A 115,343-nucleotide genomic window follows, 5' to 3' on the forward strand; every position below is an offset into this window, starting at 1 on the left:
TCCCGTACCGGTGCTATCCTTAACGGTACCTGACAGAGAAATTTCTTGGGCCGAGCCAACAAAGCTCAAGGCTAAAAAGATGATAAAAGGCAAAGTGATTTTCATCCAAATATATTTTGAAGTAAAAAATTATTGAGTACTACTGGAAAGTCAATTCTACAATCTACCGCCTCCACGACCCCCTGGACCGCCACGTCTATTTTGAAAATTCTCTCGCATCTCTTTCATTTTCTCACGAGAGATTTCGTCGTATTCGGCCTGGGTCACCTTCTTGCCTTTGCTGGGCGCCTTAATTTCGATTTTATCTTTGGGGTTCATGGTAATCTTAGAGCAAACAATTGTGGTCACATCGTCGCTTACGGCCAAAATAAGCCCTGGTAACCCCCAATATCCCGAGGGTCCCTGATTTATAGGAATTTCCGGTGTGTACCATGCCACAATCGACACCTCTTTCTCCGTGAATTCCTCTTCTTTATTTTCTTCTTCTTCTTTATTATTTTCGCCCCTTCTTCTGAAAATGGCCCGCATATTAGGTCGTTTCACCGTCTTGACCGCCGTTGCCTTGAATGCAGTATAATTGCCAATCTGTTTGGTATCGCTTTCCAGTTTCCAATCTAACTTTTCTAGATTATCTTCAATTAAGAATATTTTACCGAAAAGGTCATTCTTGACCAGGTACTTTTCATCTTTAATATTTTTATACAAGTCGCCGCCGGCACCTCCCATGGCACCAAAACGCCCTCCGCGTCCACCCCTATCATTCCCGGGTTGATCAAGCTTTTCAACTTCTTCATATATCGATTCCGTCGCATTGAAGGCAAGTTCGTACGTTCTTTCGTTCGCTTTCTTCATGCGCTCCATAATTTCCTTCTTTCGGTCTTCCGGCATTTGCCTATTACCAAAGTCCATGTTCACTTGTGTCTTGCTTTCGTACGTCGCATTCCCTTGAAAATCTTGAGAAATACCACAATACGTGGTAAAAATGATGAGCAAAGCCGTTATTGTTCTATTTTTCATCTGTTGGTCTCTTTTGATTTTAGAAGGATTTCTTGAGCATGTGCTTTCGATTGACTCCCCGAAATACCATGCTCAATTTATGCTATTAATTCATACATATTTCATTGGACTGTTTTAAATGCATTAGGTTTAATACCTAGTTGAAAAAAAATCAAAATTCCCCGCTTCTATTTTTTTCTATTTTTTTTCTTGATATTATTACAAAGGTTTTTACTTCCTATAGTTATCTTGTATCTTGTACTCCCCATAAACTAAATTGAAAAACACTAATCATAAATCAGAATACCCTATGCATATTGCTGTTGCTGGAAATATTGGTGCCGGTAAGACTACCTTGACAAGACTATTGGCCAAACATTATAATTGGGAAGCGCATTTTGAAGAAGTTGTCGACAATCCGTACCTAGACGATTTTTACAATCAAATGGAGCGATGGAGCTTTAACCTACAAATTCACTTTCTTAATCACAGGTTCCGGCAAATCTTAAAAATCAGGGAGAGCGGCAAAAGCATCATTCAAGATCGAACGATATACGAAGATGCTTTTATTTTTGCCCCTAACCTACACGCGATGGGATTGATGACCAATCGTGATTTTACGAACTACTCGAGTCTTTTTGAACTTATGGAAAGTTTGGTGCAGCCGCCCGACCTTCTAATTTATTTGAGAAGTAGCATCCCTAATTTGGTCAACCAGATACATAAAAGAGGCAGGGAATATGAAAACTCCATTTCCATTGATTATTTGAGCCGCTTGAATGAACGCTACGAAGCTTGGGTACATGGTTACGAGAAAGGAAATCTATTGATTGTCAATGTTGACAACCTAAATTTTGTTGACAACCCTGAAGACTTGGGTATCGTTATCAATAAAATCGACGCAGAAATAAACGGTTTATTTTAAAAATTACACTACACGGGTTTAAAAACCTCGCAAATTCTAGATAAAGCCATTTTCACGGGCATGCTCAATGGCCTTTTCGCTATTTTCGACCAGTAAAACCGGGGTTGTTCGGTATTCTTCGAACAACCCCCTGATCCTGGTCATTTTCTTTCGATGTGTAACACTCCTCAAGTAAATTGCCAATATTCTATCTGGGTGGGCCTGTGCTATCTCAATATAGATATCGGCATCGTGTTCACCGCTATCACCAATCAAAATAAAAGGAAGCTGCGGGTATGTTTTCAGGATATTGATGATTTCCTTTTGTTTTTGGGGCTTCTCCGATTCTTTTTTTCGTTGGAAAATAGTTGAAAAACTTCTTAATAAAATAGGCCCTTTAGGAAAATTATTCTCCTTTAAAAAGAATTCTAGATAGCGATATAGGTTCCAAGGACTGTGACTCACATAAAATATAGGATTCACCCCTTTACCTGTCTTGCCCCGATGCAAAAGATGATAGAAATTAGCGGCGCCCTTTAATGGCGAACGGCTACCTGCATTCTTAAAAAAAGTATTGAATACGGCGCGCCATTTAAGAAAAGAGGCAACCCCGGTATGTATGATGGTATCATCTATGTCGCTAATTACACCGTACGCGGCTTTCTTCGAGGGAATCAACACTTCCCCTGGAAAACGATTCTGATGCAATATTTCCCGCTTTAAAGAAGCATCATTATAAGAAATCTCATAAGGCAACCACCCCTCTTCATTAGTTAACGCTTCTAGATTTGCAGATGGTTCTTCCAAAAGGTAATAACCATCATTGTCGGTCGTTCCAGTAACCGTTCTGCCATCTGGCAATTTTAAGGTCAAACCCGTATTTCGAACTTCATCGGTACCGAATCGTTTCCACGTGTTGATAATCAGCTTTAGAATTCCTTTTTCCGCCAGCCCTATCTGCTCATCTTCCAAAGCTCTACCACGGGCATATATGTGTGTATCGGTGCCGTAACTCTGAAAAGCGATGATCTGTAGCTTATCCTTTTTGTTGAAAAATACCATTGTATCAAATATAGAAATAAGCCATTAGACTTTACGCAAACCGGTGTCAACTTTCGTGTCTTAAAAGCATTCTACTTATATTTTCTACTATTTGTTCTTTCTATGTGAATTTCACTCGATCAAAACACCTGTTCCCTCATTGCTCCTTTTTTTGTTGACAACCGCACGATACATTTATCACATATTAACTTTAAATTTTAAGAAGATGGAACCAAAAAAAAATCCCACAAAAGATTTGAACAACAAAAGAGGACTTTATTTTGTAATCGGTTTGTGCCTGGTTATGCTGCTGACTTACGTGGCATTGGAATGGAAGACCTACGATAATATGCATGGTTATGATATTTCATTGAACGTGGCGGATGAATTGATCGAAGAGGTGCCCATTACGATGCATGTAAAAACCCCTCCACCCCCACCGCCTGTTCCTACACCTGTTATCATTGAAGTGGTGGAAGACAACAAAGAAGTTGAAGAAACAATAATAGAATCAACCGAAACGGATCAAGAAGAGGTAATCGAAGTACTCGATGTAGTGGTGGTGGAAGAAGAAGAACCTGTAGAAATATCTTTTATGGTGATTGAAGATGTTCCTATCTTTCCAGGATGTGAAAAGGTAAAAAATAAGGGTGCGGAAGCCATGCGCGCATGTTTTCAAGAAAAGATGAACAAACATATCAGTAAGAATTTTAAATATCCCGAAGTTGCCCAAGAAATGGGAATTCAAGGAAGGGTGAGCGTAATGTTCGACATTCAAAAAGATGGAAGCATCGGAAATATACGTATGCGCGGACCCGATAAAAGCCTCGAAACGGAAGCTGGGCGTATCATTGGAAAACTACCTCAAATGACACCAGGGAAACAACGCGGTGTACCTGTACGGGTTCCGTTCAGTATGCCTATCAATTTTAAACTGCAGTAAATAGCTTTATACAAACAAAAAAAGAGGCAAACCTTTTAGGGATTGCCTCTTTTATATTTGAAAAAAATAGCTAAGCTACTTTCGTATATCGATTTTCTCGATGGTAATCTCGGTCGAAGTACCTTTAGAAGCAATGGTTGTATTCTCAAAAGCAACCAACTGGCCTTTTACGTCCGCTTGCGTTCCTTTAAAGGTTTTTTCATCCATTACTTTTTGGCCATTAACCACAGTTGAATAGGCAATAGTCGCCTCGGCCAAATCGGCATTATCAACATTCATTTCGATTTGTATTTGGTTTGTTTTTTCATTAAGACCCATACCATCAACATTCAAAGCGATACTTGGTGCTATGACCAAAGCAACAACCGACATTAACTTTAATAGGATGTTCAATGAAGGTCCGGAAGTATCTTTAAAAGGATCACCTACGGTATCACCGACAACAGCTGCTTTATGGGCATCTGAACCTTTACGGCCATCAGACTCGATCATTTTCTTGGCATTATCCCATGCACCACCGGCATTCGACTGAAAAATTGCCATTAAAACACCACAAGTTGTTACACCTGCCAAAAGACCACCTAGCATTTCGGCTCCGCCGATAAAACCAACGGCTACAGGAACAGCAATCGCCAAAAGTCCTGGCAATACCATTTCTTTAATAGATGCTTTCGTAGAAATGTCAACACACTTATCATACTCAGCTAGTCCATCAGCTGCATCAAAAATAGCGCGTTGTTCCGGAGTTGCTTTTGACATATCTGAATCTACGGCACGCATTACTTCCAATGCTGCTTTTAATTGTGGAATATCCCTGAATTGACGTCGAACTTCTTCGATCATTGCCATAGCGGCTCTACCTACCGCATTCATTGATAGGGCAGAGAAAACAAAAGGAAGCATTCCACCAACAAGAAGTCCTGCCATAATTTTAGGCTGGGAAACATCGATAGAAGTTACGTTCGCAACTTTCATAAAAGCGGAAAACAATGCCAAGGCAGTTAAGGCTGCAGAAGCAATGGCAAAACCTTTACCAATGGCAGCGGTCGTATTACCTACAGCATCTAATTTATCAGTGCGCTCACGTACTTCTGGGTCTAACTCGGCCATCTCGGCTATACCACCCGCGTTATCAGAAATAGGTCCGTATGCATCAACAGCCAATTGAATACCTGTGTTTGCCAACATACCTACAGCAGCGATAGCTATTCCGTAGAGTCCTGCAAAATGATGCGATACTAAAATAGCGGCAGCAATCAATAAAATAGGAATCATTGTGGACATCATACCAACACCTAACCCTGCGATAATATTTGTTGCAGCACCAGTTTCCGATTGTTTTACAATAGAATTTACTGGTTTTGTACCCGTACCTGTGTAGTATTCTGTAATCTTACCAACTCCTAAACCAGCAATAAGACCGGCCAAAGTAGCCCAGAAAATTCCCATTGCCCCATGTGGCAAGCCTTCGACACTTTCAGGAATCAAAGCATTAATTATAAAATAAGAGGCAATCACCATTAAACCGGCAGAACCAAATTCACCAACATTTAACGCAGTTTGTGGGTTTCCACCATCTTTAACCTTTACAAAGAAAGTGCCTATAATAGACATCAAAATACCTACCGCAGCCAGAACTAGGGGAAGATATACCGCACCTAGACCTTCAAAACCGGGAGTGATGATAAATGCACCCAATACCATGGTACCAATTATCGACCCTACGTATGATTCAAAAAGGTCAGCCCCCATACCGGCAACATCACCAACATTATCACCAACATTATCTGCAATGGTTGCAGGGTTTAACGGGTGATCTTCAGGAATTCCCGCTTCAACCTTACCCACCAAATCAGCACCTACATCAGCAGCTTTGGTATAAATACCACCACCTACACGGGCAAAAAGAGCAATTGACGAAGCTCCCAGAGAGAAGCCTGAAAGCACATTCAATACCAATCCCAAATTATCGGCACCAGGCCAAATATTCTGATAGATCATAAAAAGTCCGCTCAGGCCTAAAACACCCAAGCCAACCACTCCTAGCCCCATAACGGCGCCTCCGGCAAAAGCTACTTCCAAAGCCTTTCCCAAACTTGTTTTGGCGGCCTGTGTAGTTCGCACGTTGGCCTTAGTGGCTACGCGCATCCCTATAAACCCGGCCAAAGCCGAACAGATGGCACCCACTACAAATGACACGGCGACCATACCATTTGACCCAACTTCGTTATTCCCCTTGAAAAAGAGCAATATGGCAACAGCAATTACGAAAATCGAGAGAATTTTATATTCCGCCTTCAAAAAAGACATGGCTCCGTCGGCTATATTCTTGGCAATCCGAGCCATTTTAGCATCCCCAACCTCTTGTTTGGAGACCCATTTATTCTTTACAAAAACAAACAAGAGTGCCACTAGCCCAAAGGCTGGTAATAATTGAATTACTAATTCCATATGTTACGTCGTTTTTAAGGTTTTTTTAACGGGCTCTAATGTAGTAAAATTGAGCAGAATAAAAAAAGAGCCTCATTTATTTGATAAAAGAGGCTCTCAACTGGATTTCGATTTACTTATATCGTAAAAGTTCGCTTTTTTTTGTGATCACTATTTTCATAGCGGCTTACACACTGGTGGTAAATCTTTATGGCTTCTTCAGCGTTGCCCCATCCACCAACATCGACCTTCTTTTTCTCGAGATCTTTATAAACCTGAAAGAAATGCTCAATCTCCTTTAATCTATGTGGATTCAAATCACTTATATCGTTGTTGTTGCTCCAAATCGGATCCGATACAGGAACACATATTATTTTCTCATCGGGTCCCTTTTCATCTGTCATATGGAATACGCCTATTGGTTTTACCTCCATAACGACCATGGGATAGGTAGGTTCGGTACCCATCACCAAAACATCTAATGGATCATGGTCCAAAGCCAATGTTTCAGGAACAAAACCGTAATCACCAGGATACATCATCGATGAAAAGAGCATTCGATCAAATCGTATTTTATGCAACGTAAAATCGTACTCGTATTTATTTCTACTTCCTTTGGGGATTTCGATCAATACGTCAAATGTTATTTTTTCTTTTGCACTCATACTTCTACTTATTTAATAATTAAAGTTAATGGTTTCTATTGTAATCTTTACTCCTTTACTTATTGTTGCTATCTTGGACAAAACTTAAAAATCAAAGCCAAAGGTTCCCGTAATACTAAAAGGCCGCGCATTGGGGCTATCTAAATAGTTTCCTCTAAAATTAAAATCTATACGCAAGATTTTAAAGATGTTACCGACCCCTATGGAATACTCATAATACATCTTATCATCGGGTGCCTGCAATGGCGTATTCAGACTTGCAGGCGCACTTAGCGCTATATTCTCATCGGAAAGTTGCCCCCATACCCCTCGTAAACCAATTATTTCTCTCAAATTCAGCTTTCGAATCAACGGAATTCTTGAAAACAACCTTCCGTTAAAATTATGCTGCAAATGCAACGATACGTAAGTATCGGTCACAAATTCATAAAAATCAAGGTTAGGAAAAGTACCGTAGTTCGAGAAAAATGTTTGGTTACCGGGTATTACATTTAAAAGTCCCAAAGGCACTTCACCAAAAGTTTTCCCTATTTCAACCGTACTGAACAATCGACCAAAACCGCCAACTTGCCACGGCTGGCTATAGGAAAATTGAATTTTATTATAGTTGAAATCACTTCCCCAAACACCATCGATACCTCGGGTATAGTTCAGCAGCAACGTACTGTAATTATCGTTCATGCCCCTGCGCTCGACACCGTAACCAATAGTTTTTCGCCCTGGCGTATAAATCATAATGGCATTAAAATCGAATTGCCGTATTTCGGAAGATATTCCGGTGACGGACGTAGGGTCGACATAATCTAGACTGAAATCATCTGGCAGAGCGGAACCAAGGGTACGAAAGGTACTACCTACCCCGATCCGTACATTCGTCCACGGCTCCATTTCAATACCAAAGGTACTTAAGTTAATTTTTGTGAGCCTATTATTTGCCCCGACCGTCACTAAGGACGAAGAGGCGATGCTACGCCCCAAAACATCGTTGGTCGCTGTCAAACTTACACCCAATTGTTCGATATCACGGCGGTTACCACCAGAGATGATCAATCGACTTTTTCGATCCAACAAAAACTTACCTGAGGCACCGTGCTTGAATTTATGGTCGGTAAAACCGTAAGCCATATACCCTTCTAACCGCCAAGGATCATTTTCTCCATAATACGTTCGAAGGCCGGCGCGTACACGGGGGCCTTCTGCCTGATTATACCCAAAAACGTCATATACAGATCCGATATCCATATTCCATTTATCTATTTCTACATAGCCGGAACCTAATATACTAACGATATTATAGTATGATTTAAATTTGGGAACGGTCTTAAGCGTATCTAAAAGCTGATAAATGCCCTTTTCATCATTATTAAGGCCTTCCAATCTATTCTTTTGCCAGAAAGCATCATCCTTTATCACCAAATTAGGGTCGTAAGGGTTGCCAACGGCCTTATAGAATTCCTTGGCCTTTTGTTGATCAAAAACGTAACCGTCATATACAGTGGTTCGTTTCCCATATACGCCCCGTGACTCTTCCTTTTTCTGGAAACTAAAATCACTGAGCATATAATCTCTTTTCAAGAGAAAGACCGAATCGTTGACCACATCGAAATCTTGTTCGATATAGATTTCCTTGACCCAGTTGATATTGGCGCTCTTGGTTACCTGTAAATTGATATTCTTTATGGCGAAGGTTGTATCGTTTACCCAAAAGTCACCTTTAAAGGTCAGTTCGTTTTTACGCCGTGGATAATACACAATGTTATAGCACCATTTATTCTCGATAAAGGCACTATCCCTCAAGGCGTAATTATAGGTATCGACCCCTGTTCGTGATAACGGACTCGTAAAACTTTTATCAAAAAATTTCAGGTAATTATCGTAGATATCATAATCTTGGTAGAGATCGGCAACGAAAGCGATAATAGCCTGATTGTTATCAAATCCGGAATTTTTATTCCCGATAACTTCTTCCTTTTCCTCATTTAAAAGGTTATCACCATGAACTTTTGAAAAAGTCTCGTTCAGAAATATCGGAAGATAGGTCTTACCCGTTATGCGTGAGGTATCAAGGTCTTGAAAAACAAATTCGAGTCCCTTAAAAATCTTTCGCTTCATCAAGGCGCTATCAATAGTATTCAGGTCGAATTCTATTTTTTCGTACTTATCATAGGCGTATTGCTTAAACTTCCGGACGCCGTTTTCACGCTTTTTAGCCCATATTTTTCGCAAAATATCGACAGCTGGGTTGTTCTTTTTTGATTGTTTCCCTGCTATTAGCACCACCTCATCTAACTGCTCGGTCGACTCTTTCAGACTAATTTCCATGTCATAGGTCACCTTAGCACTAAGGTTTACCTCTTTACTTTCATAACCTATAAAAGAAATCAATAATAGGTCATGCGTATTGTCCGATTCCATATAAAATCGGCCATTGTCGTTAGTTATCGTCCCTTCGTAAGAATTTTTGAAAAGTACGTTGGCAAAGGCCACAGGCTGCCCGTTTTCGTCTAAAACGATACCACCCACTTTTGTTTGGCCAAGGGCAACTACAGTAATGAAAAGTAATAAGGGAAGAATCAGTTTCTTCATCTAAAATAGGTTGTCAGTTCTGTTCAATCAAATACTGTTCCAATAAAAAAAGCTTCGCCAACATTTGGTCGGCGAAGCATATTTAGGTTTACAAATTTGCCTACCTTATTTATACATTACTTTTTTAACAGCTTCGATTACATCCTTATAATCGGGCAACCATTCTGCCAATAACACTGGAGAATAGGGCGCCGGTGTGTCCGCTGTATTGATTTTTATTATCGGGGCATCCAAATAATCGAATGCGTTGGACTGAACATGATAGGTAAGCTCGGTCGCAACATTGCCAAAAGGCCAAGCTTCTTCTAAAATTATAAGTCGATTTGTTTTTTTGACCGATTTTAAAACGGTCTCATAATCCAAAGGTTTGACCGTTCGCAAATCTATTATTTCACAGCTAATGTTTTCTTTGGCCAATTCATCGGCAGCTTTATCGGCTTCCTTAATAATTTTTCCAAAAGAAACGATGGTAACATCGGTACCTTCCCTACGGATAGCGGCAACACCTAATGGAATAGTATAATCTCCCTCAGGAACTTCTCCTTTGTCACCGTACATCTGTTCAGATTCCATAAAAATGACCGGATCATTATCGCGAATCGACGCTTTCAACAATCCTTTTGCATCGGCCGGGTTTGACGGCACAACAACTTTTAAGCCCGGACAGTTGGCATACCAACTTTCGAAAGCCTGGGAATGCGTAGCGCCCAATTGACCCGCAGAGCCCGTTGGTCCTCTAAAAACTATGGGACAGGGAAACTGCCCACCCGACATTTGTCGAATTTTCGCTGCGTTATTGATAATCTGGTCGATACCCACTAAGGCAAAGTTGAACGTCATAAACTCGATAATGGGTCGGTTACCGCCCATTGTTGAACCTATGCCAATACCTGCAAAACCTAATTCGGCAATGGGCGTGTCGATAACCCTATCTGGGCCAAACTCGTCCAACATCCCTTTAGAGGCCTTGTAAGCGCCATTGTATTCGGCAACTTCCTCACCCATTAAATAGATGCTCTCGTCATTTCTCATTTCTTCCGACATCGCTTCCGCTATGGCCTGTCTAAACTGTAGTGTCTTCATTTATATTTGGTTGTCCTTGTCAAACATTAATTCTCAGAATGCTAGCAAAAATAGGAAAATATCTATCAAAACACCGAGTGAAGGAATTAAAAAAATCCATATTATTTATTATGCGTGCATAGCATTTTTTAAAAAGATTACTTATCTTAGCAGCATTCTTTTTAAGCCTTAAATATATAGTATGAAAATATTAGTGTGCATAAGCAACGTTCCGGACACTACCTCAAAAATAAATTTCACCGATGGTGACACAAAATTTGATGCCAACGGCGTACAATTTGTAATCAATCCCAATGACGAATTCGGGTTGACTCGTGCCATGTGGTTCAAAGAAAAACAGGGTGCTACTGTTCACGTTGCGACTGTTGGCGAAACAACGGTAGAACCTACAATGCGTAAAGCCTTGGCTATTGGAGCCGATGAGGCGATAAGAGTCAATAGCGTGCCTACCGATGGCTATTTTGTCGCCCAACAATTGGCCGAGGTCGTCAAAAATGGCGGTTATGATCTAGTCATCGCAGGTCGGGAGTCAATCGATTATAATGGCGGCATGGTGCCCGGTATTTTAGCGACCCTGCTCGGTATGAATTTCGTGAACACTTGTACGAATTTAGAAGTTGATGGTACTAACGCCACAGCGATTCGCGAAATTGATGGTGGAAAGGAAAAAATAGCCACTACCCTACCTCTCGTCATCGCGGGACAAAAGGGATTGGTAGAAGAAAGCGATTTACGCATCCCCAATATGCGCGGTATTATGATGGCCCGAAAAAAAGCCTTGAATGTTATCGAGCCGATCGAAGCTACTAAAGCAACGGAAGACACTAAATTTGAAAAGCCCGCCCCAAAAGGAGCGGTCAGACTGATCGATGCCGAAAACATTGATGAGTTGATAGAATTGCTTCATAATGAAGCAAAAGTGATTTAATCCTATATAAATATAATTACAAGCGCTGGTTCCTGCTTGATTTTAGGAAAAAATGCTTGAGAATTAAAATTTGATAAACCTATGTCAGTTTTAGTATATACAGAGTCAGAAAACGGAAAGTTCAAAAAAAGCGCCCTCGAGGTAGCGTCGTATGCGAGTGCGATCGCCAGTGAGATGGGCTCTTCAGCTACTGCCCTATCGTTCAACGCCTCAGAAAATGATGATTTGGGCAATTACGGTATCTCAAAAGTGCTCAACGTAACCAATGAAAACTTGAACACCTTTACTGCTTTGGCCTATGCCGATGCCATTGCCCAAGCGGCAGAAAAAGAGGGAGCAACTGTAATTGTTGTTAGTTCAAGTGCCAACTCTAAATTTTTAGCGCCGATTTTGGCCGCTAAATTAAAGGCGGGTTATGTGCCCAATGTCGTTGCAGCGCCCGAAAGCACCAATCCGTTTGTGGTAAAACGTACCGCTTTCAGTAACAAGAGCTTCGCCTTTACACAAATCAGTACGGAAAATAAAATTATCGGGGTATCGAACAATGCTTTCGGTCTCGTAGAAAATAAAGTTGAACTTACGGTTGAAGATTTCAGCCCGAGCATCAACGATGACAGTTTTGCCGTTAAATCGGTAGAAGTCGACAAAGTTGCCGGCAAGGTGACCATTGCCGATGCAGATATCGTTGTTTCCGGTGGTCGTGGTTTAAAAGGTCCTGAAAATTGGGGTATGATCGAAGAATTGGCCGATGTTCTGGGCGCAGCCACGGCATGTTCGAAGCCTGTTTCCGATATGGGCTGGAGACCGCATGGTGAACACGTAGGGCAAACAGGGAAACCCGTAGCCAGTAATCTGTATATCGCAATTGGTATATCAGGAGCCATTCAGCATTTGGCCGGAGTAAGTTCTTCAAAGGTAAAAGTTGTCATCAATACCGATCCGGAAGCGCCGTTTTTCAAGGCCGCGGACTACGGAATTGTAGGAGATGCCTTCGAAATTGTACCTAAACTCACTGAAAAATTAAAAGAATTTAAAGCTCAAAACGCTTAATTTTTGTTAATTTACGCCCCTAAAGGGCTGTTCAAATAATTGGTCATCCCTTTTTTTGAACAGCCTTTTTTGGTTTATAGCGAGATATGAGTCTAGTCAGATTAAAAATTAAAGGGATATCGTACAGTCAGACACAGAATGGTGCCTACGCCCTTATTTTGAATGAAGTGGAAGGTGATCGAAAGCTTCCTATCGTTATTGGTGCCTTCGAAGCCCAGTCCATTGCCATAGCTTTGGAAAAGGAAATTAAGCCGCCAAGGCCGCTGACCCACGACCTTTTTAAAAATTTCGCGGATCGTTTCGATATTGTCGTGAAACAGGTGATCATTCACAAGTTGGTCGACGGTGTCTTTTATTCCAGCATTATCTGTGAACGCGATAAAATTGAGGAAATAATCGATGCCAGAACAAGCGACGCCATAGCTTTGGCCCTTCGTTTCAACGCGCCGATCTTTACCTATAAGACCATACTGGACAAAGCAGGTATTTTTCTAAAATTTTCTGCCAAGGACAAAGAAAAAGAAGATAGCGATGACAGCATCATGGTAGATGAAATTCTGCAAGAGGGGGAAACTGTCGAAATCGATAGCGACCCTACAGGTGCCTATAAAGAGCTTAATATAGAAGAACTGCATAAAGAATTGGAAAAGGCGGTGGCCAATGAAGATTACGAAAAGGCAGCCAAACTCAGGGATGAAATATCGAAACGTAACTAGCATGTTGTGCGTAGCGGTAAAAAAATTCCTTCCTGCCAGTAACTTGAGTTTTTGATTTTTTTGGCTTTCAAAATCGTTATCCCAAGAACATTTTTGACACAAACGAATCAAAAAAAATAGATTTTAAGGCTTCGTTTAAAGGGCCACATCAACCAATCGTCTTTTTATGAAATCCATCTACTGGTTTTTTCTGTTTGCCCTTCTAATTTCATCCCCCTCCATAGCACAAACAACTAGTATTCAAGATACACTCAGTACGACAATAACTGCGACGACTATTACCAATGACATGGGAACGTCTGAAATCATTGCGAACGAAGGTTTTTCAATAAGTAGTCTATGGCGTGGTATTCTGGGCATGGGGGTGCTGATTTTTATTTCCTTTCTCTTTAGTGCGAATAGAAAAGCCATTAATTGGAAAACCGTCGGTATCGGTCTAGGCATACAATTGTTGATTGCCATTGGTGTTTTAAAAGTTCCTATTGTACAACTGCTCTTCGATAGTATCGGAAGGGTTTTTGTCAGTGTATTGGATTATACCCGGGCAGGAAGTAAATTTCTGTTCGAGGGACTTGTCATCGACATGGATACCTTCGGCTTTATTTTCGCCTTTCAAGTACTTCCCACTATTATCTTTTTCTCGGCACTGACCTCGGTACTGTTCTATCTAGGAATCATCCAGAAAGTAGTGAAGGGCCTGGCCTGGCTATTGACCAAATCATTGGGCATTTCGGGCGCTGAAAGCCTGAGTATTGCCGGAAACATATTTTTGGGCCAAACCGAAGCTCCTTTATTGATCAAGGCCTATTTGGAAAAAATGAACAAATCGGAGATCTTGTTGGTTATGATCGGAGGTATGGCTACTGTGGCGGGCGCCGTACTGGCTGCCTATATCGGCTTTTTAGGTGGTGATGACCCGGCACTTCGATTGACTTTTGCAAAACACTTATTGGCCGCTTCGGTTATGGCGGCGCCCGGGGCGATCGTTGTCTCTAAAATTCTATACCCTCAGACAGAGGCCATCGATACCAATGTAAAAGTATCTAGCGAAAAAATTGGCGCCAACATTTTGGATGCCATCGCCAACGGAACTACGGAAGGTCTAAAACTGGCGGTAAATGTTGGTGCCATGCTTTTAGTTTTTGTGGCGTTTATTGCCATGCTCAACGGTATTTTCGGATGGATCGGCGACTTTACCACCCTTAATGGTTGGATTGCCAAGAACTCCATGTACGAACAATTATCGTTGGAGGCCATTTTAGGAACTATTTTCGCTCCGCTGATGTGGTTGATCGGGGTGGCCAAGGAAGATATTATGTTGATGGGACAGTTATTGGGCATTAAATTGGCAGCCAGTGAATTTATCGGTTATATTCAATTGGCCGAACTTAAAAACGTCGTTAGCGCCACCCATTTCACGTACAACAAATCCATTATTATGGCCACGTATATGCTTTGTGGCTTTGCCAATTTTGCTTCTATCGGTATACAAATCGGTGGTATCGGCTCCCTCGCTCCCGGTCAACGTAAGACACTTTCTGAATTTGGTATGCGTGCCGTTCTGGGCGGATCTCTAGCCTCTTTGCTTTCGGCTACAATTGCGGGAATGATTTTGGGGTAAATCCCCCTAGACCCTGAAGGGGGTACAACAAACAATCATTTTTTGTACTCTTTGACTTTCTGAGGATGCAACACGATTTTGAGCCTCGTTGATAAATTCTGAAAACTCGGCCGCAACCGCAGCACCTATAACTACCTGAATCTCGTAATTTTACAGCATTAAAAAGTAGTTGGGTTTAAGCGTAATTTAATCTATAAGTCGGATAGAATCAATGACGTGATCCAATTGTTCTAAGCAATATGACCACAAATAATAATCTAGTGATGAAATGGATTTCTATAAAAAGTGATTATTCTTTTTATACGCACTTGAAATTGGTAATCATTCAATCCGATTTGGTTGCAAAAGAGATACTCTCTAAAAGTGTAAATTCTGAATACAATGGAATAACAAGATTTTTACCAATCATATCTAGAAAAGCTGTTTACCTGAATAAAAACATAATTAATCTAGACAATACCGAGGATTATGAAATAGGAATCAAAACTCAAGAAAATCAATATGATTTTGAAAACCCTGCTCAAAAGGGAAAAGTTGTAGATTTAGCACATGAGCACATTCACCTTTCAAGCATTTTTGAAAAGCAATTTATAAACTGGTGGGAAGAAGACATAAAAAATAGAATCCATGAGAAATATAACGGACTAAAAAATGCTAGTCCTATCTGTCAATTCACGAGACAAGTAAGAAATTCTTTTGGACATTCTGGAATAAATGTAACAGCAAACAATTGTATGGACCCAATTTGGAATAAACTTAACCTAAAAGCAACTAATGGAATCGATATTTATGCTGTTTTATCCATTGCAGATTTAATTAATTTGTGGATTGAATTCGAACATGATGAAGTTATAAATACTTCTTACAACAACGGCTACGGCAAATAGAGCGTTTAGGCCTAACATCATTGGCCTTAGCGTGTTTTCGGGCACCGTCAAATATTTTGGATTTGGCAATTAAAAAAATAATGAGAAAACCCGCCGGTACCGAACGGGTAATTTAGGCGGGCAAAAAGCTGTGGCTACAAGCTAAATCGTTAGTAGCATAAAAACTGGATTAAATGAAAAAGAACCTATTCGCAATATGGACCATTTTTTTGGTCTTTCAATTTACAACAGCACAAACGAAGAACTTACAGTGGCTTGACATTGAATTGTCAAACTATGAATATCCGTATGCAGTTTCTACTGTAGCCTTAAAAGTTCAGGAACAAGATTTAAAAATGGCTTATATGGATGTTAAGCCCGAAAATTACAATGGAAAAAACATAGTGCTTTTTCACGGTAAAAATTTTAATGGTGCGTATTGGAAAACGACGATCGAAGCACTAAGCAAAGAAGGGTTTCGCGTAATTGTACCCGACCAAATTGGATTTGGTAAATCTTCAAAACCAGCACATTTCCATTACACCTTTCAACAACTTGCAGAAAACACAAAAGCGCTTCTTGACACTTTAAACATAAAGAAAACTGCCATTTTAGGTCATTCTATGGGAGGTATGCTGGCTACACGCTTTACGCTGATGTATCCCGATACCACGGAAAAATTGATATTAGAAAATCCTATTGGACTAGAAGACTGGAAACTGAAGGTACCTTATAAACCCGTATCGTGGTGGTATAACAACGAGCTTAAAAAAAATTCTGCTGGCATTAAAAAATACCAACTGGTTAATTATTACGATAATAAATGGAAACCGGAATATGACCAGTGGGTAAACTTATTGGCAGGTTGGACATTAAATTCAGACTATAATAGAATTGCTTGGAATGCGGCACTCACCTATGATATGATTTTCACTCAACCTGTTGTTTACGAATTTAAAAACATTACTGCTCCAACACTTTTAATTATTGGCACCAGAGATAGAACCGCCCTTGGTAAGCCATTGGTTTCTGAGGAAGTTAGAAAAACAATGGGATTATATAAGGAATTAGGCAAACGAACTCAAAAGGAAATACCTGATGCACAGTTAGTGGAATTAGAAGACGTGGGGCATTTACCGCACATTGAAAAGTTTGATGGTTTTATAAATCCACTGATTAAATTTTTAAAAGAATAATACCTTTTGCTTACCATATTTAGGTAACAACGGTTTTTATGCTTTAACCACGTAACCAATGACAGACAAAGTGTTAGCTCATTTGGATGAAAATAAATTAAATGCATCAAAATAAAATAGTTGAAACTGAACGTTTACTGATCACACCGACTTCAGAAGATGATGCTGCATTAATTTATCAATTAATGAATACACCAAAGTTTATCGAAAATGTAGGAGACAGACAAATCAATTCAATTGAAGCGGCTAAAAAATATATTCGGCTAAAAATGCTGCCACAATTACAAGAACTCGGGTTTTCAAGTTATACCTTGATCACAAAGGCTGATGGTTTTAAAATAGGCACTTGCGGACTTTATAATAGAGATGGCGTCGATGGCATTGATATTGGCTTTGGACTTTTACCGCAATATGAAGGAAAAGGATTTGCTTTTGAAGCTGCCCATAAAATAAAGGATATGGCATTCACCGAATTTGGACTTAAAGTCATTAGTGCCATCACCACAAAAACCAATATTGGGTCTCAAAAGCTTTTGGAAAAACTTGGCTTAAAATTAATTGGAACAACCAAAATTCCAAATGATAATAAAGAATTACTTTTATATAAAATTGAAAAAGAAAGCATCGTAAAATGAAACAATACCACGACTTACTCAAACACGTTCTAGAAAATGGCAACCAAAAAGGAGACCGTACAGGTACCGGCACCTTGAGTGTTTTTGGCCATCAAATGCGTTTCGACCTGAGCGAGGGCTTCCCCATGGTAACCACAAAAAAACTGCATTTAAAGTCCATCGTCTATGAACTGCTGTGGTTTTTAAAAGGAGATACCAATATCGCCTATCTACAAGAAAACGGGGTACGCATCTGGAACGAATGGGCCGATGAAAATGGAGATTTGGGTCCCGTTTACGGACACCAATGGCGCAATTGGAACGGTGATGAGATCGATCAGATCAAAGAAGTGGTGCATGCATTAAAAAACAACCCCAACAGTCGACGTATGTTGGTATCGGCCTGGAACCCTAGTGTGTTGCCCGATACCTCAAAATCGTTCGCTGAGAATGTGGCCAACGGCAAAGCGGCCCTTCCGCCCTGCCATGCCTTTTTTCAATTTTATGTGGCCGATGGCAAATTATCTTGTCAACTATATCAACGTAGTGCGGATATCTTTTTGGGGGTTCCTTTTAATATTGCCTCCTATGCTTTATTTACGATGATGATGGCACAAGTTTGCGGTTACGAAGCGGGAGAATTCATACATACATTTGGCGATGCCCACATCTACAACAATCATATGGAGCAAGTGGAATTGCAATTAAGCCGTGAACCACGCCCGTTGCCTAAAATGGTACTAAACCCTGAAGTAAAAGACATTTTCGATTTTACATTCGATGATTTTAGTTTGGTGGATTATAATCCGCACCCGCACATTAAAGGTATTGTAGCGGTGTAAATGCAACAGGCACATGATAGAAGGGGTGTCCGCCCAAGCAGACGGGGAGTTAAACCTACCTCTTACTACTAAATCTAATACCTATTCGCATTTAAACTCTCAGCTGAATATCACATCATGGTGCTCCCCTCTTTTTCAAAGAGGGGTGTCCGCCCAAGCGGATGGGGAGTTAAACCTACCCCTTGCTACCAAATCTAATAGCCGTTTACATTCAAACCCTCCGGCTTCACCACGGTGAACCCACCTCCCTTTAAAAAAGGGAGGAGCTAATCTAATTTTAAATTTTTAGTAGGATATCACATCTCGAGGCTCCCCTCTTTTCCAAAGAGGGGTGTCCGCTCAAGCGGACGGGGAGTTAAACCTACCTCTTGCTACTAAATCTAATACCTATTCGCATTTAAACCCTCCGGCTTCACCTACGGTGAACCCACCTCCCTTTAAAAAAGGGAGGAGCTACTCTAATTTTAAATTTTCAGCAAAATATCACATCTCGAGGCTCCCCTCTTTTTCAAAGAGGGGTGTCCGCGCCCAAGCGGACGGGGAGTTAAACCTACCTCTTGCTACCAAATCTAATAGCCGTTCACAGTTCAAACCCTCCGGCTTCACTTGTCGTGAATCCGCCTCACCTTAAAACGGGATGAGCCATATTTCGTCTACCAAAACAAAGAACCTCGGAAAATCTATCGATTTTCCGAGGTTCTTTTCACTTTTTACTCCCGGCAATTACCGAGATTTTCTGCAAATCTCTATTTAGAGAACGCTTCGAATCGTGAGTCTAAATCTGTTTTATCCAAATTCTTGCTGGCCACAATGATACGGTGCTTGAAAGTAGTGCTTTCCCCTTTATCCAATTCAAAGTTCAAAACCTCTTTGCCATCACTAAAAACAGCTTGCCCTAATGGATTGGCGGCAAAAAGTCCGTACCCACGTGAATGCCAATAGGTAGGGTAGCCAACATTCGATTTATTATCCAATATCACAAGTGAGATGTCTTCATCCCCAATTTTCGACCTCAGGTTTACCCAATTCGATCGCTTCGCCCAAGTATCCTCACCTTCTATACCCTCGGCATTCAAGTAATTTCCATTTACACCTTTATTATCAAGCGCCTCTACCTTAGTTGCTATTCCGTTGGCATCGGTAAACACTCCGGGCTTATCGGAAGGATGCTCCAATTCTCGGGTTGTTCGTATACCGAGCATTCCTTCTTTATTATCTTTAAACGTAACTTTTTCGTCCTGTGCGGTTAACCGGGTAATTCGATCAATAGAGAAAACATCGCCTTCTCCTTTAAAGATAAAAGTGGTGTTCTCTTTAAGCAATACCTTGCCATCGGGTGCAACCCAGTCCATAGTTACGTCTAAACTGGCTTCATCATCGCCCTCCGTAATCTTGTCGATAGATTTATGTATGATAGTTCCGTAGTGCTCTCGTTCGGCAACTTTAATAGAATCTGAATTATTCCAGAAATCCAAACCATTGACATCACCATAGTTAAACCAAACACCGACATGATGCGGGTGATCGACACGTTCTCCGACAGAAGGCTCCAAAGGAAATTTTCTTGTAATCTTTGTACCCTGCGGTGTAATTAATGGGTATAAAACCGGTTTTTTGATATTCTTTGGATAGATATACGACGTAAAATGTTTACCGTCGATCATCACCTCTACACTTCGGTCGGCTTCGTTTGAAACGAGTTGTATTCTTTTGCTAGCGGGTTCGGCTTCACTCATTGTCGACGCTTCTTTTTTAGCTCCGTCTTTACAGGAGACCAAGACCATGGCAACTGCCAAAAAACTAATACCGGTAACCTTGAATTTTGAAAAAATAGTACTACACATAGTAAATTGATATATTAACATTAATAGTTAAACCAGAGCTATAACTAAATCTGGATAAAAAATACAAACAAACCTATTTGATGGCTCCTATCCTGATATTTCGGAAACTTATGGACATATCTTTATTTGGATGAAGCTGCAAACCGATCGGGCCTTCTTTAAGGGCGTCTTCCGACTCATACTGTAGCACCTCTTGCCCATTAAGCCAGACCGTATACAAATTACCGACCGCTTTGACCTTCATTGTATTCCAATCTTTAAGTTTCAATAACTTAGCTACATCCTTTGCCTCTTTGGGATACCCTTTTCCAGGAATATAGGGTGATCCGGTCATGTCTCTTTTTAGAGATCCCGAAATCCCTATTTGAATTTGCTGTTCCTCCGCGCGAATAAATATACCGGAATCAACCGTGCCTTCGCCGAATAAAAAGTCGGTCTCGATGACGAAATCGGTATACACTTTATCCGTCCATAAGATAGAGCCCTTCTGCTCTGGGCCACTTTTGGCAACTAAAAGTTTATTTTTAACGCTCCACCACGTATTGTTCTCCGGGGCCGTCCATCCTTTAAGGTTTTTACCGTTAAAGGCTTTTTTCATTTTCGGTTCTTGTGCCGTTACATTCTGAAGTGACCATACCAAAAATAGTATGGCAATGCTGTTTTTTAATATCATGTTTTAAGGTTGTTTTCTTAGAGCATGAAAATATAAAAATTATCGCAACATAGTATACTACTATCCTTTAAATTACAAATGGATTGATCCAAAACCGTATAGAGTACAATACTATACTTTCATATTCTTTATCTTTAACACAAAATCGTCTTTATGATCGTTATCGATTCACTCGTTGATTTCTTTCAAGAAACCCGAAAACATACTGAAAAACTTTGTGAACCGCTCGAAATCGAAGATTACGTCGTACAACCGATCGTAGACGTTTCTCCGCCCAAATGGCATTTGGGACACACTACTTGGTTTTTTGAAGAATTCATTCTAAAGCCATACGCTAAAAACTACACCATTTTCAGTGAAGATTTCTCTTTTGTGTTTAATAGCTATTATGAAACCGTAGGCAAACGCGTCATTCGTTCGGATCGGGGCAATCTTTCGCGACCTTCAGTGGAACAAGTGTATGAATATCGCAATTATGTGACCCGGGCCGTTCAATCATTTTTTGAAGAAAACCAAAATGAGACACTCTTGGCCTTGCTCGAAATCGGAATTCATCATGAACAGCAACACCAAGAATTGCTTTTAACCGATATCAAATATATTTTAGGAAATAACCCTTTGCTACCAGCCTATTCAGATACTGTTGAAACACATCAGAACGAAATTCAGGAACAGCAATGGGTACCGATAAAGGACGGCGTTTATGAAATCGGGCACAATTCCAATGATTTTTGCTACGATAATGAATTAGGAAGACATAAAGTATACCTACAGCCTTATCAAATTTCAAACAAACTGGTCACCAACGAAGAATATATAGAGTTCATAAGTGCTGGAGGATATACAAAATTCGACCTATGGCACGCCGAAGGATGGGACTGGGTAAATCAAAACGGAATTTCAGCGCCGTTATATTGGCATAAAATTGACAACCAATGGCACCATTATACCTTAAAAGGTTTGCAGCAAATAACCATGAATACGCCTGTTACCCACATTTCTTATTATGAAGCGTTTGCTTTTGCCCAATGGAAAGGATGCCGTCTGCCTACAGAATTCGAGTGGGAAACGGCCCAAAAACATTTCCCATGGGGACAACGTTGGGAATGGACCGAAAGCGCCTACTTGCCCTACCCCAACTACAAAAAAGCCGATGGTGCATTGGGAGAATACAACGGTAAATTCATGGTCAATCAAAAGGTACTTCGCGGGGGATCGGTCGCCACACCTGAACGACATACAAGACCCACCTATCGCAATTTCTTTCAAACAAATTTAAGATGGCAGTTTACCGGATTAAGGTTAGCCCAATAATTACGACTTACGCGACATGCAACAGACTATAGATACCATTTTCGAGACCCCTTTTGAAGAAGAAGTATACAAGGGCCTGACTGATTTCCCCAAACATCTATCCTCTAAATATTTCTATGACAAGAAAGGAGACAAGCTGTTTCAAGACATCATGAACATGCCCGAATACTACCTGACCGACCGTGAATTTGAAATTCTTGACACCCATAAAGAAGAAATTGTGCGTTTGTTTTCCTCAGGAAGTCAAACGTTTAATTTAATCGAGATGGGCGCGGGCGATGGCAAAAAAACGAAAATAATTCTCAAGCATCTCGCCGACCAAGGTATACCTTTCAAATATCAACCCATCGACATAAGTCAAAATGTTTTAGACTTGCTGGAAAAATCTGTTCGCAAAGAGCTACCGATGATTAATATTGAAACGCGACAGGGTACTTACTTTGAAACACTGGAAAAAATAAATATCACCAATGGCACCAAGAAAGTCATACTATTCTTAGGTTCGAATATCGGTAACCTTCTACATCCACAGGCCATTGAATTTTTGACGCACGTTCAAGAGTTTATGCATGATGAAGACCTTTTATTTGTCGGATTCGATCAAAAAAAGAACCCGCAGACTATATTAGATGCCTATAACGATAAAACAGGAATTACCGCGGCATTCAATAAAAACATTTTGACCCGGGTAAACACAGAACTTGGAGGAAATTTTGATTTAGACCAATTCTTACATTGGGAAGTTTACGACCCCGAAACGGGAACTGCCAAAAGTTTTCTCGTTTCAAAAAAGGAGCAGTCGGTGGAAATCAAAAAATTGAATGTACAGATCGATTTTAATCCTTGGGAGACCATACATACCGAAATATCTCAAAAATATGATGATCGCACTGTTGCACAGCTGGCAGAAAAGTCAGGGTTAGAAATTGAGACACAATTCAGCGACCCCGAAAATCAATACAAAAATTACGTTTTTAAAAAAACACGAGCATGAAAGCCATTTGGAACAATACCGTATTAGCAGAAAGTGACGATACGATCATCATCGAAAACAATCATTAATTTCCTGAAAATAGTATTCGCAAAGAATATTTTAAAACTAGCGAAACGCACACAACTTGCCCGTGGAAGGGACGCGCCTCGTATTACACCCTATCGGTCGAAGGCAAAGAAAATACCGACGCCGCATGGTATTACCCTGAAGTGAGCGAACTTGCCAAACCCATTAAGGGAAGGATCGCCTTTTGGAAAGGGGTTGAAGTAAAGGAGTAAAAGGTTACGGAATACTTCGAAAAAAATATTCCGTAACCCTTAAACTGTTTCTATAGTACTATAGGTCTAAAACAGCATTTTCAGAACCCGCATACTCGTTGTACTGATAACGATCAGCAGACTCTTCATTTACATAGTTACCGTCAATAATGTACTTAAACTCGAAAGAACCTTCTTTAGGTAATTCCAAGGTTCCTTTAAAAGTACCATTCTTTAATTTTTTCAAAGCGCTAGCTTTGGTTGCTTTCCAGTTATTGAAGTCACCTACAACGGCCACTTTTTTTGCTTCTTCCGCAGGTACGGTAAAAGTTACTTTACAAACAGGTTTTGTTTTTAAATATTGTTTTGCAATTGCCATGATAGTTTCTTTTTAGAAAATTAGAATACATAGCAAAACTACTATATTAAATCACTCATTTCCAATGATTAATATCATTTTTGTCATTTTCATAATATTAGAGTAACATTTAGTCAAGTTCACTAAAATTACCTCTCTGAATTTCCGAGTAAGCAATTTCTATATTGCTGTTTTCAAGATTCTTACAATTTCATCTATATCTTTTTCTGTATTATAAAAATGAAAACTCAATCGAATGCCACCTCCACGTTGCGAACAAATGATATGATTATTTGATAAAAGTTCAAATAATTCATTATCGCCTTTGATATTAAATATGGTACTGTGAACTTTTTGGTTCACTACACTTTTCTCCAAAAGTCCCAAATCCGTAAATTCTTTCTTTGCTTTATCGGATAACTTCCTAAGATGAAGTTCAATAGCATCCTTCCCCAAACGATTAAGATAATTAAGAGAAAACCGCAAACTTCCAAAATTCAAAGTATCCAAATGACCTGGTTCGAAGTGTTTTGCAAATCGAATAGTGTCTTTGCCCGAAGCATCGGTATCGGCCGAATTGAACCCCATACCTTTGACCGAAAATTTTTCCTTTATCGCATCTTTGAATAACATGAGCCCATTGCCATAACCTCCCAGCAACCATTTATACGAACTGGCGCCTAAAATGTCAATGGCAGAATCCTCAAAATTAAAATCGGTAGTCCCCAAAAATTGAGTGCCGTCTGCTATTATTATCAATTGGGGGAATTCGCTTTTCAAAGACTTTAAAAAATCTAAATCGATTCGAATACCGTTCACCCATTGAACCAAACTCAATGCGAGTATCGAAATGTCGTAGTTCTTTACCTGCTCTAAAATAGAGTCTTCGAGATCTTCATCCACCTTGGCATAAAAAACCTCAAAACCTCGATATTCAAATGGCCAATTGACAGACGGATAATCATTTTCCAACAACAGTACTTTATTGTTATGTTTCAAGCCTTCCAGCAAGATGTTAAAGCCTAATGAGAAATTCGGCACTAAGGCGACATTATCGGTTTTGCACTGGAAAAAATTAGCTACTGTTTCACGAATTTCAGGAATCTCGGTCTGCATGGCCTTCGTCTTCATAGTACTGCCCCCTATCAAATAAGCCTGGTCGTGTTGCTGGCGCCATAACGCCAAATCGGTACTGAGCAGCCCCGCAGCAGCTGTATTTACATAAATGCATTTATCTAAAATCGGAAATTGTTCTCGAGTCTTTTCCATAGAAATCAAATTGACAATCGGCAATTGCCTTATCTTTGTTTTAAATTTAAAGGTAATCATTAGCATGTTCTCCAAAAACAAAAATAAGGTTCAAGTAGATTTAGAACAGCATGAGCTCTTAGAAAATGCCCATGACCGGATCAAACAAAAGAAAAGGTTATACACTCATTTTGTAATTTTTTTAATTGGAAGCGTTTTTCTGATCTTGATCAACAAAATTTTAAAGTACTGGGATAACTATGATTGGTTTATCTGGGCCATTACACTGTGGGCGTTTCTGTTCATTATACACGCTTTCAATGTTTTTTTTACTCAAAAATTTATGGGAAAGGATTGGGAACGGACACAACGCGAAAAATTAGTTCGTAAGCAGAAGCAGCGCATCGCGGAATTACAAAAAGAGATAGAGACCGATTTTCCGCTTTCTCAGATAAATAAAAAAAAAGAGCCTTGAAAAACACGATTACCATGATTGCCGCCGCGGCCGAGAACAATGCCCTAGGTGCCAATAATGATTTACTTTGGCATTTACCGGACGATTTTAAGCGGTTCAAGCAAATTACCTCAGGCCACAAGATTATAATGGGACGTAAGACTTTTGAGAGCTTTCCCAAACCGTTGCCGAATCGTACGCACATTATCATTACACGTGATAAAAATTATACTGTTTCGCACAGCACATGCATTGTCATACATTCCCTTGAGGAAGCTATTGATTTAGTAAGAAACGAAGCGGTTTCTTTTATTATAGGAGGTGGCGAAATTTATAAACAAGGAGCGAAATTCGCCAATAAGATTGAACTGACACGGGTACATGCTTCATTTGAGAATGCAGATACCTTTTTTCCTGAAATAGATGAAAGTGAATGGCAATTGGAAAACGAGCAGTATCATCCCAAAGATGAAAGGCACAAATATGACTTCACCTATCTAACTTACGTCAAAAAACAAAGGAAATAAAAGCTGGGAAATCTAAAAAAAGTCAAAAAGCCTAAAAATCGAAATAGGCAGTCTCCACAGGCACTGGAACGTCACTTAGAAAGTGTCTTAATATATCAACATCGGCATTGGTAAAAAACTGATGCCCGCCCTTTGTTGTTGTATTGTTCAATAGCTTGTCACGTTCAAGTACGGTTTTGGTTTGTTTAGCCACCGCTTCTCCCGAATCGATAATCTGTACGTGCTCTGGGAGAAGTTTTTTTAAAACGGGTATCAAGTACGGATAATGCGTGCACCCCAAAACCAAATGATCCATACCATCATCTATCATAGGCTGCAGGTACTTTTTCAACAAGGCTTCAGTTTCATTGGTTTCTATTTTGCCTTGTTCGATCAACGGCACCAAACCGGTACCTTCCTGCTCTAAAATTCGTATTCCATGGGCGTGGTTTGCCGAAGTACTGCTAAAAAGACTGCTTGATAAAGTTCCTTTGGTGGCAAGAATACCAACGGTCTTCGATTTCGAGAGTAAGGCGGCGGGTTTAATCGCTGGTTCTATACCGATAAAGGATACTTCATACTTTTCCCGCAGCAAATCAATAGCATTTGTGGTTGCCGTATTACAGGCAACCACAATAAGCTTACAACCTTTTTCTATCAAAAACTCAGTGTTCTTTACACTTAGTTCAACAATACGCTCTTTTGACTTTTCTCCATAGGGAGCATTCTTGCTATCGGCGAGATAAATAGTGCTCTCGTGGGGCATTAGTTTTTGAATCTCTTTCCAGATAGAAGTACCTCCTACTCCAGAATCGAAAATACCAATAGGGCGCTTGCTCATTTTTTTAAGATTACTCCAAGACCTCTACAATGGGCTTTCCAGTAGTACCACTTGGAAAAGCAATACCCAAATGGGCTGCGATGGTAGCTGCGATATCCGGTATTTCCGTCCGAGCTACCGTGCTTCCCCTCTTAATTCCTTTTCCAAAGAACAATAACGGGGTATGTGTGTCATAGATTTGCGGAGAACCATGAGAGGATCCCGTTTTTGAAGAAGTAGTCGCTGGTTTCGGAACTATAAGTATATCACCCGAACGCTTTTGGTTATATCCGTTTTGCATAAGATAAGGCACACCGCGGGTATATTCGTTCTGCCACATTTGACAACCCGTAAAAACCCTTTCAATGTCTTGATATCCTAAAAGTTCGGCGGCCAAGGTCTCCTGTACTTCGCGAAGTTCCAAATCAAGATTCTTGATTACCTTATAATCTAGAAAAATTTGGCTATTCGACCTTTTTTTAATTAAGTCTGAAGTACCGTAGGTAAATTTCACAAACTCGGAAAACTTGGCGTCCATATCTTCAGATGTCGAATAACTTGCGGGCAACCGCTGATCCATGAGAAAAGAGGGTACATGGCCGGCTCCGTGGTCTGCGGACAAAAACACGGTGTATTGGCCCTCGCCGACTTTCCTGTCCAAGGCATCTAATAAACGTTTTAAATCTTGATCTAAACGAACATAGGTATCTTGAACTTCTTTTGAATTTACACCAAACTTGTGCCCAACGTAGTCGGTACTGGAAAAACTAACCGCCAAGAAATCGGGGTTCATGTCTTGACCTAAATTTTCTCCATCAAGAGCAGCAATGGCAAAATCAGCGAGAATACTATTGCCATAAGGCGTTGACTTTATAATATCAAACTTACCATTCTCGTCCCAAAGTTTTGGAAGGTCATGTGGAAATATGGGAGCCGTCTCTCCTTTAAAAAGTCCTTCAAAGGCATTATTGTCCGCACCGCTCTCTGAATACTCATTAATGTTCTTTAAGGTGGTCCATGGTTTTTTATATGTCTCCTTTACATTAGAGTTATTAAAATCTTGGACCCACTTTGGCAATGACTTCATATAGTAGCTACTGGTGATCCAATTGCCCTCATCGTTACCACGAAACCAATAGGCAGCATTGGCAGTATGACCGCCCGGAAGCACGGCACCACGGTCTTTTATCGACATGGCAATGGTCTTGCCCCGCATTTGTGTGCTTAACCGTAATTGATCGGTTATCGTGGAAGTCAATAAACGATGGGGCGACATTTTACCGTCATCCGAGGTCGTACCTACAGAAGTGTAACTATCATCACCAGCACAATATACAGTGGCACCTGATTCCTTATCATACCAATTATTCGCAATGATACCGTGTGTGGCAGGTGTTGTTCCTGTATATACCGAAGCATGCCCGGGGCCCGTAACGGTAGGCGCATAGTTGTAATGATTGTTCTTACAATTGAATCCATCATTTACCATACGCTTAAAGCCCCCTTCATTGTAGTCGTCCCAAAAACGGGTGATATAGTCGTAACGCATTTGATCGACTACGATACCGACCACTAATTTCGGGGTAGTTTTTAAATTGACTGCTTGTTCACCTTTGATTGCTTGTTCAACTGCTTTTTTATTTTTTGATTTTCGCTGTCCATAACTTTCAAAAGGAATACATGCCAAGGCAACGAGTAAAATCAGTACAAAAGAATTTTTTAAGGTCATAACTATATATATATTTTCAAGCTATAAAAGTAAATAAAATACCTCTTAAAAGATCAATGATAAGTTGACGGAATTTTGTAGTTTTTAAACACTTTTCCTACTCGTCTTATAATGGTATTCGCAACAAGTGATTTGATAAATGTAACGCATAATTTTTCTCTTAAAACATCAAAACACAAGTCGAGTTCATTCTTTATTGCTATTTTTACGTCAATAAGCCTATTATCAATTTATGAACTATCTCGCATCGATTGGCAGTTATGCCCTTATGATCAAGGAAGTCTTTAGAAAGCCTACCAAGTGGAGCATAATGAAATCACTGATTTTAAAAGAGATAGACGAGCTCATCTATGGTTCAATGGGCATAATAATTTTCATTTCTTTCTTTATCGGTGGAGTTGTTGCCATACAGACAGCACTAAACCTTACCAACCCGATCATTCCAAAGAATCTGATTGGCTTCACCACAAGGCAATCTATTATATTAGAATTTGCTCCCACTTTCTGCTCCATTATTATGGCCGGAAAAGTAGGTTCGTATATTACATCAAGTATTGGCACCATGAGGGTGACCGAACAAATCGACGCTCTGGAAGTTATGGGGGTCAATGCTTTGAATTACTTGGTTTTTCCTAAAATTGTAGCGCTGATGCTATATCCTTTTATTATAGCTATAGCCATGTTCGTTGGTATTTTTGGCGGATGGATGGCAGGGGTCTTTGGCGGATTCTTGACCAGTGCCGACTTTGTTGAGGGTCTTCAACTCGAGTTTATTCCCTTTCACGTAACCTATTCCTTCATTAAAGTCTTGGTATTTGCCTTTGTACTTGCTACCATTCCTTCATTTCACGGATTTTATATGCGTGGCGGCGCACTGGAAGTAGGCAAGGCCAGTACCACATCTTTTGTTTGGACAAGTGTGGTTATCATTATTTTAAACTATATTCTCACACAACTCTTATTGGGCTAATGATAGCGGTCAACGACATACACAAATCTTTTGGTGAAGCCCATGTACTCAAGGGCATAACGACCACTTTTGACCAAGGAAAGACGAACCTTATCATTGGTCAGAGCGGTTCGGGAAAAACTGTTTTTATAAAATGCCTGTTGGGGTTATTTACACCAGAAATAGGCACTATCAGCTATGATGGCAAAGTGTACACCGAACTTTCTGCAGACCAACAACGTGAATTGCGTCAAGAAATGGGCATGGTATTCCAGGGCAGCGCCCTATTCGACTCAATGAGCGTTTCCGGTAATGTGATGTTTCCTTTAGAAATGTTTACCAAGCAGTCAAAATCAGAAATGCAAGATCGCGTTGATTTTGTATTAAAAAGGGTAAACCTAGTTGATGCACATCATAAATTTCCTTCTGAAATTTCAGGTGGAATGCAAAAAAGGGTGGCGATAGCCAGGGCTATCGTTATGCACCCCAAGTATTTGTTTTGTGACGAACCAAATTCAGGCCTCGACCCCAAAACAGCTATCTTGATAGACAATTTGATTCAAGAAATTACCGAAGAATATGACATTACTACAGTTATCAATACACATGACATGAACTCTGTCATGGAAATTGGGAAAAAAATTATTTTTTTGAAAGATGGCCTAAAAGAATGGGAAGGCACCAACAAAGAAATATTTAAGACCGACAACGAGGCGGTTACCAATTTCGTATACTCATCCGACCTATTTAAAAAGGTGCGGCAGATGTATATCGAAGAACGTAATTAACAGCGGTCACAGAGATTATTCAGTGCTCTCGGTCGTAGCCATGGTCACCTCTTTCAATTGAATTTTGTTGTCTTTTAATCGCAGTTTTAGCCAATCGGTCAATTTTACTGCATCTTTTTGTTTTTGCTCCTGTGCCACTTCCGGTTTCCACTTTACTTCGAAAACGGGAATAGTATCCAATGTATTAAAGTCTGTGGTAATGGTCTGGGAATAGCTCAAAGTCAATAAATTCTCATAATTGGCGCGGGCCTCGGCACTTATCTCTGCAAAGGGAATCTGGTTGGCCGCTAATTTCTGCAAACGTGACAACTCCGATTCAAGCAGTTTGATCTTATCGTCCTTTCCAAGTAACTGGTTTTTTTGTGACTCATAAAGTTCGTTCACGTATTTGAATTGGTCGACCTCGGCACTATTTGACCCTTGAATTATTCTTAAATCACATTGGGTAAGTTTAGAGAATTCCTCCTTTTGGGCATTCCAAGTATCTATAATATTCTCCGGAATAGTTTCATTCCCCATAAAAACCAATTCTATCGAAGAATCTTTACCATCGTTATATTCAATAGTTGAAAAGTCTTTTAAAAATCTACCACCCTTTGAAAATTGATAGGGCATTATTTTTTCTGAAATAAAATCATTGGCCTGTTTCTTAAAACGTGATTCCTGAAAAACGTTATAAAAAGTATACCCTGCCGGAATCATAACCAAAATCGCTATTATTGAGGCGATTCTTGCCGTTCTTCTTCTTTTTTGCGAATTGGCGTACCGTACCATAGGAAAACGCAAAAGCTTAATTATCAAAAAGGTCGCTAGCGCTATGAAAATAGTATTGATGGTAAACAAGTACATCGCCCCCATGGCATATTCAAAATTACCGATAGCAATTCCGAAACCAACGGTACATAAGGGCGGCATCAAAGCCGTGGCAATAGCCACACCAAAAATAACAGAGGCTATGGTGCCTCTTTTGGCCCGAGCGATAACGAGTGCCAAACCACCAAAAAAGGCAATCAGCACATCACGGATATCTGGTGCTGTTCGCGCCAAAAGTTCAGACGATTCATCACGTAGGGGAAAAACTGCAAAAAACAGATAGGCCGTCAAAACACTTAGGACTACCATAACGGCAAAGTTCTTTAGAGAACGGCGTAACGTATCGATATCGTTAATGGCCAATGACAAACCTACACCTAAAATAGGACCCATAAGCGGGGAGATTAACATCGCACCAATCACTACGGCCGTAGAATTCGCGTTCAACCCAATAGAGGCAATGAAAATCGAACAAATCAAAATCCATGAGGTATGCCCTTTAAAGGGAATATCGGCTATTATAGCCTCTTTGGTCGCCTCTTGATCCGTATTGGGCCGAATATCTAAAAGGTCGTGTAGAAATACTTTAGTGCTTTCTAATAGCCCTTTAAAATCTCTTTTTACCTCTTCCCTACTTTCGATAGGTTCTTCATCAGGGGCAATGCCTTTGTTTTCTTCTGCCTTTTCACTCATACTTATGCATATTTATCACCAAAAGCATCTTTTACCTTTCCTAAAACCTGTTTGATATCCTGTTCCTTGGATTTCGGATAAATCAACAATACTTCCTCTTTGTCAACAATAATATAATCTTTCAAGCCGTCGACAACCACAATTTTATCCTTGGGTGAACGGATCATATTTCCCGAAGCATCTTGTGAAATAACTTTACTATTTACGATGGCATTCTGGTTCGAATCTTTGTCCAATTTATCATATAGCGAGCCCCAGGTTCCCAAATCGTTCCAATCGAAAGTTGCCGGAAGCACAAAAATGGACTTTGAATTTTCTAAAATGGCATAGTCGATCGATATGTTCTCAGCCTTCGGATAATTCTCCTTAATAAAGTCCCGTTCTTCTTCTGTATTGTAACATGACCTGCCCGATTCGAAAAGCTGATATTGTTTTGGCTGATAATTTTCAAAAGCGTCAACAATGGTTTTCACACTCCACATAAAAATACCGGCATTCCACAAGAAATTCCCTTGAGCTAAAAACTCCTTTGCCGTTTCATAATCGGGCTTCTCACGAAATTGATGCACTTTTTTGAGGTCTGAACTGCCCTCCTTCTCAAATTCGATATAGCCAAATCCGGTATTCGGAAAGGTTGGTTTTATCCCCAACGTACATAATACTTCTTCATTTCCACACTTCTCAAAACAGGTCGTGACATCTTTGGCAAAGGCATCTTCGTCCTCTATCCAATGATCACTAGGAGCCACAATCATTACGGCATCGCTATTCATTTTTTGAATTTTGAGCGCGGCATATAAAATACAAGGTGCGGTATTTCGCATAGCGGGTTCCAAAACTACTTGCTCTTGGGTAACCAAAGGTAGCTGCTCCAACACAAGATCATTATACCGCTCATTGGTCAGTATTAAAATATTCTCGGTAGGCACAAATTTATTCAACCGTTTGAATGTCTTTTGAATAAGGGTGTCGCCCGTACCCAACATATCGTGAAACTGTTTGGGGTATGACGATGTGCTTATCGGCCAAAATCGCGAGCCAACACCACCGGCCATTAATACTGCGTAGTAGTTTTTATTTTTCATTTCTTATTTTTAGTCAAAATTAATCAGTTATTCGGTATATCATGTATTTATTAAAACTTATGCCAATAACAAAGTTAGAAATCACTCTTTGATCAGTTCAACTTCTGCATTAGGTTGAAATAAATACAATCGCCCCGTAGTCACTTCAACACATTCGTACCGCTTTACCCGTTTGTTGCCCTTCTTAAATAATTTTCCATTGTAAATACGAAAAATGCTTCCTGAAGGTATTTGAAAAACGTAGGTTTTATCGGTGTGTTGTACATCGAACTGTTGCAACGCAATAGACAATCGCGCATCAGTGCTACTGCTGGCTTTTGGATTTTTGAAATGCCGTGCCAGTAGTGGCAATAGCTGGTTCGGAAAAATCTCTGGGCGTATATAGGGTACCATTAGATATTGAAACGTATGTTTCCATTCCGCCCCATGCGGTTTTATTCGGCGACCATATTTCTCGAAAGCTACCAAATGTGCGATTTCATGAATCAAGGTAATTAAGAATCTGTATTTATTGAGGGTCGCATTTACCGTGATCTGGTGCCTACCACTGGGTAATCTTCTATAATCGCCATGCCTTGTGACGCGTTCGTTCACTATTTTCAAATGAACTCCCGTCTCCTCAATAAGGCTAAAACAAGGCTTTACTGCTCTTTCAGGTAAATATTTGATCAATATCTTGTCCACTGTGGCAAAAATAAGTTTTATTAAATGGGAAAAACAAACTGTGGGCATCCATAATTTTTTTTTAACTTGGAATAATCTAAATTGGAATGTAAACAGATGTATGGGAGACATTGTCCTTAAACATCATTCACAAAAATAAACATCATGAAATTAGGCGCATTTTCAGTAAGTCTTTCTGTAAAGGATATCAAAATTTCCAAGTTATTCTATGAAAATCTCGGATTTACAGTTTTTGCAGGTGATTTGGAAAAAAATTATCTGATTATGAAAAACGGGAATGCCCTTATCGGATTATTTCAGGGTATGTTTGAAAATAATATCCTAACCTTTAACCCTGGGTGGGATGAAAATGCAAATGAACTTGAAGAATTCGATGACGTAAGGAAAATTCAAAAGACACTTAAGAACAAAGGGCTGAAATTAGATAGCGAGGCAAAGGAAGATACTTCAGGACCTGCAAGCATGATGATAACCGACCCAGATGGAAATGCAATACTAATTGACCAACACGTATAGTTTTTTTGAAATTCAAAATCAGAATACTGAAATCTCCGCGTGTACTATTCCTGATTTTTTATTGAAACAACAAAAGTTGCCGTTTTTTTGATTTGTAAGCGCAAATCTTCCCATATTTCTTTGATTTCAGCTCAGCAGTATATTTCTTTCATTTACCTTTGCAAGTCTTTATATCAAAGCATTCAATGAACAATTTGAGAACCACCAATAGGTTATTACTGATAATAGTAATTCCGCTTGTATTTTACTTATTGAAGATACTTTCCTTTATTCTCGTTCCTTTGGTATTTTCAATGTTTATCGCCCTGTTGTTTTTACCCCTAATGCGTTGGCTACGTAAAAAACGGCTGTCACAAGGGGTAAGTATCTTTATTGTGGTACTCATTATAATAGGAGCCCTCAAAATTGGAGGTGAACTGGTGCAGCTTTCAAGCCGCGAAATACGGGCTACCGACGAAATATTCTTGGCAAAGGCAGAAACTAAGCTTGAAACCCTTCTGATATCAATAGAAACTGTATTTGGAATTCCTTATGCGGAAGACGAACCTGTTCTAAACCATTTTATCGACAGGGATTATGTCATGAAAAATTTTGGATCGACCTTAGGTTTTATTGGGAATTTTCTCACGATGAGTTTAATGACCGCCTTTTTTGTTGTTCTTTGGTTAGCTGAGTCGATCAATGTTCAAAAGTTATTGAATTCTACCATTTTAAAACAGAAACACGCTTCTGTGAAAACATTCATGAAGATTGAAAAAGACCTCATCACTTTTATAAAAGTTAAATTTTTAGTGAGTTTGGGTACCGGCATCGGCATCGGAGTGGCATGTTATTTCTTTGGCGTAAGTTTTCCTATTTTTTGGGGTCTTTTCGCCTTTGTAATCAATTTTGTGCAAATGATAGGCTCTTTTATATCTGTAATATTGACCAGTATTTTTGCTTTTGTGGAATTGGATACAACCGGTCATTTGTTATTTTTCGTTCTAATCATAACAGGCGTACAGGTGCTATTTGGAAGTATTCTAGAGCCTATTCTAATGGGTAAATCGTTTTCCATTAACATTATTACGGTTTTGGTAATGCTTATGTTATGGGGGTTCATTTGGGGTATCCCAGGGTTGATCATGGCCATACCATTGACCGTTTTTCTAAAAATAATATTGGAACAATTTCCGCAGACACAACTTATAGCCCGCTTAATTTCAGGCAAAGGAGCCAAATAGAATTTTGGTGAGAAAGTATTCGCGAGCTATTCTTAGGGAGTACTATTACTTACCTGTAGCAATTTTCCGTTGTATAACGTATGTCCTGTCAAAGCGAATTCTTTAATATATGAAGCCATTTCGAGCGGCGTGGTAGGCGCTTGATATCCTGGGAATGCCTCCTGTAACATTTCAGTTTGCACGGCACCCAAGGCCAACACATTAAAAGAAGGACCTGTTTCCTTAAACTCCTCCGCCCAAAGTTCCGTTAGCGTTATGACCGCAGCCTTACTACTGCTATAAGCGGAAAGCCCAGGAAACTTTACACTACCTTGCACTCCCCCCATTGAACTTATGGTGACGACATGACCGTTCTTTGGCATCTTGGGAATAACTGTTTTCGTGATTTCCGCCACCCCAAAAACATTTACCTTATAAACCTCCTCGAACTCCTTCAAAGTAGTTTCCAAGAAAGGCTTATTAACCAATTTTCCAGCGTTGTTGATTAGTATATCAACGGTGTTCCAATGATCGTTCAAAAACGTTTTTAGTTTCTCCAAATCAATAACGCTGAAGAGGTCAAATGAAAAAGAAGATATATTCTTATGGTTCAAAGCGGCTATAGGCGCAGTATTTCTAGAAAGTGCCAAAACCTGGTGCCCCTCATCTGCGAAAAGCTTTGCCATTTCAAAACCGATGCCCCTACTAGTACCTGTAATTATAATGTTTGCCATATTAACGATGCCAAATAATCTCTTTGATAGGTGAATTCGAAATACCTTTTAAAACTGGAATACTTTTGTTTATTATGGATGCCATATGGTCAAAATCCATCAAGGCGTTTTCATCACCTACCTTGTGATAATGATTGAAATTAGTAAAGTCGAAGGTACAAAAAGTTTGGGCAGGCACATTAAATTCAGTAAAGAAGGGATAGTTATCAGACCGTTGAAAAAGATTCATGTCGGCTGCCGAAGGAAGAAAGCCGAACAGTTTTTCTTTTGCATATCGGTTGCATATTTCCGCCAAGTTAGAATTTCGGTAACCGGTCACGTACATATCATAATTTCTCCCTGCCAAGGGCACTCCTACCATTTCAAAATTTAACATGGCATAAAGGTTCAAATTCTGTGCTTTCAATTTCTGAGCTAGGTGCTTAGATCCTACAAGCCCTTTCTCCTCGGCACTAAAGAGTGCGAAAATTATACTACGCCTGTTATCATGTGTTGCGCCAAAATACCGGGCAAGTTCTAACACGGTTGTTGTTCCTGAGGCATTATCGTTAGCTCCATTGGCTATACTATCACCATTTTCTTCGGCCAAAGTTCCTATATGATCATAATGCGCACCAATAATAATAAACTGCTTTTTAAGCAGCGGGTCATTCCCTTCGATAAATCCAACAACATTAAAAGCCGGTTGATCAAAATTGACCAAAGTATCGCGATAAGAAGAAAAATAAGGGGCTATCCCATTTTCTTTGAAACTTGTCTCGATAAAATTTGCGGCCTTGGCTATACCTTCACTACCGGTCTCACGACCCTGTAATTCGTCAGATGCCAAGAAATTCATTATTTCCGCTACTTCTTCCTTACTGGAAAAGTCTTTTTGCGCAGTGATGGGACTTCTATTTGATAAGCTTTTCTCTTCAGGCAAGTCACCATCTTTAGTTTCCGCTATAATATTCGTAATTGCACTTGAACCTTGTCGAGCAGTTTCGTTCAATGCGACTTCTTGCTCCACCTTAGAACTACCGCAACTAATTAAAAAGCCCAATAATAATACTGTGTAAAATGTTTTCATTTTAAAGAATTTTTATGCCTATTAAACTAAGGGGATGGCACAACTCACTTTTATCTATTCGATTATGTTGAATTTACAACAACCAATCGCGAAAGGTACGGGTAAGTCGATAAAACTAAAAATGAACAGGCTCAAAGGCAGTATCTTATCGTTAAAATGACGGAGCATTGTTTAAAAACAGAAAACATCCGCCAATGGCGGATGTTCAAATCATAATTCGTTATAAAAAGACTAGGCCAACATAGTAACCGGGTTTTCTAAAAATGACCGTAGTGTCAACAGAAACTGAGACCCAGTAGCCCCGTCAACCGTTCTGTGATCACAAGCCAATGTTACCGTCATGGTTTTACCTACCACAATTTCACCTTTCTTAACTACGGGTTTTTCAACAATAGCGCCTACCGATAAAATAGCCGAATTTGGCTGATTGATAATCGATGTAAACTCTCGTATACCGAACATACCCAAATTAGAAACTGTAAAAGTACTTCCGTCCATTTCGGCAGGAGTCAGTTTTTTAATTCGAGCCCTACCGGCCATATCTTTTACCGCGCCACCTATTTGTGAGAGACTCATTTGGTCAGAGAACTTTAATACCGGAACAACTAGACCATCTTCAACTGCAACTGCAACACCAATATGCACATGATGGTTATAACGCATTGAGTCACCGTTCCATGTGGTATTTACCTGTGGATGCTTTTTCAAGGCCATGGCACATGCTTTTACCACCATATCATTAAATGATACTTTAGTATCGGGCAAATCGTTGATTTGTAATCGCGATGCCCATGCATTATCCATATCGACTTCAATAGTCAAATAATAATGGGGAGCCGTGAATTTAGATTCACTCAATCGTTTCGCAATGGTCTTACGCATCTGCGAATTCTTCACATCTTCAAAACCTTCTTCACCAACAGGTAGATTTATTGGCGCAGCCGCCTTACTGCCAGCTGTCTCCTTGGGAGCTATAGTCTCAACTTTGGCAGGCTGTTCTACAGGTTTAAAGTTTTCAATGTCTCTCTTGGTTATTCTCCCATTATCACCGGTACCTTGAACATTGCTTAAATTAATACCTTTATCTTCTGCCATCTTTTTGGCCAAGGGAGATACAAAAATGCGCTGTCCGTCGTTTACTGGTTTTGTTTCTGAACCAGAAGTAGATGTTTGCGTTTTTTCTTCAGTAACCTTAGCAGGTTTATCTTTGGAAGGAGCCTCTTTCGGAGCACTTCCCGCATTCAATACAGCATCAACATCGGTGCCTTTCGGGCCAATAATCGCCAACACTTCGTCGACTGGTGCAGACTCGCCTTCTTGAATGCCTATATATAATAAAGTACCGGAATAAAATGATTCGAATTCCATGGTAGCTTTATCAGTTTCGATTTCGGCCAAAATATCGCCTTCCTCTACTTCATCTCCTACTTTTTTCAACCATGACGCCACCGTACCCTCTTCCATGGTATCACTCAATCGAGGCATCTTAACCACCTCTACACCCTCAGGAATCTCTACCGCCGGGGACTGAGCATCAGTATCATTAGTTGCAGTTGTCTCTTTTGCTTCCGTATCTTTTTCAGCAGCCTCAGAACCGGTATCTGCAGATGCACTTGCTCCATTCAACAAACTTGAAATATCTTCTCCTTCTTCACCAATAATTGCTAAAAGTGAATCAACAGGGGCGCCATCACCTTCTTCGATACCAATATATAACAAAGTACCCTCATGAAAAGATTCGAATTCCATGGTTGCTTTGTCAGTCTCGATTTCAGCTAAAATATCTCCTTCTTCAATCTTATCTCCAACTTTCTTAAGCCATTTTGCAACGGTACCTTCTTCCATGGTATCGCTCAATCTGGGCATGTTTATTACTTCTGCCATCTACCTATTGTTTATGTTGTACGAATGGATAATCTTCCTGCTCATAGACCATATCATATAATTGATTTACCGGAGGGTAATCAGACTCTTCGGCGAACTTCTCGCATTCAGAAACCTTACTCTTGACCCGCTTGCCCATTTCTTTGATTTCATCCTCGGTCGCGTAATTATTTTCCTTTATCACCGTAAGCACTTGGGATATAGGATCGATTTTTTTGTACTCCTCGACTTCCTCCTTCGTTCGATAATGCTGTGCATCTGACATCGAATGGCCACGATAGCGATAAGTTTTCATTTCTAAGAAAGTTGGTCCACCACCACTTCTAGCTCTTTCGATAGCTTTGCTCATTTCTTGCGCTACGGTAACGGGATCCATTCCATCAACAGGCCCACAAGGCATTTCGTAACCTAGGCCCAATTTCCAAATTTCTGTAGAATGTGAAGTTCTGGCTACCGAAGTTCCCATCGCATACCCATTATTTTCGCAAATAAAAACAACTGGCAACTGCCAAAGCATCGCGAGGTTCAAGGCTTCATGAAAAGAACCCTGTCTAACCGCTCCATCACCCATGTAGCATAATGTTACTGCATCTCGTTTGAAATACTTGTCCGCAAAAGCAATACCGGCACCTAAAGGTATTTGTCCACCGACAATGCCGTGACCTCCATAAAACCGATGTTCCTTTGAAAAGATATGCATCGACCCTCCCATTCCTTGAGATGTGCCGGTTACTTTTCCATAAAGCTCTGCCATTACTCTTTTGGGATCAACCCCCATTCCTATGGGCTGAACGTGGTTTCGATACGCGGTTATCATTTTATCTTTGGTAAGGTCCATGGCATGCAAAGCACCTGCCAAAACAGCCTCTTGCCCATTATATAGATGAAGAAATCCGCGAACTTTTTGCTGAATATATACTGCAGCAAGTTTATCTTCAAACTTCCTCCAGAACAACATGTCTTCATACCACTTCAGGTAGGTCTCTTTGGTTATTTTTTCCATTAATCGGTGTTTAGTTTAAATTTTCTAGGCTTCGCATCGACTTTAACAGCATCAAGATAGCGAAAATCAGGAAACAAAAATACACATATAAATGAATCGATAAAACAATAAAGTCAAAAGCTTGACGGAAAAACAAACACGGGGCACGCCCCTTATCTTATTGCGAAATCAAAACAACAGGGTTATTCTTACATTAATTCACTATAAAAATGAATTGTCAAAGGCAAGTGGAAGAATGTCTGCAAGCGAATTACATACGACCACCTCACCAGTCTCTCCCATTAAAAACAGTTTGATCGGGCTTCTTTGTTTCACCTCGTATTCGGAAATTGCTTGGCGACAATTACCGCAGGGAGCTGCCGGTTTATCGACAGTATAGTTCTTCGATGTAGCTGAAATCGCGATACACTTAATCGAAATTCCCGGATATTTTGCTCCTGCTTGAAAAATTGCAACCCGTTCTGCACATAAACCAGAAGGGTACGAGGCATTTTCTTGATTGTTACCGATTACAACTTCCCCGTTTTCCAATAGTACCGCCGCACCTACTTCGAAGTTTGAATATGGTGCATAGGCATTTTTCCTAGCTTTTACTGCCAATCGCATCAGTTCTTGGTTGGCCGAAGACAACTCTTCGATTGTATCGAACACGGTTAGTTCAATAGTTATTTTTTGTTTTCTCATTTAGCAAAAACATTAATATTCGGTTATTTCACTAAGCATATACGCATCACCTTTCGCTGGGGAAATTCTGCAGGCAAAAATGCTTATGTTAGTCTTTAAAATTACTTTATTTCTTTAGGACCCCAAATACAATAAATTCAAGAATAAAAAAGCCTGCATGAGCAGGCTATGAAATTGGTATTATGAATCTGTTTACTTAATCATTGTAAAATTCATCACCTAAATTGAAGGTAAGTGAGAACCGTAACGTATTTTCTACAGGGTTGCGCACTTTAGAGGCCGAAAACAAATAGGCCAAATCAACCTGGGCGGACTTAAATTTAAATCCGGCACCCAAGGTAAAGAACTTACGATAACCTTTTTCTTCGCTCTCGTTAAAAAATCCCGTTCTCAGCATAAACGCATCTTGATAGGTATATTCGGCACCCAATGCCCATGTAAATTCTTTAAGTTCTTCCCCAAAACCATCAGGGGCATCACCAAAAGATTTAAAGACCCCACTAAAAAAACCGATATCTTGATATTCATCATTATCGGCACTATCGAGTTGTCCGTCACCATTAAAATCTTGAGGTGTTGGCACTAATAATTTATTGAATTCCGAGGTAAGTCCAAGAACATTATCTTGATCCAGAATAAAATCAAAACCTACACCAAACTTTAAATTGGTAGGTATGAAATTCTCTTGCCCATTTTCATCATATGCAATCTTACCTCCTAGATTGGAAAGGTTAAATCCCGCCCTCCAACGACCATCAAAACTATTATAAGCGATCTCTCTTGATCGATAATAACCTGAAACATCTACCGCGAAAGTACTTGCTGCTTTTGAATCTATTGATCCTTCTTGAGGTAATTTCAAATTCGACCGAATATATCTCGCACCTACGCCCATTGAAAATGTTGGGCTCAATTTTAAGGAATAAGAACCATCAAAGGCCAATTCATTCGGTTTTACTATCGTTCCCCCATCATCAAGGGTTTGTCTTAGTTCTATTTCCCCTAAGGTAAAATAGCGTAAACTAAGCGCAAACGCGCTTTGGTCATCAATTTTATTATAATAGTTTGCACTTAATAGTCCGATGTCGGCGATGACACTTTCCAAATAGGGTGTATAACTAACTCCTATGCCCATTTTTCGCTCGGCAAAAGCAAACTTTGCAGAATTCCATTGTTGCGAAAATGCATCAACAGATGTGGCGACTCCCATATCAGCCATCCCAGCAGATCGGGCGTCGGCTGCAATAGTCAAAAAAGGAACTGCAGTTGTTATTACCCTTTGTTCTTCTTGGGCCGCTAGTTTGAATACTGTGGTCAAAAGTAAAAATACTGCTAATTTCTTCATCTTTTAGTGTCAAAGTTTTGGTTCCCTGTTACAAAGTTCTTTGATTTTGAACTACACATGTAAACGAGCATTTACCGATTATCTTATATAGCGAATACATTATTTTTTGAATTCGTGACGAACAACATATAAATTCGGTCAAAAATATCGATTCTTCGGTTTAAAATTAGTTTTTTAATCCTTAACGGTACTATTTGATCGTTGATGTGGAAAAGAAAACCGATTGTTCATACTATATTGCGTTTTGATCCGTTATGAAGATTAGAAACATCGTTGTGATTTTGAAAGGATGTTCAACCCGATTTAAGATTTTTTTTTCGGAATAAAATATTATGTGAAAATCACCGTTTTATATGCCGAAACTGATGCTAAAATTAATCAAAATACAAATTCCAGACTACCTTGTCGTAGTTTATTTATTTGAACTCAAGACCTTATTATGAAAAAACAGTTTATAAAAATTGTACTTTCTTGTGCAGTAATAGCGGGAGGTTTTTCAGTTACAAGCTGCAAAAAATCATCGTCATCTTCCAAAAACGTATCGAGGGCTACTGGATGGAAAATAAATGCCAAGGAAGGTGGTTTCCAGTACAATACCGATTTTAAAGAGCAAGAAACTGCTCCTGGTCTGGTATTTGTTGAAGGAGGCACATTCACCAAAGGTCAGGTTCAAGATGATGTAATGCACGACTGGAACAATACACCGAGTTCGCAACACGTTCAGTCTTTTTATATGGACGAAACCGAAGTCACCAATGTGATGTATTTAGAATATCTTGACTATTTGAAGAGTGTTTATCCTCCCGAAAACCCAAAATATACAAACATTTATACCGGAGCACTTCCTGATACCTTGGTATGGAGAAACCGTTTAGGCTTCAATGAGACCATGACCAATAATTATTTACGACATCCTGCATACGCCGAATATCCGGTAGTGGGTGTTAACTGGATTCAGGCTACATAATTTGCAGAATGGAGAACTGACCGTGTCAACGAAGTAATGTTGGAAAGGGAAGGCTATCTTTCTGAAGATGCTAAATATCAAGCAGCGACTGGAGAAGTGCAAGGAACGTTCAGTACCGAAGCTTATCTAAATAGACCTGAATCAGTTTACAACGGACAAATCGATTCGCTTCAAGGCAAAATGAAAAAAGACAGCACCAATACCTTTGCAAAAAGAAGTAGCGGTATCATAATGCCCGAGTATCGTTTACCAACAGAAACGGAATGGGAGTATGCTGCGCAAGCAAATCAAGGCAGTCGTGAATACAACAACTATAGAGGTAGAAAAAAATATCCTTGGGATGGCGAATACACAAGAAACGGACAACGTGTCGGTCGAGGTGATCAATTAGCCAACTTCAAACAAGGAAAAGGTGATTACGGTGGAATCGCAGGATGGTCCGATGACGGAGCGGATATCACCGCACAAGTAATGTCATATAAGCCCAATGATTTAGGATTGTACGACATGGCGGGTAACGTTTCTGAGTGGGTAGCCGATGTTTATAGACCCATAGTAGATGATGAAGTAAGTGATTTCAACTACTACAGAGGAAACATCTACATGAAATCTGCTATTGGTAAAGATGGGAAAGTGACCATACTAAGAGATTCTATAATCTTTGATACCTTACCGAACGGTAAAGTAGTAGCCGTAAATTTGCCAGGTGAGATAAAAATGGTTCCAGTAGACGAGCAGGAAACTTATCTAAGAACTAATTTCTCGTCAAGTGACAACAGAGGATACCGAGATGGTGACCCAGGTTCATCGCGTTTCTTCGATCGATTTAGCGATGAAGATGAAGAACAAGACGATTCTAAAAAAATGTACAATTCACCGAAACACACAGTTGAACGTGATGCAGACGGAAACCTTAATCGTCAGTATGACACTTCTAATGACAGAACCACATTGATAAATGATGAAGTTCGCGTCTACAAGGGAGGTTCTTGGAGCGACCGAGCGTATTGGTTGGATCCAGCACAAAGAAGATATTTACCACAATATATGGCCACAGATGATATCGGTTTCAGATGTGCCATGTCAAGAGTTGGCTCTAAATCTAAAACAAAGAATAAGACCCCACGTGGTAAAAAAGCAAAGTAAGCTTATACAACATAAGAAAGGAGGCCTTGATAAAATCGAGGCCTTTTTTGTTTCCGACCCCTTGGGTTGCGAAAAACCGTAAACCACTCTTATGCTGACAGATACAAAAAACAAATTATCAGCCAAAGGCCCTTTCAACATAAAGCCATTAAAAGAATTAATTGCCTTTAATAGGGTACAGGTTATCCAAAAAGCAACTATTTTTATGCATTAAATAAACAGTGACCGCTGGTCACTGTCAAACTTTAAATATTTATTTTTTCCTTCTACGACTTTTATAAATGACCATACCAGAACTACATTCGTTATTTTTGAAATCTCCAAATATTTCCACTGACACTAGGACGATTGGTGCCAATTGTATCTTTTTCGCCTTGAAAGGTGATAATTTTAATGGAAACAAATATGGCGCTCAAGCTCTTGAGAAAGGAGCCGCATATGTTATACTGGACGAAAAAGAATATGCCACCTCAAACACGTTCATTGTTGTAGACGATGTATTACAAACACTTCAAGAATTGGCGACTTACCACAGAAATTATTGCGAGGCCAAAATAATCGCTTTGACGGGCAGCAACGGTAAAACCACCACGAAAGAATTGATAAACGTCGTACTCTCCAAAAAATATAAAACCACCGCTACAAGAGGCAATTTAAATAATCATATTGGTGTACCGCTGACTTTGCTGACCATTAAGAAAGATACTGAAATAGCTATTGTTGAAATGGGCGCCAATCATTTGGAAGAAATTGCTTTTCTCTGTAAGATAGCGCAGCCCGATTTCGGATACATTACCAATTTCGGTAAAGCTCATCTTGAAGGGTTTGGCAGTCAAGAAGGAGTAATCAAAGCAAAGAGTGAGCTCTACGACTATTTAATTAGAAATGACAAGTCTATTTTCATGAACGCCGATGACTCCGTTCAAATGGCCAAGCTAAGCGGTTATATAAAGAAATATGGTTTTAGCACTGAGAAGCAAAGGTTTCATAAAATCGAGTTTTTTGGCGCTGATCCTTTTGTAAAACTCAAAACCGAAGACAGTATTATATCTTCCCAATTGGTCGGAAGCTATAATTTCACGAACAGTGCAGCCGCAGTGCTTATCGGTAAATATTTTAATGTGTCATTACCGGATATTAAAGCTGCGATTGAATCTTATGTTCCTGAAAACAATCGCTCTCAAATAATCAAGAAAAACAGCCATAAGATTATTCTCGATGCCTATAACGCCAATCCTACAAGTATGGAAGCAGCTTTACAGAACTTTGATGCGATGGGGAATAATCCTAAAGTTGCATTCTTAGGCGACATGTTCGAGCTCGGCAAATCTGCGGCACAAGAGCATCAATATATTGCCGACTTGGTCGCTAAAATGAATATTGAAAAGGTATTTCTGATAGGGGAGAATTTCTTCGAAGTAAAAACGGCACATCAAAAATTCGATTCATTTGAGGCCATATCTTCTTATCTCGAAAAAGAGTCTCTGCCAGCAAAAAGCCATATTCTTATCAAAGGATCAAGAGGAATGGCCCTTGAGCGGCTATTAAACCTTCTATAATTATTGAATGGTTTTTGTGACACTTCCACAGGTCAACATCATATCTCCAAAATAAGGATTTCTGACTTGATCTTGGAAGCTCAACCAATTACCCCCTTTATTGCCATCTGCCATAGGACAAAACTGAACATATATTGGCTGGTCAAGGTCACTGAAGTTAGAGGTGATGGCCACCATACCCTCGGACAGTGGCTTAAAATATTGTCGCTGTACTTTGATATCATTAGTTTCTGAAATATGCTTAGCATTTGTCTTGATATTTTCGAGCGGTATTTGTACTGCTTCCTCCAGCATCGTATTATCAATTTCGTTCAATTGCGATAATAACACCTTTGCCTTTTCCATCGATTTATCGGCATTAGTTGCCACCAAGGCGTCCTTTAAATCAATATAAACATGTATGGCCTTCGTAAATTTATTTATAAAATCCCCCTTAAAATGCATGGCATCCGTATGACCATCCATCATAACCTCATCGGTTTTGACTGACATTTTATTACTCATCATCGATTTCTTACCTTGCAACTGAGCGGCGGCGTCAACCGTAAATGTCCCATTGACCACAACCTCATCCCCGTTTGACAATCCACTCAAAATAACATACGAATTACCAATGGCGTTGCCCAAGGTGACTTCGGTCATCTCAAATACAGGAAGATCTGGATTGGGTTTGATATAAACCAATGATCGCTTTCCTGTCCACAAAACAGCTGATTTCGGCACAGTCAGGGCCTGTTCATCATCGACTACTTCTACTTGGCCCTGTACGAACATTCCGGGCTTCAATAATTGGTCTTTATTATTCAAAGTTACTCTAACCGAAACTGTTCTTAGCGCATCGTTCAGAACGGGTTCTATAAATGAAATTTTCGCCTGCAACTCATCATTAAAGGCATTGGATACTATAGTGATATTCTGGCCTTGCTTTAATGCTGTAAGCTGATTCTCATAGGCGTCAAAAACCGCCCATACCGTATAGAGATTAGATACTTTATATAATGGATCACCTACTTTATACCAATTGCCTTCTGTCGCTAAAACCTCGGTAACCGTTCCTGAAACATCTGAATAAATGGGGAATTTCATCATGGGCTTTTTCGTCCGAAGAACTTCATTAATCTGTTCGTCCGTCATTTTCCAAAGTCCTAATGTATTACGGGCGGCATCATATAATTTCTGATGCGAATCTTTATATGACGCTGAAGTTAACAACTTATCTTGGGCAAGGTAAAGATCAGGTGAATAGATATACCCCAATTGTTGTCCCTTCTTTACATATTGGCCAACATAATTGACATTCAATTTTTCTATACGACCATCAAATACTGTAGTTTGAATACCGTTGGTCTTTTCATTGGCCGTAATTTTTCCGGAAAGTGTGAGTTGATTGTTCTGTAGTTCACCCATTCCCACCGTGATTGTTTCAATATTGGCAAGTGCTAGGGCTTCCTCAGACATCTTGAATTGGTTAGTAACCATGGTCGACGTTTCCGAGGGAATCAAATCCATGCCGCACAACGGACAACTCCCCTTTTCAGGAAGCATAATTTGAGTGTGCATAGAACAGGTCCACATTACACTATTTTCAGAAGTGACCTCATGCCCATGTTGCTCGGCATGATTGCCAGAGTTTCCAAAAATGAAATACCCCAATACTAGGCCGACTGCCAAAACTGCTAAATATGTACCATATTTTTTTATCATGGTCATTTAATTTTATGCTTATTTTCCGATACCAAAGTCCATTCTTTGTACCAGCTAAAGAGAACGGGCACAATAAACAAAGAAATCAGAGCGACCAACATACCACCAAAGCTAGGAATAGCCATAGGAATCATAATATCGCTTCCCCTACCGGTAGCCGTCAAAATGGGCAACAGCGCCAAAATGGTCGTCGTGGTAGTCATCAAACAGGGGCGAATACGCTTTTTTCCCGCTTCCAATACGGCTGCTCGTATCTGCTTTACATCCGTTGGCGTATTTTTCTCAAAAGTCTGTTTCAAATATGTTGCCATTACCACTCCATCATCTGTAGCTATGCCAAAAAGCGCTATAAATCCCACCCAAACGGCAACGCTCAAATTCACGGTTCCCATATTGAAAAGTTCTCTTATGTTCATTCCGGCAACACCAAAATTCATAAACCAAGATTGACCATATAGCCAAAGCAGTATAAAACCTCCTGCAAAGGCCACAGCAACACCTGTGAAAACCATTAATGAAATGGATACTGAACGAAATTGTAGGTACAGTATCAAAAATATAGCCAATAAAACCAAAGGTACTACAAAAGACAAGGTTTTCTCGGCGTGTAATTGATTCTCATAGGTACCGGCGAATTGATAACTAACACCCTGAGGAACTTTTATTTCATCGTTGTCAATACTTTTCTGTATTGCCCCTTTGGCCGCCTCAACAACATCTACTTCTGCAAAATTGTTTTCTTTATCGAACAAGACATAGCCGACCAAAAAACTGTCTTCACTTTTGATAACCTGTGGCCCTTGTTCATATCGAAGGGATACCAACTCCGAGAGTGGAACCGATGTACCATTCGATAAAGGCAGATAAATATTCTGCAAATCTTCTGGGCTTCCTCGAAGTTCCCTCGGATAGCGCACCCGTATACCATACCGCTCCCTTCCCTCAACAGTTTGCGAAAGCACTTTGCCGCCAACGGCAACTTCCAATACCTCTTGTACCTCGGAAATGGAAACCCCGTATCGGGATATCTTATCGCGATCGATATCAATCAGAAGATAAGGTTTCCCCACTATACGATCGGCAAAAACAGCCTCTTTCTTTATACCTGGAACTTTCTTCAAAATGGATTCCAGTTCCAATCCGAATGCTTCTATTTCCTTTAAATCTTGTCCCTTTACCTTTATCCCCATAGGAGCACGCATCCCCGTCTGCAACATCACCAGCCGAGTTTCTATCGGTTGTAATTTAGGTGCCGAGGTTACCCCTGGCAATTTCGTTACAGCCACTATGGCGTCCCAAATGTCTCCTTTGTTCTTTATTTCCGGTCTCCAATTTCTATAAAACTCCCCACCCTTTTCTTCGATAAGGTCTTTTGCATCGTATCCACTTCCAGAAGTAACAAATGCCCCACTTTTAGTTTCAAAAAGTCCATCTGCATTCGTACGGAACGTAATGGGATTTTCATTTGCGTCCAGCATAAATTCTGGCTTATAAAAAATAACATTTTCGTACATGAAGAGCGGGGCCGGATCTAATGAAGATTCTGCCCGACCTGCCTTTCCTACGACAGTCTCTATTTCGGGAAGCTGACCAACGGCCATATCCAACTGTTTTAATACTCGCTTGTTTTCACTTATTCCGGCATGGGGCATTGAAGTCGGCATCAAGAGATATGCTCCTTCATCCAAGGAGGGCATAAATTCCTTCCCTGTATTTCCCATAATCAAAAGCCCTAACACCAATAACACAGCAGGAATGCTCAAAAACCATAACTTGTATTGCAGCGCCCATACCAGAATACGTTCGTAATACTGTTTGAACAGCAGAATGCCACCGATTACGATTGCACAAAGCACCGCGACAAAAAATAAATTTGCAAAGGTATTGTTGCCGTAACCCAAGGGACGCCAATAATACCCCAACAAAATTATGATAACCAACACACTCCAAATCATTCGGAATAATTGTACTTGTGTTTCCGTAATTTTTTGAAGTTTTCCCAGCAAGCCAATTATCCCAAAAACTATGAGTATACTGCTCAAGTAGTTACCGAAAAACAGGCCTGCAATTCCTAAAACAATAATTAAAATATTGAAAGCCAAAACCATTCCATTGTTCAAGCGCTTTTCGCGAAACAACTGGGCAGCAATCGGTGGAATCAAAAACAAAGCAATAATCATCGAAGCGGTTAATGCCGCCGTTTTAGTAAATGCCAAAGGTGTGAACAATTTTCCCTCGGCACCGGTAAGCGTAAAAACTGGAATAAAGCTAATGATAGTGGTCAGACCAGCCGTAAGAATAGCCCCCGAAACTTCGGTCGTAGCGGTGTAAACCACTTGATCAACAGTTTCGTTATCCTTCTTTAAATCGAGATGCCGTACAATATTTTCTGATAGAATAATTCCCATATCGACCATAGTACCTATAGCTATGGCTATACCCGATAACGCCACAATATTTGCATCAACCCCACCAAGCTTCATGGCAATAAAGACCATTAAAACCGCAATGGGCATCAAGCTCGAAATTAGTATGGAAACGCGAAGATTAAATAACAAAACGAGAACAACCAAAATGGTAATCAACACTTCGTATGTCAGTGCTTCGCCAAGGGTATTCAACGTTTGTTCGATCAAGACCGTACGATCATAGAAAGGTACAATTGTAAGTTGCGAGGTTCTCCCATCTTTCAAAACCTTAGATGGCAGCCCTGGTGCAATTTCCCTTATTTTTTGCTTTACCTTATCAATGGTCTGCATTGGATTAGCCCCGTATCGTGAAACCACTACTCCGCCGACTACCTCGGCTCCGCCTTTATCAAGAATACCTCTGCGCTCGGCTGGTCCCATGGTAACCCGAGCAATATCTTTGATACGAATAGGGGTGAAATTCGTGGTTCTAACCTGTGCGTTTTCAAGGTCTTCTATACTCTTGACATATCCCAATCCGCGAACAAAGTACTCCGCTTGGTTAATCTCCAAAGTCTTGGCACCCGCATCTTTGTTGTTCTCTTTAACAGCTTTTATAACCTCTGAAAGGGTTACCGCATATTGCCGCATCAACTCGGGATCGACATCTATCTGGTATTCTTGAACATAACCCCCTATCGAAGCTACTTCTGAAACCCCACTTGCCGAAGAGAGCGCATTTTTTATATAAAAATCTTGAATACTACGGATGTCGTGAAGATCCCACCCACCGGTGACATTCCCTTTTTCATCTCTACCTTCCAAGGTATACCAAAAAATCTGGCCCAAGGCCGTGGCATCAGAACCAAGGGTCGGTTTGACCCCATCGGGCAGAACATTTGATGGCAGTGCATTTATTTTTTCCAAGATTCGACTCCGGGCCCAGTAAAAATCTACACCTTCTTCAAAAATGACATAGATACTGGAAAAGCCGAACATCGAAGAACTTCGAACCGTTTTAACGCCGGGAACGCCCAGCAAATTGGAAGTTAGGGGATAAGTAATCTGGTCTTCGATATCTTGAGGTGATTGTCCGTCCCATCGCGTATAGACAATTTGTTGGTTTTCCCCAATATCTGGAATGGCATCAACGGACACAGAATCTTTGGGTAAAAAGTCGACCCCCAGATTAAATGGCGAATGCACAGCACCCCAAATCAAAAACAACCCCAGCAAAATAAAAGCTATGAGTTTGTTTTCAATTAAAAATTTAATGCCTTTGTTCAGCATGTTCAAGGATTATACGAACTTCTAAAAAAATTCAGAAACTACCGCATTTATCAACGCTCAAAAATAACAAATGATTGTGGGTCGTGTATGGGCAATCGTAATGAAAAACCTAAAAATAGTTGGATTTGATGTTTTATCCGTCCATCTACCTAACGATAATAGCAAAAAGAATTGAGAACAAGTTTTTTCTAAGCTAAAATATACGATACACGAAATAGGAAGCAAAAAGTGGGACATACTGGATTCGAACCAGTGACCTCTGCCCTGTCAAGGCAGCGCTCTAAACCAACTGAGCTAATATCCCTAAAACTGGGCGCAAATGTAAAACTAATTTTCGGTCTCCAAAAATTTAAATAATCTGAATTATAAAACAATAGAAGGAAACAACCCCATACACGATTGATGGATTCTAAAAAAATTGTTGTTCTTATTGAAAAAGTCACACAGATTCCCTTAAAAACAATACATCTAAATAAAATATGTATTTTAGGTGGCTATTATAAACACCTAAATGTCCGGTCTTAGAATTGTATTAATTTTTTTGGGTTTTCTTGCTGCCTCATGTTCGTTAAGTCTTCCGAAAGATGTAGAAATTGCATACGATGAACTTCCTGAGACCATTGACTTTAATTTTCACGTAAAACCTATTCTTTCCGATCGCTGTTTCGCCTGTCATGGCCCAGATAAAAATAGTAGAAAAGCCGAATTACGTTTAGACCTTGAAGAGGAAGCGTTTGCCACGCTCAGTAATGGAAATCATGCTTTCGTTTCCGAAAATCCTGCCCAGAGTGAGAGCATCATAAGAATACTCAGTGATAATCCGGAAGAGGTCATGCCTCCGCCGGAATCAAACCTTTTACTAACTCCGACAGAAAAAGCCACAATTATCAAATGGATTGAACAAGGTGCGCAATGGAAGGATCATTGGTCTTTTGTGAAACCCGAAAAACCAGAAATTCCTCAGCCCGCAGATAGCACATGGAAAAGCATTAACGAGATTGATCTTTTTGTTCAACTTACTTTAAAACAAAAGGGCTTTGCTCCGTCTCCCGAAGCAAATAAAGAAAGGTTATTGCGTAGGGTCACCATGGATCTCACCGGACTCCCCCCTACAATTTCTGAAATCGACGCTTTTCTAAATGATGAAAGTCCAGATGCTTATGAGAATGTGGTAGACAAGTTGTTAAATACAGATGCGAACGCCGAACGCCTTGCCTTAGACTGGATGGATCTTTCGCGATATGCCGATTCCCACGGAAAACATGCCGATGGCGCTAGAATGATGTGGCCTTGGCGCGATTGGGCCATTAGTGCGTTTAAGCGTAATATGCCTTACGACCAATTTATTACGTGGCAATTGGCGGGCGATCTTCTGCCAGAATCAACCAAAGAGCAAAAATTGGCCACTGCATTCAACCGTAACCACCCCAGTACTAGCGAGGGTGGCGCAATTGATGAGGAAAACCGGTTGAACTCCGTTTGGGACAGAGCAGAAACGGTAGGCACCGCCTTTATGGGACTCACCGTAGCTTGCGCCCGTTGTCACGATCATAAATTCGACCCTATTTCCCAAAAAGATTACTTTGAGATGACCGCTTTCTTCGATAATATCAAAGAGTTGGGCGTCACCGGAAATGACGTCAATTCAGGTCCGATGTTAGCCCTCACCGATAATGAAACCGACCAAACACTTGACAGTCTAAAAAACGAAATTCAGCATAAAGAACAGCAATTACAGCTCACTAAAAAAGAGCTGGCGGACTTGGACGCTTATATGAAGCAGTTGCCCAATGACTTTTATAAAAAAGGACTCATAAGTCACTATCCGTTCGACAACGTTTCAAACAAACCCAATACCGATAATCGGTATGTCATCGACCGCAATAAAAAAGTAACTTCAATAGCACCCCCTAAAGTGGTTTCCGGAAAAAAGGGAAATGCACTTGAATTCACCGGAGAATATGACGAAATATATATCGATAACACCCCAAATTTCGAATGGACGGATAAATTTTCTGGCAGTCTTTGGTTGAACACCAAGAAAAGGAAAGCAGGAAAAACCCAGACATTATTGGGTACCGTGGGCGGGAAAAACAGCCTATGGCGGGGTTGGGATTTTTATCTCGACAGCCTGAACCATTTGAATGCACGACTGGTAAGCTCCTTACCACACAACTACATACAGGTGATTTCGAAAGATTCGATCAACTTGAACACTTGGCGTCATGTTGCCTTTACCTACGATGGATCTGGAAAGGCAAAAGGGCTAAAACTTTTTATTGATGGCAAGGAGCAACCTACAACTAGTCCGTATGACCGGCTCTACAAGAGCATAAAATCCATTAAAGATAAAGAACATACTTTATATACAAGATCTATAAAAGTAGCCAGAAACTACAGTTTTTCGACAGGGGAAAACGGAATTTTTCAAGGTAAGATTGACGACATCCGTATTTACTCAAGAAACTTGTCTCCATTAGAAATACAAGGTATCGCAGAAGCCGAAGACCCATTACCGGTTGCGGAAATCAAAAAACCGGAAAGGGAATTCTGGATTAATCAGTCCGAAGTAATTCAAAACATTGAAAAAGAGCTAAAGGACCTTCGCAATGCATGGTTGGCACAAATGATGCCGGTGATGGAAATCATGGTGATGGAAGAAATGCCCGAAAAAAGAACCACATTTGCCTATGCCCGTGGAGAATACGAGCAACCGATTTACGAAGTAAAGGCGAACACACCGGAAGCTTTACCAAACTTTTCTGAAGAATATCCTAAAAATCGCTTAGGGCTGGCACAATGGCTATGCTCTGCAGACAACCCCCTTACCGCCCGCGTCACGGTAAACCGGTACTGGCAAATGCTATTTGGTAGCGGATTGGTCAGCACTCCGGAAGATTTTGGAGTACAAGGAGCCTTACCGAGTCATCCACAACTGTTAGATTGGCTGGCAGTATCTTTTATGGAAAATGGTTGGGATGTGAAAGCTCTTTTAAAAACCATGGTGTTATCGCATACTTATCGACAGTCATCCCAAATCGACCAAAAGATCTATGAAAAAGACCCCATAAACCGCTACCTGGCCAGAAGTAGTAGTTACCGCCTGCCTGCAGAAATGATTCGTGACAATGCGCTTGCCGCTAGCGGATTGTTAGTGCGCGATGTGGGTGGAAAAAGTGTTCGCCCCTATCAACCAGGAAACCTGTGGATCGAAAAAAGTAATTTCTCACATCAATTATTAAGGTATGTCGAATCAGAGGGAGACAGCCTCTATCGCAGGGGACTTTACACCTTCATTCGCCGTACCTCACCACATCCTGCAATGTCGGCTTTCGACGCACCATCCCGCGAGGTATGTACCGTAAAACGAGAAAACACGAACACCCCTTTACAGGCCTTGGTACTGATGAACGACACGCAATTCGTAGAAGCATCCAAAATATTGGCGCAACGCATGCAGCAAGAAGGGGGTGATTCTTTAGAAGGGCAGATTGGCTACGGATTTCGACTAGCTTTAAGTCGATTTCCGAAGAAAGAAGAACTTTCGATTTTAACGAATCTTTATAAAAATCAAGCTAATCGTTTTAATGAAAATCCCGATGAAGCCAAAAAGCTTTTGACTGTTGGTAAAAAATTCTTAAACCCATCACTATCAACCAATAAAACAGCGGCATTGACGATGGTAGCCAACACTATTTTGAACCACGATGAAACTTATATGAAAAGATGATGTAGCCCATAACCGCTGCAAAGATTATAAATTAAAAAATGTAATTTTAAGGGATTGGATTTAATGTATCAAATGAAATTAAAAAAAATTGCCATACTATGCTTGAGTTGGTTAACGCTCTCCTGTTCTTTTGACCTACCGGAAGAAATCGAAGTGGCCTACCATAAACTCCCTGAAACCATAGATTTTAATTTTCACGTAAAGCCGATTCTATCCGATCGCTGCTATGCCTGTCACGGCCCCGACGAAAACACTAGAAAAGCGGAGCTTAGATTAGACCTTGAACATGAAGCATTCGCAAAATTGAGCAATGGAAACCATGCCTTTGTCTCGGGGCGTCCCGGAAAAAGCGAAAGTATTATCAGAGTTCTCAGTGATGACCCCGAAGTAATGATGCCGCCACCTGAATCTAATCTTTCCCTTACCGCGAAAGAAAAGGCGACCATCATCAAATGGATCGAACAAGGTGCACAATGGAAAGACCACTGGGCATTCACCACACCCGAAAATCCTGAGGTTCCACAAAAAGCGGATGACTCATGGAAAAGCAACAATGAAATCGATCTTTTTGTGCAACGTACACTGAAACAACAAGGTTTTGAACCCTCTGCCGAGGCCAATAAAGAACGGTTGTTGCGCAGGGTCACTATCGACCTTACAGGTTTACCCCCTACAATCGAGCAAATTGATGCATTTTTAAAAGATGAACGCCCCGATGCTTACGAAAAAGTAGTTGACGAACTGCTGGCAACCGATGCCAATGCCGAACGATTGGCCCTTGATTGGATGGACCTCTCGCGATATGCCGACTCTCACGGATTACATGCCGACGGTTGGCGATTGATGTGGCCATGGCGCGATTGGGTCATCAATGCCTTCAAAGACAATATGCCGTATGACCAATTTGTAACTTGGCAACTGGCTGGAGACCTTTTCCCAGACCCTACCAAAGAACAAAAATTGGCAACCGCTTTTAATAGAAACCACCCAATGACTGCCGAAGGGGGTGCCATAGAAGAAGAATTTCGACTGAACTATGTTTGGGACCGGGCCGAAACCGTAGGCACCGCCCTAATGGGGCTAACCGTAGCCTGTGCCCGTTGTCATGACCATAAATTCGACCCTATTTCACAGAAAGATTACTTTCAAATGACCGCATTTTTCAACAATGTAAAAGAATTGGGAATGACCGGTGATGATGGAAATTACGGACCATTGCTTGCACTTCCCGATAAGCAAACAGAGGGAAAATTAAATACGGTACAAGACGCTATTCATAAAAAAGAAGAGCAACTGCAACTGACCAAAAAGGAACTACTCGATTTAGATAGTTATATCAATCAATTGCCCGGAAATTTCAAGGAAAAAGGACTTTTAGGGTATTATCCTTTAGACGAGATAAACAAAAAAGGAGATTCTTATCTGGCAGACGGCAATCCGAATGCAACTTCAGGCAAGGCTCCAGAAATCGTCAAGGGCAAAAAGGGAAATGCTTTTGTTTTTACGGGGGAATACGATGATGTCTCCCTCAAAAACATTCCTAATTTCGAATATACAGATTCCTTTTCCGCTGCCCTTTGGATGAATACCAAGAAACGCGAAAAAGGCAGAACCCAACAATTGCTAGGTACATCAGGACTGAAAAACAATTTTTGGAGCGGTTGGGATTTTTATCTCGATAGCCTGAATTATTTAAATGCCCGTTTGATCCACTCCCTACCGCACAATTATATTCAAGTACGTTCTAAAGATTCGATTAAAACCAACGCTTGGCGTCATGTAGCCTTTTCGTATGATGGATCAGGCAAGGCAAAAGGATTACAACTTTATATCGATGGAAAAGAGATTGAGACCGCAGTACCCTACGATAATTTATATAAATCGATAAAAACACTACAATCCGCAGTTCATAAAATAGAGACCAGACCTGTAAAGGTTGCCAAAAGTTATCGGGCTTTTACTGGGGAAGACGGCATATTTAAAGGTGCACTTGATGATATTCGAATATATTCCAGAGTATTGACTCCCTTGGAAATTGAGAACATCTCGCAAACCGAAAATGAGCCACCTACGACTTCAAAAAAGGAACTTCTTGCCGAATATTGGATCGAGCAATCACCACCAGTGAGGGAAATCAAGAAAGACCTAGAAGACCTTAGAAAGGAATGGCTGGAACTCATGACGCCAGTTATGGAAGTAATGGTTATGGAAGAAATGCCCGAAAAAAGACAGGCCTATGCTTATAATCGAGGGGATTATGAACAACCTATCTACAAGGTAGAAGCCAATACGCCCGAAGTGCTTCCTCCTTTCCCAGAAGAATACCCCAAAAACCGATTGGGGCTTGCGAAATGGTTATTTTCCGAAGATAATCCGTTAACGGCAAGGGTTACCGTAAACCGCTACTGGCAAATGCTTTTCGGAAAAGGACTAGTCAGTACTCCTCAAGATTTTGGTGTGCAGGGAGCATTGCCGACCCACCCACAATTGTTAGACTGGTTGGCTACATCATTTGTTGAAAATAAATGGAACGTAAAACATTTGCTCAAAACAATGGTCATGTCCCATACCTATCGCCAATCATCGCAAGCGACTGACAAAATGCGCGAAAATGACCCAACCAACATTTATTTGGCACGAAGCAACAGTTACCGATTACCTGCTGAAATGATTCGTGACAATGCCCTTGCCGCTAGCGGGCTACTCGTAAATCATGTTGGCGGAAAAAGCGTAAAACCATATCAACCTGAAGGACTGTGGATCGAAAAGAACAGCTTTTCTCACATTTTATTAAATTATAAAGAATCAGAGGGCGATAGTTTATATAGAAGAGGATTATATACTTTTATACGGCGTACCTCGCCCCACCCGGCGATGACGGCCTTCGATGCCCCCTCGCGGGAAGTATGTACCGTAAAACGGGAAAATACCAATACTCCGTTACAGGCATTGGTACTCATGAACGACACCCAATTTGTTGAAGCTTCAAAAATACTGGCAGAACGTATGCAACAAGAAGGTGGTGATACCCTGGAAGATCAAATCGCCTATGGCTTCCGATTGGCGGTCAGCCGTTTTCCGAAAAAGGAAGAAGCATCGATATTAAAAGAATTGTACCAATTGCAATCCGAACGTTTTGAGGCCAACCCAAAACAAATAAAAGAATTATTGACAGTCGGGAAAAAGAAAATAAACCAGTCACTTCAGAACCAAAAAACAGCTGCCTTGACCATGGTCGCCAATACAATACTAAATCATGACGAAACCTATATGAAACGATAGTAAAGAAGACCTAGAGCCTAGTTCAAAAAGGAGAAATTCATAATTGATCCTTACATTGAAAGCTTAACAGTTGCCGTAACTGAAACTGATTTTTAAACTTGAACCTTAATACCATGTGTACCCATAACGAAAATAAAAATTATTCACGCCGCGATTTTCTGACTAAGACCTCGTTGGGCATGGGTGCCTTATCAATGGCCTCGATGATCGACCCAATGAGCCTATTTGGTAAAGAAACGCCCTTGCTAAAGACTTCAGCGAATGGCGGTGGCATTTTGGGCCAACCTCATTTTCCGCCGAAAGTAAAGCGCGTTATCTATCTTTTTCAGAGTGGGGCTCCCTCACAATTAGATCTTTTCGACTATAAACCTTTATTGAATAAAATGCAGGGGCAAGATTTGCCCAAAAGCGTACAGGGTGAGCAACGGCTAACCGGTATGTCTTCGGGTCAGGCCACCTTACCCATCGCAGGTACTATTTTTGACTTCAAACAACATGGTGATAGTGGCGCATGGATGTCAGACCTTATGCCACACACTTCGAAAATAGTTGACGAGCTTTGTTTTGTTAAGTCAATGTACACCGAGGCCATAAACCATGACCCGGCCATTACTTTTCTGCAGACGGGATCACAACTTCCCGGCAGGCCTTCAATAGGCTCGTGGGTAAGCTATGGATTAGGAACCGATAACAAAAATCTTCCTGAATTTGTAGTTTTGGTTACCAAGGATAAATATGGGCAGCCACTATATTCTAGATTGTGGGGCAATGGGTTTCTTCCCTCACAACACCAAGGTGTTCAATTTAGAGCGGGAAAAGATCCCGTGTTGTATTTAAACAATCCACCAGGAATTGATGGAAAAAGCCGTCGTGAACAATTAGACCATCTCCAGAAATTAGAACAAATAAACCATCAAGATGTCGGTGACCCCGAAATTTTGGCACGTATGGCCCAATATGAAATGGCCTTTCGCATGCAAACCTCGGTTCCTGAAATTATGGACACCAAAGACGAACCCGATTATATTTATGATATGTACGGGGAAGACAGCAAAAAGCCCGGTACTTTCGCTGCCAATTGTATTTTGGCCAGAAGATTGGCCGAACGTGATGTTAAATTTATTCAATTATATCATCAGGGTTGGGATCAACATGGCAATCTACCGAATGCTATAAAGGTACAATGTAAAGATACCGACCAAGCCACGGCAGCTTTGATAACCGACCTAAAACAACGGGGAATGCTCGAGGACACCTTAGTCATTTGGGGTGGAGAATTTGGGCGCACCAATTATTCACAGGGTAAATTGACTCCTGATAACTTTGGAAGAGATCATCATCCGAAATGTTTTACTATTTTTATGGCCGGCGCCGGAATCAAAAAAGGGTTTACCCTTGGTGCTACCGATGATTTTGGTTACAATGTTGTACAAAGACCAGTTCATGTACACGACTTTCAAGCGACATTGATGCATTTACTCGGTGTTGACCATGAACGGCTGACCTTTAAATTTCAAGGAAGGCGATATCGGCTTACCGATGTTCATGGTGAGGTTGTCAATGAAATTCTAGCATAAAAAAAAATGGTAAACCATAGGAATGAAATTGGAATTTTCAAATTTGACTTTTATTTAAGGGCCATCAGTACTACTGGTGGCTTTCGGGAGAAAAGGGATAGGTTAGCCAAAATCAAATATCTTTTTCACCAAATTGCAGCACAACAAATAACGGGAAGACTATTGTCTCCCACATTTTACACATCAACCATCTAATTTCCACCACAAAACCTTTACTATGATCGCATTGGAATTTTCTACTTTTTTGGGCCGTTTCCATCCCCTATTCGTTCATTTACCCATTGGTTTCTTGCTTTTGGCCATACTCTTAGAGTGGTATCAGGCCATAACAAAGAAAAAAAGAAAAAGTCGCCTAATTGCTTTTGCATGGCTTTTAGGCGCTGTCAGCGCTTTTGCAGCAGCGCTATGCGGTTGGTTCCTCGGCGAAAGTGGCTCGTATCAAGATGATAGTTTATTTGTGCACCGATGGCTCGGCATCGCTCTGGTTGTCGTTGCTTTTATAGGATGGCGGATCAAGTACAAATCTGATAATTTCTCGAATGTTGTACACAATGGAATCAACATCGTTTTATTGTTAATGTTAACGATCGAGGGTCATAAGGGTGGAAATTTGACGCATGGCGAAAATTATTTGGTCGAATATGCACCGGCACCTATTCAAAATATGTTAGGAGTCGTTCAAAGGGAAGAAAAACTTCCACAACTGAGCTCCCCTGATTCAGTGACGGTCTATGCCGATATGATCCATCCGATTTTAGAAACAAAATGTATTAGTTGTCATAGTGATGAGGTACAACGTGGCGGACTTAATCTGGCGACCCCAGAACTTCTACAAGAAGGTGGAGAAAACGGACCGGTAGTTGAAGCAAGCCAACCTACCGAAAGTGAGTTGTTCAGGCGCGTCACCTTACCCCAAAAAAATACAAAATACATGCCTCCTAAGGGCGAACCCATGACCTATGATGAAATAAAGGTTATGGAATGGTGGATTGCCCAAGGCGCTCCTTTTGATAAGAAGTTGAGCGATCTAGAAATACCGAACACCATCAAACCTACAATTTTGCGGCTCTATGGTTTAGATACCGAACCCAAACCTTGGTACGAAACGGTTCAGTTGGCTCCGTTAGATAGTACACAAATAGAAAACTTGCGCAGCGTTGGGTTTTCGGTAAGAACATTGGGGGGAAAGAATCCGCTTTTAGATGTTAAATATTCAAACACCGACCTGACCAAAGAACAACTTATGGAGCTGGATAAAGTCAAAGAGCATATCACTTGGCTTTCACTTGCAAGCAGCAATGTCGAAGATGAATGGCTATCGATAGTCGGTAATTTCGAAAATTTAACCCGGCTTCAATTGGAAAAAACAGATATCACGGACAAAGGTGTCGGCATGCTCTCAAACCTAAGTCATATCGAAACATTGAATTTGTACGGTACAAAGGTTACCGATTCATGTCTGGCAGATCTTGAAAAAATGGAAGGTTTAAAACGGGTATACCTTTGGCGAACGGGAGTTTCCCCTGAGGATGCAAAAAAGCTACAGGAAGAAAAAGCCGAATTACAAGTAATCGGTGGAAAAACTTAATGATATAAATTGTAGGAATTACAACTGCCCAGCTTTCTGATAAATAATAAAAGTCATCATAGAGACTAAACTATTTTCCGGTCTAAATATTAGCAACAAGACAACACAAGCGCGACCCTTAAATTTCGGGTCGCTTATGTACGTATTGTGGCAGTGTTACTGGAACAGATTTGTCGTGTAGACGCACTACAATTCCCCTATTATTCAATCACCTAAATTCGTCGGTCTTAACAGAATGAACCTTTTATATTGACATTGTCTTCAGGCAAGCCGCAAGTAAACATTTTTACCTATATTTATATACTTGCCACCTGTTTTTAATGTCCGACACGAATTAGGCGAGTCTCATTTATTTAATAAAAAGATAATTGCGCATGTCAAAATACAATGTAGCGGTATTAGGCCCTATACCCCGAGACCATATCACGACCCATCATGGCGAAGTTATCGAAAAGTATGGGTGTGCTACCCATACCGCAATTGGTTTGGCGAAGCTGTTAGGTTCTGACGGAACCGTATTTTTGGTTTCGCATGTTCGTAAAAAAGACGAAACTCCCGTAAAACAGCTATTGTCGGAATATGATAATATAAATGTAGATTATATCACTAGTGACCACGATCAAGGAGACGTCATTAGTCTTAAATTCATCGATCAGAACAACAGACTTGAGAAGCAGACAGGTTTTATGAACCCCATCATACCAGAAGACATAAAGGATCTTTTGCATTGTGATGTTTTTGTGTGCGTACCTATTACAGATTATGAGGTGCCTTTAGAAACACTAAAATATATTAAGGAGAACAGTAGGGGTATCGTCATTTTCGATGGCCACGGACCCACCAACACGGTAACCATGACCGGTGACCGATTAATTAAATTCTGGATAGATCGCGACCAGTGGTTGCCACATATTGATGTGCTTAAAATGAATCTTGAGGAATCTAAATGTTGTTGGTTCGATAAGGAATACTTACCTGAAAAATTGGTCCATAGCAATGATGAAAGCATAGAACATCTACCTGCCTTTGCCGAGCATGCGTTAAAAATAGGAGTAAAATCAGTAATCGTGACCTTAGATGCCAATGGTGGTGCCGTATTCTTCAAAAAAGGAGAAAAGGTACATCATGAAATGGTCAAATCGATTCGAGTAGAACATGTGATAGACACCACGGGTTGTGGAGATTCTTTTGCTGGAGGATTGGGATATGGCCTTTTGGCAGACAAAACCGATTATATCAAAGCGACAAAATACGCGAATGCACTCGGTGCACAACGCACCCAAGGCCGTGATTTTGAAGTTTTTAAATCAAAAGAGGAAACAGATCAAATGATACTTGATAACTACGGAAGTATTTGATTCTTTTTTAAAAATCATCAACTCATCTTTAATTCATATTCCAAGGTTCTTAAAATATATTTTATTTTTCTGATTTTTCTTTTGGGCATCTAAAAATCTATATTATATTTGCACACCTTTTTGGGGCTCTTAGCTCAGTTGGTTCAGAGCACCTGCCTTACAAGCAGGGGGTCACTGGTTCGAATCCAGTAGGGCCCACGGTAATAAACAAAGACCCTTCAAGAGATTGAAGGGTTTTGTATTTTATGTCTCTGTACAACATTTCAATAAATTTTCCATCTTATTCATTCTGCTTTTTGAGAAAGTATCGTTACCCTCTTGTTTTCTCATTTCCGGCACAAGTTACGGATCAAGAACAATTGTTGTGTTTATGCAAATATTGTAGTTCGTCTATAAAGGAAGAATTCTACATTTTTAACTCCTCTGAACTGAGCTCTAAATGCTTTTATTTTTGCATTGAATGATTCTGCCGATGCATTTGTGCTCCTGTTTATAAAATAGTTCAGGATAGATCTATAGTTAATCGATATTGTGTTTGCGATGGAGTTGAACCCTCTAAATCCTGTGTTTTCTACATCCTTGTACCAATGTGCCAGTTTTGTATAGGATCAAGTCAAAAAGTTGTGGAATTATAGATTTAGGCAAATATATTTGAGAGTCAATTACATGGATTCAAATAATTACCGTAATAAATGGACCATTTTTTAAGAAATATATTGCATCAGGTTCGTTTATGGTGTATATTTACATCTATTAAGCTTTTGAATTATGGCAAGACAAAGTATTTCATTGACAAGACCCAACGATGAATGGCTCAAAGCTCAGGTACAAAGTGAAGAATACGCTAGCAAAAGTGAGCTGGTTAACGATCTTATCCGTCAGGCCAGGGAGCAGCAAAGAGAGGTTGATTGGATCAGGGCCAAGTTGGTCCGGGCCGAGGAAAATCTTCAGACTAAAGGATATGTTGAGAAATCCGCTGACAATATTCTGGCGGACATAAAGAAAAGAGCCAGTGCCAATGGCGAATTATAGACTTTCGCCTGATGCCGAGGATGATCTATACCGAATTTGGGTATATGGAGCTAGAAAATTTGGTATTGTCCAGGCGGATAAATACTACAGGGCCTTTTTTCATCAGTTCGAGTTAATTACAAAGCAACCTTTTCTTTTTCCTTCCGTGGACTATATCAAGGAAAATTATCGTCGGTGCGTTTCCGGTGTAGATAGTATCTACTATAGGGTAATTGATGGGAAAGTTGAGATTATGGCTATAATCGGTAGCCAAGATATAGAGAACAAACTTTGAATGTTAATAATCGACTGAACTCTGAGACTGTTTTAAAACATACCAATTATTTTTATACCTCTTTTTCCTTCCAATACTTATTGGTAAAAAAAACTCTTGACAATTTTCTGTACACATCCCGCCAAGCCCATCGGAAGTCGGAAAACCCATTCACTCCAATCCTCACCATGCGAACACACTTCGCCAGTACGACCGGAAAGTTGTTACGTTCCAGTTTTTCCGACAACCTAGGAGCCGCACGAAAGAACAAGCGGCAAAGCGCCACTTGACCTTTCTTTTCCCTGCGCACAATTTATAGATGCCGATAAACAACTAGTAGCCACTGAAATATTATGGACCAGCGCTTATTTAACCATAAAACGGGTAGATAGACCTTTTATTAACTGAAATTGAGAGTTATGCTAAAGAAATCAACTTTCCTAACTTTTTTGAAGGAAATGTAGCACAGGTTATCGAATTTATTGAAGTAAGATGGTTTCTACGATTAAGTTTGCAGAATTATCCCAATTCTTATGCACAAAACCGTTTTAACCCTACTTTGTATACTATTGGCTATTCTAGCCAACGCCCAAACAGAGTTCGTAACTACCTGGAAAACTGACAACCCGGGCATTTCTGAAAACAATCAAATCACCATCCCTACCTTTCCAGGTGAAACCTATAATTACACGGTAGATTGGGGTGATGGCACTTCCGATTCTGGAGTAGTTGGAGATATAACGCATGACTACGAGGTCCCGGGAACTTATCAAGTAAGCATATCAGGAGATTTTCCTAGAATATACTTCAATGATTCTTCAGACAACCCCAATGATAACGATAGTGATAAAATTATACGTATAGAACAGTGGGGAGAAATTCAATGGGCTTCAATGAATTTGGCTTTTGCCGGTTGTGAAAACTTGGACATTACAGCCATTGATATTCCTGATTTGAGCGGTTTAATATCGTTGCGTTCCATGTTTATGGGGGCATCATCTTTAGTTTATAATGAGTCTATCAATAATTGGGACACTTCCAATATCGAGGATATGGCCCAAATGTTTAGTAGGGCCAGTTTATTCAATCGCCCCATTGGTAGTTGGAACGTTTCAAATGTGACCGATATGGGACGTGTCTTTCAAGCTGCCGAAAATTTTAATCAAGACATAGGTGCCTGGGACGTGGGCAATGTTCGGGATATGCAAAGCATGTTTATCCACGCCAAATCATTTGATCAAGACATTGGAAATTGGAATGTCGGGAACGTTACAATTATGAGTGGCTTGTTTTGGAATACATCTTTTAATCAAAATATTGGTAGATGGAACACCAGTAAGGTGACGACTATGTATGGAATGTTCGTTGATAACGTGGTTTTTAATCAAAATATTGGCGGTTGGGATGTTTCATCGGTAACGAATATGGGTGCTATGTTCGTCAGGGCATTTGCCTTCAATCAAGACGTGGGAGACTGGGATGTTCACAATGTGGACGTTACATTTAGCATGTTCAACGATGCCACTTCATTCAATCATGACCTGAGTGGATGGGATGTGGGAAAGGTAGCTAATATGGAGTCAATGTTTGAAAATTCCGGACTCACTGATGAGAATTACGACAAAACACTAATAGGTTGGAATGATTTGCAATCAATTCAAAATGATGTCATTTTAGATGCTGGCAATAGTCAATACTGTGAGGCAGAAGAAGCCCGTCAAAACATCATTGACACTTATGGCTGGATAATTAACGATGGTGGTCAAGCACCTTTTTGCAATGAAGATAATGATGCCGATGGCGTTTTAGACCACTTGGATAACTGCTTGAATACAACAGCCGGTGCTATAGTGGATACCAACGGCTGCGAGATGATACCTGCGGATGCCATTAGAATTTATGGCCAGACCCCTACCTGTGTAAATGAATCCAATGGAAGTATGGAAATTTCATCGATATTAACCGATCGTTCCTTTACTATCAGCATTAACGGCGCGACACTTGATGCCATGTATACCGATGTATCCCTGGATCAACCGTTAAAGATCGAAAGCCTGCCTTCCGGACTTTATACAATAAGGGTTGAAATTCCAAGTGCCTCGTACGAACAAGTTTTTGGGGTAACGATCAGCGATGTAAATTCCGTTACGGGCAAAATGCAATCCATCGATACGAAAAACAAAACGGCCACCTATCTTGTTTCGGGCAGCCACCAGTATAGAGTCGATATAAATGGAAAAGCTGAATTATTTACGTTCGATTCGACTGCGCCCCATGAAATTCAACTTACCGGTTTAAGAGATTACAACAACATAACTATATCGGGCAAAAGCGATTGCCAGGGAAAGGTAGAGGATACGTTCAACGTTGCCGGAGAGATATTTGTTTATCCCGTTATAACAATGGGAAAGGTTTTTATCCACGGGATTCAGTCTGAAGCCAGCATAAAGGTCTACGATATTGCCGGAAGGATGATTATCAAAAAGGATATTGATCCAGACACGAATGAGGGTGTAAACCTAGAAGGTTATGGATCAGGAATGTACCCCATAAAAATAATCTCTGGGGGAAACACTACAACATTTAAGATTATAAAGAAATGATTGAGATTTTTAAAAGGAATGTCTTTTTTTTATGGATGCTTGTCGCAGTATTAAGTTCTTGTGAAAAGTCCAAAGATGCAGATACAGTTGTCGAAAAAGAACCAATCAATACTCCCGCTATGGCCCAAGGAACCCTACCTCTAAATGGAGAGCCTTGTGCCGATGTCGAAGCAGTTTCCGGGGAACCTTTAAAAGTTTTGGTTCTTTTTCAATGGACCGCTGCGGAATATGCCGTGAACTATGAGCTAAGGGTATTCGAATCCCAAAATGAAATATACAGTGAAACGCTTACTTCATTAGGATCTACAGTAGAATTGGACAGGGGAAAATCTTACACATGGGCCGTAAATGCTAAAAATAGTGATGGCGAAACAGTAGGCAATACCTTGTCATTTACTACGCCCGGCGAACCCATCGGCAACTATGTACCCTATGCCGCGGCCGTAACCGTAGCCTTCGACGAGATGACATCCGAAATGGAAGTATCTTGGATAGGGAGGGACGAAGATGGCGATACGTTGACCTATGATGTATTGATCAAAGAGAATGAAAATTTAATCATTGAGTTTAGATACCTCTCCGTGGATTCCTTGGATGCCATACCCTTTGTTCCAACATCCTACTATGAAATCGAAGTTACCAGTAAAGATAGTCACGGTAATTTTTCCATATCGAAACATAGTGAAATAGCTCCTGAATAGATCGAGTTTTTTATCTTCAGCAAGAATCGCTGTTTGACCTTTCCTCTTCCCTCCCACAAAATCCGGCTATTACATGAAGTGTACTAAAAAATGAAGTTTCTCAACATTGTATCCCTTAATATTGTCAGTTGATGCCGATGATGTATTCACTTTGATCCCTCCGATTTTGCTGTAGTAATAAATGTATATATGTGCAAACAACGTAGAGATAAAAAAGTAACAACAAGGTTAAGTCAAAATTTGGTATAAACTATCTGCATTAAAGAACATAAAAAATGACAGTATTTCCAGTTACAGCCTCTATTATTTCAGCAAAAGAATTAGGTAAATTTGCAATAGAAAAATACGGACTACATAAGAATTATACCTGTAGTTTGTTTAGGACCGGGATGAACCACACATATTTTCTTTCGGACAAGGAAACGAAATATGTGTTAAGAGTCTACAGCCACAATTGGAGGACAAAATCTGAAATCGCAGAAGAGATAAAACTTTTAAATCTTCTAAATGAAAATAATTTAAGTGTCTCTTTTCCTATTCAAGATAGAAATGAAGAATTTATTCAAGAAATAAATGCTCCGGAAGGAATTCGACACCTAGTGCTTTTTTCATTTGCCAAAGGTGGCAAAATTAGATTTATGAACGAGGAAACTTGTTCATCGATTGGTTCTTTAATGGCGAAAATTCACAACCTTACTTTAAATAAAACTATTGACCGAGTTTCTTATAGCAAACAAACGCTTATAGAATTACCTTATGAACATTTGAAACAATTCTTTTCCGAGAAATTATCAGAAATGGAATTCATCAAAGCGTTTGGGGAATCTTTTCAGAATTCAGATTTTGACAATATTCATAGTGGAGTTGTACATATGGATATTTGGTATGATAATATGGCTGTTATGAATGAAAACGGAATTACAATTTTCGACTTTGATTTTTTTGGCAATGGGTGGCAGATTTTAGATGTTGGATATTTCTGCAAACAATTATTTTTTATAGAATCGGACAAAAAACAGTATGAATCTAAAGTTCAAAGTTTTCTAAAGGGTTACCAAAAAATAAGAAAATTATCTGACAAAGAACTTAAATTGATACCAAAAGCAGGAGCGTGTGTCTTTGTTTTTTATCTTGGAGTACAGGCACAAAGATTTGATTGGTCTAATATATTCTTGTCTGAAAACTATCTAAAAATGTTTGTGGGCAGAATAAGGTCTTGGATGGATTACTATGAAATTAAAGAAATAACGGTGGCTACCCCTATATAAAAACAATACCGGTTATTGTAAAAACGAAGCCAATTGTTTAGCAAAGATGTACTCATAATTAAGATGAAAACGATAGCGATACTAATAATGTGTTTCTTTAGCTCTTTTGAGTTATTCCCCCAAGAATTAAACTATACAAATAACAGATTGGCTGTTAGCTTTGATGGAAATAGCGAGCCTGATGCCGCCTATAAATGGCCAACTGGTGACCCTGACGATTGGGGAGCACTGGTAGCCTCTTGTGCCATCATAGCCAAATTAGGGTTACAGGATATACTAGTACATTGTTCTTACAATAATTTTATTGATGCTCCCCCAGGGCCGGATGAGGAAAATCAGTTAAAAATAAGTGCAGATGGCGCTATTGAATTGTGGGGATTTGATGAAAGCATTTTTTTTGATGTCACAACTCAACTCAAAGAGTCTAAAGCCCAACTGGCAGCGGAAATGGGAAAATCAACTGCCGATGATCCTTTGTACTACATACACGCCGGGCTTTCTGAATTTATTTACCAGGTGGTGGAAAAAGTGATAGCCGAAGGAAATATTGAGGCACTCAATCATGTCTATCTCTTGTCTCATAGTAAATTCAATGAAAATGAAATACGTAGAGACTATCACCGCACCTGGGATGATATTCGCAAACTTTGCGACAACCGCATTAAATACAAAAAAATTAAAGACCAGAATGATAAAGAAAACCCCAACAACTTATGGAATTCAGGAAAAGATTTTTCTGTATGGTATTGGATGAGAGACCACCCAGATAGAACTATTAAATGGATGTATTCACGACTTAAAGCACATAGTGGAAAGGTTGCCGACATTTCCGATTGTGGCATGTTTTATTATCTGCTTGTCGGTGATGACAATGGAAATCCACAAAAATTTAGAGATTTTATAGAAGGAGGAATAAATTAGAACTATAGCAATATACCCGCAACACACAATATGCGTCAACTGAGGTGTCAAGGTAATTTAATCATTTGTGCTCGGATTATCAGTTCTTTACAGCTTTTTTACGGGTAGATATCACATTCCCATTGAGGAGGAAAGAGTTTTTATGTTTTTAGATATGAAGTCTTCCACTACAATTGCTGAGAATCTAGGGCATGTCAAGTATTTTGAAATGCTTAAAGACTATTACGCTGACTTTTCCAATTCCATAATTGATTATGAAGGAATAATTTATCAATATGTTGAAGATGAGATAATCGTATCCTGGAAATTAATAAATGGGATTGAGAACTATAATTGTTTTAAATGCTTTTTTGCCTTAAAGCAAGCGTTACTAAATCAAACTGAAAAGTATTCTTCAAGATATGGTATTGTTCCAGTTTTTAAAGCGGGGTTTCATACTGGTAAAGTTACTACGGGTGAAATTGGAGTGATAAAAAAGGATATTATTTTTACGGGTGACGTACATAATACTACAGCCCGTATTCAAGGGTTATGCAATACCTATAATGTCGATGTACTTATTTCTGGTCAACTCATATGCAAGATGACTTCAGGGGCTGATATACAAATTAAATCTCTTGGAAAAAATGAACTTAGAGGAAAAAAAGAGATGATCGAACTGTTCACTATACTATCGAATTGATGTAGCGATCATAATCTCCAGTATTCATAGAGAGAATTGGTGTACCGGTCAACTGTCTTTGAAAAGCCGTTTTAAGGTGGGAGAAACAAATATCACAATTGCTTAAAACCCGCACACTTATGAGCGATTTGCAAAGCGTATTTGAATTAGATACTTTTATATATTGACAGACGTTCGACCGGCGGATTTTATTTAAGTGCTGTGTGATATGCAATGTGAACTATCTTCAATAGGTAAAACTTAAAAGATGAAAACAATTATTTTGTAGGAATGATTTCAATTTTGAACATTTCCAATTTAATTGCACGACAGCACATTACATAGCATAGTGCGAGGCGTTCAGCAACTTTCGAATTTTAGTAGCTCGTAAAAAGTCGGTGCATGCCAACAGGAAATCGCTTCGTACTCCCGCGCGACATCATAACATAAAACGTTACACAAGCCCAAACTGAATATATCAACATTATGAAGACAACAGGTTATTCGGGGACTACCCTAGCAAAAAAGCTTGGCATTAAAAATGGTTTCAAAATAAAGATTGTTAACCCACCTGACTATTATTTTCAACTCTTTACGGATTTTCCCCAGGACACCCATAATATAGTTGACAGAAAAAACAAAAAGGATTTCATTCATTATTTTGTTAGAACTACCTCTCAACTAAACCAAGATATTAACCAACTAAAACAGGAAATTGAACAAAATGGAATGATATGGATATCTTGGCCTAAAAAAGCGGCCAAAGTGGAAACAGACCTCAATGGAAATATAGTGCGTGAAATAGGATTAAGAAATGGACTTGTCGATATAAAAGTGTGCGCCGTGAATGAAATCTGGTCTGGATTAAAATTCGTTATTCCAGTTAAAGATAGAAAGTAGTAAAAGTAAGTGCACATTACAGTGTATAAAACATTTTGAACCAATCATAAGAGAACGACTATTGAAAAAAATAACCGTATCAAAAGGAGCTGTTTTACAACGCAAAGGAGATATTAACAGTAATGTGTTTATTGTTGAAGATGGTTTGTTACGCAGCTACACTATTGATGACAAAGGAAAAGAACATATTTATATGTTCGGACCTGAAAACTGGTTCGTTGCCGACAATTGTGAACCCAATACGCCCGGTGAACTATTTATAGACGCCATTGAAGACTCTATTCTAAAAGTGTATTCAAAGGAGGAACTATTAAAAGAAAGTCCAGACATTAATGCTCTGTTAAGACGATTAAATACAATGCAAACTAGAATTTTGATGTTAATGAGTTCAAGTGCGAAAGAGAGATATGAGCATTTTATCAAAACTTATCCAAACATCACTCAAAGAGTTCCGCTAAAAATGATTGCCTCCTATTTAGGTGTTACGCCTGAAGCGTTGAGTCGTGTTCGACATGAACTTTCTCAAAGAGAATAATCCAATTTCCTTTCTTGATGTACATCAATGCACAAGTTTATTAAAAAGATGAGCTTTGCACCATCATACAAAAACAACAAGAAATGACAAATAAAAAAAACATCAAAGCAATTAATATCGCATTATGGATTGCACAAGGATTATTAGCTGTTATGTTTATCATGGCAGGCATCATGAAAGCTTCACAACCCATAGAAGCACTAGCAGAATCACTACCGTGGGTAACAGAAGTTTCATCTGGTTTAGTACGATTTATAGGAATCAGTGAATTGTTAGGTGGCTTAGGTTTATTGCTACCTTACATATTCCGTTTAAAACCATTTTTAACTGTTTGGGCCGCATTAGGCTTAGCTGCGGTCATGGTTTTAGCAGCTGTTTTTCATGCGTCAAGAGGTGAGTTTTCCGCTATAGGAATAAATACAGTGATTATGGCTATTGCGTTATTTATTGCCTGGGGAAGAAGTAAAAAAGCTCCTATGCGCGAGTAGTCATTATATAGCAGTATAAAAAAATATTTTTGGTGCATCAATGTTAGTCCCAACAGAAGAATTTTCTTCAATCGTGTATGCTATGTCAAATACAAATCAAATTAATGGCAGTTCAAGTGAATTTGCCACATTTGGAGCAATTCACCTGAACAATACAAACCTAGAAAAATCAGCCCTCTTCTGGACTGACATAGTAGGTATGAAATTGAAAAAATCTTCAGGTAAAACGGCTGAATTCGGAACAGAAACACAAACGCTAGTAGTCGTTCATGAAACAGCCAAAACCCATTTTCAAAAAGGTTATAGTGGGCTTTACCATTTTGCCATTCATGCACCGAACGAACCGGAGTTTGCTCGTATGCTAAACAGATTGATTGTACATAATTATACTTTTTCCCCCACAGACCATACTGCGTCAAAGTCACTTTATTTAGATGACCCTGATGGAATCAACGTTGAGTTCACTTTGGAAACTCCAGAAAGATTCAAAAGAGTGATTACTGAAGGAGGTCTTAAAATGGAAGGCACAGATGGAATTATTCGTTCGGCTTCTGAGCGATTAGATTTAAATAATATTATGAAAGCATTAAAAGACAAAGATGTAAATAACCCGATTTCCAACGATTCATACCTTGGTCATTTACATCTATATGTCGATAATGTTAAAAACTCAAATGTCTTCTACAAACAAATTGGGTATATTGAGTCTAACTATCTACCACAATACATGTTTGCAGATTTAGGTGCTGGAGGAAATTACACACACCGTTTAGCCATAAATTCATGGCATGGTATGAATAGACCTTTGGTACCAATTGAAAGCGCTGGAATGAAACATTTTCAGATTAATTATAATTCCAAGAAAAAATTAAATCAAGCTTTGCATAACGTGTCTGTACATGAAGAAGATAATGGTTATTGGGTTAAAGACCCTACAGGAAATACACTAATATTAAAGCTTGCTTAGAGTACACACTGAACGAGCGTTTCAACACCTTAGAACAAATGACTTAACTTGGCCAGCAGGTAAAAATGTGTCTCATAAAAACCCCTGGCCCAATGCTATAAAAATATCGAAGACCACTATGCCACTGATGCCCCGGAAACTTCCAAGCAGGCAAGAACTTGCCTGAAAGTCAAACGACACATGCCAACTGTTATTGGGTACAACGGTGTATTTCCAATTTTCTTTGCCGAACAATCGATAAACAACCCTAACATCTCAGTTGAGGCGATAAAAATTTTGAATGAAAGTGGTGTGGTTGCATAAAATAAAAGCAACATGAATAATCTAATAAAATTCCATTTTTGATTAACTATCCATTTATTGATAAAAAAAGATGCGGTCATACATGCCCCGATAAACACCCCCGATATCCTTCCCCCCCTTCTAGGTTTGACCGTAATTAACTTCCTGTCAGTATATAAAGTGAAAATCTCTCGGATTTGATGATATCTCTAAACCCTGGTACAAACAGGGCTTTCGGTAATGAATATACCCTTTTACAAGAGTGACAAATACCCTGAATACCGTGTACAATACGTACCAAACAATACACCTATACAGGCATACGATAGGGAGCTAACAATCTCTTCGACAATGAGAAAGATCCCTATCATATGAACAATCTTGTCAATATCCCTCAATCCTACTAGCTACAAAAAAAATTCACCAAAAGCTAAATGCTGCATTAAACGATAAATGGAATTTAAAGCCTGATCAGAATAATAATACAATTGATTATAACGATTCTTTGCGAGTAACAGGTATAGCTCAAAGTCCAAAGGTGTATTATAATAACTATTACTCGCTATTGTCAATTTCAGTAAATTAAATCACTATTTTTCAAGTGTTGAATTGTCAAATGTAGAAATAGATTAAAAATTGCTTCGTATGAATTTAGTCAAGATTTTTTTTAAACCCTTTACAACAACACTCTTTTTGGTTTCTTTGGTATTGACAAGTTGCCAAACAAAAACGAGAGAAGCTGATAAAGCTGAGACACTCACATCGGCGCTTGAATTACCCGATCGCCCAAATATTCTATGGTTGGTCACTGAAGACATGGGGCCGTACATTCCTTCTTTTGGCGATTCCACTATTGTTACGCCCAATCTGAGTCGATTGGCTAAAGAGGGTGTGGTATATCCGAATCTGTTTTCTACTTCGGGCGTTTGTGCCCCTAGTAGGGCTGCAATTACCACGGGAATGTATCCATCGAGTATAGGTGCCAATCACATGCGAACCACTTCCTATACCGAAGTCACTGGCTTACCTTCTTACGGCGCGGTCCCTCCACCTGAAGCAAGAATGGTCAGTGAACTGCTTCGTATGAACGGTTATTACTGTTCGAATAATTATAAGGAAGATTATCAATTTGAAGCCCCTAAAACAGCTTGGGACGAAAGTAGTCCGTATGCGCATTGGCGAAATCGCGACAAGAATCAACCATTTTTTTCCATCTTTAATTTTACAGAAACTCACGAGTCGGGTTTGTTTGAGCCTTATGGTTTTAGAAAAATAGAAACCAGGCATTACCATGCAGGAGACACGACTTATACATGGGAAACAGGTCGAATGACCGAGCAAGAAACAACAGTACACTTGCCCAAAGACACCGAATTTTCCATTCCTCCTTATTTGCCGGATACGCCCGAAGTACATCGAGATATGTGGAAGACATACAACAATATTGCTGAAATGGACAAGCAGGTAGGGGCCGTACTAAAGCAGTTGGAAGAAGATGGTCTGTTGGAGAATACCATTATCTTTTTCTACGGAGATCATGGAGGACCATTACCTAGAGAAAAGCGTTTGATTTATGATTCTGGTCTGAATACGCCTATGATCATAAGGTTTCCCAATAAGCAATATGCAGGAACGAAAGATGATGAATTACTCAGTTTTGTCGATTTTGCCCCAACCCTACTTTCCTTGATTGGGGTAAATCCTCCGACACACCAGCAAGGGCAAGCTTTTTTAGGAAAATATAAGTCTGAAAAGAAACGAAAATATATTCACGGCGCTGCAGATCGATTTGATGGATTTACAGATGCAATCCGTGCCGTACGCGATGATCAATTCAAGTACATTCGAAACTATCGACCCGATCAAGGGTATTATTTACCCGTTGCATATCGCGAAAAGATACCGACCATGCAGCAACTATTGCATTTGCGAGATAAAGGAAGTTTAGACAGCATACAATCACTCTGGTTTAGAGATCATAAAGATCCTGAAGAATTATACGATTGTAAGTCCGATCCGTACGAAGTGAAAAATTTGGCCAAAGATCCAGACTATCGTGAAAAACTAGAAGAATTACGGACCGAAATGGACCGTTGGCTGGCAGCGATAGGGGATCGACCCGACCTTCAGGAAAGGGAGTTGATTACCCGATTATGGAATGGGGAAGAGAGCCAACCTGTAACCTCAGAACCTGTAATCGACTCGTCGAATGACAAAATCACCATGAGCTCTACTACTGAAGGGGCTTCAATTGGTTATAAAATTATCCCCGAAAACGGAAAAGAACCCAAAGTTTGGTCCATCTATCAAGAACCGTTTGAGCTTCCGGCAGAAACCGATATTACAGCCCAAGCCTTTAGAATAGGATTCAAACCCAGCAAAATAGTTAAGCCCGTAATAAATCAAAGATAGTATGGCATAAGAATGTATACTGGTTACCCTACAGCACAGGACACGCATCTTAATATAAAGCAGTATTTTTAAGACCTAATATAAGACTTACAGAAGGTCAGTTTAATAGAAAATATTAAGCCACTTAAATCGATAAAATGTCAGTAGAACCAAATACAAATGCTTTTGACGCCATTGTTGTAGGCACAGGAATAAGTGGTGGTTGGGCCGCAAAAGAGCTTTGTGAAAAAGGTCTTAAAACGCTTGTTTTAGAACGTGGAAGAATGGTTAAACACGTGATAGACTATCCCACAATGAATCTTGACCCTTGGGATTTACCAAATGCAGGAAAGACTCCTGCCGACATAAAGGCGAAGTATCCCAAGCAATCCCGTTGGGGTTTTGATGAAACAACGCGTCACTTCTTTAATAAGGATGAAGAATACGATTACGACGAAGTAAAACGCTTTGATTGGATCAGGGGTACGCAGGTAGGTGGTCGTTCTTTAATCTGGGGGAAACAAACATATCGTTGGTCTGATATGGATTTCGAGGCGAACGCGAAAGACGGTATTGGTGTAGATTGGCCGATACGATATAAAGATATTGAACCATGGTATGCCCACGTTGAAAAACATATTGGTGTTAGTGGCGAAGCATTGGGCTTACCTCAATTGCCTGATAGTGTGTTTCTAAAGCCGATGGAATTGAACTGTGTTGAAGAACACTTGAAACAAGGCATTTCAAAAAATTATGACGATCGTATCTTAACTATCGGAAGGGTGGCGCACATTACCGAAGGCACAAAACCAGGAGCGGGAAGAGGCACTTGTCAGAATAGGAACAGATGCAAACGAGGCTGTCCATACGGCGCATATTTTAGTTCAAATTCTTCAACATTGCCAATGGCAGAAGCCACTGGAAACATGACCATTCGGCCAGATTCGATTGTATACGAAGTGCGATACGATAAGGATAAAAAGAGAGCCACTGGCGTTCGAATTATTGATGCCAACACCAAAGAAGTGATAGAATATAAGTCGAAAATTGTTTTCTTATGCGCATCGTCTATGGCTTCCACTTCAATTCTAATGCAATCAAAATCGGAAACTTTTCCTGACGGAATGGGCAATGCCAGTGGTGAATTAGGGCACAATATTATGGATCACCAATTGGGTGGAGGTGCTAGTGGAAAAATTGATGGATTTAAGGATAAATATTATAAAGGAAGAAGACCCAATGGATTTTATATCCCGAGATTCAGAAACATAAATAATACCTCTGAAAAAGTAGATTTCATCAGAGGATATGGGTATCAAGGCGGCGCGGGTCGTAATGATTATAGTACGATCATTCCTGAATATGCCTATGGAAAAGAATTTAAAGAAGCCATGCTTGAGCCCGGAGATTGGCGAATTAATCTTGGCGGTTTTGGGGAAGTATTACCCTATCACGAAAACCGAATGTTTCTTAATTATGATAAGCTAGATAAGTTTGGTTTGCCAACCATTGTTTTTGATGCCGAATTTAAGGATAATGAAAAGCGAATGAAAAAAGATTGGATTGCGCAAGCTCAGGAAATGCTGAGTAATTCAGGGTTCAAAGACGTAAAGGCAAATAATAGAGAATCATTTATGGGTGGCGGAATTCATGAAATGGGAACAGCGCGTATGGGCCATAACCCAAAGACCTCTGTATTGAATAAATACAATCAACTACATGAAGTGCCTAACGTATATGTTACAGATGGCGCTTGTATGACTTCTTCAGGCAATCAAAATCCCTCTTTAACCTATATGGCATTAACGGCAAGGGCCGCAAATCATGCGATAGAAGAACTGAAAAAAATCAACCTATAACCGAACACTGAGCAGAGAAGACAGCTACCCAAAATAATTGTTTAGCCGATGCCAAGTAATCTAAAATAAAGAGATCCTACTAGTCCGTGAAAAAAATTTAAAGCCCCTTAAAAGCAAGCGGGCACTATTTCAAATTCAGTAGTTTCCACATTAAAAAGACAAGGCTTCCGAGAAAAAGGAAGCCTTTTTGTTTCTACGCTAGACTTAAGAATTATCTACAATTTCGTTTTTTCCAATGCAAATTTTTTTTTTAAGCCATAACCAATGCTTGGTTAAAATATATAATTTGTCAAAGGGCTTTCTTGCAGCGATAAACCTAAAGTTAATTTTTTCAAAAATACATAATTATCAATATTACCCACAGTTCTCGCGGTTTGACAACAAATTATTGCACACCCCTTTCTCTTAAGCTTTTTTTATAGTTGGGTTAAAAAAATTTTCTTTTTAAAAGCCAACTAAATGAACCAAAAATTACTTTTTTTTCTCCTAGCCATTGGATTTAATTTTTCTGTACAAGCACAGCTGAGTAATCTCCATTACCTACCGCCATTAAAGCAAGGTCAGAATAATCAAGCCATTCAGCAACAGGCGATTTATCTTTCTACCCCAGAACCTACAACTTTTACCGTAAATGCCTATCGCGGAACCAACAATACGCCCATAGCTTCATTTTCCATTTCCAACGTGAGCCCTGCGGTGTATAATCTAGTTAATGGCGACAATAATATTACGCTCGTAAACAATTCAAACACTGGTATAGTGCTGAACAATAGCGGGCTACGATTTGAATCACCAAGTGGAAATCGTTTTTATGTCAACTACCGCGGTTATTCTGCCTCACAAGCAGCATCACTAACCTCAAAAGGTAGGGTTGCCATGGGTACCCGTTTTAAATGGGGCGGAGTTCCAAATTTAGGTTCACACTCATCTAAATCAAATACGTTGGGTATCATGGCGACCGAAGACAATACAACGGTAAACCTGTTTGGTTATGACCCGAATTGTGAGTTCAGGGTGGGGAATAATGTGGCGGGAATAACGGCCAACACCTACCAAGTTACGCTTGATGCCAACGAATCTTTTGTTTTTGAAACCTATGTTGGCAATTCCCCGACTGCCGCACATCGCGATGGTTGGATTGGTGCATCCATAGTATCCGATAAAGATATTGTCATAAGCAACGGTTCTATGAACTTTGGGCGACAAGAAAACAATAGCAACCGCGATGCAGGTATCGATCAACCAGTGCCTGAAAACCGATTAGGAAAAGAATATGTATTTGTAAGAGGTAACGGTTCAACCAATGGCTCTACGGAATTTCCTTTACTGATTGCCATCGCAGACAATACGCAAATTTTTGTAAATGGTTCGGCTACACCGATAGCAACCATAAACAATGGTGATTATTTTGAAGTTCCGAGTAGTTTTTATTCCTCGAACACTGTTGGGGCGAATATGTTCATACAGACATCAAAAGATGTCTACGCCTATCAATGTATGGCCGGTGCAAGCCAGGTATATACCCAAGGACTTAACTTTGTAGCTCCGGTAAACTGCTTATTGCCAGATGTGATGGATAATATTCCCGACATCAGAAATATGGCTGGCACACTGGTCAGTGGCGGTGTAACTATAACTGCTGCAACCAATACCCCCGATGCGAATATCGTAGTCACTGACGGCAACGGCACTGTCGCATTGCCACCTGCCGTTCCAGTGGCAGGGTCAACCGATTGGAAGACTTTCTTTATCCCCAACCTCAACGGTAATGTGAGTGTGCAATCTACTGGGCCCATAGCCGTAGGTTTCTTTGGTTATAATGGAGCTAGAGGGGTTGCCGGCTATTTCTCCGGTTTCGATACGGTTCCTGAGGTTAACTTAGAAATTAGAGGTGGTAGCGGTTGTTTCGTGGGATCTTCAATCTTCGAAGCTACTGGTAATTTTGATGCCTACCAATGGTTTGGTGATGGAATACTTATTCCCGGAGCAAATTCACCTAACTACACCCCAGCAACTGCCGGCGACTATTTTGTAAGAGGCACAAAAGGTCCTTGTACTTATGATTCTCAATCTATTTCCGCTTATTACTGCGATCCCGACGTTGTAGTCAACAAAACGGTCGATAAACCAGAAATCACTGAAGGTGAGACGGCTACATTTACCATCAGGGTAAGAAACTTGGGTGTTGGCCCTTTGACAAATCTCCAGATTACCGATAATATTCCCACAGGGCTCACTTTAGAATCGGCATTTACCATTACCGGCAATTGGAATGGTAATATTTGGAACATCGGCACCCTAAATGGTGGTGAGACAGCAGTGTTGGAATTGGAAGTCAGAGCTGATGAGATAAGCACCCTCCCCCTACTCAGCTTGACCAATACAGCCACCAATAGTCAAGATCAAGTCGATAACAACATTACGGAAGACAGTCCATCTGCTCGAATAACGGTTCATAATGATTTTGATAATGACGGTGTAATCGACATAACAGATTTAGACGATGACAATGATGGTATTTTAGATGAGGAGGAATGTAACAATTTAGCATTCAATATTTCAGGAGGAAACACCTATAACAGCACCTTGACCAGCATAGACAACTATTTAGTGTTGGATATTTTTAGTTTGGATAACTCTTTTAACCTACAGGTAAATGGTGTCGATGTGGCGGGAGAAATCCAGTTTCAGAATGCGGCAGGAAATTTTGCCACTTTCTTAGATGGATATGGATATGGTGAAGATGGAAACCCACAAATTTATTCATTGAGCGGTTCGCATGGGAGTCCATTACTAAGAGCGGTGATAGACGAACTCGGACAATTCGAGCTTTTTGGGGCCCGCACCTCTAACGGTTCGTTGGAACCCATGATTCTTAGCAATCCTGCAAATTCGATTACTTGGAGTCCATCCGGCAACAATAACATTTCCATAAACCAAATCATTACCGGACCCACCAATATGAGAGCTGTCTTGTTGACAGCCGGCTGTGATACCGATAGTGACGGTTTTCCCGATCAATTAGACTTAGATAGCGATGGTGACGGATGTACTGACGCCAATGAATACTATAAAGATGACGACGCCGATGGCGATGATGGTGGCGAATATGGAACCGGTGTTCCAGTGGTCGATCCCCACACAGGTATGGTAACGGCAGCCTCTTATACCCAAGTATTCGCTCCAGAGATATTATTGGGCAATACCACCGAAAATTTGGGTGGCGTTGATATCAACGGGCAAGATGTAAGTCTAGGACAAACCATACAATACGTATTGCGTTTTCAGAATACGGGAGACGATAATGCGCAAAACTACACCATCAAGAATATATTGCCCAATAATGTCACATTGGACAATGTGGATATATCGAATGCCTCAAACACCACTTACAATCATGATATTGCAACAAATACTTTGGACTTTTCGATACCCAATAATTTGGTGCAGGTGGGTGACCCAGAGTACAGTATCAGAATTACGGTAACAATTGCTGCCAATTGTTCTGATTTCATAGCTGCGTGCTCCTCCCAATTGGAGAACAGGGCCTACTCGACCTATCAGGGCACTATAAATACGTCTACCTTTACCGATGAAAATGGCAATAGCCCAATATCGGCTTGTGCCAGCGCTCCGGAAGTCGCTGGCAACTCTATTTTCAACGATCTATCTAATTGCAACCAGACCAGAAAAGTATTGTTGTGCGGTGATAGCGTCGTTCTCGCTGCAGGTGAAGGATTCACTACCTATAACTGGGTATCCGATACGAACGGAAATGGCCAAGTAGACAACAGTGATACCGTTTTGAACGATGGAGACCCTGACAACAACCCAAGTACTTTGGTAGTTACCGTTACGGGGCAATACATCGTAGAAAAATCTGCTAACGGAAGCTGCCCCGATATGGTGGAACGTATTACTGTGGAGCGTTTTGGCACAACCCAGACCAATCCTATTGAAGACTTCTTCAATCAGGTAAATACAGACAACAACCCTAATAATGATTTACAGGGCGAAATCGTCGAGTGTACAAACGACCGCGACATACTCCCCAAAATTTTCCTATGTGGCGCCAATGATGAGGCTACCATTCAATTGGGCATAACCGATGCACAAAGCATCACATGGCAAAAACTTGATGAAGCTAGTTGTTCTGCGAACGGAGATGACTGTGCCAATAAAAGTAGCGCCTGTACCTGGAGTACAGTGGCCGATCAAGACAATTTTACAGTTACAGACAGTGGTGAGTACCGTGTAGTTATTGCATACCAAAACGGTTGTTCAAGTCGCTTCTATTTTAATGTATTTAAAAATAATCTTGATCCGACATTTACCTCTTCGGATGTACTATGTAGTACACCTGGTAATATCAGAATAACCAATGTGGGTTCTGGGTATGGTTTTCAGTTAGTAGATGCTATCAACAATAATATTATTGTTCCTTTCTCGGCCAACAATGGGCCAAATTTTGATATTTCGAATAGTGGCACTTACAAGATTCAGGTAACTCAATTAAATCCTTTGGATAATACGCCAATAACTGGTGGTTGCCTATTTGAAACGGAAGACATCGGTATCTTAGAACGTGATTTCCAAGTAAACCTCAGTACTACACCGGCTGATTGTAACCAACTCGGAACAATTGAAGTACAGGCATTAAACGTTCTGCCCAACTATAGCTATGAACTTCGTTTAGATGATGGCGGTAACAGTGGTCAAGGAAGTTTGGTGAGCAACCTACCTACAACGAGCGAGAATACGCATACTTTTTCAGGAGTGAATCCCGGTAACTACATAGTCATTACCGATACCGATGATGGCTGTCAAGATTCCCAAAAGATTACGGTTGACCGTATTGCCGAACTAACGCTTAGTGCTTCACTAACTGCCAATATTACTTGTACCTCGGGCATTATCACGCTAACCCCTGGTGGCGGTTTGCCCGACCCTAATTATGAAATGGCCATTTGGAGCAAAAATGGTACGCCTTTATATAGTGACCCTTCCGATATTCCTGCATCGGCAATTCAGACGGGTCCCAATTTCTTATTTGGCCATAGAGGTAATCCAAGTAGCTATTTTCCAAACGAAGATGGCGATTACACATTTATTGTAAAGGACGGCAATGGTTGTCATAAAATTTCCAATTCAGTTCGAATAGAAGACCTCGGAAGCCTTTCGGTGAGTGCATCACATTCACAGATTACTTGCGCAGACTCCGAAACCTCTACTTTGACCGTATCGGTAACCGGGGGCACAGCACCTTACCAGTATAGCCTAGATGGTGGAACCACCTATCAAAACTCAACTAATTTCTTAAATCTAGCCGCAGGCCAATATGAAATTACAGTTAGAGATTCTAGCGGAAGTGGTAGCAATACCTGTACTGAAACCATTGCTCATATAATTGACCAACCTTTCCGCTTAACAGCCTCTCCTTCAATAGTTGAAGATGCCTCTTGTAATCCTAGCGGAGCATTGGTAAAAATACTGAACCCTAATGGCGGACAAGCACCGTACGAATTTAGCTTTGATGGAGGAAGTTCCTTCAGCACAACTGATGCTGTCAGATTGTTACCAGGCACTTATTCATTGGTTCTACAAGATGCCTTGGGCTGTACCTATGACATGGACCTTACCGTTCCCAGTGCGGTTACCGACCCTTCGTTTACAGAATCTGTGGCCTATGATTGCGCTGGATTGGGAACTGTTACCATAACACCTTCCAACACAACGGATTTTAGTTATACCTATAGCTTGAACGGTACTTTGAACACGCCTGCTGATAGTAATTCTTTTGCTTCCGTACCAACAGGAACGCAAACTGTAACAATAGGTTATTCCAGTAGTATTGCGCCAAATCAAAGTACATTATTCTTTGAGGATTTTGGATCGGGACCCACTACCCAAATCGGGGAAATTGGTCCAGGATACTGTTATGAACCCCAAGATGGCAGTACAACAGATTGTAATCTTGGTCCGGCAGGTATCTTGGTAAATGGAGAATACACGGTAACCAATTTTGTCACCAATCCTGTTACGGCATGGAGAAGCCCCAATGACCACACCGGTTTACCCGATGGCCGCTTTCTGGCAATTGACGTGAGTACCCTAGCGGGGGATAATGGAATTCTTTGGGCACGCAGAGATATAGAAGTTCTGCCCAATCAAGATATTACGCTTTCTTTATGGGCCTATAACCTGATGGAAACTACGGCCAACGGAAACAATCCAGAAATTTTAGTAGAGTTGCTAGATACATCTGGCACGGTACTTTACAGCATACCTACGCCTGAAATACCAAAAAATGCAGATGCGGATGATTGGCACAACCGGCAGGTAGTTTTAAATCCAGGAACCCATACGACAGTAGACATTGTTTTACGCAGTAATTTAAATAGTGATTTTGGAAATGACTTGATTATCGATGATATACAGGCCTTTCAGCAACCCGAAGTCTGTGAAAAAACCATAGATATAACCGTCGTAGTAGAAACGGGCCAAGATTTTGAGGCCGCTTTACTAGGGACCATAGACCCAAGTTGCAACGGCGGTTCCGATGGCGCAATTCGTTTTGAAGTGGCTAATTTTGATACGGCAACAGGATTTGAATATTCTACGGATGGCGGTCTCAATTGGACGACCTCAACAGTCTCTCCGGTGACCACGAGTGCTACCCTAACCGACGGGTCTTATACAGTCGACGTTCGCAAGGTTGTGGATATTTCATGTATTTCGGACTTTACAGCGACTCTAACCGACCCTACTCCAATAGTCCCAGAATTGAATCAAATTGCAGAGTACACTTGTTTCAATACCGGTGGAACCTTAGAAGCCTCGGCCACAGGTGGCAACCCTGGTTACTCCTATCAATTGGAAGATATGGGCGGAATAGTAATTGCCGCCTATCAAACCAACAATCATTTTGCCAATGTACCCGACGGCAATTATGTGGTTCGGGTTCGTGACCAAAATAATTGTGAAGTAGTTTCTACAGTTGCCGTGACCATAGCACCACCAACGGATATTGATTTTGATTTGAATGCCACGGCCTGTTATGACGGACAGAATAACGCTACCCTAACTGCTTCCGTAAATGCTGGAAATGGAGGCTATAGCTTTAGAATTGATGGAGGTGCATGGATGACCCCTACCCCATCAACCGCAACTTCCTATATGTTTAGCGGACTTTCAAATGGGTCCTACGATATTGAGGTGACAGATGCATATGGTTGTATTTCACCAATAAAATCGATTTCTATATCCCCAACATTATCGGCTCAAATTGATGTCGTTGATGTCAGCGCTTGTGCAGATGGCAGTATTACAGCATCCGCCACAGGCGGTGTTGGCGGCTATGTCTACGCCTTTTTACCAACGGGAAGTGCAATTCAAGACAGTGATTTTGGCGCTTCAAATAGCTTTACCGTTACCAATGCGACTATAGGCGATTATGATGTGTATGTGCGGGATAATAGTACAGCTACACCCTATTGCCAATATTTGGAGACTGTTACTATAAAAAGTGCCCCTGTACTCGCTTTTACAGCTGTACCTACCGATGCAATTTGTTTTGGTGGCCAAGGCAGTATTGAAGTAACTATTACCTCTGGACTTTCTCCCTACACCTATGAAATAGTTGATATTGACAACGGCACCTCGGATGCAATACAAACGGGTGTCATTGGTACGACACGAACTTACTACAACCTGACTCCAGGTGATTATAACATAATTATAACCGATGCAAGCGGATGTTCCAATCCTATTACAGGAATTACTATCGCCGAGCCCGACCCGTTGACCGCAACAATTACAGGCATAACACCTGCCAATTGTACCGGAGACATCAATGACTTCGGATTTGCTTTCAGTGCTTACCCCACTACTTTAGGAACTATAGAATTCAGTGCCGATGGAGGCACTACATGGATTGGCGACAATAGTGTTCCTGGTACTTCAGATGAATTAAAAGGGTATTTATCAGGTGATACCGTTTATCCGTCTATGAGAACGGTAGACGGTTCAAACAATACCATTTGCCAAACAGATTTGTCTCCATTCATCATACCATATCCGTTAGATGATCTTGATATTACCATTCTTCCCATAATTGTTAATTGTAATGAACTACAAGTAAATGTACGAGGTCAAAATGGAACTGGTCCATACTTATATACCTACACCGAAGATCCTTCAAATTTTGACCCAATTACACCCGCTAATGGTTGGGTGGGTCCTTTTGCATCGGGTGTTGCACATACATTTCCAGGTTTAATTCCAGGTAGAACATATTCTTTTTATGTTCGCGATTCTTCCTCTCCCGCCCCAGGTTGTGTTAGACAAAGTAGCGTAAACGTGAATGACATTGTTACCAATCCAATGGAAATAACCGCTACTTACGAACCTTCCTGCAGTGGCGCCAACAATGGTGAGATTACCTATAGCATTACAGATACCGACGGTTCTACGGAGCCGAAAATGAACTGGACCTTATTTGATATTGACGGAAACGCGATAACTTCAAGTGGAGGCGATATCGACTATGCAAGCTCAATTAAAATTGATAATTTGGCGCCGAATGAATACTATATTGTGGTACGACAGGTTAATACTGGAGGAACACCACAATGTTTCAGTGCCAGTGAAAACTTGCTCCTAGAAGGATTGGCGCCGATTACGGCCAGCCTGAACTCTTCGCAAGATATTAGTTGTGAGAATCCTGGGCTTATTTCAGTTGACAATTTGACCGGAGGCGGTGGTACTTATACCTTTTCCGTTACCGGACCAGCACCATTTACTGCCATTACAGCTACCTCGGACAACCCATTGGAAATCCCTGCGAATTCTCCTTCGGGAAAATATTTTGTAGAAATCAGTGATCAGTACGGTTGTGTATCACCCATAATAGACATTGATATGAGCTTAACTGCTAATCCTGTGATTTCAGGAGTGGTCATCGACAATTGCAGTTCAACGGCCACAGTAAATATCTCTGCAACGCCGATTTCCCCCACTATGGTCTACTCGTTGGATGGCGGCACTACCTATATAAATAATGGCGGTGTTTTCAACAATGTAGCACCCGGACCTTATACGATTTTTGTAAAAGACGGCAACGGCTGTACCGATTCCCAGGTGATAGCCGTACAACCTAGTTTACAGGCTACGGCTTCACTTACAAAAAATTTGGGTTGTGGGGCAGGCCAAGAAGCTGAGCTGACCTTGGAAGTATCTTCTGGCTCAACGAATTATGAATACCAAATAACTAATACATCAGGCACGGTAGTCGCAAGGGAAGCAATGATTTCCAATCCTTTAACTGTTTTGGTAACGACGGCCGACACCTATAACATTACAATATATGATGCAAGCACTACGGCACCGGAGTGTAGCCGGAACTTTAGTGTTGAGGTAGCCGCTGCGGTTGCACCTGATGTCACGGCCAAAGCGACCGATGTTACCTGTTTTGGAGGTAGTGATGGCGAAATAGCGCTTACACAAGTAAACACTGGCAACAATCCAGTGTCTTTTAGCCTAAGCCCCAACAATGGCAATTTCAATGCTGCGACCAACACCTATGAAAATCTTCCTATGGGAACTTATCAGGTAACAGCCTTAGGCCCTAACGGATGTACCACAGTATTGAGCAATATAGAGGTGGATGAATCTGATCAGATCGCCTTTGACCTGCCGACCGTAACGCCTTTTGGTTGCAGCAGCGGCAACACTATGAACAATGCCGACATTACCATTGACATTAGCAGTATTGCAGGAGGTTCGGGAAATTACATCCGTTATGAGTTCATAAACAATGGTAGCGCCTCCGTCTTACAAAATGGCACTCAAAATAGTTTTTCATATACCGATACTAGCGGTGGCGATGTTATTGTTCGTGTTTTTGATAACAAAGGTTGTCTGGGTGAAAGAATGGTGACCGTGCTACCTTATGACGCATTGGGTACACCGACCTTAACTATTGACGACCCTATCTCGTGTAGCAATCTCGGAGAGGATATCTCTATAGATATTGCAAGCACCATAACCGATTACAGTACAAATCCGACGAATTATGAATTTAAGAGGTTGCCCTCAGGTAGTTTCCAACCATCAAATGAATTTCCAGGTTTGCAGCCGGGTAATTACACTTTCGTCGTAAAAAACAAAAGCACCGGTTGTGAAGTGACCCTTACGCATTCCGTAATCGAACCGAATACCTTCGATGTGTCCGTCAACAAACTCTCGGATGCCGTATGCTTTGGTGATGATGGCAGTATCACCCTCACCATATCCGATGCTACGTATTCCGGAGGTTTTACATGGCGTATTTTCAATACTAATGGAACGCCGGCTGATCGCTCTGATGATGGTGCCGCAATACTATCGGGCACTTCTACGAACCTAGGACCAACACCTGCCATTGACATTCCTGCTGGCAATTATTTGGCCGAAGTCGTTCAAGCTGCCTTTCCCGATTGTACCCAAGTAAGGTCGTTTAGTATAAGTACCCCTTCGGCAGCGATTACTTTAGACACCATAGATCTTACCGACGTCGGTTGTAGTAACGATCAAGGAAGCGCGGCCATAAAACCCGTGGGCGGATTGGCACCGTATGACATCGTACTGACCAATACAACTACGAGTACAGCACTCAATGCTACACAGGTAAATGCGAATTTGTTCCAAAGTTTAACTGCAGGCATGTACACGGTCGCCGTTACTGATGCTTTGGGCTGCACCCAAACGTTCGTCAATGCTTTTGAACTTTTGACGCCCGACCCTATTTCCGGAACCGCGACAGCAACAGATTTGGTTTGTCAGGGAGATACCGATGCTTCAATATCTATTGCTTTGAATCCAAGAAATGTGAGCAGCAACTACCGTTACCGGTTAAACCGATACAACGACACGGCAGCTACCAACTTGCTGGAAATTTCCGCAAGCCAAGTCACCAATACTTTCGACAATTTGGCCGCCGGATTCTATAGAATCGAAGTCTTGGATGACATGGGTTGTACTTTTATGTCTCCAACGACGGAAATTGTAGATCCAATAGAGGTAAATTCACAACTGATTTCCCTTCAGGCAATGAGTTGCCAAAATGGTGCTATATTACAATTGACGGCCCAAGGGGGCACAGGACCATATACCTGGAGTGTCGATGGCTCTACCCCTAACCCAATGAACAATGCAAATGGTGCGGGAACCCATGTATTTCAAAATGTGAATGCCGGCACCTATGAGTATTATGTGAGAGATAGTTTTAATTGTACTTCTATTCTATCGAATACGGTACAAATCGAAGCCATTGACGATTTAAAGGTCACTCTAGATACAACAGCAGCTTTTATAAATTGTAATGGGGAAAGTTCGGCCTTAATCAATGCCAAAGCTGACGGAGGTCTCGGCAACTATCGCTACGGACTTTACGCAGATACTGGATTGAGCATTGAGATACGCCCGTATCAAGCCTCTGGAATTTTTGATAATTTACCACAAGGCAATTATTACGTAAGTGTGCTGAGTGAAGATTGTCAGGTGACTTCGGAGTTAGTTAACATTAACCAGCCAGAACCGCTGTCGATTGTCACGACGATTACAGCTATTCAATGTCACGGTGAAGAGAACGGAAGTATTCTTCTCGATGTAACCGGTGGTACCGGAATATATCAATATGCTATTTCACCAAATTTGAATCAATTTGATGACAAAAATAGTTTTGAAGACCTTTCCCAAGGCGACTACAGCGTAATTGTACAAGATACCAATGGTTGTTTTGAACTAATTGAATTTACGGTAAACGAACCTGCTTTATTGGAAATGGAGACCAGCACGACACCTGAAATCTGTGCCGGAGATCAAGATGGCTCCATAACCATAAGTATTACCGGTGGCACAGCTCCATACAGTACGGCAATAAACGCCAACCAAGATGCTGATTTTATTGAAGGTAGATTCAACATTGAAAATTTGTCGGGCGGTACGTATATTTTATTTGTAAGGGATGCCAATGGATGTACCATCAATGAAACCATTACGGTCGAAGGTGGTGCTAACCTTAACGCCATAGCAGAAGTCATTTATGAATGTACGGGTGACACGCCCAATAATAGCGTCAATCTAATTTTAGAAGATCAAACGGTCGCTTCAGAGGTAATGTTTGCTTTAGACTCTTCGGATCCAAATGATTTTGTGTTAGAGTCTAATTTTACGCATTTGGCGGCAGGAAGTCATTTTATCACTATCGCCCATGCCAATGGATGTCTTAATACAGTCGCTTTTGAAGTTGAAGGATTCGAACCTTTGGAACTGCTTCTTCAGCAGCACAGCCTAAATGAGATTACGGCTGTTGCCACAGGCGGAAAAGAACGGTATACGTTCTATTTTGATGATCAAGATAACGGCGACTCCAATACTTTTTATATTAAAAGAACGGATACTTACACGGTTAGGGTCGTAGATGAAAATGGCTGTGAGGCCGTAGGAACAATCTTTATCGAATTTATTGATATCGATATCCCAAACTTCTTTACCCCTGATGGTGATGGAAAAAATGACTTATGGATACCAAGAAATATAACTCAGTTTCCAGATATTTGGATCAATGTATTTGATCGCTATGGTCGTCAGGTTTTTAGATTGATTGACAGTCCGAATGGATGGGATGGATTTTATCAAGAAAATACCCTGCCTACGGGAGATTACTGGTATGCCATAAAACTAAATGGAGAAAGCGATACCCGTGAATTTATCGGGCACTTTACGCTCTACAGATAAAACTTAAACTAAAGTAACACACCATAATCTGTTGAAAAAGGCCTTACGAACTAGGGCCTTTTTCAATAGGTTAAATGTCTTTTATCAGATGGTTGGGGAAATCTTTTACTTCCTCACAACAAATCTGTTCCATAACCTGTTGTAGTTCTCTTTTTATCAAGGAAATTGTGTGGTTCCCTCCTTTTTCACCCAAAGCGGCAACGCCATACATAAACGACCTGCCCATAAAAGTGAATTCTGCACCGCTGGCCAAAGTTCTCGCTACATCAGGACCAGAGCGCAGGCCACTATCCATCATTACGGTCAATTTATCGCCGTATGCTTTTGCTATTCGGCTTAAGGGTTTTATAGTTGATTCCCCTGCATCCAATTGGCGTCCCCCGTGGTTTGAGACAATTATCCCGTCTAAACCAAGTCGAACCGCCTTTTCTGCATCAGCCTCGTTCGCAACGCCTTTGAGTACTAATTTGCCTTTCCACATATCCCGTATGGGCTTAATCTTTTCCTCGTTCAAACGACCTGAAAAAGTATCGTCCATGAATTTCCCCAATTGCCGCAAATCTAAATTTTTTGGCATATACGGTTTTAGGGTCTCAAAGCTCGGTTGTCCGTGAATAAGGGTTTTTAGAGCCCATTCCGGTTTTCCTAAAATCTGCATTATATTCTTGACCGACATCTTTGGAGGCATGGCCAAACCGTTCCGGATATCCCTAGGTCTAAATCCGAAAGTGGGGACATCGCAAAGAATAACCAACACAGGACATTCTGCCGATGCCGCCCTTTTAATAACATCGTCACGTAAACTGTTCTCCGTCGGGTGATACAATTGAAACCAGGCCTGCCCTTCAGTAATTTCAGAAATTCGCTCGATACTACTGGTAGTCACCGTACTAAGTATAAAAGGAACGTTATGCTCAAATGCTGCCTTCGCCAATATTTCGGGGGCGTTGGGCCACATCAACCCTTGTAGGCCTACCGGTGCAATACCAAAAGGTGCATCATAGGTATGCCCGAACAATTCCGTTTGCATGTTTGACCCGGTATGTTTGCTCAAATAATAAGGCAAGAGCTCAACATCACGTATCTCGGCCGTATTCTTATGTAGATTTACATCTTCGTTACAACCACCATCTAAATACTCAAAAGCGAATTTGGGAATTTTTTTTTGTGCTTTCTGACGCAAATCGGTAACAGATGGGTATTTGTCGTTGATATTTAAGTTCATAATACTTCATTTTTATTGCGCTTCATGCACTTTAAGCACAATGACTACCTTTTTCCTGTGCTTTAAAATGTATTTCTCTAGGCTTTATATGCTTTAGCCTCTTGTCGCGAAGATCCCAATCCTTCGATACCCAACTCCACCACATCACCTGCTTTCAAATATTTTGGAGGATTGAATCCCAACCCTACTCCAAAAGGGGTTCCGGTAGAAATAATATCACCAGGCAAAAGGGTCATAAATTGACTAATGTAACTTACAACTTCTTGTACGTTAAAAATGAAATCGGATGTACTGCTTTGTTGTACGGTTTCTCCGTTTAGTTTCAACCAGAGGTCCAAAGCATTCGGGTTCTTAATTTCGTCAGTAGTGGCAATAAACGGACCGATGGGAGCGAAAGTATCGCAACCCTTACCCTTACACCATTGACCTTCTCTTTCAATTTGAAAGGCACGCTCGCTATAATCGTTGTGCAAAACATAACCTGCAATATGATCATAAGCATCGGCTTCAGAAACATAGGAAGCTTTTTTACCGATAACTATGGCAAGTTCTACTTCCCAGTCTGTTTTTTCACTTCCCTTAGGGATAATCAAATCATCATTCGGGCCGACAATTGCCGAGGTCGCCTTAAAAAACAGGACAGGTTCCTTAGGAACAGCCATACCGCTTTCTGCCGCATGTTGGGCATAATTTAGGCCAACGCAGACAATTTTCGAAGGACGTGCCAAAGGCGAACCTAAACGCTCGTCATCAGAAACTATCGGACAATTTCTTTCGTTTTTTTCTAGCCATTCACTTAATCTCTCAATCCCGTCGGTTCCAAAAAATTCTTCGTTGTAATCTGTTATAAATTCAGTAACATCCAACCGTGTACCATTTTCAAGTTGTACACCTGGTTTTTCTTCTCCTACACTTCCAAATCGTATTAATTTCATCGTAATTATTTTATCCGTTTAGTTTAATAAATCCGCCATCTATAGGAAAATCGGTTCCCGTAACAAATGATGCCTCGTCAGAGGCGAGGTAAAGGGCAAGGTTGGCTATTTCTTCAGGTCTACCCATACGCCCAATAGGCTGGGTTTTCGACAGTTTTTCCAACATCTCTTTTTCTTGTCCCGGGTAATTTTCACTGATAAATCCATCAACGAAAGGAGTATGCACCCTACCTGGCGAAATACTGTTGCAACGTATTCCATAATCCAAATAGTCTTTGGCTACGGAATATGTCATTGTCAATACTGCTCCCTTGGTCATTGAATAGGCAAATCGGTCATTTATTCCGACCGATGAGGCGATGGAGGCCATATTGATTATAACCCCACCTTTTTCTTTCATTGAAGCGATACAGGCACGCATACAATTGTACACTCCTTTAACATTTACTTCGTACAATCGATCTAAATCTGCGACTTCGGTCTGTTCTAAATTGCCAATATGGGCAATTCCGGCATTATTGACTAAAATATCTATGGATTTACTGGCTGAAATAGATTCAACTGCCTTTTTTACCTCATCTTCATTCGCCACATTACAATCATAAGCCTGTGCCTTTCCTCCATTGGTCATAATGGTCTCAACAGTCTCCTTAGCATTACTGGCCTTCAGTTCTAGAATATGAACTGTAGCACCTTGCTCAGCCAGCGCTATACAAATAGCTTGCCCAATACCACTTCCACCACCAGTGACTACGGCCGATTTATTCTTTAGGTTAAATTTCATTTGCTGTTTATTTATTTAACGCCAATTCTTCTTTCCAAAAACTTCCGTTCGGAAAACTGTATTCTTCTATGGATTCAGGTTTCATGGTAATGCTATAACCTGCCATACTCGGAGGCATATAAGCACCATTTTTTATTACTACAGAATCAAAAAAATGTTCGTGTAAATGATCTACATACTCAATAATTCGATTCTCCAACGAACCACTAATGGCAATATAATCGATCATGGATAGGTGCTGTACATATTCACAAAGTCCCACACCACCTGCATGTGGACAAACCGGAATCTTAAATTTCGCCGCCATCAGCAGAATAGCCAATATCTCATTGACGCCCCCTACCCTACAGCTATCAATTTGACAAATACCAATGGCATCTGCCTGCATCAACTGCTTGAATACAACTCGATTCTGACAATGCTCGCCAGTCGCTACTTTAATTGGGGCAACCGCCCTTGCTATTTTGGCATGGCCCAGAACATCATCAGGACTAGTAGGCTCCTCAATCCAATAGGGATCAAATTTCTTGAGTTCGGCCATGTTCGCGATAGCCTCATCAACATCCCATTTCTGATTGGCATCCATCATCAATCGCAAATCAGGACCTATTTCTTCTCGAATAATAGCGGCTCGACGCATATCATCTTGCAAATCTGAACCTACCTTAATTTTCATATGATCAAATCCAGCTTCTTTGGCCTCTCGGCAAAGCCTTCGCATTTTATCATCGGAATAGCCCAGCCAACCAGCTGAAGTCGTATAAGCGGGATAACCGTCTTGCTTCAATTTAGCTATACGCTCTTGTTTTGAGCTCTCTTTTTCTTTCAACATTTTCAAGGCTTCCGCCGGAGTAATGGCATCTGTGATATAGGTAAAATCAACACAACGCACCAGCTCTTCAGGAGTCATGTCGGCCAACAAACGCCATAGTGGTTTGCCTTCTGCTTTTGCGTATAAGTCCCATACCGCATTGACAACTGCTCCAGTAGCTAGATGAATAACGCCTTTTTCTGGGCCCAACCATCGCAACTGGCTATCGCCTGTTATCATTTTCCAAAAATCACCCATGTTGGCCGTAAAACTTTCCAAGGTCTTACCTACGACCAAAGGTGCCAATGAATTAATGGCAGCAGCGCATAACTCGTTGCCCCTACCAATGGTAAAAGTAAGGCCGTGACCCTCCAACCCATTGTCATCATCAGTCTTGAGAATTACATAGGCTGCAGAATAATCGGGATCAGGGTTCATGGCATCGGAGCCATCAAGAGATTTACTGGTAGGAAAACGAACGTCTTTGATTACAACATCCGTTATTGTTATTTTGTCTGACATAACTTCTATTTTAATAGCACAAAATTAAGAACTCCTTTTTTTCAAAACTACCCAATAAAACGCCTAAATCGATACTTTTTTTGCCGCATCAGATTTTTTGAGTGATTTATAATAGATAATTCATCAAAAGTAGAAGAAAAAGAGAAGAACAAATGGAGCTAATTGAGTATTTACTTAAAATAATTTACCCCTTGAGCCAAACATCTTCACGGCTGTCTTTTGACTCAAAGGGTATTTATTGAAATGTTTTTAACCTTAACAAAGACATTTATAGCTTTTCTATATATACATAATAAGCAGGATGCACCCTATTATCTTTGTCTATCAACTGAGCTTCCATGTTATATTTTCCCGCTGAAATATTAGCAGTGAACGACACTTCCTTTTGTCCTTTTTCAATTTTTGCGGATTTTTCCAAATCGGCAACAAAGATATAAGCACTTTCAAAATCAGATTTTATACTGGCCGGCATGAAGCGGTCTAATTCCACTCTTTTTTCTTGTTCAGGGAAGGTTTCGTTTATACCAAGGCCACTTTCGCGAGGAAATCGGCATAAACTTATCTTGTATTCCCCATCTTCTACAAATTGAATTTTCCAACTTCCAGTAGCTTGAACCGCACTAGCTGCCCCATATTGGTGCCACATATGCGTAAATTTACCGGTCAACATATCGTGGGCCGAAATACGACTAGGGTTTTCTTGGGGCGTACCGACCTTAATATAAGCGTAGCGTTCATTAACGCCTTCATCTGTTATCGATTGCCACCATTTCTCATAGCCCAGGGCCAATTTTTCGACTACTTCCGGATGCTGGTCAAAAACATTTGTGGTCTGACTACGGTCTTGGTTCATATCATAGAGTTCCGTTCCGTTCACGAGACGCCAATTGTCGTCCATCACGGAATACTTTCTGTATTTCACCAAATTCTGTAAGCGCTGCGTATCCATATATAATGTTCTGTTCGGCCATTTGTCACCTTTATCATAAAGTAAGGGTTTTAGACTTTTGCCGTCGAGTGGCTTAACCGGATTAAAATCAAATCCGAGAAGATCTACAAAAGTGGGTAGCAAATCATAATGCGCAACCAATTTATCGATATCCTTACCACCGGTGAGTTGCCCGTCGGGCCAGCGAATTAAAAACGGTACGCGATGACCGCCTTCGTACTCACTACCTTTCGAACCTCTGAGACCGGCATCAAAAACTTTGTTTCCGCCGGCTGTTCCATTGTCCGTTGTAAAGATCAGAATGGTATTGTCGGCAATATCCAATTTCGCTAACTTATCTTCCAAGAGTTTAAAATTATCGTCGATATTGGTTATCATTCCATAAAACCGTTGGAACTTTTCCTCCAAGCCCTTTACCCCTTTGTACATATTCAAATACTCTTCTGGCACGTTTAAAGGACCATGCGGAGCATTGGTGGCGATATAACAGAAAAAAGGATTGTCCTTATTCGTTTCGATAAAATCCAACGCCTCGGAAAAGAAGACATCCGTACAGTACCCTTCGTATCTTTCCGTTACCCCATTATGCCAATAGGTGTCATCGAAGTAGTCATTACCCCAATAATCTGGCCCTTGCGTAATGCCACCTCCCCCATGACGCACGACTTCATGAAAACCTCTATCTTCAGGGCGGTACGGATAATTATCCCCTAAGTGCCACTTACCGAACATCCCGTTGGTATACCCGTTTTGCGCAAAAATTTGAGGCAGAATAACTTCATCTTCAAAAAGTAGGGAGCGCCCGGCAATGGTATGGAATACATTTAAGCGGTTGGTATGTCTCCCAGTCATTATGGCACCCCTACTTGGCGCACAGGTCGTCGACACATGATAATTCGTCAACCGTACTGCATCTTTATAGAATTTATCGATGTTCGGAGTTTTTATGTAAGGGTTTCCATAACACCCCAGATCGCCCATACCTTGGTCATCGGTAATCACCACAACAACATTCGGTTTTTTCTTGGTCGGACTTTGCGCTCGTACAATTATTGACGAGACAAAGGAAACAATCATCAAAACTGAAAGGAACTTCACCCTATAACTTCTGGTATTCGCACTTACAAGCTTCTTTTTGCTTCTAAATAATGTATGCATCATATTTAACTATTTTATTTTAATGTAATCTATTATTCTTTCTAATGACAATCAAGTATCTGATATGAATTATCTTCTTGACAACCAAAGGTCATTTCAATATCCTGTATTTTGAACTAGGTTTTCATTGTTGCGTAGCTCATCGGTGGGAATAGGAAATAACAGTTCACGCTCGGTTAACGTTGGTCCATATACAAATTCATGGCCCACGAATTCGTCAAAATTGCCGGTGGCAACATTGAATGCCTTCCTGAGTCGCACCATATCGAACCAGGTGACATTTTCATAACTGAGTTCGTGCCATTTTTCCTTCCAAACGGCTTCCCGAAATTGCTCTTTACTTAACCCTGATAATTCAGGAAGTTCCGCTCTGTTCCTGATTCCATTTACAGCGGCATACGTCTCTGTAGTCGGTCCAGACACTTCATTCGCAGCTTCTGCATAGATTAGCAGTACTTCTGCATATCGAATCAAATCCCAATTCAAATCACTGCTGGCAGTTTCAAGATTGGCCATTATATCGAAGTGCTTGTATAGAAAATGCCCCCCTAAAACGATGGTTTCTTCCCTATCGAACTTTGAAGTATAGGTAGTATAATAAAATTCCTTTTCCTCAGCTCTTTTATCACCTTCATCATATGAATTAACGAATTCTTGATTGGCATAAATAGCCCCTGTCTGCGCAGAATAGGCCGAAATATTCATGTTATAGGGAATAATCAATGGCTGCCAATCAGACGGATCTACAAAGGCCTCGTACTGAACCATAAAAACATTTTCCCCAATGTTGTTTTTTGCGGGATCGTGCAGGTCGGCATACTCTGGAAATAGACTATACTCTCCTGAATCGATAACTTCTTTGGCCTTGTCTGCCGCTTTTTGATAATATTCCGCACCTTTTTGCAAAGGATTCCCGGCCATGGTAAGGTACACACTTGACAATAAAGACTTTACTGCGCCCAAGGTTACTCTTCCCGAGGTATCATTAAAAGGAAGGCCAGATGATTCGGCACTGGTTAAATCTTCGACAATCAACGTGTAAATATTCTCAGCTGTTTCTTGGGTGGCATACAGGTTTTCTGAACTTAAATCTATAGGGTCCGAAATCAATGGGACCATTCCAAAGATTCTAACAAGGTTATAGTAATAATAAGCCCTTAAAAACTTGGCCTCCCCCAACAACTTGTTTTTTTGACCTTCGTCCATAGCAATATCCGGTATATTCGCAATGGCCAAATTCGCGTTGGCGATACCCTGATAACTACTGTCCCAATAAGTTTTGCCATAAGCATTATCCGAAGTATTGGTCAAATTTCGAATGATATTACTATTATCGGCCTGCCCAAGATCACTCTCGGCAAGTCCGGTAGCAAATTCCAACATCAACCAAGGGCTACCACCATAGGAACCCCCGCGCACTGATCTTAGGTTCGAATAAATCGAATAAATTGCAGTTTCGGCATGTTCAGCAGTCTTGAAATAGCTGTCTGCAGTTATATTTGAAGGATCTGTTTCCTCTAGAAAATCGGAGCATCCTATTCCTATGAAGAGCAAAGATCCCATTAACAATACTTGGATTCTAGTTTTTATAGTATTTTTCATGTTTGTCATTTTTGAATTAAAACGTAGCATTCAACCCGATCATAAATACTCTGGGTTTTGGATATTGGTCAAAGTTTACTTCTCCTTGGCCAAAGGTCGTATCGCTGGTTTGAACCTCGGGATCGTAGCCTTGGTACTTTGTGCTTATAAAGAAGTTTTGGGCGGAAGTGTAAATCTTCAACCTGCTCAACCTTAATTTATCGGCTATGTCAGACGAGAAATTATAGCCCAGTAAAAGATTCCTACCCCTAATAAAAGAACCGTCTTGAATCATGTGGGAGGTATCTAAATTATCATAACCTGCCGATACGGGCCTCCACTGTGCGATGGGTGTATCTTGATTTTCTGGTGTCCAGCCATTCAAAACGGTGGACAAGCTGTTCGCTATACCCTGACGGTTTTCTTGCGGACGCGTGGTAATGTACATGACATCATTACCATATTGAAACTGCAAATCGATTAACAATTCGAAATTCTTATAGCGGAAAGTGTTTATCAAGCTTCCATATCCATCGGGTATACCTTTACCAATAATCGTTCTATCGGCTTGATTGATTACCCCGTCGTTGTTCCGGTCTTCTATTTTAACATCTCCAGGCAACCTGAAATATGTTGCTGCTTCATCGGCTTCGTCAGAGCCCCACGTGCCCAAATTGACCAATCCGAAAAATGAACCGACTGGTTCTCCTTCGCGGATTATGGTTCTGCTCGAAAAAATATCACTTCCTCCCGAAAGGGCCACTACCTCATTCTTGTTCATGGCAATGTTGAAATCGGTTTCCCAAGAAAAATCGGTATTCAATATATTTTTGGTATTCAAGGAAAACTCAAATCCCTTATTCTCCATACTTCCGATGTTACGGAATACAGAGGCATAGCCGCTACTGGTGGGTACCGGTGAATTCAAGAGCATATCGTCGGTTAGCTTGCGATAAATATCAGCCTCTAAAGAGATTCTTCCATTGAAAAGCCCAACTTCAATGCCTGCATCTACTTGCTTCGTTTTCTCCCATTTTAGGTTAGGATTGGCCAATCGATCTATGCCTATACCGTTTACGATAACATCATTTACCACGTAAGCATAGTTTCCGAGACCCGATAAAGCACCATATGCGGGTATTTCTGAGTTACCCGTAACCCCATAACTTGCGCGCACTTTGAGATTGGAAATAGTGGAAGATTCTTTTAAGAAATCTTCTTCGGAAACTTTCCAGGCCAAGGCCGCGGACGGGAAGAACGCATACCTGTTCGTATCACCAAATTTTGACGATCCATCGACACGCCCTGTAACCGTCAAAAGGTATTTATTCATTAATCCGTAATTGATTCTCCCGAAATACGAATTCAAGCCGTAGGCAAAGGCATTCGAGCTCGGGGTTCTGACCACTGAGCCTGCACCGAGGTTATCGAAGCCGAAAAAATCATCGGAAAAATTTTCTGAACCGGCACTGAAACCTGTATTGTCTATATGTTGCCATGAAAGTCCCAACAACCCAGTTATCGAATGAATTTTCGCTATATCCTTAGTATAGGTCAAGTAATTTTCAAATTGCCATGAAGTGTACTCGTTCGATGCCCTTGTGGCATAACCATTGGTGTTCGTACCAATAAAGCTAAGTTCACGACCGGCATATTCATCGGTTTTTTGTTCGACGTTATTAACACCTATAGAAGTTCTAAAATCGAGCCCCTTAGCTAAGGTTACATTGGCAAAAATGTTACCGAGTATGGTATTGGTTCGTAAATATCTCTTGTATTCCTCTCCTACCCTAACAGGGTTCGGGCCTCCTTCCATACCCGGATAGTCGGCATTACTCGCCCAACTACCATCAGGATATTTGACTGGTATTATAGGGATATTCTCAATCATATTCCTTCCGACCCAAGAACCATGAATTACTCTTTCTTTTTGATTGTTGTAGCTCAGGCTACCTCCGACCTTTAACCAATCCCTGATGTTGGAATCGAAAACAAATCGTCCGGAATAGCGCTTTAACCAAGAGTCTTTCATAATACCCTCTTCGTTCATATAGCCTAGAAAAGCTCCGTAACTACCATTCTCGTTACCCCCTGTAAATGACAATTGATGGTTCTGTGTGAAAGCCGCACGCGTAACTTCATCTTGCCAATCCGTATTATAAATAGGGTCGCCATTTGCATCGAACAACCTCGGATCATTTCTCTTAGTGGCCGGATCGGTATACTTGCCATTGGCAAACCCGATGGCATCATATTTTTCTGCGTTCTGGTAGGCTACCTCTTCTATCATCAAAAATTGTTCAGAGTTCAGGACCCCGACTTTTTTGGAAAGATTTCCCAAACTATAATAGCTATCATAACTGATTTTTCCGCCTGCTTGACTGCCTCTTTTCGTTGATACCAAAATAACCCCGTTCGCTCCCCTTGAACCATAAATAGCGGTTGCCGAGGCATCTTTGAGCACCTCGATAGAAGCAATGTCGTTAGGGTTAATATAATCAATAGGAGAGCTATTGTTCGCCAAACCAGTAGAAACCAATATGACCCCATCTACTACATATAAAGGATCGTTCGATAGACTGACGGATGAATTTCCCCGAATTCTAATATTTGATTTTCCTCCCGGTCGACCCGAATTGATAGAAACGCTCACCCCAGGCATCTTACCCGATAGCGATTGGGTAAGTGATGCAGCAGGGCGCTCTTGAAGTTCGTCTGCCGAAACAGATCCAACAGCCCCGGTAAGGTCACTTTTCTTTTGCGTACCATAACCGATTACGACCACCTCATCTAGACTTGCAGCATCTTCTTGCATGGTTACATTAATACTGTTCGTCTGGCCAACTTTTAAAGATTGTGTTTTCATTCCTATATAGGAAAAAACCAATTCATCACCAGTACTCGCGGCAATGGTATATTTTCCATCAAAATCAGTTTGCGTACCCGTTGTGGTTCCTTCAATCAACACATTCACCCCTGCCAATGGCACCCCTGAATTGTCTAAAACAGTACCTGTGATTTGTTGTTGAACAATCTCAAAATCAGGTGCTAAAGATACGGCAATAACCCCCGCATAGACCTGTGGAATAAATGTGGGTAAAAGGAATGCAATGAAGCATACCTTAAAAAGTTCCTTTGAGGTAAGCCCAAAGGAATAAATTCTAGTTTTCCGTTTTTTCATTTTCTTACAGTTTTTATTTGGTTAATTTAATTGAGTTCTCACACTATCATTGGTATCTGTACTTAAATCATATCATCGTAAATACTTCAGCCTCTAGATTTGCATCATCCTGAAAATATACCACATCTTTCAACCACATGTGTGGAGCTTTTTGTTCGATAAGTACCACCTCACCTTCTTTAAACTTTTCTATGCTATCGGCGATAAAACGTGGCCCTCAGCTCTGAAGAATTACTGCCAACCCAAATTCAGGATGATAATGCCACACCCCTAAAAAATTAGCATGGCGATCCATTGTCAACACAAAACCTGTTCAGCAAAGGAAGTTTCGATTCTTTGGCTTAAATCCGATTGCTCAAATTAAAAATGAACAATGAACTTTTTACTCCTGATTTATTATTTCAGGTCTTTCCTCTCTTTTGAAAAGCAATCTTCCGATGGATTTTCAGGCAACGTCGCTTCAAAGGCTTTAAGCTTATCCATTAATTTTTGAAGTTTCTCGGGGTTTTCAGCCGACACATTCTTCTGTTCCGCCCAATCTGAACCGACATTATAGAGTTCAGTTCTTCCTAATTTATTATTGGTCAATAGCTTCCAATTGTCTTCTTGAACGGCGGCACTTGGCCAAAAATCAGGGCGATCATTTGAAAAACGCCAGTCCCAAAAAATGGGCTTTTCTCGCTTAAAGGTTTTTCCCATAAAGGCGGATACAATACTCACTCCGTCAGGCTCGTAGTTCTCGGGATACGTCGCTTTTGCCAATTCTAAAAATGTCGGCAGCAAATCTACGGTGGCCAATTCCGTCGTCTTATCGACCGCTCCAGCAAGCACCTTACCGGGCCATCGAACTAAAAATGGTATGCGAACACCACCTGCGAAAAGAGAGCGTTTACGCCCTTTGAGGCCGCCTGTTTCACCTACGGAATAGTAAGTTCCTAGACCAGGACCAGTAGAATTATCTTCTGTTTTTTTCTTCTTCCCTGTTATTTCAGGTCCATTGTCGGAGGAGAAAACCACTAGGGTATTTTCATCGATACCCAAGGCTTTTAAGGTTTCGAACAAGATTCCGATGCGGGCATCATATTCCGCTACAGTAGCCGCATAAACCTGTTGTTGCTCGTCTAAATGAGCAAATTGTTTCATATACTCTTCCTTTGGGTAAAATGGGGTATGCGTCGCATGAATCCAAGCATTGATAAAAAACGGTTTATCCTTGTTCCGTTTTACAAAATCAATCGTTTTATATAGGGTAGAATCTGCCTGCATCTGATGTAATTTACTTGGTAAATTAAATGCGCCGTACTCATCGTATCCATATTCCAAGGGAGTGGGCCCATCTTTAACATGAGTATTCGAAAGATGCCATTTGCCGTAATGTGCAGTGGCATAGCCCGCTTGCTTTAACATTCTAGGGAGCAATGGGGCTTTGGGGTTCAACCAATCTGGCATACCCCTTTTCATATGTGATTCGACGGAAGCAAAATGCCCATGGACACTTTGACGTGCCGGATACTGCCCAGTCATTACCGCGACCCTGCTCGGAGAACAAACCGGATTGACCACGGAGAAGTTCTGAAAATCGATACCCTCGGCGGCCATTTTATCAAGGTTGGGAGTTTTACAGAAAGTACTGCCGTGAATCCCCAAATCTCCATACCCCCAATCATCTGCAAAAATGAATATGATATTAGGTCGGTTATCTTGATTGGTAGTTACTTCTTTCTTAGCCTCTTGTTTACCCCCACACGATAGGATTACCAAGGTGCTAAAGATCAGGATTTTTGTTCCTATCTTCATTTTTTACTCTTGTTTTATGGTATCTGTTTGGAAAGCCGAAATTGATATAGGCCTAGACCCGAGCTTTATTCAACTAATCGACAAACTGTTATTGGACAAACCTACAGACCAAGCCCAAAAACGTATTTCTCTGTTCGATCTTTTTTTTGCTTATTTCGCCCAATATTGAAGAATTTGGGCAATAGAGGCACTCAAAGGGGTTTTCAACTATGATTTAAACCATTCGGGCATCACCCAATTCGTTTTGACGTACGCTTGCGGTTTACCGGATGTAGTTCTGCCTTCTTTAATGATTTGGGTTATCTTTTTAGTAAGCCTTCTCACTTCATCAGGATGCTCGAAATAAAGGTTTGTAGTTTCACCCGGATCTTGTTCCATATTGTAAAGTTCAAAGATTGCTTCACCCTCTTCAGGTTGAATGATTCTAGGCTCTAAAGAACCACCTGAACCACGAAACATATTCAATTTCCATTTTCCCTCACGAATTGCAAAATGGCCCGATACGGCATGGTGGATTACTGGCCCCCTTACCGATTTATCATAACTTTCTCCTTTTAAAATGGGCAATAGACTGTAACTGTCCTCACCTGCATTATCCGGAAGCTTTGCTCCAACGATATCGGCAATGGTTGCCAGATAATCGGTCTGGCAGACTGGCACATCTACTATTTTTCCTGCTTTGATAACACTTGGCCAACGCAGCATAAAGGGCACACGATGCCCTCCTTCGTAAATATCACGTTTGCCACCCTTAAAATTTAGACTACTAAAATGTCCATGTTCCTCCCGTTGATAAACGTAGTTCGTTTCAGCACCATTATCCGAAGAAAAAATCACCAAAGTATTGTCTTCGATATCATTGGCCTTCAAAGCATCTAATACCTGCCCCACCCTAAAGTCGGTTTCCTCCATAAAATCACCATAATTACCACAGTTACTACGCCCTTGAAAATCAGGATGAGTGCAATGCGGTAAATGCGGACTAGTCAATGGGAAGTATAAAAAAAATGGTTTTCCTTTTTTAGCGTCCTCCGCCGATGCGTTAATATACTCCACTGCTTTGTTGGCAAATGTCTCTAGCACCAACTCATCGTTAAATGATGCCGCTACCTCGACCCATCCATTTGAACCATTTTTAGGTTCATTCTCATAGGGAGGTGTCATTCTATACCCCTTTGGCGTAATTGTGTCGCTAAATGTTCTGGGATTACGGTCCTCTTTCTTTTTAGTCCAAAATACTGGGGGATCCAATACCGTATCATTTTCTAAATAAGTTAAAATACCATAATTCATGGAGGCAGGAATGCCGAAAAAATAGTCAAACCCTTTCTCAATGGGGCCGTCAACAAAGGGCATTGACCAGTCACGGTCTTTACCAAGACTTCCCTCAAATTCCATTTGAAGATGCCATTTTCCTATCATAGCTGTGCTGTAACCATTATCCTTTAGCAAGGATGCAATCGTCATCCTATCCTTCTCGATCAAACAGGGACCATCGGCCCCCAAAACTCCTTTTTTCAAAGAGGTTCGCCAACTGTAACGCCCAGTTAACAAAGAATATCTGGAGGGACTACACACGGCATCACTGCTATGCCCATCCGTAAAGGTGATACCTTCGTTGGCCAATTTATCCATATGGGGTGTTCTAAACTTGGCATCAGGGTTGAGTGCCCCCACATCACCATAACCTTGGTCGTCGGTATAAATGATGATTATATTCGGTTTTTCAATGCTCTGGGCACCTGCGGCTATAGCAACCAATAACACCAAAACTGCCAATCTCTGTCTTAATAAATGCATCATCTCTTCTTTAATTAGTTTTCCAAACCTCTATTTTAAACGTATGGCCCCACGAACCTTTCGTAATACCTCGAGCGACTTTGGTGATACCGAACCGTCTTCATACATTTCAAGATTTATGGAAAGTGGATATCGATTTTTTCGTGCGTGCCTAATTCTTTCAACAAGCTCTTCAGCCGAATATTCTGGGGGTGCAATCGTCGTATTCTTATCAATATGTCCCCATTTTTTCTCAAGTGTGAAACAGGTATGCGCCTGTAATCCTTTGTAATTTCCTTCTGGGAATACTCCATCCTCAAGTCCCGTAAATTGTTTTAAGCCCTCACCGGCGTAATAATCTTGGTATTCTGTTACTCTTGGCAAAATCCATGAATTATAGGTAACCATACGTTGTGGGTTGCCCTTTTTTGCCGCTTGACTTATTTTTCTAAAATTGGCGGTCGAAATGCCGCCAGATGTACCATCAAAGTGCGTGTCATAATAGCGCTGCGCCCCATCAAAAAACCACCCGTTCAATTTTTCCCCATAGCGATTACCGACCTCGGTCAAAATATTATTAATATTTTGGTACAATTCCGTTTTATCGGCCTTATATCCGCCTGCAGCCTGTAACCAAGTTGAATCTTTCGAATGGTAGCAATCGTAGCCGTAGTGATAATAGAATATAAGTTTGATTCCTTTTTCATAGAGCCGATTAGCCATTTCTCCGAGTAAATCCCGTTTTGTAGTTCGGCCTTTAATTATTTTATCAAGTGATTTAATAGGTGCAGAAATATACTGTTGCCCCCAAGTCATTGACCAAATGACATATGCAGCTCCGGATTCTTCCACCATATTGACAAATTTATCGACATCAAAATCATTGATTTTTTTATCCCAAGGCTTGACCGTATCTCCTTTTTCCGGTGTTGCACGATTGGTCCATTGAAACATCAATCCGTAACCGGCATCTTTGAACCAGTTTGCTTTTTGTCTGATTTTTAGCGCTTCTTCGTCTATTTTAGCGCTATAAGATGGTTCAATTAATTTTAAAGCGGATAGATTAAACTTTTGATCCGATTTAATTTCCAACTGCAAAGTATTCAGGCCTTTTCTTAACTCAACGGTGCCCAGGTTAACTTCGGACCATTCTTTTTCATTGCTTGCAAAATCATAACTTTTCCCATTGCAGGATAGTACCCCATTTACATCTTCACCTAGTACTCGAGCAACAACTTCAAAGTTTTCAACTTTAGAGGCTTTTAAATTCCATTTTATGATATACGGACCTGGTGCCTCGGACTCTATCCATTGGAACATAAAATTTAGAACCGTAGTTTTTAGATTCGCACTTTTTTCCGCGAGACCTCCCGAAAGCACATTAACCTCTTTGCTATTGATAACGATGGGGTCAACAACCCTTTTAATAGCATTGTTTCCTGTCTCTGCGTAAGGGTCTGGACTATCTTGGCTCTGCGCTTGCAGGGATATCAATGCTAACAGCAACACAACCCAATACTTCTTGGAAATATACATCATGTCTTTGCCCATATTTTGAATTCCTAATTGGATTTAATTTCCCTATTCCTATTGAAATAGTAGCAACACATTTAACTTTTATAAACAAGCTTTAAAAAAACAACTTCAATAGATTCAGCACTACAACCCAAATTTCATTCGAAATTTATTCCTCGGTAGGAATCTCCTTATCCGTTCGAAAAGGATATGCGGGCAAATTCGAGCCATTGACCAAATTCACATTAGGTTTTCCGGCAAAAGCGTAGCGCACGTAGCGCGGCCTACTTATTTTATCATTGGAAATGACAACGGATTCACCTTCTAGTTTCGCTTCGGCAACTTTCCATTGCAACGATTCATCGCAAATCCAGAATCCTGAAGGCGCATTTCCGTCAATAGTTTTTAAACCTTTGGCATTGTTAAAATGGATAATCAATGCATTATTTTGAGTTTTTACTTCCTTTAAAACTGGCCCTTCGGCAACAACATCTTTATTCAGCACATATTTTTCCGCGAGAAGTGCGAGTCTCTGGCCAACAGGAAGCTTATCCTTCGGGTGAATATTCGTTACATCACCCAAATCGATCGTATTGGCAACACTGGTATAAGGAAGATCTAACACCTTTAATTGCGATTCGCGCATCCATGCCCATGACAAGGCTGTAGGACTTTGTGGGTCGATATCCGGATTATTGCTTGTTCCCTTTCCATAACCCGGAAGCATGACAATTGCGAAGTGCATTTTGTTGTTTTTCCATTCTTTTCTATAACGTTTGACCCATGATTTCAGCACATCTCCATATTCATTAATCCCTATGACCCTATGATACCAATTCGCTTCGCTCACCTCGGGTACACCGGAAATGTAACGGGTATTACGCTCCCCTTGATACCAAATCAAACCGCTACAGGCATATGGAGCCAAGGGCTTTATCATCGCATTATACAAAATGTTGGGTTGTCGCCGCATAAATATATCCTCTTTATTCGACCAACCTTCAGGAGAATCGAGCGAGGCGCTGATCCTATCCCGGGTCGACGTATCGGCATCTAAAGCTTCCATAATATCCTTGAAATACGAAAATTCCTTGGCCATATCTCGAGGCATCCACGCTTCAATCGATGAACTGCCCCAAGAAGCATGGATTATTCCAATCGGAATTTCTTCGGCTTTTTCAAGAAAGTATGCAAAACCAAATGCGACAGCACTACTGGGGGGAATAACCGCCCAATTACCGCTAACATCCTCTTCTTCTTTAAAGGAAACGGTTCGCTTCACCTCAAAACTTCTTATGTTTTCTGCAGTGGGCAACAATGCTTTTAATTCGGGAACATTAGCTGCAGAAAATTGCATATTCGATTGTCCTGAACATATCCAAACTTCCCCGACGACAACATTGGACAAGACTATTTCGGTATTTCCGCTAATAATCATTTCCCGAGGTGTTTTTGACGCTTGCAATGGCGCCAACTTCACCATCCACCTTCCATCTTTTCCACTTTTTGTCGTGGTACGTTGATTGGCAAATTTTACCGTAATTTTTTCATTTGGCTTTGCAGTTCCCCATACAGGGACGGAGACTCCATGCTGCAATACCATATTATCGCAAAATAAATTAGAGGGCCTTAATTCTTGGGAATACGCAATTGCTATATTGAAAAGCAGAAAAACAAATAGTGTTGTAATTGAGGTGTTTTTCATCATTGTTGGTAGTGTCATTTATATATCGAGCGTGATTTGGATTAGGACTCCATTGTCGTAGATGTGATTTTACTTTTGTAATGCCTTCCTATATCAAGAACAGCAAAGTTGTTTCCAAAAATTTATCACATTTCCCTTAACGCTGCTGCAATTTAGAAATGTTTTTTGGGTTTCCTCAGGCATTTTTACTGCTCAAACGTACGAACTTTTACGAATTAACTTCCACGACAACTTATTCCATGCTTTCTTCTGGGGTCAATCGTATTTCTTTGAGACTGGCACCTTTCCTATTTCCATCTACCAAAGAAACTGTAATTGTATGTTTTCCAGGCTTTTCAAATTTCAACAACCCCATTTCGTAATAACTATATACCGCAGATGAATTCTGCTGGTTCTGAACAACAACTCCTTCATCCGAAGTAATATTCCAGACCAGACGGCCTTCTCCGGCATAATTGAGTTCCGTTTGGTAATAGCCGGGTTCCATTACTTCTATTACCCAAGTCACGTTGCCCTCGTCTTCCCAATCTTGGGCCTGTTCAATATGTTTCCATTCCCCAAATTTCTCCATCCACTTTTTTTCCATAATCTTAGCACCCTTTGCCGTGGCAAAATCTACCGGAAGTACTGTAGCAAATACCGGGTCAATACTATTCGAAACAGCAACGTGTGGTTTTCCAACGAGCGCGACTTCTATGACCGAAACCGTTTTCTCCGGACGTTCTATAGGAAGTGTTATGCTCACCCAATCCCCATTTTTTTCCGTTTCCAATGGCAAAAGCTTTTCTTCACCCAAGAGATTTACCGACTGAATATTATTTTTTAACCCTGGCAGCCACAATTTACCATCTAATGGCCACTTATAAACACAGAGATTTAATTTGCCATCGGATGACACCGTTACATCACCCCACGGCAAGGCATGGCCCCATGGCGAAGCGCCAGCCTTATAAATGACTTGCGGATATGTACCGATCCACTCTCCAGAAGCTCTTAAAGATTCTTGCGCTTCTATCGGGATGGTACCATCTGGTGCCGGACCAACATTTAACATATATGTGCCCCCTCGAGCTACCGTTGAAATTATACTTTTCAAAATACGTTTCGGACTTTTCCAGTTTTCATCATACCAGGCATAACCCCAAGAATCGTTGGTCACATCAACGGTTTCCCAAAGTCCGCCAATATTTTTAATGGGAATATTCATATCGCCCAAAGATTTATAATCGCCCAATCCGTGACCGGCACGCCCTGAAATCATTGTATTTGGCTGGTGTTTTCGAACTACTTGCACCAATTCTTCCACGTATTTTTTTTCCATATCCCCGGGGGTATCGAACCAGACCATGGCGATATCACCATATTCCGTTAAAATTTCCTTTACCTGCGGAAGGCATTTGTTCTTGAAGTAGTAATCGAACCCCACTTCTTTCCCTTTTTCATTGACTTTAGGACCTCCATTTCCTCCCGGAAACGTCCAATCTTGATTGTGCGAGTAATAAAACCCAAAACCCAGGCCCAATTCTTTACATGCTTTTGCCAACTCTTTCATGGGGTCTCTGGCGAAAGGTGTGGCCTTCACAATATTAAAATCATTGCTCTTAGAATCATACATAGCAAAACCATCGTGGTGTTTGCTTGTAATCACAATGTATTTCATGCCCGCATCTTTAGCAAGTTGGGCTATGGCCTTGGCATCGAAATTTACCGGATTGAAGTTTTTTGCTTCGGCCTTATATTCCTCCACTGGAATATTTGCCCTACGCGGATTCATAATCCATTCGCTAATGCCATAATAGGTACTATCTTTCCATTTGTTGGCAATGTTGGAATAAAGCCCCCAATGAATGAACATGGCATAGTTACCTTCATCAAATAGAGCGGTTCGAGAAATGGGCGCATCAGTGCCAAGACTGCTTTGTTCACCCCACATCTCATCCATTCCCTTTCCTTTTTTCTTCTCTTGTGCCAACAAGAAACCACTTTGCAATACCAATGCTCCCAATAGCATTACGAGATGCTTTTTACTATTTTTCAAATTCATTATTCCCTTTTGATTATAGATTTATCATTATTATTTAATCGGGTCTATCATTTTTTTTCTTGTGAAGTTGTATGCCGCTATCCTTCGCGACAAATCGCATGGGTGAACAATACATCATACCCTCGGAGTCGACTGTATTTATAAAATAGGCCACTGCATCTTCGGGCAAACTTGCCGAAATTGTTTTATTAGCATCGGAAAACTTTGCTGTGGCTTGTCCCCATATGTAATTATCCCTGCCCCAATCTGCCGTATCGGTTGTGTAATAAAGAAAAGCCTTCTTTACTTTCCCTTTGTACGTATACCGTAATTCATTTTTCTTACTTAATGCTTTAAACCGTGGCATAATGGGTGCGTCACCCTGTTTTGTTATATAATCGGCAAAAGCATAAATGGTTTTAGGAGCCCACCCCGCTTGGTGCCCGTGTTTCATATTATGCTCGACATAAAGATATTTCTCATTGGGGGATGCTTCGAACGTTTTAGTGAAGCTGTTCATCGTAAAGTGAAAATCGTTTGTGCCGTTTACAAAAAGTGTGGGCTGTTTTTGTAAGGGCACAAATAAGGAAGGTTCCCAATTGGTTAAGTAAAATGCCTGTTGCTCATTAGTTAGCTTTCCGAGCATATCGCTGTAATGAGGCGTTTCTTGTAAAAAACCACAACCATATACGGGTATGGCAAATGCAAAACGATTATCGACCCCGGTTATAACATTGGTAAGTATTCCCCCCCAAGAAATACCAGTGACGCCTATTTTGGTAGTATCTACCTCAGGAAAGCTCTTTAGCAAACTAACGGCCATCACAACATCTGCAACGGCATGATAAAACCATTGATCCTGTAATTTTTCAGTAACAACATCTTCGAAAAAGCCTATTCTTCTTGGTCCGGAATATTCAAAGGTTGGCCACAGTTTTTCTCCTTGATTATTTTCAACCCTATGTCCGGGAATCTGCCCTTCCAATGCTACTGAAATGGCAATATACCCGCTATCTGTCCACTCTTTTACCCATTCGGGGAACACCGTACCGCCACCCCCATGAACCAAAACCACGGCAGGCCTTTTATCTCCTTTTGAAAGATTTTCAGGTATGCCGTACCAACAAAATACTTTTGTCCCCTTTCCTTTAAAGGGCAGTCCCTTAAAGAACAAGCCTTTGATATTTGAAAACTGTTTATGTTCATCGAAACCATCGGTGAATTTGAAATCCGGAGTATTGAAGACCCCACTTTTGACAAGTTCGCTTTTAACCCACAGCGGTCCGCTGTCTTTCTGAAAATCGGTTAAGGAACGATTTGTAACACTCGTTTGACCGACAACATGACCGCATATTAAAAAAAACATTAGAAGCGATTTAAAGGTTCTAATCCTTTTATTTGTTTTATGATGCAACGTTGTTATGTAACTCACTTATCGAAATTTTACCCTTTTTATTCCTTACTCTTTTCGTAGGCTTTTTAGTCAAATTGAGTAGCATCCCAAAACTAATTTCCGCATTAAGAAACGGCTTTCTCTTTTCGACCATACTTTTGCTTATTTCAATCAATCTTGTTCTTTGGTAATTTATGGGAGATGCCAGACCACAACACAATCCATAAAACCACACGGGGACAATATTAATTGATGATAAAAATTTATACAGAGAACCAGTAAAAATCAAATTGAAAAATAGGGCTGTCGGCCCACGTCACGATGAAAAAAAAGAAAATTTATTTTTTCTTGCTAAACTCCGATGGGGAAACACCGTGCAATTTTTTAAAGGATGTAGAGAAATAAGAATTTGATTCTATCCCTATTTGATACATTACCTCAGCCACATTAAAGCCTTCGTTGTCGCTTAAAAGTTTAGCCGCCCGCTGTAATCTAAAATTTCTTAAATATACGTTGGGAACTTGCCCCGTAAGTTGCTTTAGGCGTCTATAAAAATGGGAAGTGCTCAAGCCGATTTCCGCAGCCAATTCTTCAACACCGAAATTAGAATCGGAAATATTCTTTTCAATAGCCTCTATCGTATTTTTCAAAAATTCTTTATCTCTAGTCGATATTTCAAGATCCCCTTTTGGAAGTCCGCTATTTTTCGAAAAATAGTGTCGTAATTTCTTTTTGTTTTGAATAAGCCGTTCTATTCGGAGCTCTAGATGCCTTAATGAAAAAGGTTTGCTAATGTATTCGTCGGCGCCAAATTCAAGCCCTTTTATAACATCATCTTTATCACCTAAAGCCGTTAAGAGCAAAACCGAGATATGGCTGAGCTCGGCACTTGACTTTATCTTTTCACAGAATTCAAAGCCATCCATTTCGGGCATCATAACATCGCTGATAACCAAATCGGGCTCTTGTTGTTCGATTTTCTCCAATCCTTCTACCCCGTTGTTCGCTATTACAATGTTATACTTTTGAGATAACGTACTTAATAAAAAGGTTTGTACATCTATTTCGTTCTCCACGATTAAAATGGTGTATTCTTTGGTTGCACCATTTTTTTCGGTCATCAAATTGTCCTGAATTATATCGGGTGCCAAGGGAATCCAATCTTTTATAAAAGATTTCTCAGATCGACTAATGCTATCCTTGCCAGATTCCGTAATCGCCTTTGAAGGGATTGCCACCGAAAAACGTGTTTCAATCCCCGGGTCACTCGTTGCCGAAATTTCCCCACCCAACAAGGTAACCAATGATTTACAGAAAGACAGGCCGATCCCCCCACCGCTAGTACTTTGCGATTTGTTTCCCAATTGATAAAAACGTTCGAAAATATTTTCTAAATCTTCCTTGGGAATACCCTTTCCATTATCAATAACGTCGATATGAATCATTTTTTGACCGGAATCAAAAGTAATTCTAGATTCAACACTGATGCTGCCTTTTGGAGGTGTATTCTTAAAAGAATTGGAAAGTAAATTGAAAATAATACGTTCCGTTTTTTCTACGTCGATAACAATTTCTTCATCGGGCGTACTTACTTTATAGTAGAAGTTGATATCCTTTTCTACGGCATAATTCTCGAACCCTTCCGTGGTCGGGTACATAAAGCCGCCCAAGGTATCTTTGTTTAAATGTAAATTAAGATGCCCTTGCTCTGCCTGGCGAAATGTGATTAATTGATCTACCAGACTCAACAGTCTTTTGGTATTCTTTCGTACTATTTCTAAATATTTGTTATTTCCGGCATCGGAATTATGGGAAATCATATACTCCAAAGGTCCCGCTATCAAGGTCAAGGGCGTTCTAAATTCGTGCGACAAGTTTGTAAAATACCGGAACTTGCCCTGATTGATGGTATCTTGTCTTTCCTTGTCCAGCTTCTCATATTTCAGCCGCTGTTTTAATTTTTCATGTTGTGTAAAATAGACCACTACGCCTATTCCGGCACCGACGATAAGCAGTGTAAACAAAAGATAACTCCACCACGTTTGATACCAGGGCGGCAATATTTGAACATGCAATAACTTCGCCTTCGTATTCCAGATGCCATCGCCGTTGGCCGCCTTTATTTTAAAAATATAGTTTCCTGCGGAGAGATTGGTGTAGGTGACCGTTGTTTTACCCGTGTTTTCTTCAATCCAAGTATCATTAAAACCCTCGAGCTTATATGCCAACTTATTTTTTGAAGGGGTGGAAGTATGTTCTACAGCCAAATTGAAAGCAATAATTTGTTGTTTTTGACTTATCGCGATACTTTCGGTTTCGGAGATAGACTTCGCGAGCACAACACCGCTATTTAATTTTTCGCCAATTCGGACCGATTTATTATCGACCAGTAAATCCGTAATCAGAATCTCCGGAGGCTTGGTGTTCAATGTAATGTCTTCTGGATTGAAAACGGTCAGGCCATTCAATCCCCCGAAATAGAAATATCCTGATTTTCCTTTAAAATAAGCACCTTGCCGAAAATTATTCTGAGGGAGGCCGTCTCGAACATCAAATACATCAATGTTGTACTCCGGGAGGTAAAGCCTGACCAACCCCATATCGGTACTCATCCAAAGATAATCTTCGCCCTCTTGTAAAATGCCATATATCGCATCGTCGGGTAAAAAATCGTTCTTTCTAAAATGCTCCATTTTTACGGGAACTCCTTGAGCATTTACAGACATTTTACTGAGTCCGCCGCCAAAGGTACCCACCCAGATGGCGCCGTTATTGTCTTCGAGTAGTGAAAAGACATTACGATACGTCAACTTTATTTCATTGGTGCTTTCATCAGTAATTTTTTGATCAATGGTAATCTTTTCACCATCAAAATTACCGTGCATCAAACCTTTGTTCGTACCGAACCAAAACGAACCCGGTTCAACTTCAAGTAGTGCCTGAACATTTTCCGACTTTAAATCTAAACTGGAACTTAGCTCTAAACGGGGCACTTTGCTCTTATCTATCGCACGCCAGGGATCGGTGACAACAGCGATTTGAGTTCCGGCCAAAAGCATGCTATTTTCATCAATCTGGTAAATCTTGCGAATTTTTTCTATCCCGGATTTGTTCCCATTATGTTCTAAAACAACCTCTTTGAATTGATTATTTGACGGATTAAAAACGACTAACTTTAAGTCAGAACCTATCCACACGTAACCTCTTTTATCCTCATAGATCGATCGAACAACGTCGTTATTTGCCAGCGACAACTTATCATCTAAATCTTCAAACTCAAGTTTATCTACAGTACTATCATTTACCGGGGCGGTGCTTCTGAACAAGGCCCTATTATAACCTGACAACCATAATTTACCATGACTGTCTTCAAGAATAGCCATTAGCAAATTATCGGAAAGTGAGCTTTTTTCGTAGGGGTTATGGGAATAACTGATAAACTTCTTTTGCGTCAAGTCAAGTTTATTAATCCCCGCTTGCGCCGTACCGATCCATAACACGTCAAAATCGTCTTCGTAAAGGGCATTGATATGTTTGCTACTTAAACCCGCACTGTTTTTCGGATCATAGGCAAAGTGTTTAAAATGACCGTCTTCGTATTTAAAGAGTCC

Annotated in this window: 77 protein-coding genes, 2 tRNA genes and 2 pseudogenes (2 of these 81 running past the window's edge); 41 read left to right on the forward strand and 40 right to left on the reverse strand. The window is 40.6% G+C overall.

The annotated features are described in order from the left end of the window. Both BLS33_RS10865 and BLS33_RS10870 read right to left on the reverse strand, forming a co-directional pair. Positions 1–105, reverse strand: the 5' portion of a protein-coding gene (locus BLS33_RS10865; RefSeq protein WP_089888532.1) for a carboxypeptidase regulatory-like domain-containing protein. 2,574 nt of this gene lie to the left of the window's left edge; the window shows 105 of its 2,679 coding nt (coding positions 1–105); the start codon lies at positions 103–105; its stop codon lies off the left edge, out of view. A 51-nt stretch (positions 106–156) separates the two neighbouring features. Next, on the reverse strand, positions 157–1,017 hold the full coding sequence (locus BLS33_RS10870) for a GLPGLI family protein (RefSeq protein ID WP_089888534.1): 861 nt from the start codon (positions 1,015–1,017) through the stop codon (positions 157–159). 289 nt (positions 1,018–1,306) lie between these two features. On the opposite strand from BLS33_RS10870, the gene BLS33_RS10875 reads away from it, so the two are divergent. Beyond that, positions 1,307–1,921, forward strand: coding sequence for a deoxynucleoside kinase (locus BLS33_RS10875; protein ID WP_089888536.1), 615 nt, complete (start codon positions 1,307–1,309; stop codon positions 1,919–1,921). 36 nt (positions 1,922–1,957) lie between these two features. Here the strand turns inward: BLS33_RS10875 and BLS33_RS10880 are convergent, their stop codons facing one another. Next, on the reverse strand, positions 1,958–2,962 hold the full coding sequence (locus BLS33_RS10880) for an App1 family protein (protein WP_089888538.1): 1,005 nt from the start codon (positions 2,960–2,962) through the stop codon (positions 1,958–1,960). 205 nt (positions 2,963–3,167) lie between these two features. On the opposite strand from BLS33_RS10880, the gene BLS33_RS10885 reads away from it, so the two are divergent. Continuing rightward, positions 3,168–3,884 carry an energy transducer TonB gene (locus BLS33_RS10885; protein ID WP_089888540.1) on the forward strand — a complete coding sequence of 239 codons (717 nt, stop codon included), beginning with the start codon at positions 3,168–3,170 and terminating at the stop codon, positions 3,882–3,884. Positions 3,885–3,959: 75 nt separating this feature from the next. Here the strand turns inward: BLS33_RS10885 and BLS33_RS10890 are convergent, their stop codons facing one another. From BLS33_RS10890 to BLS33_RS10905, 4 genes are all read right to left on the reverse strand, one after another. Next, positions 3,960–6,335: a sodium-translocating pyrophosphatase gene (locus BLS33_RS10890; RefSeq protein ID WP_089888542.1), complete on the reverse strand. Its 2,376-nt coding sequence runs from the start codon at positions 6,333–6,335 to the stop codon at positions 3,960–3,962. Positions 6,336–6,451: 116 nt separating this feature from the next. Continuing rightward, positions 6,452–6,979 carry an inorganic diphosphatase gene (locus tag BLS33_RS10895; protein ID WP_089888544.1) on the reverse strand — a complete coding sequence of 176 codons (528 nt, stop codon included), beginning with the start codon at positions 6,977–6,979 and terminating at the stop codon, positions 6,452–6,454. 84 nt (positions 6,980–7,063) lie between these two features. After that, positions 7,064–9,565 (reverse strand): DUF5686 and carboxypeptidase-like regulatory domain-containing protein, encoded by a 2,502-nt coding sequence (locus BLS33_RS10900; protein ID WP_089888546.1) that lies wholly within the window; start codon positions 9,563–9,565, stop codon positions 7,064–7,066. Between the two features lie 105 nt (positions 9,566–9,670). Further along, the gene (locus BLS33_RS10905; protein WP_089888550.1) at positions 9,671–10,648 is read right to left on the reverse strand and encodes a pyruvate dehydrogenase complex E1 component subunit beta; all 978 of its coding nucleotides are present in this window, start codon (positions 10,646–10,648) and stop codon (positions 9,671–9,673) included. 181 nt (positions 10,649–10,829) lie between these two features. Here BLS33_RS10905 and BLS33_RS10910 point away from each other — a divergent pair, with 181 nt between their 5' ends. The 8 genes from BLS33_RS10910 to BLS33_RS10945 all read left to right on the forward strand — a co-directional run bounded on the left by BLS33_RS10910 (position 10,830) and on the right by BLS33_RS10945 (position 18,481). Then, positions 10,830–11,576, forward strand: coding sequence for an electron transfer flavoprotein subunit beta/FixA family protein (locus BLS33_RS10910; protein ID WP_089888552.1), 747 nt, complete (start codon positions 10,830–10,832; stop codon positions 11,574–11,576). A gap of 81 nt (positions 11,577–11,657) precedes the next feature. Continuing rightward, on the forward strand, positions 11,658–12,626 hold the full coding sequence (locus tag BLS33_RS10915) for an electron transfer flavoprotein subunit alpha/FixB family protein (RefSeq protein ID WP_089888554.1): 969 nt from the start codon (positions 11,658–11,660) through the stop codon (positions 12,624–12,626). A gap of 86 nt (positions 12,627–12,712) precedes the next feature. After that, positions 12,713–13,342 carry a bifunctional nuclease family protein gene (locus BLS33_RS10920; RefSeq protein WP_089888557.1) on the forward strand — a complete coding sequence of 210 codons (630 nt, stop codon included), beginning with the start codon at positions 12,713–12,715 and terminating at the stop codon, positions 13,340–13,342. A 166-nt stretch (positions 13,343–13,508) separates the two neighbouring features. After that, positions 13,509–14,963: a NupC/NupG family nucleoside CNT transporter gene (locus tag BLS33_RS10925; protein WP_089888559.1), complete on the forward strand. Its 1,455-nt coding sequence runs from the start codon at positions 13,509–13,511 to the stop codon at positions 14,961–14,963. Between the two features lie 239 nt (positions 14,964–15,202). Continuing rightward, on the forward strand, positions 15,203–15,850 hold the full coding sequence (locus BLS33_RS10930) for a hypothetical protein (RefSeq protein ID WP_176801372.1): 648 nt from the start codon (positions 15,203–15,205) through the stop codon (positions 15,848–15,850). A gap of 173 nt (positions 15,851–16,023) precedes the next feature. Next, the gene (locus BLS33_RS10935) at positions 16,024–17,025 is read left to right on the forward strand and encodes an alpha/beta fold hydrolase (RefSeq protein ID WP_089888564.1); all 1,002 of its coding nucleotides are present in this window, start codon (positions 16,024–16,026) and stop codon (positions 17,023–17,025) included. A gap of 101 nt (positions 17,026–17,126) precedes the next feature. Continuing rightward, positions 17,127–17,660 (forward strand): GNAT family N-acetyltransferase, encoded by a 534-nt coding sequence (locus BLS33_RS10940; protein WP_089888567.1) that lies wholly within the window; start codon positions 17,127–17,129, stop codon positions 17,658–17,660. After that, positions 17,657–18,481, forward strand: coding sequence for a thymidylate synthase (locus BLS33_RS10945; protein WP_089888569.1), 825 nt, complete (start codon positions 17,657–17,659; stop codon positions 18,479–18,481). The genes BLS33_RS10940 and BLS33_RS10945 overlap by 4 nt, the downstream gene beginning before the upstream one ends. A gap of 746 nt (positions 18,482–19,227) precedes the next feature. On the opposite strand, the gene BLS33_RS10950 is transcribed toward BLS33_RS10945, so the two are convergent. Both BLS33_RS10950 and BLS33_RS10955 read right to left on the reverse strand, forming a co-directional pair. Next, on the reverse strand, positions 19,228–20,325 hold the full coding sequence (locus BLS33_RS10950; RefSeq protein ID WP_218129551.1) for a DUF6807 domain-containing protein: 1,098 nt from the start codon (positions 20,323–20,325) through the stop codon (positions 19,228–19,230). A 73-nt stretch (positions 20,326–20,398) separates the two neighbouring features. Then, positions 20,399–20,998, reverse strand: coding sequence for a 3-keto-disaccharide hydrolase (locus tag BLS33_RS10955; protein ID WP_089888571.1), 600 nt, complete (start codon positions 20,996–20,998; stop codon positions 20,399–20,401). Between the two features lie 153 nt (positions 20,999–21,151). Between BLS33_RS10955 and egtB the strand changes: the two genes are divergently transcribed. The 3 genes and pseudogenes from egtB to BLS33_RS10970 all read left to right on the forward strand — a co-directional run bounded on the left by egtB (position 21,152) and on the right by BLS33_RS10970 (position 23,584). Beyond that, positions 21,152–22,312, forward strand: coding sequence for an ergothioneine biosynthesis protein EgtB (egtB, locus tag BLS33_RS10960; RefSeq protein WP_089888573.1), 1,161 nt, complete (start codon positions 21,152–21,154; stop codon positions 22,310–22,312). A gap of 16 nt (positions 22,313–22,328) precedes the next feature. Further along, positions 22,329–23,306: an L-histidine N(alpha)-methyltransferase gene (locus BLS33_RS10965; protein WP_089888576.1), complete on the forward strand. Its 978-nt coding sequence runs from the start codon at positions 22,329–22,331 to the stop codon at positions 23,304–23,306. Then, positions 23,303–23,584 (forward strand): annotated as a pseudogene (locus BLS33_RS10970) (DUF427 domain-containing protein). The gene BLS33_RS10965 and the pseudogene BLS33_RS10970 overlap by 4 nt, the downstream one beginning before the upstream one ends. Positions 23,585–23,642: 58 nt before the next feature. Here BLS33_RS10970 and BLS33_RS10975 read toward each other — a convergent pair. Both BLS33_RS10975 and BLS33_RS10980 read right to left on the reverse strand, forming a co-directional pair. Continuing rightward, positions 23,643–23,942, reverse strand: coding sequence for an isoamylase early set domain-containing protein (locus tag BLS33_RS10975; RefSeq protein WP_089888578.1), 300 nt, complete (start codon positions 23,940–23,942; stop codon positions 23,643–23,645). A gap of 159 nt (positions 23,943–24,101) precedes the next feature. Then, positions 24,102–25,190, reverse strand: a complete 1,089-nt coding sequence (locus tag BLS33_RS10980) for an aminotransferase class V-fold PLP-dependent enzyme (RefSeq protein ID WP_089888894.1) — start codon at positions 25,188–25,190, stop codon at positions 24,102–24,104. A gap of 64 nt (positions 25,191–25,254) precedes the next feature. Here BLS33_RS10980 and BLS33_RS10985 point away from each other — a divergent pair, with 64 nt between their 5' ends. Together BLS33_RS10985 and BLS33_RS10990 are read left to right on the forward strand one after the other, a co-directional pair. Beyond that, complete coding sequence (locus BLS33_RS10985) at positions 25,255–25,644, forward strand: 2TM domain-containing protein (protein WP_089888581.1); 390 nt, start codon at positions 25,255–25,257, stop codon at positions 25,642–25,644. 14 nt (positions 25,645–25,658) lie between these two features. Then, positions 25,659–26,150 (forward strand): dihydrofolate reductase, encoded by a 492-nt coding sequence (locus BLS33_RS10990; protein WP_089888897.1) that lies wholly within the window; start codon positions 25,659–25,661, stop codon positions 26,148–26,150. Positions 26,151–26,181: 31 nt separating this feature from the next. On the opposite strand, the gene murI is transcribed toward BLS33_RS10990, so the two are convergent. Both murI and pafA read right to left on the reverse strand, forming a co-directional pair. Continuing rightward, positions 26,182–26,970, reverse strand: a complete 789-nt coding sequence (gene murI / locus BLS33_RS10995; RefSeq protein WP_089888583.1) for a glutamate racemase — start codon at positions 26,968–26,970, stop codon at positions 26,182–26,184. Between the two features lie 10 nt (positions 26,971–26,980). Beyond that, on the reverse strand, positions 26,981–28,678 hold the full coding sequence (gene pafA, locus BLS33_RS11000; protein WP_089888585.1) for an alkaline phosphatase PafA: 1,698 nt from the start codon (positions 28,676–28,678) through the stop codon (positions 26,981–26,983). Positions 28,679–28,910: 232 nt separating this feature from the next. On the opposite strand from pafA, the gene BLS33_RS11005 reads away from it, so the two are divergent. Together BLS33_RS11005 and BLS33_RS11010 are read left to right on the forward strand one after the other, a co-directional pair. Then, positions 28,911–29,648: an MlaE family ABC transporter permease gene (locus tag BLS33_RS11005; protein WP_089888588.1), complete on the forward strand. Its 738-nt coding sequence runs from the start codon at positions 28,911–28,913 to the stop codon at positions 29,646–29,648. After that, positions 29,648–30,415: an ABC transporter ATP-binding protein gene (locus BLS33_RS11010; protein ID WP_089888590.1), complete on the forward strand. Its 768-nt coding sequence runs from the start codon at positions 29,648–29,650 to the stop codon at positions 30,413–30,415. Before BLS33_RS11005 ends, BLS33_RS11010 begins: the two co-directional genes overlap by 1 nt. 15 nt (positions 30,416–30,430) lie before the next feature. Here BLS33_RS11010 and BLS33_RS11015 read toward each other — a convergent pair whose 3' ends face one another. The 3 genes from BLS33_RS11015 to BLS33_RS11025 form a co-directional block, all read right to left on the reverse strand. Further along, positions 30,431–31,921: a DUF389 domain-containing protein gene (locus BLS33_RS11015; protein WP_089888593.1), complete on the reverse strand. Its 1,491-nt coding sequence runs from the start codon at positions 31,919–31,921 to the stop codon at positions 30,431–30,433. Between the two features lie 2 nt (positions 31,922–31,923). Then, positions 31,924–33,006: a mannose-1-phosphate guanylyltransferase gene (locus tag BLS33_RS11020; protein WP_089888595.1), complete on the reverse strand. Its 1,083-nt coding sequence runs from the start codon at positions 33,004–33,006 to the stop codon at positions 31,924–31,926. 81 nt (positions 33,007–33,087) lie between these two features. Then, positions 33,088–33,738, reverse strand: coding sequence for a SprT-like domain-containing protein (locus BLS33_RS11025; protein ID WP_394330901.1), 651 nt, complete (start codon positions 33,736–33,738; stop codon positions 33,088–33,090). Between the two features lie 96 nt (positions 33,739–33,834). Between BLS33_RS11025 and BLS33_RS11030 the strand changes: the two genes are divergently transcribed. After that, complete coding sequence (locus BLS33_RS11030) at positions 33,835–34,206, forward strand: VOC family protein (protein ID WP_089888598.1); 372 nt, start codon at positions 33,835–33,837, stop codon at positions 34,204–34,206. A gap of 185 nt (positions 34,207–34,391) precedes the next feature. Beyond that, positions 34,392–35,429, forward strand: coding sequence for an AI-2E family transporter (locus BLS33_RS11035; RefSeq protein WP_089888601.1), 1,038 nt, complete (start codon positions 34,392–34,394; stop codon positions 35,427–35,429). A 32-nt stretch (positions 35,430–35,461) separates the two neighbouring features. Here the strand turns inward: BLS33_RS11035 and BLS33_RS11040 are convergent, their stop codons facing one another. From BLS33_RS11040 to porV, 6 genes are all read right to left on the reverse strand, one after another. Then, a complete protein-coding gene (locus tag BLS33_RS11040; RefSeq protein WP_089888603.1) occupies positions 35,462–36,142 on the reverse strand; it encodes an SDR family NAD(P)-dependent oxidoreductase in 681 nt (226 codons plus the stop codon). A gap of 1 nt (position 36,143) precedes the next feature. After that, positions 36,144–37,211 (reverse strand): M28 family metallopeptidase, encoded by a 1,068-nt coding sequence (locus tag BLS33_RS11045; RefSeq protein WP_089888606.1) that lies wholly within the window; start codon positions 37,209–37,211, stop codon positions 36,144–36,146. Between the two features lie 231 nt (positions 37,212–37,442). Further along, positions 37,443–39,095, reverse strand: coding sequence for a pyruvate dehydrogenase complex dihydrolipoamide acetyltransferase (locus tag BLS33_RS11050; RefSeq protein WP_089888608.1), 1,653 nt, complete (start codon positions 39,093–39,095; stop codon positions 37,443–37,445). Between the two features lie 4 nt (positions 39,096–39,099). Beyond that, positions 39,100–40,098 (reverse strand): pyruvate dehydrogenase (acetyl-transferring) E1 component subunit alpha, encoded by a 999-nt coding sequence (gene pdhA, locus BLS33_RS11055; protein ID WP_089888610.1) that lies wholly within the window; start codon positions 40,096–40,098, stop codon positions 39,100–39,102. 201 nt (positions 40,099–40,299) lie between these two features. After that, a complete protein-coding gene (gene cdd / locus BLS33_RS11060) occupies positions 40,300–40,782 on the reverse strand; it encodes a cytidine deaminase (protein ID WP_089888613.1) in 483 nt (160 codons plus the stop codon). Between the two features lie 196 nt (positions 40,783–40,978). Next, positions 40,979–42,127: a type IX secretion system outer membrane channel protein PorV gene (porV, locus tag BLS33_RS11065; RefSeq protein ID WP_089888615.1), complete on the reverse strand. Its 1,149-nt coding sequence runs from the start codon at positions 42,125–42,127 to the stop codon at positions 40,979–40,981. A 439-nt stretch (positions 42,128–42,566) separates the two neighbouring features. On the opposite strand from porV, the pseudogene gldJ reads away from it, so the two are divergent. Beyond that, a pseudogene (gene gldJ, locus BLS33_RS11070) lies at positions 42,567–44,240 on the forward strand (gliding motility lipoprotein GldJ). Between the two features lie 281 nt (positions 44,241–44,521). Then, the gene (locus tag BLS33_RS11075) at positions 44,522–45,799 is read left to right on the forward strand and encodes a UDP-N-acetylmuramoyl-tripeptide--D-alanyl-D-alanine ligase (RefSeq protein WP_089888617.1); all 1,278 of its coding nucleotides are present in this window, start codon (positions 44,522–44,524) and stop codon (positions 45,797–45,799) included. Here the strand turns inward: BLS33_RS11075 and BLS33_RS11080 are convergent, their stop codons facing one another. From BLS33_RS11080 to BLS33_RS11090, 3 genes are all read right to left on the reverse strand, one after another. Then, positions 45,800–47,503, reverse strand: coding sequence for an efflux RND transporter periplasmic adaptor subunit (locus tag BLS33_RS11080; protein ID WP_245731401.1), 1,704 nt, complete (start codon positions 47,501–47,503; stop codon positions 45,800–45,802). A gap of 2 nt (positions 47,504–47,505) precedes the next feature. Continuing rightward, complete coding sequence (locus BLS33_RS11085; protein ID WP_089888619.1) at positions 47,506–51,201, reverse strand: efflux RND transporter permease subunit; 3,696 nt, start codon at positions 51,199–51,201, stop codon at positions 47,506–47,508. Positions 51,202–51,430: 229 nt separating this feature from the next. After that, positions 51,431–51,505 (reverse strand) — tRNA-Val (locus tag BLS33_RS11090). A 207-nt stretch (positions 51,506–51,712) separates the two neighbouring features. Here BLS33_RS11090 and BLS33_RS11095 point away from each other — a divergent pair. The 6 genes from BLS33_RS11095 (at position 51,713) to BLS33_RS11125 (ending at position 62,934) form a co-directional block, all read left to right on the forward strand. After that, on the forward strand, positions 51,713–54,931 hold the full coding sequence (locus BLS33_RS11095) for a DUF1553 domain-containing protein (RefSeq protein WP_089888621.1): 3,219 nt from the start codon (positions 51,713–51,715) through the stop codon (positions 54,929–54,931). Positions 54,932–55,003: 72 nt separating this feature from the next. After that, complete coding sequence (locus BLS33_RS11100) at positions 55,004–58,213, forward strand: DUF1553 domain-containing protein (protein ID WP_089888907.1); 3,210 nt, start codon at positions 55,004–55,006, stop codon at positions 58,211–58,213. 113 nt (positions 58,214–58,326) lie between these two features. After that, complete coding sequence (locus tag BLS33_RS11105) at positions 58,327–59,790, forward strand: DUF1501 domain-containing protein (RefSeq protein ID WP_245731402.1); 1,464 nt, start codon at positions 58,327–58,329, stop codon at positions 59,788–59,790. 217 nt (positions 59,791–60,007) lie between these two features. After that, entirely contained in the window at positions 60,008–61,378 is a 1,371-nt protein-coding gene (locus BLS33_RS11115) for a c-type cytochrome domain-containing protein (RefSeq protein ID WP_089888625.1), read from the forward strand. Positions 61,379–61,752: 374 nt separating this feature from the next. Then, a complete protein-coding gene (locus BLS33_RS11120; protein ID WP_089888628.1) occupies positions 61,753–62,736 on the forward strand; it encodes a carbohydrate kinase family protein in 984 nt (327 codons plus the stop codon). A gap of 123 nt (positions 62,737–62,859) precedes the next feature. Beyond that, a tRNA-Val gene (locus tag BLS33_RS11125) sits at positions 62,860–62,934 on the forward strand. A 170-nt stretch (positions 62,935–63,104) separates the two neighbouring features. Here BLS33_RS11125 and BLS33_RS11130 read toward each other — a convergent pair. Beyond that, positions 63,105–63,332: a transposase gene (locus BLS33_RS11130; RefSeq protein ID WP_089888913.1), complete on the reverse strand. Its 228-nt coding sequence runs from the start codon at positions 63,330–63,332 to the stop codon at positions 63,105–63,107. Positions 63,333–63,504: 172 nt separating this feature from the next. Here BLS33_RS11130 and BLS33_RS11135 point away from each other — a divergent pair, with 172 nt between their 5' ends. From BLS33_RS11135 to BLS33_RS11210, 14 genes are all read left to right on the forward strand, one after another. Beyond that, positions 63,505–63,768, forward strand: coding sequence for a ribbon-helix-helix domain-containing protein (locus BLS33_RS11135; protein WP_089888630.1), 264 nt, complete (start codon positions 63,505–63,507; stop codon positions 63,766–63,768). Next, positions 63,755–64,042 (forward strand): type II toxin-antitoxin system RelE/ParE family toxin, encoded by a 288-nt coding sequence (locus tag BLS33_RS11140; RefSeq protein WP_089888633.1) that lies wholly within the window; start codon positions 63,755–63,757, stop codon positions 64,040–64,042. Before BLS33_RS11135 ends, BLS33_RS11140 begins: the two co-directional genes overlap by 14 nt. A 512-nt stretch (positions 64,043–64,554) precedes the next feature. Then, positions 64,555–66,624, forward strand: coding sequence for a BspA family leucine-rich repeat surface protein (locus BLS33_RS11145; RefSeq protein ID WP_089888635.1), 2,070 nt, complete (start codon positions 64,555–64,557; stop codon positions 66,622–66,624). Next, positions 66,621–67,325 carry a hypothetical protein gene (locus BLS33_RS11150; protein WP_089888637.1) on the forward strand — a complete coding sequence of 235 codons (705 nt, stop codon included), beginning with the start codon at positions 66,621–66,623 and terminating at the stop codon, positions 67,323–67,325. Before BLS33_RS11145 ends, BLS33_RS11150 begins: the two co-directional genes overlap by 4 nt. Before the next feature lie 275 nt (positions 67,326–67,600). Then, positions 67,601–68,593 (forward strand): phosphotransferase, encoded by a 993-nt coding sequence (locus BLS33_RS11155; RefSeq protein ID WP_089888639.1) that lies wholly within the window; start codon positions 67,601–67,603, stop codon positions 68,591–68,593. Positions 68,594–68,656: 63 nt separating this feature from the next. After that, complete coding sequence (locus tag BLS33_RS11160; protein ID WP_176801373.1) at positions 68,657–69,514, forward strand: hypothetical protein; 858 nt, start codon at positions 68,657–68,659, stop codon at positions 69,512–69,514. 142 nt (positions 69,515–69,656) lie between these two features. Then, entirely contained in the window at positions 69,657–70,196 is a 540-nt protein-coding gene (locus BLS33_RS11165; protein WP_089888641.1) for an adenylate/guanylate cyclase domain-containing protein, read from the forward strand. 465 nt (positions 70,197–70,661) lie between these two features. Beyond that, complete coding sequence (locus tag BLS33_RS11170; protein ID WP_089888643.1) at positions 70,662–71,075, forward strand: DUF3052 family protein; 414 nt, start codon at positions 70,662–70,664, stop codon at positions 71,073–71,075. Positions 71,076–71,136: 61 nt separating this feature from the next. Then, positions 71,137–71,610 carry a Crp/Fnr family transcriptional regulator gene (locus tag BLS33_RS11175; RefSeq protein WP_089888646.1) on the forward strand — a complete coding sequence of 158 codons (474 nt, stop codon included), beginning with the start codon at positions 71,137–71,139 and terminating at the stop codon, positions 71,608–71,610. An 83-nt stretch (positions 71,611–71,693) separates the two neighbouring features. After that, a complete protein-coding gene (locus tag BLS33_RS11180) occupies positions 71,694–72,098 on the forward strand; it encodes a DoxX family protein (RefSeq protein WP_089888648.1) in 405 nt (134 codons plus the stop codon). An 82-nt stretch (positions 72,099–72,180) separates the two neighbouring features. Then, positions 72,181–73,065, forward strand: coding sequence for a VOC family protein (locus tag BLS33_RS11185; RefSeq protein ID WP_176801374.1), 885 nt, complete (start codon positions 72,181–72,183; stop codon positions 73,063–73,065). 927 nt (positions 73,066–73,992) lie between these two features. Further along, positions 73,993–75,759: a sulfatase family protein gene (locus tag BLS33_RS11195; RefSeq protein ID WP_089888655.1), complete on the forward strand. Its 1,767-nt coding sequence runs from the start codon at positions 73,993–73,995 to the stop codon at positions 75,757–75,759. 137 nt (positions 75,760–75,896) lie between these two features. Further along, positions 75,897–77,597, forward strand: a complete 1,701-nt coding sequence (locus tag BLS33_RS11200; protein ID WP_089888657.1) for a GMC oxidoreductase — start codon at positions 75,897–75,899, stop codon at positions 77,595–77,597. Between the two features lie 459 nt (positions 77,598–78,056). Then, complete coding sequence (locus tag BLS33_RS11210; protein ID WP_245731406.1) at positions 78,057–90,374, forward strand: T9SS type B sorting domain-containing protein; 12,318 nt, start codon at positions 78,057–78,059, stop codon at positions 90,372–90,374. Positions 90,375–90,444: 70 nt separating this feature from the next. Here the strand turns inward: BLS33_RS11210 and BLS33_RS11215 are convergent, their stop codons facing one another. From BLS33_RS11215 to BLS33_RS11280, 14 genes are all read right to left on the reverse strand, one after another. Beyond that, entirely contained in the window at positions 90,445–91,599 is a 1,155-nt protein-coding gene (locus BLS33_RS11215; RefSeq protein WP_089888660.1) for an alpha-hydroxy acid oxidase, read from the reverse strand. Between the two features lie 77 nt (positions 91,600–91,676). Further along, positions 91,677–92,534 (reverse strand): fumarylacetoacetate hydrolase family protein, encoded by an 858-nt coding sequence (locus BLS33_RS11220; protein WP_089888662.1) that lies wholly within the window; start codon positions 92,532–92,534, stop codon positions 91,677–91,679. A 10-nt stretch (positions 92,535–92,544) separates the two neighbouring features. Beyond that, the gene (locus BLS33_RS11225; protein ID WP_089888664.1) at positions 92,545–93,318 is read right to left on the reverse strand and encodes an SDR family NAD(P)-dependent oxidoreductase; all 774 of its coding nucleotides are present in this window, start codon (positions 93,316–93,318) and stop codon (positions 92,545–92,547) included. 7 nt (positions 93,319–93,325) lie between these two features. Next, a complete protein-coding gene (locus BLS33_RS11230) occupies positions 93,326–94,651 on the reverse strand; it encodes an L-fuconate dehydratase (protein WP_089888667.1) in 1,326 nt (441 codons plus the stop codon). Positions 94,652–94,919: 268 nt separating this feature from the next. Further along, positions 94,920–96,761, reverse strand: coding sequence for an arylsulfatase (locus tag BLS33_RS11235; RefSeq protein WP_218129552.1), 1,842 nt, complete (start codon positions 96,759–96,761; stop codon positions 94,920–94,922). Positions 96,762–96,854: 93 nt separating this feature from the next. Then, positions 96,855–98,360: a RagB/SusD family nutrient uptake outer membrane protein gene (locus BLS33_RS11240; RefSeq protein ID WP_089888924.1), complete on the reverse strand. Its 1,506-nt coding sequence runs from the start codon at positions 98,358–98,360 to the stop codon at positions 96,855–96,857. Positions 98,361–98,376: 16 nt separating this feature from the next. Next, positions 98,377–101,520 carry a SusC/RagA family TonB-linked outer membrane protein gene (locus BLS33_RS11245; RefSeq protein ID WP_089888669.1) on the reverse strand — a complete coding sequence of 1,048 codons (3,144 nt, stop codon included), beginning with the start codon at positions 101,518–101,520 and terminating at the stop codon, positions 98,377–98,379. A 396-nt stretch (positions 101,521–101,916) separates the two neighbouring features. After that, entirely contained in the window at positions 101,917–103,317 is a 1,401-nt protein-coding gene (locus BLS33_RS11250) for a sulfatase-like hydrolase/transferase (RefSeq protein WP_089888671.1), read from the reverse strand. Between the two features lie 207 nt (positions 103,318–103,524). After that, on the reverse strand, positions 103,525–105,120 hold the full coding sequence (locus BLS33_RS11255) for a sulfatase family protein (protein WP_089888673.1): 1,596 nt from the start codon (positions 105,118–105,120) through the stop codon (positions 103,525–103,527). Between the two features lie 27 nt (positions 105,121–105,147). Beyond that, positions 105,148–106,647, reverse strand: a complete 1,500-nt coding sequence (locus BLS33_RS11260) for an alpha-L-fucosidase (protein WP_089888675.1) — start codon at positions 106,645–106,647, stop codon at positions 105,148–105,150. Between the two features lie 133 nt (positions 106,648–106,780). After that, entirely contained in the window at positions 106,781–108,334 is a 1,554-nt protein-coding gene (locus BLS33_RS11265; protein ID WP_218129553.1) for a sialate O-acetylesterase, read from the reverse strand. Between the two features lie 214 nt (positions 108,335–108,548). Then, entirely contained in the window at positions 108,549–110,360 is a 1,812-nt protein-coding gene (locus BLS33_RS11270) for an alpha-L-fucosidase (RefSeq protein ID WP_089888680.1), read from the reverse strand. Positions 110,361–110,394: 34 nt separating this feature from the next. After that, positions 110,395–111,705, reverse strand: coding sequence for an alpha/beta hydrolase family protein (locus BLS33_RS11275; RefSeq protein ID WP_089888682.1), 1,311 nt, complete (start codon positions 111,703–111,705; stop codon positions 110,395–110,397). A 365-nt stretch (positions 111,706–112,070) separates the two neighbouring features. Next, a protein-coding gene (locus tag BLS33_RS11280; RefSeq protein WP_089888684.1) for a hybrid sensor histidine kinase/response regulator transcription factor crosses the window boundary here: on the reverse strand, positions 112,071–115,343 show its 3' portion. It continues 885 nt past the right edge of the window; the window shows 3,273 of its 4,158 coding nt (coding positions 886–4,158); its start codon lies off the right edge, out of view — the gene reads right to left on this strand; it ends in the stop codon at positions 112,071–112,073.

The sequence above is a fragment of the Kriegella aquimaris genome, assembly GCF_900103215.1.
Taxonomy (GTDB): domain Bacteria; phylum Bacteroidota; class Bacteroidia; order Flavobacteriales; family Flavobacteriaceae; genus Kriegella; species Kriegella aquimaris.

What these genes read in the sequence shown, in the direction of transcription:
- BLS33_RS10870 (WP_089888534.1), bottom strand. Translation starts at nt 1,017, where the DNA reads ATGAAAAATAGAACAATAACGGCTTTGCTCATCATTTTTACCACGTAT.
- BLS33_RS10875 (WP_089888536.1), top strand. Translation starts at nt 1,307, where the DNA reads ATGCATATTGCTGTTGCTGGAAATATTGGTGCCGGTAAGACTACCTTG.
- BLS33_RS10880 (WP_089888538.1), bottom strand. Translation starts at nt 2,962, where the DNA reads ATGGTATTTTTCAACAAAAAGGATAAGCTACAGATCATCGCTTTTCAG.
- BLS33_RS10885 (WP_089888540.1), top strand. Translation starts at nt 3,168, where the DNA reads ATGGAACCAAAAAAAAATCCCACAAAAGATTTGAACAACAAAAGAGGA.
- BLS33_RS10890 (WP_089888542.1), bottom strand. Translation starts at nt 6,335, where the DNA reads ATGGAATTAGTAATTCAATTATTACCAGCCTTTGGGCTAGTGGCACTC.
- BLS33_RS10895 (WP_089888544.1), bottom strand. Translation starts at nt 6,979, where the DNA reads ATGAGTGCAAAAGAAAAAATAACATTTGACGTATTGATCGAAATCCCC.
- BLS33_RS10900 (WP_089888546.1), bottom strand. Translation starts at nt 9,565, where the DNA reads ATGAAGAAACTGATTCTTCCCTTATTACTTTTCATTACTGTAGTTGCC.
- BLS33_RS10905 (WP_089888550.1), bottom strand. Translation starts at nt 10,648, where the DNA reads ATGAAGACACTACAGTTTAGACAGGCCATAGCGGAAGCGATGTCGGAA.
- BLS33_RS10910 (WP_089888552.1), top strand. Translation starts at nt 10,830, where the DNA reads ATGAAAATATTAGTGTGCATAAGCAACGTTCCGGACACTACCTCAAAA.
- BLS33_RS10915 (WP_089888554.1), top strand. Translation starts at nt 11,658, where the DNA reads ATGTCAGTTTTAGTATATACAGAGTCAGAAAACGGAAAGTTCAAAAAA.
- BLS33_RS10920 (WP_089888557.1), top strand. Translation starts at nt 12,713, where the DNA reads ATGAGTCTAGTCAGATTAAAAATTAAAGGGATATCGTACAGTCAGACA.
- BLS33_RS10925 (WP_089888559.1), top strand. Translation starts at nt 13,509, where the DNA reads ATGAAATCCATCTACTGGTTTTTTCTGTTTGCCCTTCTAATTTCATCC.
- BLS33_RS10930 (WP_176801372.1), top strand. Translation starts at nt 15,203, where the DNA reads ATGACCACAAATAATAATCTAGTGATGAAATGGATTTCTATAAAAAGT.
- BLS33_RS10935 (WP_089888564.1), top strand. Translation starts at nt 16,024, where the DNA reads ATGAAAAAGAACCTATTCGCAATATGGACCATTTTTTTGGTCTTTCAA.
- BLS33_RS10940 (WP_089888567.1), top strand. Translation starts at nt 17,127, where the DNA reads ATGCATCAAAATAAAATAGTTGAAACTGAACGTTTACTGATCACACCG.
- BLS33_RS10945 (WP_089888569.1), top strand. Translation starts at nt 17,657, where the DNA reads ATGAAACAATACCACGACTTACTCAAACACGTTCTAGAAAATGGCAAC.
- BLS33_RS10950 (WP_218129551.1), bottom strand. Translation starts at nt 20,325, where the DNA reads ATGTGTAGTACTATTTTTTCAAAATTCAAGGTTACCGGTATTAGTTTT.
- BLS33_RS10955 (WP_089888571.1), bottom strand. Translation starts at nt 20,998, where the DNA reads ATGATATTAAAAAACAGCATTGCCATACTATTTTTGGTATGGTCACTT.
- egtB (WP_089888573.1), top strand. Translation starts at nt 21,152, where the DNA reads ATGATCGTTATCGATTCACTCGTTGATTTCTTTCAAGAAACCCGAAAA.
- BLS33_RS10965 (WP_089888576.1), top strand. Translation starts at nt 22,329, where the DNA reads ATGCAACAGACTATAGATACCATTTTCGAGACCCCTTTTGAAGAAGAA.
- BLS33_RS10975 (WP_089888578.1), bottom strand. Translation starts at nt 23,942, where the DNA reads ATGGCAATTGCAAAACAATATTTAAAAACAAAACCTGTTTGTAAAGTA.
- BLS33_RS10980 (WP_089888894.1), bottom strand. Translation starts at nt 25,190, where the DNA reads ATGGAAAAGACTCGAGAACAATTTCCGATTTTAGATAAATGCATTTAT.
- BLS33_RS10985 (WP_089888581.1), top strand. Translation starts at nt 25,255, where the DNA reads ATGTTCTCCAAAAACAAAAATAAGGTTCAAGTAGATTTAGAACAGCAT.
- BLS33_RS10990 (WP_089888897.1), top strand. Translation starts at nt 25,659, where the DNA reads ATGATTGCCGCCGCGGCCGAGAACAATGCCCTAGGTGCCAATAATGAT.
- murI (WP_089888583.1), bottom strand. Translation starts at nt 26,970, where the DNA reads ATGAGCAAGCGCCCTATTGGTATTTTCGATTCTGGAGTAGGAGGTACT.
- pafA (WP_089888585.1), bottom strand. Translation starts at nt 28,678, where the DNA reads ATGACCTTAAAAAATTCTTTTGTACTGATTTTACTCGTTGCCTTGGCA.
- BLS33_RS11005 (WP_089888588.1), top strand. Translation starts at nt 28,911, where the DNA reads ATGAACTATCTCGCATCGATTGGCAGTTATGCCCTTATGATCAAGGAA.
- BLS33_RS11010 (WP_089888590.1), top strand. Translation starts at nt 29,648, where the DNA reads ATGATAGCGGTCAACGACATACACAAATCTTTTGGTGAAGCCCATGTA.
- BLS33_RS11015 (WP_089888593.1), bottom strand. Translation starts at nt 31,921, where the DNA reads ATGAGTGAAAAGGCAGAAGAAAACAAAGGCATTGCCCCTGATGAAGAA.
- BLS33_RS11020 (WP_089888595.1), bottom strand. Translation starts at nt 33,006, where the DNA reads ATGAAAAATAAAAACTACTACGCAGTATTAATGGCCGGTGGTGTTGGC.
- BLS33_RS11025 (WP_394330901.1), bottom strand. Translation starts at nt 33,738, where the DNA reads ATGCCCACAGTTTGTTTTTCCCATTTAATAAAACTTATTTTTGCCACA.
- BLS33_RS11030 (WP_089888598.1), top strand. Translation starts at nt 33,835, where the DNA reads ATGAAATTAGGCGCATTTTCAGTAAGTCTTTCTGTAAAGGATATCAAA.
- BLS33_RS11035 (WP_089888601.1), top strand. Translation starts at nt 34,392, where the DNA reads ATGAACAATTTGAGAACCACCAATAGGTTATTACTGATAATAGTAATT.
- BLS33_RS11040 (WP_089888603.1), bottom strand. Translation starts at nt 36,142, where the DNA reads ATGGCAAACATTATAATTACAGGTACTAGTAGGGGCATCGGTTTTGAA.
- BLS33_RS11045 (WP_089888606.1), bottom strand. Translation starts at nt 37,211, where the DNA reads ATGAAAACATTTTACACAGTATTATTATTGGGCTTTTTAATTAGTTGC.
- BLS33_RS11050 (WP_089888608.1), bottom strand. Translation starts at nt 39,095, where the DNA reads ATGGCAGAAGTAATAAACATGCCCAGATTGAGCGATACCATGGAAGAA.
- pdhA (WP_089888610.1), bottom strand. Translation starts at nt 40,098, where the DNA reads ATGGAAAAAATAACCAAAGAGACCTACCTGAAGTGGTATGAAGACATG.
- cdd (WP_089888613.1), bottom strand. Translation starts at nt 40,782, where the DNA reads ATGAGAAAACAAAAAATAACTATTGAACTAACCGTGTTCGATACAATC.
- porV (WP_089888615.1), bottom strand. Translation starts at nt 42,127, where the DNA reads ATGAAGAAATTAGCAGTATTTTTACTTTTGACCACAGTATTCAAACTA.
- BLS33_RS11075 (WP_089888617.1), top strand. Translation starts at nt 44,522, where the DNA reads ATGACCATACCAGAACTACATTCGTTATTTTTGAAATCTCCAAATATT.
- BLS33_RS11080 (WP_245731401.1), bottom strand. Translation starts at nt 47,503, where the DNA reads ATGATAAAAAAATATGGTACATATTTAGCAGTTTTGGCAGTCGGCCTA.
- BLS33_RS11085 (WP_089888619.1), bottom strand. Translation starts at nt 51,201, where the DNA reads ATGCTGAACAAAGGCATTAAATTTTTAATTGAAAACAAACTCATAGCT.
- BLS33_RS11095 (WP_089888621.1), top strand. Translation starts at nt 51,713, where the DNA reads ATGTCCGGTCTTAGAATTGTATTAATTTTTTTGGGTTTTCTTGCTGCC.
- BLS33_RS11100 (WP_089888907.1), top strand. Translation starts at nt 55,004, where the DNA reads ATGAAATTAAAAAAAATTGCCATACTATGCTTGAGTTGGTTAACGCTC.
- BLS33_RS11105 (WP_245731402.1), top strand. Translation starts at nt 58,327, where the DNA reads ATGTGTACCCATAACGAAAATAAAAATTATTCACGCCGCGATTTTCTG.
- BLS33_RS11115 (WP_089888625.1), top strand. Translation starts at nt 60,008, where the DNA reads ATGATCGCATTGGAATTTTCTACTTTTTTGGGCCGTTTCCATCCCCTA.
- BLS33_RS11120 (WP_089888628.1), top strand. Translation starts at nt 61,753, where the DNA reads ATGTCAAAATACAATGTAGCGGTATTAGGCCCTATACCCCGAGACCAT.
- BLS33_RS11135 (WP_089888630.1), top strand. Translation starts at nt 63,505, where the DNA reads ATGGCAAGACAAAGTATTTCATTGACAAGACCCAACGATGAATGGCTC.
- BLS33_RS11140 (WP_089888633.1), top strand. Translation starts at nt 63,755, where the DNA reads ATGGCGAATTATAGACTTTCGCCTGATGCCGAGGATGATCTATACCGA.
- BLS33_RS11145 (WP_089888635.1), top strand. Translation starts at nt 64,555, where the DNA reads ATGCACAAAACCGTTTTAACCCTACTTTGTATACTATTGGCTATTCTA.
- BLS33_RS11150 (WP_089888637.1), top strand. Translation starts at nt 66,621, where the DNA reads ATGATTGAGATTTTTAAAAGGAATGTCTTTTTTTTATGGATGCTTGTC.
- BLS33_RS11155 (WP_089888639.1), top strand. Translation starts at nt 67,601, where the DNA reads ATGACAGTATTTCCAGTTACAGCCTCTATTATTTCAGCAAAAGAATTA.
- BLS33_RS11160 (WP_176801373.1), top strand. Translation starts at nt 68,657, where the DNA reads ATGAAAACGATAGCGATACTAATAATGTGTTTCTTTAGCTCTTTTGAG.
- BLS33_RS11165 (WP_089888641.1), top strand. Translation starts at nt 69,657, where the DNA reads ATGTTTTTAGATATGAAGTCTTCCACTACAATTGCTGAGAATCTAGGG.
- BLS33_RS11170 (WP_089888643.1), top strand. Translation starts at nt 70,662, where the DNA reads ATGAAGACAACAGGTTATTCGGGGACTACCCTAGCAAAAAAGCTTGGC.
- BLS33_RS11180 (WP_089888648.1), top strand. Translation starts at nt 71,694, where the DNA reads ATGACAAATAAAAAAAACATCAAAGCAATTAATATCGCATTATGGATT.
- BLS33_RS11185 (WP_176801374.1), top strand. Translation starts at nt 72,181, where the DNA reads ATGTCAAATACAAATCAAATTAATGGCAGTTCAAGTGAATTTGCCACA.
- BLS33_RS11195 (WP_089888655.1), top strand. Translation starts at nt 73,993, where the DNA reads ATGAATTTAGTCAAGATTTTTTTTAAACCCTTTACAACAACACTCTTT.
- BLS33_RS11200 (WP_089888657.1), top strand. Translation starts at nt 75,897, where the DNA reads ATGTCAGTAGAACCAAATACAAATGCTTTTGACGCCATTGTTGTAGGC.
- BLS33_RS11210 (WP_245731406.1), top strand. Translation starts at nt 78,057, where the DNA reads ATGAACCAAAAATTACTTTTTTTTCTCCTAGCCATTGGATTTAATTTT.
- BLS33_RS11215 (WP_089888660.1), bottom strand. Translation starts at nt 91,599, where the DNA reads ATGAACTTAAATATCAACGACAAATACCCATCTGTTACCGATTTGCGT.
- BLS33_RS11220 (WP_089888662.1), bottom strand. Translation starts at nt 92,534, where the DNA reads ATGAAATTAATACGATTTGGAAGTGTAGGAGAAGAAAAACCAGGTGTA.
- BLS33_RS11225 (WP_089888664.1), bottom strand. Translation starts at nt 93,318, where the DNA reads ATGAAATTTAACCTAAAGAATAAATCGGCCGTAGTCACTGGTGGTGGA.
- BLS33_RS11230 (WP_089888667.1), bottom strand. Translation starts at nt 94,651, where the DNA reads ATGTCAGACAAAATAACAATAACGGATGTTGTAATCAAAGACGTTCGT.
- BLS33_RS11235 (WP_218129552.1), bottom strand. Translation starts at nt 96,761, where the DNA reads ATGATGCATACATTATTTAGAAGCAAAAAGAAGCTTGTAAGTGCGAAT.
- BLS33_RS11240 (WP_089888924.1), bottom strand. Translation starts at nt 98,360, where the DNA reads ATGAAAAATACTATAAAAACTAGAATCCAAGTATTGTTAATGGGATCT.
- BLS33_RS11245 (WP_089888669.1), bottom strand. Translation starts at nt 101,520, where the DNA reads ATGAAAAAACGGAAAACTAGAATTTATTCCTTTGGGCTTACCTCAAAG.
- BLS33_RS11250 (WP_089888671.1), bottom strand. Translation starts at nt 103,317, where the DNA reads ATGAAGATAGGAACAAAAATCCTGATCTTTAGCACCTTGGTAATCCTA.
- BLS33_RS11255 (WP_089888673.1), bottom strand. Translation starts at nt 105,120, where the DNA reads ATGATGCATTTATTAAGACAGAGATTGGCAGTTTTGGTGTTATTGGTT.
- BLS33_RS11260 (WP_089888675.1), bottom strand. Translation starts at nt 106,647, where the DNA reads ATGGGCAAAGACATGATGTATATTTCCAAGAAGTATTGGGTTGTGTTG.
- BLS33_RS11265 (WP_218129553.1), bottom strand. Translation starts at nt 108,334, where the DNA reads ATGACACTACCAACAATGATGAAAAACACCTCAATTACAACACTATTT.
- BLS33_RS11270 (WP_089888680.1), bottom strand. Translation starts at nt 110,360, where the DNA reads ATGAATTTGAAAAATAGTAAAAAGCATCTCGTAATGCTATTGGGAGCA.
- BLS33_RS11275 (WP_089888682.1), bottom strand. Translation starts at nt 111,705, where the DNA reads ATGTTTTTTTTAATATGCGGTCATGTTGTCGGTCAAACGAGTGTTACA.